The organism is Devosia sp. (genome assembly GCF_028290625.1).
Taxonomy (GTDB): Bacteria; Pseudomonadota; Alphaproteobacteria; order Rhizobiales; family Devosiaceae; genus Devosia.
In genome coordinates, this window is record NZ_JAQGJM010000020.1 from 107780 (window position 1) to 199712 (window position 91933).

Consider the following 91933-nt stretch of genomic DNA (forward strand, 5'->3'; position numbering starts at 1 on the left):
GAGCATTATGCCCGCATCTGGCCGGTGGTGCTTTCGGGCGTGTCCTACGTGCTGATCGGCCTGGTCTTTCTGTTCTTCCCGGTGCTCAGCGCTTCGATCGGGCTGATCCTGGGCGGCATCCTGCTGATCGTGTTTTCGTTCGGCCTGTTCGGCTGGGCCTGGCGGCTCTATCAGCGCAGCAAAGTCGCTTAGGCGCTCTTAGCGCGTTCGGCGAGTGTTTCGAATTCGAGCTGGGCGTTGAGTGTGGCGCCCAGCACCAGGATCAGCGCCGAATTGTACATCCAGAGCAGCAGCACGATGGCGGTGGCCAGCGAGCCGAAGGTCGCTTGGAAGTTGCCGATGCTCTCCACATAAAGCGAGAACAACGCGCAGACCGCGAGCCACAGCACCGTGGCGGTGATGGCGCCGGGCCAGATCCAGCGGGCGCGATGCGAGCGGCGATCGGGCGCGAAACGATAGAAGGCGGCAATCGCCAGGACGCCCAGCACCAGAAGCAACGGCCAGCGCACCAGCAGCAGGAGCGCCTGGTTATGGCCCAACCAGGGCAGCAGGGAGAAAAAGGCCGGCAGTACCGCAACCAGCGTCAGGGCCACTACCATGGCCAGGGCGCCGGCTAATGTGGTCAGCACCGAAACAACGACCGTCATGATCAGTCCGCGCCGTTCCGGCTCCTGCCGCGTCTGCGAGGTGGCATAGATCAGCGCCGCGACGCCGCGCGAGCCGCTCCACAGCGCCACCACCAGGGAAATGACCAAGCCGATGCCGAGGCCAACCCGCGGTTGCGCAAGCAGCGTGACCAACTGGCTCGCCAGTGCCTCTTGGGCGACTTTGGGCATCAGGCCATCGACCCTGTCGATCATATCGGCCAGAAAGCCCGGACTGGCGAGCAGGCCGATCAGCAGGACCAGCGTGGTGATCGCCGGAAACAGCGACAGGAAGCCGAAATAGGCGATGCCGGCGCAGCGCATAGCGGTTTCCATCTGCGTCATCGCCTTGGCCGTGCGCCACAGCACACGCCGCCACCGCCGCCGATCGTTCTTCGGCATCGGCGCGGTAACGGTATCGACGACAAGCTTGGTAGTTAGATCGCTCACGACGGCCCCCGGTGCGAGGGGGAACGCCGGGCGCGGCGGTGAGGTTGCGAAGCGTGGCTACTAGCCGGGTCCGGCAATTGCGGGCTGTGGAAAAACCCTTCGGGCGTGACTTCGCTCGAGCGAGTGCTTACCTAACGATTATGCGCTTCACCGATACTTTCTTGGACGAGATCCGTCAGCGCCTGCCGATAACGCAGGTGGTGGGCGAGCACGTCATTTGGGACAAGCGCAAGAGCAATCCGGGCCGTGGCGACATGTGGGCCTGTTGCCCGTTTCACGGCGAAAAAAGCCCCAGTTTCCATGCCGATGACCAGCGCGGCATCTATCATTGCTTCGGCTGTGGCGTGTCGGGCGACCATTTCCGGTTTTTGACCGAAAAGGCCGGGATGAGCTTTCCCGAGGCGGTCGAGAAGCTGGCGGGCATGGCCGGGGTGCCGATGCCGGCGCGCGACGAGCGGGTGGAAAAGCGCGAGGCGGCGCAGCGCTCGCTGATCGATGTCATGGACCTCGCCACCAAGTATTTCGAGGCGGCGCTGAGCCACAATATTGGGGCGCGGGCGCGGGGATATCTGTTCGAGCGCGGTGTATCGGCTCAGTCGCAGACGCGCTTCCGCATCGGCTTTGCCCCCGATAGCCGCAATGGGCTCAAGGAGCATCTGGCCCAGAACGGCGTCTCGGCGCAGGACATGATCGATACCGGCCTCGTCGTGCACGGCGACGATATTCCGGTGCCTTATGACCGGTTCCGCAACCGCGTCATGTTCCCGATCATGGATTTTCGTGGGCGGGTGATCGCCTTTGGCGGCCGCGCGCTGTCGGCGGATGTGCCGGCGAAATATCTCAACTCGCCCGAGACACCGCTCTTCTCCAAGCGGCAGACGCTCTATAACGGCCAGTCCGCTCGGCAGGCGGCGCGGGATGGCAAGACCATCATCGTGGTCGAGGGCTATCTCGACGTGATCGCCGCCGTGTCGGCTGGCTTTGAGGGCACGGTCGCGCCACTGGGCACTGCGATGACCGAAGAACATCTGCAATTGCTGTGGCGGATGAGCGAAGCGCCGGTGCTGTGCTTCGATGGCGACAAGGCCGGCCTCAAGGCCGCCGAGCGCACGGCCGATCTGGTAATGCCGCATCTGAAACCCGGCTTCACCGTCAAGATCGCTACGCTTCCCGATGGGCTCGATCCGGACGATCTGATCAAGGCGCAGGGCCGGCAGGCTTTCGCCGATGTCATCGACAAGGCCCGCAGCCTGTCGGACGTGATCTGGAGCATGGAAACCGGCGGGCTGGTGCCCGAGGCGCCCGAAGAACGCGCGGCTTTGCAGGCGCGGATGCGCGAGCGCGCCAATTCGATCCAGGACTCTTCGGTGCGCTTCCACTACGCCCAAGCGTTCGACGAGAAACTCAAGGCCTTCTTTGCCCCCTCGCGGCAGGGTCGGTTCGAGCCGCGCGGCGGCCGGCCGGCCTATGGTCAGGGCAAGACCTATGGCCAGAGCGGCGCCTATGGCTATCCCGCCCGGGGCACGCCGCGCCTCGTCGTCTCCGATACCCTGCGCAATTCGCGCCTGCTCAAGCCGAGTGCGACGGCCGATGCGACGCCGCGCGAGGCGGCGATCATCGTCAGCCTCGTCAATCACCCGGCGCTGGTCGAGGACAAGTTCGAGACTTTGGCTGCGTTGGACTTCGAAACGCCCGCCGCTCACAAGGTATTGAGCGAAATCCTCGCTCTGGTGGTGCGGCACCACGATATTTCGGCCGCCGACTTGATGAGTGCCCTTGGAGCGCGCGGTTACGGCGAGGCGCTGGACCGGATGGCACGGGTGCTCAACCAGCAGGGCGTGTGGCAAATTACCACCGAAACGGCGCAAATCGATGCCGAGACCGGATTGAGTCACGCGCTGGCCTTGCATAACAAGAAAGTTCAGCTAAATAAGGAACTCAAAGCAGCCGAAGCGGCGCTGGGCGAAGACCCAAGCGAAGAAACCTTTGAAAGGCTGCGGGACATCAAGAACCAGATTACCACTGTCGATGGCACAGAGGCATTGATCGAAGGCTTTGGTTCGTTATCGGGACGCGCGACACGCAGTTTTTAGGGTTGAGAGCCTGAAAACGGCGAGTACGCGCGATTTTGCGTATGGCGATGTACGCATGGAACCGGTGAACGAACTGCTTGGAGCCTCGAACGTTAACGTTCGAGTAACCAAACCTTTATCTTTCCTTGATGTGTCACCACTTATGACCTTACCGGCACCCGGCCGCTGACGGGTCCCGACGGAGTACCAGATGGCCACCAAGGCAGCTACCAAGACGACGACCAAGGACAATGAGAAGCCGGAAGCCGGCGCCCCCGAGGCGACGAACGACAGCCCATTGCTCGATCTATCCGATGCCGCCGTCAAAAAACTCATCAAGGTCGCCAAGAAGCGCGGCTATGTGACGTACGAAGAACTCAATGCCGTCATGCCTTCGGAGGAGGTTTCCTCCGAGCAGATCGAGGACATCATGTCCATGTTCTCGGACATGGGCATCAACGTCGTCGATGAAGACGAGGTCGAAGAGACCGAAGTCGAAAAGGACGAGGACGATACCGGCACCGAAGTCGCGCCATCGACCGGCAGCGCCGTGGCCACCACGTCCAATACCAAGGCCGGCTCCGATCGTACTGACGATCCCGTGCGCATGTATCTGCGCGAAATGGGCTCGGTGGAACTGCTGAGCCGCGAGGGCGAAATCGCCATCGCCAAGCGCATCGAGGCCGGTCGCGAGACCATGATCGAGGGCCTTTGCGAGTCGCCGCTGACCTTCCAGGCCATCATTATCTGGCGCGAACAGCTCGCCCAGGGCGAAATCCTGCTGCGCGACATCATCGATCTCGAAGCCACTTATGCAGGCCCCGACGCCAAGCAGGCGACGCCGACGCCCGAAGTGCTCAGCATGCACACCCATCCCAAGCCTGAGCCCGCCGCTGCGCCCAAGCCGGTGGCGCGCCGCTCGACTGGCGATAGCGACGACGATTACGTGCCCGAGGAGCCGCAGGCTCCGCAGGACCCGGTCGCCGACGATGACGACGACGAATTCGAAAATGCGCTGTCGCTGTCGGCGATGGAAGCCGAGCTGAAGCCCCAGGTGGTCGAGACCTTCGACCGCATCGCCGAGGCCTACGGCAAGATGCGCATCATGCAGGACCGGCACGCCGGCAACCCGACCGGCGATGTCAGCGCCGCCGATACCAAGAAGCTCGACGTGCTGCGCGGCGAAGTGATCACCGACGTCAAGTCGCTGTCGCTCAATGCCGGCCGTATCGAGAACCTGGTCGAGCAGCTTTACGACATCAACAAGCGCCTGGTGAAGCTGGAAGGGCGCCTGCTGCGCCTGGCCGAAAGCTATGGCGTCAAACGAGAGAAGTTCCTCGAGAGCTACTATGGCCAGGAAGTGAACCCGGCCTGGGAAGAGTCGCTGGAAACTCGCGAAGGCAAGGGCTGGGGCGAATTCGCCAAGCGCGAAGCCGACACCATCCGCGAAATCCGCGGCGACGTGTCCACCTTGGCGACCGAAGCCGGCCTGAACATCGGCGAATACCGCCGCATCGTGCACAAGGTGCAGAAGGGTGAGCGCGAAGCTGCCATCGCCAAGAAGGAAATGGTCGAGGCCAATCTGCGCCTCGTGATTTCCATCGCCAAGAAGTACACCAACCGTGGCCTGCAGTTCCTCGATCTGATCCAGGAAGGCAATATCGGCCTGATGAAGGCCGTCGATAAGTTCGAATATCGCCGCGGCTACAAGTTCTCGACCTATGCGACCTGGTGGATTCGCCAGGCGATCACCCGCTCGATCGCCGATCAGGCGCGCACCATCCGTATTCCGGTGCACATGATCGAAACGATCAACAAGATCGTCCGCACGTCGCGCCAGATGCTGCACGAAATCGGCCGTGAGCCGACTCCAGAGGAGCTCAGCGAAAAGCTGCAGATGCCCTTGGACAAGGTCCGCAAGGTGCTCAAGATCGCCAAGGAGCCGATCTCGCTCGAAACGCCAATTGGCGACGAGGAAGATAGCAACCTGGGCGATTTCATCCAGGACGTGAACGCGATCCAGCCGATCGACGCCGCGATCCAGAGCAATCTGCGCGAAACCACCACCCGCGTGCTGGCTTCGTTGACCCCGCGCGAAGAGCGCGTGCTGCGCATGCGCTTCGGCATCGGCATGAACACCGATCACACGCTGGAAGAAGTCGGCCAGCAGTTCTCGGTGACCCGCGAACGTATCCGCCAGATCGAAGCCAAGGCGCTGCGGAAGCTCAAGCATCCGAGCCGGTCGCGGAAGCTGCGGAGTTTCCTCGATAACTAGGCTATTACAGGAATTCTGGAACAGCAAAACGGGGGCCATCGGCCCCCGTTTTCGTTTCTACATCAGGCGCTTACTCGGTGATGTAGTCCTGGATGATCTTTTCGTTTTTGGCGGCCTCGAGCATGTAGAGCTTTTCCTTCTGCATGCGGTCGTCGAGGCGGTACTTGACGAGGTTGACCAGGGCGCAGGTCAGCAGGAAGACGCAGACACCCCAGTAGCCTTTGGTGGAGATGTCGAGGTCGGCGATGATCACGGATATGGTGAGCATGACGTAAGCGGTGACGACGGCCAGGCCATTGAACAGCATGTAGACGGTGTTGTTGGACGTGGGCATTTGAGGCTCCTGTGAGGTGAATTGAGGGGTTTTGGGTTCAGGCGTTGCGGAGGCGGGTGAGCACGTCCTGTGCGCGGGTCTTGGTGGCCGGGCCGAAACCGGCAGCGGCGAGGTTGTCTTCGGTGGAGCGGTGCGAGAGGGCGTTGTCGATCTCGTCAAGCACGCCCGATTGTTCGAGCGGGTCGTCCTGCTCGGTGACGCGCTGGATCAGTTTTTCGGCCTCGTGGATGGCGCTGCCGCCATCGAGGGAGCGGTTGAGGCGGCGCTGCGAGCGGCGTTCCAGATCGATGGCGCGGGCGGCGATGGCGTTCTGGCGCAGGTCGGCGACGCGGCGATGGGCCTTTTCCACCGATTGACGTAGCCGGGCGACGCGCTCGGACAGCCGGGCCAGGGTTTCGGCGCGGACGGTCATCTCGTTTTCCATCTCGGCGATGGCGTCGGCGCCTTCGAGAGCCAGGGTCTCGTTGCCGGCGGCGAGGGCCTCGCGCACTCGATTTTCCAGGATTGCCTTGCGGACGCCGAGGGTATCGAGGGTCTTTTGTTCGCCGCGTTGACGCAGGATCAGGGCGGCGAGGGCATGCTTGGCGCCTTCGACGCCGGCTTCCGCTTCGCGGATTTTCTGGTTGATCAGGTCGATGGCGAAATGGTCGGTGGCGGCTTCGGTCGCCTTGGCATTGGCGCCGCGGAACAGGGTCGAAATCAAGTCCAACATCTGGTTTCTCCGGGTGAGGCGGAGGCTATTCACCGCCGCAAGTCGTTTTGAACAACGTTCATGAATTCAACATACGCTTTTTTGAACGACGTTCAAGCGCAAAAACGAACAAAGTTCAAATTAATATGCTAGGACCGTCGCGGGGCCTGAAAACGGATAGTTTGCATGACGCTGGAACATGACGCGGTGCGCGAGACGCTGATCGACGCGACGATTGCGCTGATGGACGAGGGTGGGCTGCCGGCGGTCAAGGCGCGCCCGTTGGCCCAGGCAGTGGGCGTGTCGGTGGGCACGATCTACAATCTATTCGGGAATGTGGATGGGCTGGTGCTGGCCGCCAACCAGCGCATCTATGCCGACCTGAATGCGGTGGGGCAGGCCAATATCATGCCCATCGAGGAGAGACTGGCCCAGCGCATCGCGCAGGGCGTGGTTGCGGACACGGCCCGCGACCGGGTGCGGGAGCGGCTATTGGGACTGTCGGAGGTCTATATCGATTTCGTCGCCGCCAATGCCAGCCGCTGGAGCGCGGTGCTGGCGTTCGATCGCAACCGCAGCACGGCGGGCACGCCCGAAGGCTATGTCGAACAGCTCGATGCGATGATCGACATTATTGGGCGGGTGCTGGAGAGTGCGCCGCGCTGTGCCGCTATAACGGTGCGCCAGCAAACGGCGCGAGCCCTGTGGTCCTCGGTGCATGGCATCGTGACGTTGACCTATTTCAGCGGCGACGCCGCCACTGCCAGGGAGCGCACCTGGGCGCTGATCACGATCCTGGTCGGCGCCGTGACTGATGGCCTGTTCGCCGAATAGGCCTCAATCCTTGCCGCGCCGGCCCCGCTGGGGCATAGGGGGGGCCATGCCCCGACTACGGAGACTGAATTGGCGCTCAAAGTAACTTCGGTGCGAGCCCTGCCGCCGTTCAAGCTTGACCTCGTGTTTTCCGACGCCACATTTGGCGTGTTCGATTGCGCGGCGTTGATCGAGGAGCCCGGTTCGGGCCAGGCGTTGAAGGACCGGCGCTACTTCGGGCAGGTGATCCTCGAGAATGGCGTGCCCACCTGGCCGAACCATTTCGACCTGTCACCCGTTTGGTTGCAGGAAGAATTGCGCAAGCGAGACCTGCTGCGGTTGCCCACGCCCCCCAGAAAGCGATAAGAGAGGCGCAAAGCCCCTCTCAAGGAGAAACCCATGTCATTTTTCAGCAAGCTCTTTGGTGGTGGCGACAAGGCCGCGAGCACGCCGGCCGGTGACAAGGCGCTGGATCAGGAAAGCTACAAGGGCTTTCTGATCAAGGCCATCGAGATGCGCGCTGGCAGCGAGTATCAACTCGCAGGCACCATCGAGAAGGAAATCGGCGGCGAGCTCAAGACTTATAAATTTGTGCGGGCCGACCGCATGAGTTCCAAGGACGATCTGATTTCGATGGCGCTCGGCAAGGGCCGGCAAATCGTCGACGAGCAGGGCGACAAGATTTTCAGCTAGTCGCCACCCAACAAGACAGTGCCGATCACGACGCCGGGGCAGCATGCCACCGCCGTGTTCGGCCGCACAGGAGTTAGCCCCATGGCCAAGAAACCCACCGCGCGCAGCGAATATGTGATGTTCGACGTGATCTATGAAGACGGCAGCCAGCGGTCTAACCGCAAGGTGGAAGCGCACCTGCTCGGCGGCCTCGATGGCGACGAGCCGGCGCGCACCGCTATCATGGACCAGGACCGGGCGATTTCGGAAAAGTCCGGCCTGCCGCCATTGCAGATCAAGACCATCCGGCGCTCGGGCAAGTAAGACGATGAGCGAGAGCGGATTGCAGCTCGGCCGCCAGGTCGACACCCCGACGACACCCGAGGACGCGGTGCTCGATCCGGTGCCCAATCCGCATCCGGATACGCTGTATGTTGCGCGCTATGTGGCGCCGGAATTCACCTCGCTCTGTCCGGTGACCGGCCAGCCCGATTTCGCGCATCTGGTGATCGACTATGTGCCCGACCAGTCGCTGGTCGAGTCCAAGTCGCTCAAGCTTTACCTGACCTCGTTCCGTAATCATGGCGCCTTCCACGAAGGCTGCACCATCGATATCGGCAAGAAGATCATCGCGACGATCAAGCCGCACTGGCTGCGCATCGGCGGCTATTGGTATCCGCGCGGCGGCTTGCCGATCGACGTCTTCTGGCAGACCAGCGTACCGCCCGAGGGCGTGTGGTTGCCGGACCAGGGCGTCGCGCCGTATCGCGGGCGGGGGTAGGGCTTCCGGGCCACGGACTTTAGGCTGCCGTTGTGGGATGATGGCGTTCAGCGCCGAAGCTACCGCAATAACGATGCGGCTCCTCCCCCTTGACGGGGGAGGATGGGTGGGGGTGTTCGGAGCCGCGATGTTGGACCGCGGCCAAACTTCCCCGCGAGGGGGGAGGGAGACGACTGCAAGCTCAGGTCTAGGTCTCAGACCTTCCGCGGCAGCGCCTTATCGATTGCGGGTTTTACCACCGTCCCGAATAGTTCGATCGCCTTCATCACCTTGTCATGGGGCAGGGTGCCGACGCTGAGTTGCAGGCCGAAGCGGTCGTGCTTGAACCATTCGTGCTGCAGCAGGATCTTGTCGATGACCTCCTGCGGCGAACCCATGAAGTACGCGCCGTTGGGCGTTGCGCCGGCATCGAACTGGGCGCGGCTGGTCGGGCCCCAGCCGCGTTCCTTGCCGATGCGGTTCATCACCTGGCTATGGGCCGGATAGGCGATATCGCGCGCGTCCTGGCTATCGGCGGCGATGAAGCCGTGTGAGCTGATGCCGACCGGCAGGCTCTTCGGGTCCTTGCCGGTTTTCTCGGCGGTTTCGCGGTAAAAGTCCACCAGGGGGGCAAATTGCTTCGGCTGGCCGCCGATGATGGCGATCATCAAGGGCAGGCCATAATAGGCGGCGCGGGCCACTGAATTGGGCGTGCCGCCGACAGCGATCCACAGCGGCAGGGGGTCCTGCACCGGCTTGGGATAGATTTCGAGGCCTGGAATGGGCTTGGTGTGCTCGCCGCCCGGCCAGGTGACCTTGCCGCCGGCCCGAATGGCCATCAGCATTTCGAGCTTTTCCTCGAACAGCGTGTCGTAATCGTCGAGCTTGAGACCGAATAGCGGAAAGCTCTCGATGAACGAACCACGGCCGGCCATGATTTCCGCGCGGCCGTTGGAGAGCAGGTCGAGCGTTGAAAACTGCTGATAGACCCGAACGGGGTCTTCCGAGCTGAGCACGGTCACGGCGGTCGATAGCTTGATGGTTTTGGTTTTGGCGGCGGCGGCGGCCAGGATGGTCACCGGCGCCGAGGCGACGAAATCGGGGCGGTGATGCTCACCCAGGCCATAAAAATCCAGCCCGAGCTGGTCGGCCAGCTCGATCTCGTCCAGCAGGTCCTTCAGCCGCTCGGCCGGGCTCTGCAGCGTGTCGCCATTCAGCGCGTCGGGGGTGTTTTCAGCGAAGGAATAAAGACCGAGTTCCATGATGTGCCTCTTTGTTGAGGGACAGATGGCGTCTGTCCCTCAAACCAGCAAGAACGCACATGGATGTAACCGATGCGGTGCAGCTTAGACGTTGCTGCCCGAAGGCGTATAGGCAAAGGGCGCGGCCGGCTGGGTCGGGCCCAGCAGGGGCTCGCCGGCGGCCTTGTGGATTTCATCGACCAGGCCGGGCTCCAGCTTGAGCTTGGTGGCCAGCGCATCGAGATAAGCGCGCTCCGAAGCCGTATCGGCGGTGATGGCGACCAGCGAAGCCGCATAGATTTCTGCGGCATGTTCGGGCGTATCGGCGCGGGCCACCACGGCGTTGATATCGAGCGGCGTGGAGAGTTCGTCGAACACCCAGGCCTTTTCCTCCGAACTTAGCGACATGGTCTCAAGCTTGGTGAAGATGGCTTCCTTCTCGTCGCCATCGATCTTGCCGTCGGCCTTGGCAGCCGCGATCATGGCGCGCACCAGGGTCTTGCCCAGTTGTTCCTGCGCCTGTGCGTCGGCCAGCGGGGGAATGAACGCATCCTGGCTTTGTGCGGGGGCGGGGGCATTGCCCTGGTTCTGCTGATGGTTCTGCCAGGCCTTATAGGCCAGCCCACCCACCGCCGCCACGGCGCCGATCTTGACGGCATTGCCGAGCAGCTTGCCGGGATTGCCGCCGCCGAGCAGCATGCCGGCCGCGACGCCCGCGGCGCCGGTCAATGCGGTGCGTTGCGTGTTGGGATCGGTCTGCAGGGCTTTGAGAATCTGGTCGATATTGAACATGGCTTGCTCCCTTGGTTTTCATGTGAAGTGGGGAAGCGAATGGGGCTTCGCAAGGCAGGCTGGTAAGACGTAATGTCGCGCCATCGCTTGGGGGACGCATAATGAGCAAATCGATCGGACTGATCCTGGCGGCACTGATGCTGCTGGCGACGGCCACAAGTGGCGCACAGGCGGTGGAGTGGGGCTCGATCTATTATTCGCCGAGCACGCACGCGACCGGATTTTCGCATCACTACGACACCCAGCGGCAGGCGGAGCGGGCGGCGGCAAGCTATTGCCGAGGCGGCGATTGCGAATATGCGATCAGCTTCCGCAATGCCTGCGGCGCGGTGGCGGTGGGCCGCAACGGCGGCTGGGGCGCCGATTGGGGCACTACGGGCAATTCAGCCCAGAGCAACGCCATCAATGCCTGCCGCACGCATGATCGCGGCTGCAGCGTTGTCCGCTGGCAGTGCAGCAAATAGCTTTTTCAGCCAAAGAAAAGCCCCGGCGGGGCGGCCGGGGCCTTAAGTGACGCCTCAGAGGGAGTGCTGAGACGCCGGGGACGCTTTAAATTATGGGTTAGCTGCCGGGGCCGGCGTCGTGGTGTCGGTGGCCGGGGCGGCAGGGGTCGCCGGAGCCGCATCAGTGGCCGGAGCCGGGGTCGCGGGAGCCGCTTCAGGAGCGGGTGTCGCGGGGGCTTCAGTCATCGGGGCTGGGGCGGTATCGGTCGCCGGAGCTTCGGTCATCGGGGCCGGGGCAGTTGCACCCGAATCCGTCGATGTCACCGCTGGGCTAGTGGCACCTGCATCACCGGTCGATGGGCCCGAATTGGCCGAGAAGACCAGATAGCCGATGGCAAGCAGTGCCAGGACCACAATGATGCCGACGAACCAGCCTGTACCATTGCTCTCGCGGGTATAGACAGTCCGGTTGCTGTCGTTGGAATAGACGTTATCGCGTTCTGGGGTAGCCATGATTGCGCTCCTTTGTTGCACGCTATGGCAAAGAAACGCAGGTTTTCCGGAATCGTTCCCGATTCCGTGATCGAGCTGACATACGTGCACGGCCGCCCGAAAGCGCTGAATTTTCAAAAGATTGCGCGCAAAATTCGCCCGGCGGCCGGGTTTTTTCCACGGCCAAGGCGAAATAATCGCGCCTAAAGATCGGGTTCTTTATCTTTTCCGGGCTTTTTCGAGATGCGATCGATGATCGCCAAGAACACCGCCGAAACCACGAAAGCGAGGTGGATGATGGTGAACCACATGATCTGGTTGTCGGTATATTGCGGCACGTTGAGGAAGATTTGCAGCAGGTGGATCGACGAGATGGCGACGATGGTCGAGGCCACCTTGATCTTGAGCGAGCCGGCATCGATCTGGCCGAGCCAATGCACATCGTCCTCATTGTCGAAGCGCGAGACGAAGTTCTCGTAGCCCGAGATGATGACCATGACGACGAGGCTGGCGATCAGCGCCGCATCGATCAGCCCCAGCACCTTGAGGATGGTTTCGGTATCGTCCATCTCGAAGACGTGGCTGGCGAATTCCCAGAGCTTGAACATGAACGAGGCGGCATAGATCGCCAGCGCCAGGCCCAGCCCGATATAGAAGACGACCAATAGCCAGCGCGACGCCAGGATGACCTTCTCGACGAAAATTTCCAGCTGCTTCATGCTCGGCTCCACTGCGTGAACCCCCAATAGCAAGATTTGCCGGGCAAACAAGGGGCTGGGCTGCATGGGGGCTTGTCGGCGGCGCCCGGATCGGCACTGATGCTGGCAAAACCGCGGAGGGGAAAACCAATGATCAGCGATGACGCGCGCAAGGAAATCGACGTTCTGTTTGCCAAGCCGAAGAAGGTCGGCCTGACCCTGACCGAGAACCGGCGCCAGTGGGAGGAGGAGTGCCTCACCACGCACATGCTGCCCGAGGGGGCGGTGGTGGAGGCAGTGATTGCCGGCGGCGTGCCGGGCGAATGGGTGAGCATGCCGCAGAGCCAGCAGGGCAAGGTGTTCCTGCTGCTGCATGGCGGCGGCTACAATGCGGGCTCGCCCAAGACGCATCGACGCATGGCGGCCAATCTGGCGGCTGCCACTGGCATGCGGGTGCTGGTGCCGGATTACCGGCTGGCACCCGAGCATCCGTTCCCAGCCGGCGTCAAGGATGCGCTGCTGGCCTATGGCTGGCTACTGAGCCAGGGCCTGAGCGAGGCCGATGTAGTGGTGGGCGGCGACTCGGCCGGGGGCGGGCTGGCGCTTTCGATGCTGCTGGCCTTGCGCGAGGCCAATGCGAGAATGCCGCTGGCGGCGGTGCTGATGGCGCCGTGGACTGACCTGACCGTTTCCAGCCCGTCTTATGAAACGTTGCGCGCCAAGGACCCGATCATCACCCGCGAGGGTCTGCGCGAGGCGGGGCTATGGTATGCGGGCAACCGCGATCCGGCCGATCCGATGCTGTCGCCGCTGTTCGCGGACCCCACTGGCCTGCCGCCGCTGCTGATCCACGCTGGTGGCGACGAGGTGATGGTGGATGACTCGGTGCTGTTCGCGCAAAAAGCGCAGGCGGCGGGTGTGGAAACGATTTTGAAGGTGTGGCCCGGCCTGTGGCACGTGTTCCAGGTTCAGTCCTATGTGCCCGAAGCGGCGCAGGCGATTGCCGAGATCGGGGCGTTCGTGCGCGAGCAGATGGGGCGCTCAAGGAATTAGAGGCGGGGCCAGCGGGGTTCGCTGAGGACTTAGCTGGCGCCTTGAGCCTTGGCGAACCCCTACCGGAGGCCCTCGCATCCGGCAGGATTGGTATGCGCGATCGAACATGAACGCATATCGAACGGGTGTTCGATGTTTCGTTCATCTTAGCGGCTGGCGAAATACGGTGTCACCAATGGCGTGATGCGGCGGATGGTGACCCGCCGGTTCTGCGCCTCGGCGCGCGGCGTCCTGATCCGCAGGTAGCGCTCGCCATAGCCCTGGGTAGCCAGGTTTTCGGGCGGGATGTCGTAATATTGGGTCAGGATGCGCGCGACATTGCTGGCCCGTTGGTCCGACAGCAGCAGGTTGTCGCGGTCCGAACCCGTGGCGTCGGTATGACCTTCGATGAGGAAGGTTTCGGCCGGATTCTGTTCGAGCAAGGTCCACATCGCCTCGGCCAGGCGGCTCAGCGCATTGACCTGGTTGCGGTTCAGGCTGGCAGCGCCGGATGCAAAGTTAAGGTCGTTGACCTCCAGTCGCCGCAGGCTGTCGCGCAGGCGGGCGGAGCGCTTGACCTCGTCGATCGAATAGATGCGGCGGGCCCGTTCCAGCGGCGGTTCAGCGAAGAACGAGGCAATCGCGTCGGCATCGGCATAGCGCCAATCTAGCGCATAATCGCGGATCGAGATGGTGATACGCAGCGGCGGCAGGTCGATGCCGGGATCGCCCCAATATTCCATGTCGTCGTAATAGGCCGGGTCGAAATAGGCCAGCACATAGGTGTCGCCGTAGGGGTCGGTGCGGTAGCGCTCGAGGATATTGCCATATTGGTCGCGCGTGGTGACGACAACCGAACCATCGTCGCGGTAGACGGTTTCGCGGAAGCGGTTATCGCCGATCTGGTCGAACTGGTAGTTCTCATCCCCGCCGAAGATGCGGTCGCGATCCGCATAGGAATTGTTGATGATGACGGTGTTGTTGGTCTCGTAGATATAGGTGTTCTGGACATTGTTGATGATGGTGACGTTCTGCGGCGTCACCAGTTGGGGCGCGGCCGCCATCACCTCCCCCGTGCGGGCATTGGCTTCGACGATCTGCTCGGGCGTCACCTCGGCCACGACCTGCGCCGCCTCGTCGCTTTCGGGCGCCTCGACATCCTCGCCGGTATCGGCCTCCATATCGACCGTGCCGTCCTTGGCGCTATCGAACAGGGGCGCCGACTCATTGGCCGACACGCCTTCCGCCACCGGCTCGGTGGCGGTGAAGAGTTCCTCGGCCGGCAAGTCGGCGATCGGGTCGTCCTCAGCCAGGGCTTCGACCGCCATCGGCTCGGCATCGGCGTCGTCCTCGATGACGAGGTCCGGGTTGGCAGTCTGATCGGCGGTCACGTCGGTCTGCTCTTCGCTCGCGTCAGGCTCGACGGCCGTGTCTTCGTCCGTGGTGTCGGGCACGACTGCCGGTTCGTCATCGCTCGTTTCAGGCTCGGCCGCAGGATCTTCCTGCGTCGTGTCGTTCTCGACGGCCGTCGTATCGTCCGGCGTAGCCTCGTCTACCGATGTTTCGGGAACGGGCTCGTCATAGACAGGCTCGTCCGGGGTCGGTTCATCGTAAACGGGTTCCTCAGGCGTCGGCTCATCATAAACCGGCTCTTCGGCTGCCGGTTCATCATACACAGGCTCTTCGGCCGCTGGCTCCTCATAGACGGGCTCCTGATAGACGGGTTCTTCAGGGGCCGGCTCCTCGTAGACAGGCTCCTCTGGAGCAGGCTCGTCGTAGATCGGCTCTTCAGGAGCGGGTTCCTGATAGACTGGTTCCTCAGGGGCCGGCTCTTCGTAGGCAGGCTCCTCCGGAGCAGGAACCGGTTCCTCGGCCGGCGCGCCGGCCTGCAGTGCTGCAAGGCATTCGTCGTAGCTTGCAAAACCCGCGCACTCCTCAGGCATCTCTTCCTGCGCGAATGCGGGTGCTGCCAGCAAAGTAGAGAAGCCGACAACGGCAAGCCAAAAACGAAAGCGCATTGAAGGTCCTTGTACCGCTGCAGAATTTAAGCAGCAGCTATACTGAAATCGAGGCCGTCGCACAGTCGCAAGTTGGCCGGATCGTTACCGGGAGAAAAAAAGAAAAAAGGCCGGGCGATGTGCCCGGCCTTCGTGTTCAGCGTCCGTTCAGATTAGTTGCTGGCCATGGTGATCAGCGGCGTGATGCGGCGGATGGTGACGCGGCGGTTTTCGCGCTCGGCGGCATCGGTGCGGATGCGCAGATAGCGTTCGCCATAGCCCTGGGTCGCCAGGTTTTCCGGCGGCACCTTGTAGAAGTCGGTCAGGATGCGGGCCACCGTGGCGGCGCGCAGATCGCTGAGCTGCAGGTTCTTGATATCGGTGCCGACGGCATCGGTATGGCCTTCGATCAGGAAGGTTTCAGCCGGATTGTTCGCCAGCAGGCCAAGCATGGCGTTGGCCACGTTGCTGAGGGCCGCAACCTGATCACGGCTGATCGTGGCAGCACCGCTATCGAAGGTCAGGCCGCCCACTTCGAGCTTGCGCACGCTGTCACGCACGCGGGAAGACCGCTTGACCTCATCGATCGAATAGAGACGCGCGACCTGCTCGACCGGTGGCTGGCGGAAGAACACTTCCACATCATCTTGGTCCGCATCTTCGGCATCAAGCACGTAGTCCTGCACCGGGATATTGAGGCGCAGCGGCGGCAGGTCCTGGCCCGGATCGCGCCATTCCAGCAGGTCGTTGTCATAACGATCGTCGAAATAGGCGAGCACGGTTTCGCGGCCGTCCGGCGAGAAGCGCGAGCGGCGCAGTACGTCGCCGTTGCGGTTGCGCACGGTGACGATCTGGGTGCCATCGGGACGCGTAATGGTCTCGCGGACGCGGCCATTACTGAGGTTTTCGTAGAACACCTCATCCTGCTGGTTGTCGAAATACCGGTCGGTATCCTGGCCGGGCGTGTTGACGATCAACTGGGTGCCAATCTGCAGGATGACCTGGGTCAACTGATCACCATAGGTGGTCTGGCGCAGGTCGTTCTGCTCGATATTGGTCTGCTGGCCGATATTGGTCTGCGTGTTGTTCTGGGTATTGTTGGTGGTGTTATTCGTCGTGTTGTTGGTGATGTTGTTGACGACATTGGTCTGGTTGATGATCGTCACGTTCTGCGGCACCACCGTCGGGGCGACGGCAGCAGCAGTCACCTGTTCGCCCTGCTCCTCGGTGACCGAGACTCGGGCGGTTTCTTCCGGCGCGAAGGCGGCCTGAGCGGCGGCATCGTTTTCCGGTGGCGGGGCAACGGGTGCCTCGGGCACGACTACTGCGGCTGGCTGGCCATCAGCGGGTGCGGGTGCGGCTTCGAAATCCTTGGCGCTGTCGAGCACCGGAGCGATCTGCTCCTGGGTGATGCCCTCGGGCAGCGTGGTGATGACTTCGACTGGCTGCCCCGTCGCATCGACAGGAGCTTCGCCAACGGGCTGTTCAGCCGGCGCTGGTACGGCCGGAGCTGGCTCCGCCGGGGTCAAACCCGGGACTTCGGTGAGCTTCAGGCCATTGTCGGCGAGGCAGGCGTTGACGTCGGCATAGCCGGCGGCAGCGCAGATGCTGGCGATCTGGGCGCGGGCGGCGTCCATATTGGCTTGGGCCGCCGCGGCATCGCCACCCGACATCAGATCGGCAAGGGCGGTGTCATAGGCATTGACCTGTGCCTGCAGGTCAGCCTGCAGATTGGCATTGGCCGGCGCAGCTTCGGGAGCGGGAGCGGCCTCTGGGGCTGGAGCAGCCTCAGGAGCCGGAGCGGCTTCCGGGGCCGGCGCAGCTTCAGGAGCGGGGGCGGCCTCAGGTGCGGGAGCCGGTTCAGGAGCGGCTTCTGGCTCTGGGGCTGGCGGGGCTTCCTCAGCGGCCGGCGCTGGGGCCTGCCGCTGGGCCGCTTCGGGCGCAACTTCGGGTTCGGGTTCAGGAGCCGGCTCCGGTGCGGGAGCCGCTTCTGGGGCTGGCGCTGCTTCAGGAGCAGCCTCAGGTGCCGCTTCGGGGGCGACCTCAGGGGCAGGCTCCGGTTCCGGGGCAGGTGCTGCTTCGGGTTCGGGCGCGGGCTCAGGCGCTACTTCGGGAGCAGGCTCAGGCGCTGGCACAGCCTCGGGTTCTGGGGCGGGCTCAGGAGCCGCCTCCGGTGCAGGCGCAGCTTCAGGCGCCGGGGCGGCCTCGGGCACCGCTATCGGCTGACCGGGAGGCGTGGCGGACATGGCGGCGACGCAGGCGTCGAAATCGGTGATCCCGGCGTCAATACACACCTGCGGCAATTCCGGTGCTGGTGCGTCCTGCGCGAAGACCGGTATGGGCGCGAAAATCATTAACCCCAGGCTGGTGCTCGTAAGGAGCCAGTTTCGAATGCGCATTGTGATTCCTTTGTGGTCGACAGACACTTGGTACCAGCATCACGGCGCTAGTCTGAACCGAGACTGAACGGCGCCAGGATTATCGATGTGATGCAAATCCCCTCGTAATGCCCGCAACGCTTGGACTTGTGCCAAGGTTCCGTCGGCGGGCCGGCAAACATGGTGGGGCGAAGATGGCGCCAATGCGGCGCTGGCCGCCAGAGCCGCTCCGTGTTAGGCCGGAGCTACACCGCCGGACTCGCCATGCTGCAATCTCTCGATACGCTGAACCTTTCCACCGATGGCGCCGGACTCTACGAGTTTACCCGTGACGTCCGCCGCTTCGTGAATGCAGCGGGCGTGGTGACGGGCCTCCTCACCGTTTATTGCCGCCACACGTCCTGCTCGCTGTTGATCCAGGAAAATGCCGACGACGACGTCAAGACCGATCTCGATGGCTTCTTCCGCCGCCTAGTGCCGCAGGGCATGGACTGGATCGTTCATACCACCGAGGGCGCCGACGACATGCCCGCCCATATCAAGGCGGCGCTGACCCAGACCTCGGTCACAATTCCCATTGCCCAAGGCCGGCCGGTGTTCGGCACCTGGCAGGGCATTTATCTGTTCGAGCACCGCACGCGCCCCCATCGGCGCGAGGTGGTGCTGCATATTATTGGAGACGCATGATGGATTGGGGCACACTCGTATCGTACTGGCCGTTCGTGGTTGGCCTGCTGGTCACTGGTGTCTGTTCGGGCATTGCGGCCGGCCTGCTGGGCATTGGCGGCGGCGCCATCATCGTGCCGGCGCTGGCCACCGCCCTTTCGGTGCTCGGTTTCGGCAGCGATGTGGTCCAGCACGTGGCGGTAGGCACATCTCTCGCCATCATCATCCCGACCGGCTTCATGAGCGCGCGGGCGCATCAAAAGCGCGGCGCGTTGGATATGCCCACGCTCAAGCTGTGGGTGCCGTTCATCGTCATCGGCACCCTGATCGGCGGGCTGGCCGCGGCGTTCCTGTCGGGTGACGTGTTGCGCGTGGTCTTTGCGGTGATGGCCTTCGTCATTGCCGCCAATATCGTGTTCGGTTTCCAGGACAAGGTGATGGGTCACCTGCACGGCTCGGCCCTGACGCACCGTATTTCGGCGTTCGTCGTCGGCTTCATCTCGGCCCTGATGGGCATTGGTGGCGGCTCGCTGAGCGTGCCCACGCTGGTCGCATTCGGCGCCAAGATGCACGCTGCGGTGGGCACTTCGGCGGCGCTGGGTGTCGCCATCGCCATCTCCGGCACCATTGGCTACATTTTTTCGGGATGGGGTGTCGCCGGCGTGCCGCCGCTCAGCCTGGGTTATATCAACCTGCCGGCCCTGGTGCTGGTCGCCGTGCTGGCTGCTATTTTCGCTCCGCTCGGCGCGACCATCGCGCACCGGCTGGACCAGAAAACCCTCAAATACGTTTTTGCGGCATTCCTGGTCCTGGTGGGGCTGAACATGCTGTGGAAGGTGGTTTACGGCTAGGCAGGCCGGGGCTATTCCCCGACCGGCGTGACTTCCCACTTCGCCGAAATGCTGGACGAAAAGCTCAGTGTGCCCGGCGCTATCGGAACGGACGACATTGCCAAATCGGCCTCGCCGTCGACCGGGCCATATTCCATTGTATCATTGTCGTAGCCGCCGCCTTCGCGCAACGCCAGCAGGGCGCCGAGTGTCACGCCGGTCGACTTTGCATAGGCCTCGGCCTTGGCCAGTGCATTGGCCGTCGCCTCGTCACGCGCCATGGCATAGTAATCGGGTGCCTTGGACGACAGGAAGGTGACTGAACCGATCTCGTCGCCGAGCCGCGCCACACCGGCCAGTACGGCGCCGATCTTGGGCAGGTCCTTGACGTCGACGGTGACCGAGTTGCGCACGCGATAGCCGTCGAAGGTGTCGCGGTCCGGGTCGGCCGCTCCGTATTCGGAGGCGCCTTCGGCACGGATATAGACGGTTTCGAAAATGAAATTGCTGGTCTGGATATCGGCTTTGGGGATGCCCATCGCCACCAGCGCGTCGAACAGCTCAGCCGTGGCCTTGATGCTGCCATCGACCACGTCCTGCGGGGTTCCACCCTTCTTGATGACCGAGACGCCGACCGTGGCGTGGTCGGGCGGCGCGGTAACGGTTCCGGCGGCTTCGATGTAGATATAGTGGCGGGTGTCAATTTCGTCGGCGGCCACAGCGGTGCAGCCGAGCGCGACAGACAGCATTATTATTGATCGAGACAATATCACGGCGAAACCTTTTTGTTTATGTGCCACAAACACATAAAACCGGTGGCCTCTACATGCCCTGAATAGTGCCGTCAGCTTGCATTCATGCCGGAAAAATTACTGCGCACTGAAAACGGCAAAGGCCGGACTTGCGTCCGACCTTTGCAATAGGGTTGGTGGGGACGGTTGACTACGAAGGCCATCCCCACCGTCCAAGACCCTTGGGAGGGTTTGGGTTACTTGCCGGCGTCTTCGAGGTCCCACTGGACCGAAACGTCGATGGCAAAACTGAGTTCGCCCGTCGCCACGGGGACGTCGGTGCGGGGGGCGGCGTCCATCATGGCCTTGGCCATATAGGGCTGGGGCGGCTGGCCGATATTCTGGCCTTCATTGATCGAAACGATGTCTTCCAGCTTTGCGCCGGCCGCGGTGGCATAGAGTTCGGCCTTGGCGCGCGCGTCTGCAAAAGCGGCCTTGCGGGCTTCATTGAGCAGTTCGCTCGGATCGGCAACCGCGAAGGTGACGCCGTTGACGGTGTTGGCGCCCACGGTCACCGATTTGTCCAGGATTGAACCCAGCGTATCGAGCGCACGAACCCGAACGGTCACCGTGTTGCTGACCTGGTAGCCGTTGATCTTGGGGGGCAGCGTATAGCCGTTAGCATCGCGCTCTTCGGTGTAGACGTAATTCGGGTTCACCGAAAAGCCGGAGGTCTGCACGTCGCGCGCTTCGATGCCAGAAGCCTTGAGCTCCGCCAGCAGGTCGTTCATCGCCTTGGTGTTCTGGTCCAGCGCTTCGCGTGCGGTCGCGCCCTGGGTGGTCACGCCGGAGGTGACGAAAGCGGTGTCCGGGGAGGCGGTTACTTCACCATGGCCTGAGATCGCGATGGTGCCGGCGAGAGCGGGAAGCGACAGGCTGGCCAGCAGGGCGAAGGGAATAAGACCGATCAGGGGACGCATGAAAGAACTCCTTGAGGGCGTGGCGGGGACACTTCGCCACCTAATGCGTCCATAATGGGGCATACCTGAACTGAACTTGAACAGGTTGTGGAAACCTGTGCGGCGAAGGGATGAGCCGCTTTGAGGTCCATAAACCTTGCGCGATAGGGGTGGGGCGGGTTACTCAGCCACTAACATTTCAGGGGACCGGCATGAGCGAAGTGATCTATCCCGCGGACGGCGTTTTGCTCGGGCGCGCCCGTGTGCCGGGCATTTCCCATCCCGTTGTGGTGACGGTGCGGAATGGCGATCTTGTCGATATCACCGCGCGCGGCATGGCCACGGTGCGCGATATCGCCGAAAGCGCCGATCCGGCCGGCTATGTCGCTGCAGCGACAGGAAAATCCATCGGTTCCGCTGATGCCATCGTCGCCAATAGCTGGGCTCGTGTCACCGATTCCGCCAAGCCGTCACTGCTGTCGCCGATCGATCTGCAGGCCATCAAGGCCTCGGGCGTGACCTTCGTGGTGTCGCTGCTGGAGCGGGTGATCGAAGAGCAGGCGCGTGGCGACAAAGCCCGTGCCGATGCGCTGCGCGGCGAAATTCTCGATCTGATCGGCACTGATCTCAGCGAACTCGTCCCCGGCTCGGAAACCGCCATCAAGGTCAAGGCGGCACTGATCGCCAAGGGCGTCTGGAGCCAATATCTCGAAGTGGGAATCGGGCCGGACGCGGAGATTTTCACCAAGGCGCCGACCATGGCGTCGGTCGGGTTTGGCGCCGATGTGGGCCTGCATCCAGTGTCGAGCTGGAACAATCCAGAGCCGGAAGTGGCGCTGGTGGTCAGCTCCGCCGGCAAGATCGTCGGCGCGACGCTCGGCAATGACGTCAACCTGCGCGACGTCGAAGGTCGCTCAGCGCTTTTGCTGGGCAAGGCCAAGGACAATAACGCGTCAGCCTCGCTGGGGCCTTTCATCCGCCTGTTCGATGGCAAATTCACCCTCGAAACCATCAGCCAGGCCGAAATCGCGCTACGCGTCGAGGGCGAGGACGGCTTCGTTCTCGACGGTCATTCCTCGATGAGCCAGATTTCGCGCACGCCAGCCTCGCTGGTTGAAGCCACCATCGGCCGCCACCATCAATATCCCGACGGGTTGGTGCTTTATCTCGGCACCATGTTCGCGCCGGTCAAGGATCGCGACGGGGTCGGCAAGGGCTTCACCCACAAGCTCGGAGATACCGTCTCGATCTCGACATCGAGCCTAGGCACACTATCTAACAGGGTGAACCTCTCGACCCTCGCCCCCGCCTGGACCTATGGCACCAGCCATTTGCTGCGCGATCTCGCCGCGGCCAATCTTCTCTGAATTCCTCTCAAAAGGCATCATCATGACATTGCATCAGAACCTCATCGGCGGCGAATGGGTCGGCACCGAGGGGCGCGACAACATCAACCCGTCCAATATCAATGACGTGGTTGGCGTTTACGCGCAGGCTTCCGCCGACGAGACCAAGCAGGCCATCGCCGCCGCCAAGGCCGCGTTCCCCGCCTGGGCGCGCTCGGGCATTCTGGAGCGCCATGCGATCCTCAGCAAAACCTCCCAGGAAATCCTGGCCCGCAAGGCCGAACTGGGCGAATTGCTGGCGCGCGAGGAGGGCAAGACCCTTCCCGAAGCCATTGGCGAAGTCACCCGCGCCGCGCAGATTTTTGATTTCTTCGCTGGTGAAGTGCTGCGCCTGGCTGGCGAGATTCTCCCGTCGGTGCGCCCCGGCGTCGGCGTCGAGATTACCCGCGAGCCGATCGGTGTCGTCGGCATCATCACGCCGTGGAATTTCCCCATCGCCATCCCGACCTGGAAGATTGCTCCGGCTCTGGCCTATGGCAATACCGTGGTCATCAAGCCGGCCGATCTGGTCCCCGGCTCGACCTGGGCCATCGTCGACATCCTCGTTCGCGCCGGCCTGCCCAAGGGCGTGCTGAACCTGGTGATGGGCAAGGGCTCGGTCGTCGGTCAGACCATGCTGGAATCCAAGGACGTCAACGCCATCACCTTCACCGGCTCTGTCGGCACCGGCAAGCGCGTCGCGCTGGCCTCCATCGAAGTCGGCCGCAAGTTCCAGCTCGAAATGGGCGGCAAGAACCCTACCGTCGTGCTCGATGACGCCGACCTCAAAGTCGCAGTCGAATCCGTGGCGCAGTCGGCGTTCTTCTCCACCGGCCAGCGCTGCACCGCGTCCTCGCGCGTGATCGTCACCGAAGGCATTCATGATGCCTTCGTCGCCGCTTTGGGCGAGCGCGTTCGCAATCTGCGTGTGGGCGATGCCTTGCACAAGGATACGGAAATCGGCCCGGTGGTCGACGCCAGCCAGCTCAAGCAGGACACCGATTACATCGCCATCGGCAAGGCCGAAGGCGCCAAGCTCGCCGTTGGCGGCGAGCTGGTGAAGGGCGCGACCGAAGGCTTCTATTTGCAGCCAACGCTGTTCACCGAGGCCACCAACCAGATGCGCATTTCCCGCGAGGAAATCTTCGGGCCGGTCGCCAGCGTCATCCGCGTCAAGGATTATGACGAAGCCCTGGCTACGGCGAATGACACCGAGTTCGGCCTGTCTGCCGGCATCGTCACGACGTCGCTGAAATACGCCACGCACTTCAAGCGCAATTCGGAAGCCGGCATGGTGATGGTCAACGTGCCCACCGCCGGTGTCGATTTCCACGTCCCCTTCGGTGGCCGCAAGGCGTCGAGCATGGGGCCGCGCGAGCAGGGCAAGTATGCGAACGAGTTCTTCACGGTGGTGAAGACGGCTTATACGGCAGCGGGTTAGGTTTCGGCACGCCCTCGTGGTTCGAGGGTCGCTGCGCTCCCACCTCACCATGAGGGCTACTGAGCTATCGAGGTCGCCGCAAATTGCGGCGGCCTTCGCTTTTGAGACCTCATGGTGAGGTGCGAACTCTTGTGAGCCTCGAACCACGAGGTCGGGCACACAACGCTCAGGATACTCCCACCACCATCTCCGCCCTTCGCGCCACCTGCCCAACCAACTCGCACAACTTATAAATCCCGCCCTCGATCTGGGCTTCGTCGCACAGCGAGAAGCTCAGCCGCATGGTATTCCTTCCCGAACCATCCGGGAAAAACGCCGAACCCGGCACGAACGCGATATCCGCCCGTAGCGCCTGCTTGAGCAGGTCCCCGGCATCGATGTGCCCCGGCAACGTCACCCACACGAACATGCCGCCCTCGGGCCTTGTCCAGTGTACGCCATCGGGCGCATAGCGCTGCAATGCCGCCAGCATGGCGTCGCGCCGCGTGCGGTACACGGACCGAATCCGGGTCACCTGTGCATCGAAGCTGTCCACCGCGGCGTGGTGAATGATGATCTGGTTGATGGTCGCCGTATGCGGGTCCGCGCCCTGCTTGAGTAGGACCAGCCGTCGGATCAGCGGAGCTGGCCCACAAATCCAGCCCACCCGCATTCCGGGCGACAGGGTCTTGGAGAACGTGCCGCAATAGAGCGTGCGGGTGCTCTCGATACCGCCGGCGCGCGCTTGATCCAGCGCTGCGATCGCGGGCAGGTCCTGTCCGTCGTAGCGCAGCGCCGAATAGGCGGCGTCCTCGACGATCAGCGCGCCCATGGCGTCCGCCGTCGCCAGTGCGGCATGACGGGCCTTCAGGGTCATCGTCTCGCCGGTCGGATTGGCGAAGTCGGGCACCAGATAGATCAACTTGGCCGGGCAGGCGCCCGCGCGCGCCGCCCCCAATGCTTCGAAGGTCGGCTGATAGGCTGAAAACGCCTGCAATGCGCCCAAATAGGTCGGCTGTGCAGTGGCAACGGCGTCGCCCGCGTCAAGCATCAGCTTGCCGATCAGGTCCAGCCCCTGCTGCGAGCCGCCGGTGATCAGAATATTGTCGGACCCACAATTGATCCCCATGGCCGCCATACGTGCCGCAATCCACTCGCGCAGCGGCAGATAGCCCTCGGTGGTGGAATATTGCAGCGCTTCGCGCGCGATCGACGGCCCGGCAAAGGTCTGCCGGTACGCATCCTGGAACAGCCCGACATTGAACAGCGCCGGGTCGGGAATGCCGCCCGCAAACGAGGTCATGCTCGGACGCGATACCAGCTTGAGCAGTTCGCGGATTTCCGAGGCCTTCATGGCCAGTGCGCGGGTCGACAGGCGGGGCAGGGGATGCGGAGGCATTGTATCACCTATGGCTGATATGATAGATACAATACCGGAAACATTGTTATGTCAACACTATTGACCTTGATTTTGCTACGACGTAGCGTTAGGTCCAACGGCGCGAATGGCTGCCTTTTGGGTGGCTTGCCGGAATATCCTTGCCGGATGCGGCTAATGGCCGACTCTGCTACAGATGAGGCGGTAGGCCATGGCTAATCCGCCGATGCGAATGGAACGCCATATTGAACCAGAAGTTGTATCTTCATGAATTCACTAAGAACGATACAATCGTGAGAAAAACGATACAATGATCGCCGCCACCAAACTGCTCCTGCCTGATGGTGACCTGGCGCTGCATGAGCGCCTCGCCACTGCGCTGGTCAGCGCCATCGACAACGGCGCCTTCAAACCGGGCGAGCGTCTGCCGACGCACCGGCGGCTGGCGGAGCGCTTTGGCGTTTCCATCGGCACCGTCACCCGGGCCGTCGATGCGCTCAGCGATCGCGGTCTGGTGCGTGGGGAAATTGGCCGCGGTACCTTCGTGCTGGACCGGTCCGCACCGTCCGATGCCAATGATATTGTCGATCTGACCATTAATGCGCCGCCGCCGCTGCTGGGTTACGAGGCGCTGGCGGAAGCTGCCGAAATCGCCACGCGCCGGGCGTTGCAATTGGCCAATGGCGGCTATGTCGATCACAGCGGCACCGATGCGCAGCGCAGCGTGGTCGCAGGCTGGCTGACCGGCACCCGCCAAACCGTCACCGCCGACGAGATCGTCCTCACCAATGGCGCGCAACAGGGCATTCACCTGGCCTTCGCCGCGCTCAAGGACCGCTCTGCGACCATCGCCACCGAAGGCGCGACCTTTCCCGGCGCCATCGCCGCCGCGGCCAATCTGGGCCTCACCATGCTGCCGGTGCTCACCGACGGGGAGGGCATGTTGCCCGATGCGCTCGATGCCGTGCTGGCGGCCAACCACTGCAAGATCATCTACACGACGCCGGTGTGCCAAAACCCGCTGGGTTTCGAGACTGGTCCCGAGCGGCGGCGCGCCATCGCGGCGGTCGCGACCAACCACGGCGCCACCATCGTCGAGGACGATATCTATGGCCTTTACGCCGCCAAGGGCAGCCTGACCTACAAGGACATCGCGCCTGACAACACGATCTTCGTCACCAGCTTGTCCAAAAGCCTGACGCCGCTCGTGCGCCTTGGCGTCATCGTGCCTCCGCGCCCAATGCGGGCCGGGATCGCCAAACGGATGCGCGCCGAAAGCTGGGGCCTACCGCCTTTCGTGGCCGAGCTATCGGTGGCCTTGATCGAAACCGGCGCCGCCACCCGCATCGCGGCGCAATTGCGTGATGAGGCGATGGCGCGGCAGCTCATGGCACAGCAGATCTTCAATATTGCCAGCCTTCCCATGCCCCAGGGTGCGCCCCATATCTGGTTGCCAATGAGCCCGCTGGCGGCGGAACGCCTGGCGCGCCGCGCCAGCGAGGCGAAGGTGCGGATCACCCCACCGGGCGCAACCATAGTCGGCGCCTCCGGCATCGGCGGCGTGCGCCTTTGCATCATGGCTCCGCCGGCCCGCAGCGGGCTGGAGCGCGGCCTCTTCATTCTCGCTGGCCTCCTGGGCAGTGAAGAAGACGTGATTGTCTGATACGTCATCTGGATGTTGCGCGCCGCTGGTTAGCTTATGTGGCGAGCCTCCGATCGCACCCGGTAACAAGGGTCGAGCTTGTACACGTGCACACTCAAAAATCGCGCCGCGGCTCTTAAGAATGGCCCTGTCGTGGCGTCATGTTTGACCCCGTTGTGACGGTGCCATTTTTGGATTGTTACAATGAAATCCCTTTAATTTCAGCATATTAACCTGTCACAAATCCGTGGCCCAACTGCAATAAAACTGTTGCCGCGCCCTCCTATGGTCGCCGCGTCACAGGGCGGCCCGGCTCCAAACCGGATTGGCCAGCCAGGTTAAAAAATGAATTCCGAAAGGGAAATCCCAATGAAAACCGCACTCCTCGTCAGTGCTGCCGTTATCGCGCTTGCCATGACCTCGACGGGCGCTTTCGCCCAGTCGCGCGACACCATCCAGGTCTCGGGTTCGTCCACCGTGCTGCCGTTCGCCTCGATCGTTGCCGAAGAATTCGGCTCGGCCTTCCCCGAGTTCAAGACCCCAGTCGTCGGTTCGGGCGGCACGGGCGCTGGCCTGAAGCAGTTCTGCGAAGGCGTTGGCGACAACACCATCGACATCGCCAATGCATCGCGTCCGATCAAGGACAGCGAGCGCGAAGTCTGCACCACCAATGGCGTGACCGACATCCGTGAAGTCCAGTTCGGCTTCGACGGCATCGTGTTCGCTTCGGCCGCTACCGGCCCCGATTTCGCCCTGACCCCCGTCATGGTCTACAAGGCCCTGGCTGCCCAGGTTATGGTTGACGGCAAGCTCGTCGACAATCCCTACAAGACCTGGAAGGAAATCGACGCTTCCCTCCCCGACATGCCGATCGTTCTGGCCATCCCGGCCTCGAACCACGGCACTCGCGAAGTGTTCCAGGAGAAGGTCGTGGCTGCCGGTGCTGAAGAAGCCGGTCTGCCCGAAGGTCTTTCCGATGAAGACAAGGCCAAGGCCCTGACCACCTTCCGTCAGGACGGCGTCACTGAAATCGCTGGCGACTATACCGAAACCCTGGCTCGCCTGAAGTCGGACCCGAACACCGTTGGCGTGTTCGGCCTGTCCTTCTACGACGAAAACAAGGACACCCTGAAGGTCGCGACCGTTGACGGCATCGTGCCGACCAATGAATCGGTTGCTGCTGGCGAATACCCGGTCAGCCGTCCGCTGTACTTCTACGTCAAGGGCCAGCACATCGGCATCGTCCCCGGCATCGAAGAATACGTTCAGTTCTTCCTCTCCGACGCCATGATCGGCGAAGGCTCGACCCTGGAAGCCGCTGGCCTGATCCCGCAGCCGGCCGACAAGACCGCTGAAGTTCTCGCCGCTTTCGAAGCCGGCGCGAAGTAATCGTGAATATCGGGCCGCGCCATTGGCGCGGCCCACTCACTTAGTTGTCGCGGGGCCCCATAGATGAACAACCTGGTAATAGCCGCATTGCTGCTGGTGCTGATCGGCCTGGCGTTCCAGACCGGCTGGTCAAAGAGTGGTTCGCTCGTCACCGCCAAAGGCGTCCGGGTTCATTCCCGCCAACAATATCACGGCTCGCTGGTTGCCATCTGGGCGATCATCCCGGCCCTCGTCGCCCTTGCCCTGTGGGGCTGGTTCGGTGGCGACGTTACGCATAATTACATTGTCGGCCAGATTCCCACCGATACGGTGCTTGCACTCGACCAGGTTGGGCTCAATGCCACGATCGCCCGCATCCGGGCGCTGGCTTCGGGCTATGGTGTGGCGGGCGATGTGCTGCCTTACGAACAGGCGGCGGGCGATGCCTTGCGCTCGTTCAATTTCCTGACTTTCGTCGGCACGATCGTCGTCGCTGGGGCGCTCGGTCTTGGGGGCCTGTTCCTGGCCCGCAACCGTATCGATGTCCGCCTGCGCGCCCGCAACGAAGTCGAGCGCGTGATCAACCTGTTGCTGCTGGCCTGCTCTGCCGTCGCCATTCTGACCACGGCCGGTATCGTCGGCTCGCTGGTGACCGAGGCGTTCAAGTTCTTCACCTTTGTCAGCCCGCTGGACTTCTTCTTCGGTACCGTTTGGTCGCCGCTGAACGGTTCGACCATTCCGGGTGAGTACGGTTCCTACGGCTTGCTGCCGCTGCTGGTCGGCACACTGATGATCACCGCGATCGCCATGCTGGTCGCGGTGCCCGTCGGCCTGATGGCTGCGATCTATCTCAGCCAATACGCCCACCGCAATTTCCGTGCTGTCGCCAAGCCGATCATCGAAGTGCTGGCGGGTATTCCCACCATCGTGTTCGGCTTCTTCGCGCTGACCACCGTGGGTCCGTTCCTGCGTGATGCGGGCGGCACGGTCGGTTTGGGTATCAACGCCACCAGCGCCCTGACTGCCGGTGTGGTCATGGGCATCATGATCATTCCATTCGTGTCCTCGCTCAGTGATGACATTCTCAACCAAGTGCCGCGCACGCTGCGTGATGGCGCCTATGGGCTGGGCGCCACCAAGTCAGAAACCATCCGCAACGTGCTGTTGCCGGCCGCGTTGCCGGGGATCGTCGGCGCCTTCCTGCTGGCCGTCAGCCGCGCCGTCGGCGAAACCATGATCGTGGTGCTGGCGGCGGGTAACTCGCCGGTGCTCAAGGGCAATCCATTCGAGCCGGTCGCCACCATCACCGTGTCGATTGTCAACCAGCTCACCGGCGATACCGATTTCGCCGGGCCGCAATCGCTGGTCGCCTTTGCGCTCGGTCTGACCCTCTTCGTGCTGACGCTCTGCCTCAATATCTTCGCCCTCTTCATCGTCCGCAAGTTCCGGGAGCAGTACGAATAAAATGGCCATCGATACGCTTCCCATTGCCAAGCAGACTCCGGCTGAACGCACCCAGGTCGTCCATGACGGCCTGCGTGCCCGCCATCTCAGCGAGAACATCTTCAAGGGCCTGGGTCTTGCCGCCATCATCCTGGCGCTTGGCTTCGTCGCCCTGCTGTTCACCGATATCATCCGTAAAGGCCTGCCGGCCTTTACTCAGGAAAATATGCACCTGTCGGTCAATTTCGATCCTGCCATCGTCAAGGTCGATCCGGTGCCGATCCGCAATGGCTTTGCCTCCGAGGCCGAATACCAGGCCGCAAGCCTGAAATGGCAGCGTTCGGTGGCTCTGCTGAACTGGAACAAGGTGGTCGAAGCTTCGCTCCGTGCCGCGGCGCCTGCGGGCTACGAGATCGACACCAAGGACCTGCTGACCATTGCCGAGACCGACGCGCGACATGAAATTCGCGAGCGCTTCGTCGCCAATCCGACCCTGCTCGGCCAGACCGTTGACATTGACGTCCTGGCGTCGGCCAGCGCCGTCAACTGGATCAAGGGCAATATCGACCGCAGCCTGCAGGACAGCCAGCAGCAGCTCTCGCCCGAAGCGCGCAGCCTGATCGACACGTTTGTCGAAAATGGCGTCATCAGCCGGGGCTTTGCCTGGTCGATCCTGACCAATGTCGATAGCCGTGCGGCTCCGGCCTCGGCGGGTCTGGCAGGCGCCTTCTTCGGCTCGCTCTACATGATGATCATTGTCATTCTGCTGGCGGTGCCGATCGGGGTAGCCTCGGCCATCTATCTGGAAGAGTTCGCGCCCAAGTCCAAGGTGACCGACTTCATCGAAGTCAATATCAACAACCTGGCCGCGGTTCCCTCTATCGTGTTCGGCCTGCTCGGCGCAGCGGTGTTCATCAACTACATGCACCTGCCGATTTCGGCTCCGCTGGTCGGCGGCCTGGTGCTGACGCTGATGACATTGCCCACCATCATCATCGCTACCCGCGGTGCGCTGCTTGGCGTGTCCCCCGCTCTGCGCCAGGCTGCGCTCGGCATGGGTGCTTCCAAGACGCAGATGGTGTTCCACCATGTGCTGCCGGTCACCTTCCCCTCGATCCTGACCGCAACCATCATTGGTGTCGCCCACGCTTTGGGTGAAACGGCGCCGCTGCTGCTGATCGGCATGAAGGCCTTCGTGGCCTCCGTCCCGGCTACGCCGATGGACCAGGCCACGGCTCTCCCGGTCCAGATTTATCTTTGGCAGGGTAACGAGGATCGCAACTTCTTCGAACCCCGCACGGCGGCCGCCATCATGGTGCTGCTGGCCTTTATGATCGTGCTCAACGGTATTGCCGTCTATCTTCGCTCACGACTTGAAAAGCGGGCCTGACCGGGCCAGGTGAGCCCTTGGCCTCCCTATCGGCGCAACGAAAGGAATTGAACAATGGACGTCCTTGCAGGCAAGATCAAAATGACTCAGCAAACAGTGAACTCCACCATGAATCCCGCCGATATGCTTGATCGTCCGATCCGTTTGACCGCTAAGGACGTCACCGTCCACTACGGTGCCAAGCAGGCTCTGCACGGCATTTCGATCAATATACCCGATCGTGCCGTGACCTCCTTCATCGGGCCGTCGGGTTGCGGCAAGTCGACGTTCCTGCGCTGCATCAACCGCATGAACGATACCATCGAAGGCGCCCGGGTTGGCGGCACGATCAAGCTCGACGAGCAGGACATTTACGATCCCAATCTCGACGTGGTGGAACTGCGCGCCCGTATCGGCATGGTGTTCCAAAAGCCCAATCCGTTCCCGAAATCGATCTACGAGAACGTCGCCTACGGTCCCAAAATCCACGGCCTGGCCAAGTCGAAGACCGACATGGACGAGATCGTGATTTCCTCGCTGCGCAAGGCGGGTCTGTTCGAAGAGGTCAAGGATCGGCTGAACGAGCCCGGCACCGGCCTGTCCGGTGGTCAGCAGCAGCGCCTGTGCATTGCTCGCGCTATCGCCGTTGGCCCGGAAGTCATCCTGATGGACGAGCCCTGCTCGGCGCTCGATCCGATCGCTACCGCCATCATCGAAGAGCTGATCGATGAATTGCGCGAGAACTATACCATCGTCATCGTCACCCACTCGATGCAGCAGGCCGCCCGCGTGTCGCAGAAGACCGCGTTCTTCCACCTGGGCAATCTGATCGAGGAGGGCGTTACCGAAGACATCTTCACCAATCCGGTCAACAAGCAGACCCAGGATTACATCATGGGCCGCATCGGCTAGGGCGAACGCTCTCCAGAAAATCGAGGATAACGCCATGCCCATCACGTCCCAAGACCATATCGTCAGCTCCTATAGCGACGAGCTGACCGCGCTGGCCCAGTTGATCGCCGAAATGGGCGGCCAGGTCGAAGTCGCCATCGAGAATGGCACCAAGGCGCTGCTCAAGCTCGACCGTGAGCTGGCCGACGTCACCATCATCGCCGATCAGCGCATCGACGACATGCAGCGCCGCATCGACGACATGGCAGTATCGATGATCGCCCGCCGCCAGCCCATGGCCAGCGATCTGCGCGCCATCGTTACGTCAATCCACGTTGCGTCCGACCTGGAGCGCGTCGGCGACATGGCCAAGCAGTTGGCCCGCCGCTCGCTCAAGCTCGAAGGGCTCAGCCTGCAGCCGACTTTCTATAATGGCGTGCGCAACATGACCAATCTGGTGCTCCGCCAGATCAAGGATGCGCTCGACGCCTATGCCAGCCGTGACCCGGCTGCCGCCATCGAAGTGTGCAACCGCGACGACGAAGTCGACGCCATGCACACCTCGCTGTTCCGCGAACTCCTGACCTACATGATGGAAGATCCGCGCAACATCACGCAGTGCACGCATCTGCTGTTCTGCGCCAAGAGCCTGGAGCGTATCGGCGACCACGCGACCAATATCGCCGAACGCGCCTATTACCTGCAGACCGGCAAGCAATTGACCGCCGATGTGCAGGAACTTCAGCGGACCCAGATCAAGGCGTAGCCGGCTTCGGCCGAGCGACCTTGGGAGTAAACCCATGCCCGCAACAATACTTGTTGTCGAGGACGAGGAAGATATCTCGATCCTCCTGCGCTATAATCTTGAAGCCGAGGGCTTCCGCGTCCTGACCGCCGAAACCGGCGATCAGGCGCAGGAGCGCATCCAGGACAAATTGCCGGACCTGATCCTGCTCGACTGGATGCTGCCCGAAGTTTCCGGCATTGAACTGTGCCGTCGCCTCCGTGCCCGCGAAGAAACCGCCCGCGTGCCGATCATCATGATCACCGCCCGCGGCGAGGAAGAAGAGCGCGTCCGCGGCCTCGCCACCGGGGCCGACGATTATGTCGTCAAGCCGTTCTCGGTGCCCGAACTGCTGGCGCGCATCCATGCGCTGTTGCGCCGTGCCAATCCGAACCTGGTCACTGCGGCCCTCAAGGTCGGTGATCTGGAGCTGGACCGCACCACCCACCGCGTCCGCCGCGCCACCCGCGACGTGCATCTGGGGCCGACGGAATACCGCCTGCTAGAATATTTGATGCGCCATCCCGGCCGGGTCTATTCGCGCGAGCAATTGCTCGATGGCGTCTGGGGCAATGACGTGTATGTCGACGAGCGTACCGTGGACGTGCATATCGGCCGCCTCCGCCGCGCCATCAATCGCGGCCGCGAAAGCGATCCTATCCGCACCGTGCGCGGCGCCGGCTATGCGTTTGACGAGCGGTTTGCACAGGTAGCGTAACCCCTCATCCGCCCTTCGGGCACCTTCTCCCACAAGGGGAGAAGGGGACAAGCCGAGAGTTTTCAGTTGTCGCCCTTCTCCCCTTGTGGGGAGGGACAGCTTGCGACGCGTTCAGCGGAGCAAGCAGGGTGAGGGGGCCTTACTTCACCCGCTCCAGGTAGCGCTGCTTGCTTGGCTGCAGGTGATCGACGCAGAGCTGGGCCAACACCCAGTTATCGTGGCCCTGCAGCATGCCGATCATCATGGCGTGATGCCGGTGGGCGATGCGCAGGGATTCCTTGTCACCCATGGTGTTGGCGCGCACCGGCAGGCTGAGCCGCATATAGAGCTCGATTGACTGCACCAGATGCGCATTGCCGCAGGCGCCGAACAGGGTCAGGTGGAACCGGTCATTGGCCTCGTGCACGCCGCGCAGGAAGTCGGCTTCCATATGCTTGCCATGCTCTTCATGGATAGCCTCGAGCTCGGCGATCAGCGTTGCCGGTGCCGGCAGCGGAATCCACAGCGCCGCCTGCCGTTGCAGCAATTCGCGCACGTCGTAGATTTCCTGCACCTGCTTGGGGGTCAGCGAGCGCACGGTGGCGCCGCGATTGCGTTCGCGCACCACAATGCCCATGGCTTCGAGCTGCACCAAAGCCTGGCGCGCGAAGTGGCGCGTCACCGCGAAGCGGGCGAGCAGGGTGTCCTCGGTCAGCCGCGTGCCAGGGGCGAGGCGGCCGAAGATGATGTCCTCTTCCAGCGCCCGGGCGATGCTGAGATCGTCGTGCTCGATTGAGATTTGTTCGGTTTCAGTCGCAGTTGCCAAGATCGTCTCCCGACGTAACGGCATCCATCCTACAGCGATTTTCGCTGCCGGTCGAATTACTGCCGCCGCGAGGCCAATGCGGGGGCGGCGCCCGTTGATAATTCGTGGCAAAACCGTCCCGCGCGCCGCGTACGCCTTGCCCTCGGGCCGCGTCTGGCCGCATACCGAACCAGCAGTCGCGACGCATCGGGAGATCACACATGGCAATCCTCAACGAACAGGCCAAGGGCGTCTATGTCATCGCGGTGACCCCGTTCGAGGACAATGGCGCGCTGGACCTGGCCAGCGTCGATTCCATGGTGGATTTCTACGAAGGCGCCGGCGTCAGCGGCATCACTGTGCTCGGCCAATTGGGCGAGGCGCCCAAGCTGACTTCGGTGGAATCGGCGCAGGTGGTGGAGCGGGTGCTTAGGCGGCTCGATGGCCGTCTGCCGGTCGTGGTCGGCGTCTCTGCGCCCGGCCTAGCGCCGATGACCGAACTGGCGCAAACGGTGATGGATCAGGGCGCAGCCGGCGTCATGGTGGCGCCGCCCTGGACCACCAAGACCGACGATCAGAGCTTTGCGTTCTACCAGTCAGTGGGTGAAGCGCTGGGCAAGATCCCGTTCGTGCTGCAGGATTATCCGCTGACCACCAATGTCACCATCGCCCCCAAGGTGATCGACCGCATCATCCGCGAAGTGCCCAATTGCGTCATGCTCAAGCATGAAGATTGGCCGGGTCTATCCAAGATCACCGCCCTCCGCGCCGCCAGCGACAAGGGCGAAACACGGCGGATTTCCATCCTCTGCGGCAATGGCGGGCTGTTCCTGCCCGAGGAAATGAGCCGCGGCGCCGACGGCGCCATGACCGGGTTCTGCTATCCCGAAATGATGGTCGGCGTGGTGGGCGAATTTGCCAAGGGCAATGTCGACCGCGCCCACGAAATCTTCGACGCCTATCTGCCCCTGGCGCGCTACGAGCAGCAGCAGGGCATCGGCCTGGCGGCGCGCAAATACGTGCTCGCCAAGCGCGGCGTGATCAAGTCGGGCGCCCTGCGCAAGCCGCGTCCGACCATGTCGGCGCTGGATGTCGCGGATGTGGAATTGCTGCTGGCGCGACAGGCGCGGCGGCTGGCGGAAATTGGTGCGTGATGGCCAAAAGCTATGACTTCGTCATCGCCGGTGGCGGCTCGGCGGCGTCGGTGGCGGCGATGCGGCTGGTGCGCGAATTCGGCTATCGTGTGCTGATCCTCGAACGCGGCCCGCGCGACACGGCCCGGCTGATGGCATTCCCCGCCGGCTACATGAAATTCCTCGCCCGCGATGATTTTCTCGAAATGCACCACACCGTGCCGCAGCCCCAACTGGGTGGACGCGGCCCAATCGTGCCCGTCGCCAAGGCCCTGGGTGGCGGCAGCGCGGTCAACGCCATGGTCTACATGCGCGGCCAGCGCGAGGACTATGATGGCTGGGCGGCTTATCTCGGCAACGACACCGAATGGTCCTACGCCGACATGCTGCCGCACTTCAAAGGCATCGAGGCCAATACCAAGTTCAACAACGAATTCCACGGCATAGGCGGAAACCTGCGAGTCTCAGAGCCCGGCCATATCAGCGATACCACGCAGGATTTCCTGCTTGCTGCCCAAGGCCTGGGTCACACCTATAATCCCGATTTCAACGGCGCCCGCCAGAACGGCGTCGGCATCATGCAGCACACCTACGGGCAATGGGGGCGCCATAAGGAGCGCTCCGACGGCAAGAAGGCCTTCCTCGATCCGCTGGCCAGCGACGGCCGCCTGAGCATCATCACTGGTGCCCGTGTGGATCGGATCGTCATCGAAAACGGTCGCGCCGTCGGCGTCAGCTATACCAAGGACGGCGTCAGCCACACCGTCCACGCCGACCGCGAAGTTTTGGTCGGGGCCGGGACCTATAACAGCGCCAAGCTGCTGATGCTGTCCGGCTTGGGGCCGGCCGATCACCTGCGCGAGCATGGCGTAGACGTAGTGGCCGATATTACCGGCGTCGGCGCTAATCTACAGGACCACCATGAAGTCCCGGTGATCGCCACCACCAAGTCCAGGTCCGGTTATTTCGGCGAGGACAAGGGCTGGCCGATGCTGCGCAACGGCTTGCAATACCTGCTATTCAATTCCGGCCCGGTGACCACGACGGGCATCGAGGCCTGCCTGTTCTACGATCCCGATGGCGGCGAGCGGCCGACAATCCAGCTTTATTGCGCGCCTATCGTCTATCTTGACCGCGACGTGTCCTCGGCCAAGCCGACTTACGGGGTGACCTTCACCTCTTGCTTGTTGCGGCCCAAGGCGCGCGGCAGCGTCAAGCTGCGCTCGGCCAATCCGGACGACCAGCCGCTGGTCGATTGCAACTTCTTCGGCCATCCCGACGACCTGCGGCTGACTTTGGCATCATTGAAAGTGGCGCGGCAATTGCTGGAAACCGAGCCGTTCAAATCCAAGATCGCCGAGGAATTGCTGCCGGGCAGGGCCCTCCAGGACGAGGAGAGCCTGACCCGGTTTGCCGGCCAGACCGTCAAGACCAATTACCATCCCTCGGGCTCGCTGCGCATGGGGCCGGACAGCGATCCGATGGCCGTGGTCGATCAACGCCTGCGCGTGCGTGGCATCGATGGGCTGCGGGTCATCGATTGCTCGATCATCCCGTTCATCCCCTCGGGCAATACCAATGCCCCCGCCATGGCGATCGGCTCCAAGGCCGCAGCAATGATCGCGGAGGATCATCGGTAGGGTTCAAGCACTCAGGCTGGCTTGGTCCATCCTCCATCACCATCACCCCACGCCCTCCACCACCACCGGCCTTCCCGCGGGCCTCTATCAGCATGGCACAAGCGGCCAATGGCCCGCGGGTCAAGCCCGCGGGAAGGCCGGTGGGTGTGGGGAGTTAACGGCCGGGTGGGCGTTGAAGTGGGTGGGGAGAGGCAGTTCCAAGCAAACGCGGCCAACCCAACCAAGAAAATGAGCGCGCCCGGAGGGACGCGCTCGGAACTCCGGCAGTTACCAGTCGAGGCGATGCAAGGAGACGCCTTGGCGGGGGAGAGTGGTCCGGAGTTCGATGTTGCCGTTGGTGACCAAAACGCTGGCCTGAACTTCGATCTGGGCGAGTTGCCCCGCCTCTTCCAGTTTGGCGTAGTCGGCCCCTTGCGGGTTTTGGGGTCTGCCCATGGCTTTCCACACGCCGTAGGAATTGGAATGCGTTTCGTCCATGCGGAAATGCTTGAGCGCGGCCTTGCGATCGCCCCAGCCATCCACCGAAATGGTGACTTCGGCGTCGGGGCCCGCGGCATCGTCATCGTGATAGTGCCAAACCAGGATGCTGACGCCCTTGTCGTCGCGCGTGGCGACCACGTTGACGTCCGGCTCGCCGCGGACGCCGTGTTCCATGATGTCCTGGAGATCGCGGCGATGGCTGCTTTCGGTACGCAGCCAATCGCCGCCCAGCTTGCCGAGCATGCGAAAACCGTTGAGCACGGCCTTGTCGACGCCGTTGGTGGCGAGGTCGCGGAAGCCGTCATACCAGGCCTGGTCGTCGAACAGGAAAGCCCAGGTCACCGCGCCTTCGATGGTGAGGTTCTTGGCCGCTGCCAGCTCATAGGTCCGCAGCATGCTCTCGACCACGTACACACCATAGAGCGGGCCATTGCGATAGCCGTTCTGCGGATGCACGCGGGCCGAACAGGCGGCGCAGCCTTCGGGATCGCTCTCGCCGATGACGATGGGCAGGTGCGTCAGCGAGGGGAACTCGTTGATGATGTCGAGATTGGCTTCGATATCGCGCAACTGCTTGTGCAGCCCCATGCGCACATGGTCGTGCCAGATCACCGGGTTGCCCTTGGCATGGAAGGCCAGGAAATCGATCGGTGAATTGTGGTCGACCACATATTGCAAGAATTCGCGCAGGAATGTTTGCGCCTTGGGATTGGAGAAGGCGCCGCAGGTATGCGGTCCACCCACCCGTGCCTTGGGCAGGGCGCGCTTCACCGCCTTGGCGCTGACATCGTACATGTCGCAGAATTGCGGAATGGTGCCGAGCCAGTAGTGCCCGTCCGGCTCGTTCCATACTTCCCAAGGCCAGGCACTGACCATGCCCTCGCCATAGCGGTCGGCCAGATGCCGTGCCCAGGCGAACACCAGGTCGCCCCACTTCTTTAGGTCATTCGGCGGCGATGCCCAGCCGGTGATGATGGTGGCGTATTTGTCGGCCGGCTCCCAGTGATGCTTGTAGTCGCCCTCGAAGTCCGACAGTGCCTCGGGGGTAAAACCGATCTGCACCAGCGGGATATCGCCGGCCTCGACATAGGTGTCGAAAATCCGGTCCATGATGGTCCAGTCATAGACCGGGTTGCCATCGGCATCTTCCGTATAGGCGTTGGTCGAGCCCCATTTGAGCGCCGCCACGCCATCGCCGCTCGTTAGCAGATTATGCGTGCGGATATGAGGGGGCGACGGGCTGAGCGCCGTCAGCTCCTTGAGCAGCTTCTTGCCGTGTTCCGAATAGGTGTAGTTCGGCTCGTCATAGCCGAACCAGTTCCAGAGCGGCTTATAGGGTCCGGTCGGTTTGTCGGCATGAACTGCGACCTTTACGGCGATGGTATCGGTCATACCGGTTCGTACACCCGCACCAGCCGGCCATCGGGCCGGCTGACCAATTGGCCGCCGGGTGCTGTCGCCAGCCTCGTGGCCAGCGCCACCATGTCGGGATTGGTTGCGAGCTTGCCATCGCCCGCATCTTCGGTGGACAGCACCGAGGCCTTGAGCAGCCGCGAATAGGGGTGCTCCGGATTTTCCAGCACCGTGCGCGCGTCGCCCATCTCGACGATCCGGCCGCGCTGCATGATGATCAGCCGATTGGAGATGTAGTAGGCGGTCGCCAGATCGTGGGTGATGTAGATCACCGACACCCCGAAATCGTCGCGCAGGGCCTTGAGCAGGTTGACGATGGACATGCGCAGCGAGGCGTCCACCATCGACACCGGCTCGTCGGCGATCAGCAGCGGCGGATTGGGGATCAGCGCTCGCGCAATCGCGGCGCGCTGCAATTGCCCACCGCTCATCTCGTGCGGATAGCGCCCCTTCACTTCGGCTAGACTCAGCCCGACTGTTTGGAGTGCCTCGTCCATCGCTCGTTCGACCGCAGTTCGGTCCTTCAGGCCCAAGAAAGTCCGTGCCGTCGATTCCAGATAGCGATCGATCTGCTTGAGCGGGTTGAACGCCTCGAACGGGTTCTGGAACACCGGCTGCACCGCCGCCATGAACGCCATCCGCTCGACCTTGGTCGCCCCGCCTACCGGCTTGCCACGAAAGGTAATGGAGCCGGTCGTCGGCGTTTCCAGCCCCAGGATCATGCGCGCCAGCGTCGTCTTGCCCGATCCGCTCTCGCCGATGATGGTGAAAATCTCCGGCGTTTCCGCGGCCAGCGAGAAGCTGGCATTCTGCACCGCGGCCGTGGTCTTGCGCGACAGCAGGCCGCCCATGGCGAAGGTCTTGGAGACATTGTCGACATTGAGCAACGTGGTCATGCCATCACCCCATGTGCGGCGTGCGGGCTGACGAGCGGCTGCACATCCTGCCAGCGCCAGCAGGCGGTGCGATGGTCCGGCGCCACGGTTTGCAGCGGCGGTACGTCGGTCTTGCACTTGTCGATGGCGAGCGGACACCTCGGATGAAACCGGCAACCGCTCGGTGGCGCGGCCAGGCTCGGCGGGCGGCCCTCCAGTGCCGGGCGCTGCGTGGTGTCGCCAATGCGTGGCAGGCTCGCCACCAGATGCGCGGTATAGGGATGCTTGGGCGCAAAGAACATCTGCCGCGTCGGGCCTTCCTCGACCAGCCGCCCCGCGTAGATGATGCCGACGCGGTCGGCCATGTTGGCGTGGACGCTCATGTCATGGGTGACGAACACCACCGACGAACCCATTTCCTGCTGCACGTCGCGGATCAGCGACAGCACTTCCTTTTGCACCACCACGTCGAGCGCGGTGGTCGGCTCGTCGGCGATGATGAACTCGGGGCGGCAGACGGTCGCCAATCCGATGGTGACGCGTTGGCGCATGCCGCCGCTCAGTTCATGCGGATAGGCCCGCAAAACGTCAGCAGGCAGTTTGAGCTTTTCGAGATGAGAAACCACCCGCTCTTCGAACGCCTTCCCCCTCAGCCCGAGTGGCCGCGCGGCAAAATCCTCGAAGGTTCGCCCGATGCGCCGCACCGGGTTGAGCACGCTCATCGAGCCCTGCATGATATAGCTCAGATGGCGCCAGCGGATCGCCTCGATCTGCGCGTCGGTTGCATCGGCCACGTCCACCGGCCCGCTGGAAAAATCGTATTTCACCGAGCCGGCGACGACGCGGAAGGGTGGCCGCAACGCCGCCGCCAGCACTTTGATAAACGAGGTTTTGCCCGACGAGCTTTCCCCCGCAATGCCGTAAATCTCGTTGCGGCGCACGGTCATGGTGATGTCGTCGACGGCGCGCACCTCGCGGTCCACCCCGAAATAGCTCATCTGGTAATAGGCCTTGAGACCCTCGACCGTCAGGATGTCGCGGCGTTTGTTGTCCTGGGCCATGGTCATGCTCCCATGCGGCGCAGGCGGCTGCGCGGGTCGATATATTCGTTGAGCGAGACGGCCAGCAGGAACAGCCCGATGAACAGCAGCACGACGATGATTACGGGGATCAGGATCCACCACCACACGCCCACCACCATGGCCGAGTGGTTGTTGGCCCAGTAGAGCGTAGTGCCGACTGTGGGGATATTGATGTTGGTGAAGCCGAGCACCGCCAGCGTGACTTCCAGCCCGATCGACCAGATCATATTGGCCATCGTCGTGGCGAAGATGATCGGCATCACGTAGGGCAGGTGCTCTTCCAGCATGATCTTGGCTGGCGACATGCCGGCGAACACCGCCTGCCGGGTGAATTCGCGATGGCGCAGGCCCAGCGTCACCGAACGGATCAGGCGCGCATCATAGGGCCAGCCGAAGCAGGCCATCACCAGCGCCAGCGTGAAGCCATTCAGATTGCTGCGCATGACGAAGTAGAACAGGATCAGGATGGGGAAGATCGGAATGGCGACGAAGATGTCGTTGATGAACATCAGAACGCGATCCACCCAGCCACCGAGATAGCCGGCGGCGAGGCCCACGGCGATCGAGATGATGCGCGACAGCAGCGCCACGGTCAGCCCGAATGTCAGGGTGTTGCGGAAGGCGAAGCTGAGTTGCCAGAACATGTCCTGGCCGCGCGAATTGCTGCCGAACCAATATTGAGCGCCGGGCGGCTGATCGGGAATGGCGAGATAAACCTGGGTGGGATCGACCGGCGAGAAGAAGCTCAGGCAGGCGAAAATGACGATCACCGCGACCAGGATGGCGCCGATGGTGAATTCCACATTGTAGCGGACGAGGTCGCGCAGGACTGCAAACATGGACTACTCCGTCCGAACGCGCGGGTCGATCAGGGGGTGCACCAGATCGATGATGAAGATGGCGCTGGCAACTGCGATCACGGCGATGCAGGACACGGCCAGCGTGGTGGCGGAGTCGCCGCCATTGACGGCAGTCACCAGGAGGCTGCCGAGCCCCGGATAGCCGAACACCTGCTCGGTGATGATGGTGCCCGAGAAAATGCCGCCCAGCGTCATGGCCAGCGAGGTCAGTTGCGGCACCATGGCGTTGCGGATCACGTAGGAAAACGCAATGCGGTTGCGCCCGACGCCACCGAGTTCGGCGAAGGTCACATAGTCCTCGGTGACGATATTGGAGACCAGCGCCCGCATGCCGAGGAACCAGGTGCCGATGCCCACAATGGTCAGCGAAGCGGCCGGCAGGATGGAATAATGCAGGATCGAGAAGATGAATTCGGGGGTGAAGGCGGGGCGCACATTCATCGCGAAGCCGCCGCTGATCGGCAGCACCGGCCACAGGAAGCCGAAGATGATGACCATCAGAAAAGCGACGATGTAATAGGGGATTGGCTGCAGGCCGATGGCGACGATGCCGAGCGCCTTCAGAGCCCTTGAGTTCTGGTAATAGCCGGCGAGGCCCCCGGCGATATTGCCCAGCAGCCACGTTAGTAGCGTCGAGACCGTCAGCAGCCCAAAGGTCCAGGGCAAGGCCAGCATCACCAGCTGCATGGCGGGGCGCGGGAAAGCCAGTAGCGACGGGCCGAAATCGAAGGACACCAATCGGCGCAGGAAATTGAAATATTGCTCGTGCAGCGGCACGTTGAGCCCGAACAGTTCGGTCAGCGTCGCGCGCAGCGATGCGATGGCTTCGGGACTATAGCTGGATTGTCCGCTGACCCGGCCGATGATGGATTCAACCGGGCTGATGGGCGACAGGTGCGATACCACAAAGGCGATGGAGCAGCCGGCAAAGATAACGGCAAGGAGTTGGATGAACCGCTTGAGAGCGAAAAGCAGATAGGCCTTCATCGTCGGCAAGGTCCTCTGGTCAGGCGCCCGGCCGTGGCCGGGCGTCTGGTGCTAGGGAGGGTGGTTTCCATGTCGCGTTTCCGAACCGGAAAACCGCGACGCACTTTTCCTGGAAACGCTTTAATTACCGGTCGGCTTCAACTGGGTCAGGATATATTTCGAGTTGGACCAGTTGTTGACGATGTTGGCGTAGGGGTTGGACTCGGCGGCCGGGAAGCCCGTCCAATGACGGGTGTCGTAGGCCGAGAACACGTTGAACGACATGATCGGGATCACCGGCATTTCGTCGACCATCAGCTTGATGAACTCGTTGCCCAGCGCCACGTTGGCGGCGTGATCGTTGAACTCGGTCGTGCGCATCTTTTCGATGATCGGATCGAGGCCCGGATTGGTCCAGCGCTGCCAGTTGCGCGCGGTCTGGCGCTCGCCCGGCTTGGCCACATAGGACGAATGCCAGCTGTCGAGGAAGAACGACAGGTCGGGATTGCCGCCCCAGGTTTCGATCGACCAGCCCATGCCTGCTTCGTAGTCACCGAGCGGCAACTCGTTGGCGAAGATGTTGGGCACGGTTTCCGCCGTTGCCTGCACGCCGCCCTGCGTCCATTGCTGGGCGATGTCGGTGCCCAGGCGGTTGATCACGCCATCGGGGAAGGTCTTGAGGGTGAACTTGAACGGCGTGCCGTCCGCCAGCATCCATTGACCGCCCTGGTTGGTGAGGCCGGCTGCTTCCAGCAGTTCGCCGGCTGCCGCCAAATCCTTCTTCCACCAGCCGAAGCCGAAGGATTTGTGGATCGCGGTTTCGTCGGTCGGCACCGCGTCGCCAAACTGCGGACGCACCATGTCGGCAATACGTTGGCCGACGGTGGCGTCATACGGCTTGATCTTGGACTTGCCGGTATCGAGTTCGTAGGCGACCAGATAGTCCTGCAGCGGGCCGTGATAGTCGTCGGTATGGGTGCCGGTCGGCGGCATGGCGATGGCCGACAGCGTCGCCGCGCCACGATAGGATGCCATCGACATTTCCAGCGGATCGAGCATCAGCGTCAGCGCCCAGCGGACGCGCTTGTCCTGGAACAGCGGGTTCTGGTTGTTGAAGATGACCATGGGCAGGGTCGGATCGGGATGCGCATAGGGGAAGCCGGGGAACCAGCCGCGGGCGGTCGGGTCCTGCTTGGCCAGGGCGAACATGCCTTCTGGCGACAGATCGTGGATCATGTCGAGGTCGCCATTGACCATTTCGATCAGGCGTTTGTCGTTGTTGGGGATCGAGCGGTAGATGACATATTTCGGTGCGGGTTCGCCCCATTCGGCCATGCCGGTCTTGTCCCAATCGGCACGCTTTTCCCAGATGTACCAGGCGCCGTTCGGATCGAACGAATTGAGCGTGTAGGGACCAAGGCCCACCGGCGGATTGAAGTCGAACGCCTTGACGTCGGCCTGCTTCTCGAAAATGTGCTTGGGCATGATCCAGGCGGCATTCCAGCGCACCGTGAACAGGGCGTGGAAGCGGGCATTTGCCTTCTTGAGCTTGAAATGGACGGTGTAGTCGTCCGGGGTGTCGATGCTGTCGATCGCGTCGGCGAAGGGGGCGCTCCACACCATGCCGGGATTGGCGATCTGGGTTTCCACCGTGTACTTGACGTCGGCGGCGGTAAACTCGACGCCGTCGCTCCACAGCACGCCCTTCTTGAGATTGGCGGTCATCTCGGTGAAGTCGGCATTGTAGACCCAAGGGCCGGTGGTCAGCTCGTTATAGAGCGAGCCTTTCAGGCCCTTGTCCGGGTCGATGAACCACAGCGTGTCCAGCACCAGCTGGTGCAAGCCATTCGACCAGCCTGCGCCGTTGCCGGCGACCCACATGTTGAAGTTCGACGGGTTGGTCGATGGAGGTTCCGGATTGTTGATAATCAGCGTTTCTTTACGCGGGAAATCGGTCAGCGGCGGCGTTGCCGCCTCATCCTGGCCATAGGCCAGGCCCTTTGCCGCAAGCATAAGCGCACCGACGGCGGTGCCCACCATGAAGCCACGTCTATCCATCTTATCCTCCCTGGGCGGAGCGCCATTCGGCTTCTCCGGTCGAAAGTGCCCTCCAGCACCGTGGGATCATGCTAGCGCATCGAAAGGGGAAGTCAACGTACTATGTGATATGAACCCGAAACCATGATGAACAATACGAATGGGCGCACCTTTTCCGGGTGCGCCCATTGTCAGGTCGGTTATGTGCTCAACGCGTCGCTCAGGAGACGCGATCGCGCGTGCCGCAAGGTTTGTGATCGTCAGTGCTAACACGATGCTAGCATTATGAAGCTCGAGCGAGCCTCATGACGACGTGATTTTGCGGCTTTCGTGTCAGACCTTCACGCGCACCATCTGGTAGGAGTAAGGCGGCAGGCTGACCGTGAGGGTGCCGTCCGCAATGCTCGTTCCGGTTCCCTTGCGGGGTGCCACGGCGTTCTGGTCGCGGGCGACGTTGACCGCTTCCAGGTTGTTGTGGGTCATGATCTGGTGGTCGATGACCGCGCCGGCGGTGAAGCCCTGCAGGCTGACATCGACCGAAATCGACTCGCTGGCGTGGCGGTTGACGAGGAAGAAGGCGAGCGTGCCATCTTCTTCATTGTGCACGCCGGAGACGTCGACATAGGGCGTGTTGTCGGCGTGGGTGCTGTCATAGCCGGGCGAATTGACCAGCAAATTCAAGGCAGTGCCGCGACCGAAGATCGAGGCGAAATAGTAGGGGTAGTAGATCGTCTGGGCCCAGGCCGGGCCGCCCTTTTCCGTCATGATGGGGGCGATGACGTTCACCAACTGGGCGATGCAGGCGATTTTCACCACGTCCGAGCGGCGGATGAAGGTATTGAGGATCAGCCCAACCATCAGCACGTCTTCGAAATTGTAGATGTCTTCGAGCAGGCCCGGCGCGTGCGGCCAGCCGCTATTGCCGTCGAGGATTTCGCGATCCTGCTTGTTGGAATGATACCAGACATTCCACTCGTCGAACGAGATGAAGACCTCGCGCTTGCTCTTCCGCTTGGCTTTTACCTGCAGGATGGTGGAGGCGACGGTCTGGATGTAAGTGTCCAGTTTATGGTTCAGCGCCAGATAGTTAGCGGTGTTCTTGTCGCGGTTGGCGAAGTACATGTGCAGCGAGATATGATCGACGTGATCATAGGTGTGCTCGAGCACGATGCGCTCCCAATCGGGATAGCTGACCATGTCGGAATTGGATGAGCCGCAGACGATCAGCTCGAGCTTACTGTCGAACATGCGCATGGCGCGGGCCGTATTGGCAGCCAGCTTGCCGTATTCGGCGGCGTCCTTGTGGCCGACCTGCCAGGGGCCGTCCATCTCGTTGCCGAGACACCACATCTTGACGTTCCACGGCTCCTTGCGGCCGTTCTTGATGCGCAGATCGCTCCAATAGCTGCCCCCCGGGTGGTTCACATATTCGAGGAAGCTGCGGGCCTCGTCGACGCCGCGCGAACCCAGGTTCACCGCCAGCATCATCTCGGTGCCGACGGTCTCGCACCAGTCGGCGAATTCATGCACGCCCACCGCATTGCTGTCGGAAGTGTGCCAGGCCAGGTCCAGCCGGGTCGGGCGCTGATCGCGCGGCCCGATACCGTCTTCCCAGTTATAGGCGGAAACGAAGTTACCCCCGGGGTAGCGCACCACCGGTACATTGAGATCCTTGACCAGCTTGGCCACGTCGCCGCGCATGCCATTGGCATCGGCGGTCGGATGGTCGGGCTCATAAATGCCGGTGTAGATGGCGCGACCGAGGTGCTCGAGGAATGCCCCATAGACACGATCGTCGATTTTGGAGATCGTGTAATCCCGATGCGCCGTTACCGTCGCCTTCATCTTATCCTCCCAGTAGTCCCGTTTATCTGATTTATATCAGTTGTGCCGTTTGTACGTGACGGAACGGGGACGCGCAAGCGTCTGCGCGGGAGAAATTATCGACGATGTTTCAGCGTTCGGTTTGCAGCCGCAGCACGATGTCCTGGTCGTAATTGCCAAAGCCCTTGCCGAAAATATTGATGCCGCCCGGGTGTTTGGCGTCGGCTTTGACGGCGATGCGCAGGCGGATCGAGTGATGGTTTTCGAGGTCGAGGTCGACCAGCGAGATCGGTGATATCTTCATCCCATCGACAAAGCTGCCGTCATGGGTGACGCGCCAGGATTTGAGCTTGCCGTACTGGCTGCCCTTCAGTTTCCACCAATCGGGGGTATAGACGCCGCGTTTGTCCCCGAAATCACCGGGCGACATCCAGGTGCCGATTTCGGTGCCATTGACCGACAGGGTGATATCCGACGGCCAGTCTGCGGAGGTGCCCGGCACCTCCGAGGACAGCTCCATCGAAAACTCCATCGACTCGATTTTATTCTGCGCCAGCTTGGCATTATTGGGGAACTGATACTCGACATATCCCCGCGTGAACCAGATCAGCCCGGTCTTCATCCGCTCGGGATCGAGGAAGGTATCGGGCACGTCGAGCAGGCCGATAATGCCCTCGCTGGAGCACAGGCCGCACGGCGCCGACACCTCGCAGCTGGTGTAAAGCCCCAGCGGCATCGACACTTCGATACCGTTGGAGCGCTGTTGGGCGATGTCCTCCTTGAACATCACCAGGACCTCGTCGAAGGTCGAATGGCAAATCTTCTGATTGCCCTTGCGCGCCTTCTGCGTCTCGGTGCGGATCAGCCCGGCCTCTTCCAGGATCTGGATATTGGTCGACACCGTCGACTGCGGCAGCTCCAGCTTCTCGGCTATGTCGTTGCCATTCATCGGCCCCTGCACATGCAGGAGCTTTAGAATCCGGATGCGGATCGTCGACGCCAGGCCCCGGAGAACCTCGAAGTCCTCTTCGGGGTCGACGACCAGAAAATTGCGGCTCATAGGGGATAACTTCACATATGACGGGTTGATAACAATTTTGTATCAGAAATTGTGATTGAATCAACGGCGTCTAACATGATGAAGTTACGGGGTAAGCAGCTCCAAGGTTTCCGCGTCGAACAGGGGGGTATCCTGCCCGGCGACGACGAATAGAATCTTGCGAGCATCGTAATGGACCTCGAAATACTGGATGCCATCCGGCCAGTAGCCGAAATCGCCGCAAGGGGGCTCGGGCACTTCATCGGGGATAGCCGTCTTGGCCAGTTCGGCCTCGAAGTCCTCGAGGGGAATGAAATGGAACCGACCGACACCAGCGGGAGCGACCAAGGCGTCCTCCGGTACGCAACGCGGAGCGATCGCGGGATCGGTGTGTTCGTCGAAGATGCGGCGGATGCCGTCTTCCCATTTCTCGCCGTCCTTGAGATCGAAGACGTAGATCACCGGTTCGCCGTCGCCGCCATCGGAGAACTTTTGCACCACCGTATTGCCTTCGAAGTGCAGGTCGATCTTGCGGTCGCCGTAGTCGCAGCGTTCGACCCAGGCGGCGAGGCCGACTTTGGCGTCGGACAGTTTTTCCCAGGCGCAGCGGTCGTCGGCGGGGCGCGAGGGCTCGCCGGTCTGGGCGGAGGCGGGGGCACTGAGCAGGACGGTCAGCGCCAGCAGGGCGAGGCCGGAGAGGGCGAATTTGGTCATGGCAGTTTCCGTTGCGTTGGGTGAGGCGCCTATTGGCGGGTGTCGTTGAGGTCTTTGAGGGTGTCGATTTCGCTGCTGTCGCCGTCGAAAAAGCCGGTTGCGGCGTTCCATTGGTACAGTGCGGAATACTGATCCGAGTAGGGTGAAAGATCCACGGGTTGAGTGCAGCCGTCCTTGGTTGGGCGGCCAATGTCGTTGATGGTCACCTCGATATCGTCATAGGGGCCAGCCGCGTGTGGCTTCTGCGTCGTCACGTCCAGAGTTTGCGTTCGTTCGAAGCCGCAGAGGACGGTGTCGAAGCGGAAAAAACCACCGACAGCGTCGAACTTGCCGTTGCGCATGAAGAGCAGCGTGTCGGCGCTCTGTATCTGGCCGTCAGCAGTATAATCGCTCGTCGTAACAATGGCTTGGTCCTGCGCGCCGATGCGCAAGGGTTGGCCGATGGTGACGGTCTCGCCCATGCTGACATCCATGACATCGAGCAGTTTGGGGGTAGCGTCGTCGCTGAAGGCCAGCAGCAGCATGGGTTCGTCCGGGGTGGTGCGCAGACCGACCGCGGTCAGGATCAACAGGCGGCTGGCGCCTTCGGATTGGATCGTGCGGGTCTCGAATGAGGCGAAGCTGACGGTAGCGTCGAAGTGAGCGACAAATGGCTTGCCCATGACGTGCGGGATCGGCTGGCTCGGGGCAGTACCGGTCGCAATGGTTTCGTTGAGGCGGAGGTCGGGAACCAGTTGGCGCAGCAGATCGGAATAGCGCAGCTCTGGATGGCCGGGCACCACGGTGTTGATGTCCGTATAGGTGAATGGCGGCGGCGCGGTCTCGGCGCCGAAGGCAGCGATGGTGCTGACGGCCATAGCGAGCAGGGCGGTCCAGGAGCGGCGGATGGGGAACATGAGGTTTCCGGGGATGGCGCATCGGCAGCGCTGAAAGTGATTGGCCGAGCAATGCCTTGATGGATGTGAAGCCAGGCTGAACGAGCCATTGGGAGGCGCGACAGGATTGCTTCACTATAGGGACGGCGCCGGTCGAAAACCTTGAGCCGGTCCAGGGGGCTTTCATGATTTTCCGTTCAGCGTGCATTCTGGCTTTTGCGATGGTCGCAATAGCCGCCAACGGGGCGGAGTGTCGGCTCGACCAGGCGCACTATGTCGAGCCGGTATCGGGCGCGACCATGCAGTTTCATCCCACAACGCCGGACCTGTCCCCGCAGACCATGGCGGTCTTCGATGTCGCCTTGCCCAACGTTACCGGCTCGTATGCCGGCGAAATTACCTGGAATGCCGGCAACAATGCGCGGCCGGACCCGAGCATCAAGGGCCTGTTGGATATCAGCACCGCATACTCAATCGACTACGGCAGCGTCGGGCTTATCGATGATCGCGAAATGCTCGCCCCGCCAAGCATTCTGCTCGTCGATTTCGGCCGGGCGCTGCATGGTTTCGGGGCCTTTCTCGAGGTCAATCCAGACAGTCAGGCCTTTGACGTCTTCACGCTGACCGGGTGCCCGTAAATGGAATTGAAATGGCTTTTATTCTGCATCCTGATGGCCATGGATGGGCTGGTCATGGTGGCAGCCGTCACGAAATACATCGAGGTCAAGCGCGCCAGCCTCTGGGCAGGGGTGCCGGGCAAGATCACGTCGTCGCGCTCGGAGGCTCGCACAATCCGGAGCACCTCGGGCACTGGGCGCGACCGCACTGAGGATACCGAGATCCGCAATTTCGCTACGGTGGGCTATGAATTCCATGCCGATGGCAAGAAGCAAACGGGCAATCGGATCAGCATTGCCCATGATGTGGGCAATTACCAGGTTGCCGAGAAGCTGGCGAAATATCCCGTCGGTGCGAAGGTGACGGTTTTTTACGATCGCAACAGGCCGGCTGACAACGTGCTTGAGCGTGAGATGTCGATGCGCGGGTTCGAGATTACGTTCCTGATCGGCGCGCTGGTCGCGGCGGTGGCCGTGTTGGCCATGCTGCTGACCGAGAATGTGGGCGCGATCGTCGCCCAGTACGTGCCGCAGAACGGGCGCACTTCGGGCGGGATTTTCGTAGCGGTGATGGCGTCTCTCATGGTGCTGTTTGCCAACGCCATCTACCGGCGCGGGCAGGCGACATTCACTTGGCCAAAGGTGGAGGGTGTGGTGGCAACGTCGCAGGTCGACGCGGTTCGAAGCCACTATATGCGCGGCAACGGGTTCATCTATTACTACCATCTGTTCCGGTCGCGGACCGTCTACGACTACGGCGTCAACGGGGTCGAGTACAAAAGCGATCGCGCCAGCTATGGGGCGCAGACCTATGCCAGCTTCACGGTGCTGGCGCAGCGCGAGGCCGACCGATATGTGGCCGGTGACAGTGTCGAAGTGTACTACGATCCGAAATCGCCTGAGAATGCCGTGCTGGTGCGCGGTGCGCCGGGGCAGTGGCTGGTCTGGGTGGTTGCGGTGGCATTGTTTGCCCTCGCGGCGCGGCTGATCGGATTGATCTGAGGCGCGCCGCCAGGGCTGTGCGGTTATCGGCCGGGAATACGGCCAGCAGTCTGGCGGGCGACCATCCAGCCGGGATATTCCGGGGGCAGTGCGCTGACCGTGTCGAGACGTTTGAGCTCGTCTTCGGTCAGCTTGACCGCGGTGGCGGCCAGATTGTCATCGAGCTGCTCGATGGTCTTGGCGCCGATGATCACTGACATGACATGCTTCTGGTGCAGCACCCAGGCCAGCGCGATCCGGGCAACCGAAACGCCCTTGGCATTGCCGATTTCGCGCATCACATCTACGGCGTTGAAGGCGCGGTCCTTGTTGACGGGCGGGAAATCGAAATTGGCGCGGCGGGCGCCGTCGGGGGCATTGCCGTCGCGGTCGTATTTGCCGCTGAGCAGGCCGCCGGCGAGCGGGCTCCAGACCATCAGGCCGAGTTTCTGGTCTTCGATCAGGGGAACCAGATCGCGTTCCAGGTCGCGGCCAGCAATGGTGTAATAGGCCTGCAGGGTCTCAAAGCGCGCCCAGCCGTGCTTATCGGACAGGCCCAGCGCCTTCATGATGCGCCAGGCGGCCCAGTTGGAGACGCCGACGTAACGGACATGGCCCTGGCGGACCAGGTCATCGAGGGCGCGCACGACTTCGTCGACCGGGGTCAGGAAATCCTGCGAATGGATCTGATAGAGGTCGATGTAGTCGGTATTGAGCCGCTTGAGGCTGGCCTTGACCGAATCCATGATGTGGCCACGCGACGAGCCGCGATCGTTGGGCCCCTGGCCCATGGCGCCCGTGGCCTTGGTGGCCAGAACCACGTCGGTGCGCTTGCGCCCGGAATTGACCATGGCCTTGCCAGTAATCTGTTCCGAAAGGCCTTCGGAATAGACGTCGGCTGTGTCGATGAAGTTGACGCCGGCATCGAGCGCTCGGGCGACGATGCCATCAGCCATCTTCTGATCGAGCTGGCCGATGTTGCTCCAGATGCCGCCGCCGGTGCCGCCAAAAGTCATGGTGCCGAGGCAGATTTCGGAAACGAGCAAGCCCGTCCCGCCTAAAGGTTTGTATCGCATTGCGAATTCCGATCTGAATGGGTCTCGCGCGCGGCTGGAGAAGCGGCGGGCGAGACCCATCTTAGCACCGAATTCGCTTCGGCGACTAGGCGGCGTAGCGCGGGGCGGGGCGGTTGCCGACGAGGCCGGTGAGCAGGCTGGTGCGGGCTTCGATCAGGCGGGCGTAGTCGCCTTCATTGTGCTGGGACGGGATGGTGACGAGTTCCTTGCGGTCGAGACCGGCGAGGGCCGCATCGACCAAGTCATCGACTTCCATGACCAATTCGGGAGGGATGCCGGCGCCGTTGCCGATCATCGGGGTGCGGGTATAGCCCGGCAGGACGGCCTGGACCTGGATGCCGAGCGGGGAGAGTTCGAGATCGAGCGAGTGGGTGAAGCTGAGGACGTAGGCCTTGGTGGCGCCGTAGGATGCGGTCTGGGGTGTATCGAGCAGGGCCAATACCGAGGCGACGTTGACCAGGGTGCCGCGGCCTTGCTTGACGAAGTTGGCCGATGCGGCGCTGGCGAGGCGCGTGAGGGCGGTGACGTTGACGTCGAGCATCGTCTCGATGTCGTCGAGATTGGCCTCGGCGAGCGGGCCACCGGCATAAATGCCGGCATTGTTGACGAAGAGCGTGATGGCGGCGTCGTCGCGCAAGCGGGCTTCAACCTTGTTGCGGTCTGCGGCATTGCCGAGTTCGGCGCTGATGGTTTCGATCTTGCGGCCGGTTTCGGTGGTTAGGCGGGTGGCGAGAGCGCTGAGGCGATCGACATTGCGGGCGACCAGGATGAGGTCATAGCCGCGCTTGGCGAGGCGGTCGGCATAAACTTCGCCGATACCAGAGGAAGCGCCAGTGATCAGGGCGGTGCCGAGGGAAGGATTGGACATGGAAATTCTCCGTTAAGCCGGCGCCGGCAGGAGCGGCGCAATACCGAACGGTTCGTCCGGCCGCCTTTAGATTATGGTCATCATCTAAATAGACAAGGGGCGAGGACGGATATTTTTCGGGCTAGTCCGGTTTTGGCAAAATCGCCTGCAAAGCGGCGCTCAAAAGGTCGTCGGAGATGGCGTTGCCACGCGTGGCGCGTGACAGTAGCAGAGCGCCGACCATGGTGGAGAGCGTCACGAGCGCCTGTTGATGGCTATCGGCGGAGTCACTGCCCTGCACAGCCTGGAGTTCGCGCACCATTTGCTCGACACCGCAGACATAGGCCTTTTGCGCCGCCGCTCCCGGCGTCGCGCGGGCCATATCACCCGCCAGAGCGGTGCTGGCGCAGCCAGTGCCAGGATCGTCGCGATGCTTGGGAGACAAATAGGTTTGGAAGAACTCGCGCAGGGTGCCGTCCTGATCATCGGGATGGTTGTTCGCCGCGGCCTGCAGGAAATTGTCGACCGTCGAGAAGGCCCGGGCAAAGGCGACGGGCGCCAGCGCTTCCTTGGAGTCAAAGTGCCGATAGAAGCCGCCGTGGGTCATGCCGACTTCGGCCATCAGTTCGGGTACGCTGACACCGTCAAGGCCCCTTTCGCGCACCAGCTTGGCTGCTGCGTCGATGATTGCTTCGCGATGTTTTTCCGTATCCTGGCGCGATGAGCGCATGGCTTGTTCCTCAATCCAGCCACCATGATATAGGAAAGCCACCCGGTTTTTACATCACGATGCCGGCGAGTCGCATTGGCCGGAAAAAGGCGCCGCATGTCTGTTCAAGAAGAGCGCAAAGGCCCGTCCCGTTCTGGCGGACTATTGCCGCTGCTGATCCCCTATTGGTCGTGGATCGCGCTGCTGGTGGCGCTGACCATTGCCAGCAACGCGCTAAACCTGGTCGGGCCGCAACTGATCGCGCGGGCGATCGACAGTGTTGGCGGGGCGGATTATCGGCTGAGCACGCTGGTGGTGGAATTCCTGACGCTGGCGGCGGGCGTGTTCATCCTGACGTATGGGCAATCGATCGTGCAGACGGTGGCGGCCGAGCGGGTGGCGCGCGATTTGCGGGCGCGGCTAGTGGATACGATTTCGCGGCAGGACTTTGCCTATGTGCAGACGGTGACGCCGTCGCGGCTGCTGACCAATCTGACGTCGGACGTCGATGCGGTGAAATCCTTCGTGTCGCAGGCGATTTCGTCGATCGTGTCGTCGTTTTTCCTGATCATCGGCGCGAGCATTTTGCTGCTGCTGATCGACTGGCAACTGGCGCTGGCGGTGCTGACCGTGGTGCCGGTCATCGGGTTCAGTTTTTACTACGTGCTGAGCCGGGTGCGAAAGCTGTTCCGCAAGTCGCAGGAGGCGATCGACTGGCTGAACAAGGTGATCAATGAGAGCATTCTGGGCTCGTCGCTGATCCGGCTGCTGAACTCGCAGGCCAGCGAATATACCAAGTTTCTGGAGGCCAATAGCGAGGCCAAATCGATTGGTATGAGCATTTTGCGCATGTTCTCGACGCTGATCCCGATCATCACGTTCTGCACTAATCTGGCGACGCTGGTCATCGTCGCGTTCGGTGGGCATCTGGTGATTTCGGGCACGATGACGCTGGGCGATTTCACGGCGTTCAACAGCTATCTGGGCATCCTGATTTTCCCGATCATCATCATCGGCTTCATGAGCAATGTGGTGGCGCAGGCCTCGGCATCCTATGAGCGCATCGCCAAGGTGCTGGTGAGCGAGGCGCCGAAGCCGTGGGGCAATGTGGACGTCGAACTGCGCGGCGATATCGCGGTGGAGCATCTGACGGTGCGCTATGGACAGCGCGATGCGCTGGACGATGTCAGCCTGGTGGTGAAGGCCGGGACGCGCACCGCAGTGATCGGGCCGACGGCGGCGGGCAAGACGCAATTGCTGTTTGCGATCAGCGGGTTGCTGGTGCCGCAGAGTGGGCGGATCACGGTCGATGGACGGCCGCTGACCGACTATGACAAGCAGTCGCTGCATCGGCAGGTGGGGCTGGTGTTCCAGGACAGCGTGACGTTCAACCTGTCGGTGCGCGAGAACATCGCCTTCAGCGCGATCGTCGACGATGCGAGCCTCGCCAAGGCGGTGGAAACGGCGGAACTGGACGATTTCATCGCCACGCTGCCGGCCGGGCTCGATACGGTGATTTCCGAACGCGGCACCAGCCTGTCGGGCGGGCAGAAGCAGCGCATCATGCTGGCGCGGGCTTTGGCGCTCAATCCCAAGGTGCTGCTGCTGGACGATTTTACCGCGCGGGTGGATGCGCGCACGGAGAAGAAGATTCTCGCCAATGTGAGCGCCAATTATCCGGGCATCACGCTGGTGTCGGTGACGCAGAAGATAGGGCCGGTCGAGGACTATGACCAGATCGTGCTGCTGATGGAGGGCAAGGTGCTGGCAGTGGGCACGCATGAAGAGCTGATGCACAGCTCGCCCGAATACGTGCAGATTTTCTCTTCGCAGCAAAGCACCGAAGATTATGAACTACAAGCTTAACACCAAGGACGCGAGCCAGAGCAAAGAGTCGATCTGGACCGGTCTGGCCCGGCTGCTGCCGCTGATGGCCGACGAATGGCGCAATATCGGCATCGCCTTTTCGGCGATCGCGCTGACTTCGGCGATGGCGCTGACCTCGCCGTTCATCATCGGCCATATCGTCGATCAGTTCATCGCCAAGGGCGATTATCCCGGCGTGTTCGCGTGGTCCGGCCTGTTGCTGGCGGTGTTCCTTGTGCAGCTGGCATCGAGCTATACCCAGACGCGGACCATGGGCGGGGTGGGACGGCGTATTCTCTACAACCTGCGCAATGCGATTTTTACCAAGCTGCAGGAGCTGCCGGTCGCGTTCTTCAACCAGAACCGCTCGGGCGACCTGATCTCGCGCATCAACAACGATACCGACAAGCTGAACCAGTTTTTTGCCCAGGCGCTCATGCAGTTTTTGGGCAATGCGTTTCTCATCACCGGCGCCGGCATTCTGCTGCTGGTGCTCAATATCAAGCTGGGCGCCGCGGCTTTGGTGCCGGCGGTGCTGGTGCTGATAGCGACGCAAGTGCTGTCGCCCTGGGTCAAGCGTGCCAGCTTCAAGAGCTTGCAGACGCTGGGCGGGCTGAGCGGGGAAATCCAGGAGAGCCTGGCCAATTTCAAGGTGATCGTCGCCTTCAACCGCCTCGATTATTTCCGGCAGAAATTCGCCGTCGCCAACGAGGTCAACTATTCGGCCTCAGTCAGCGCCGGGTTGGCGAGCAATATCTTCCTGCCGCTCTATGGGCTGGCGGCGACGCTCGGCACGCTGATCGTGCTCGGCTACGGCATCATCCTGATCGATGCAGGGGACATGACCACCGGCCTGCTGATCGGGTTCCTGCTCTACGTCACCAATTTCTACAATCCGCTGCGGCAGTTGGCGTCGATCTGGTCGTCGCTGCAATTGGCGCTGGCGGGGCTGGATCGGATTTCCGAAGTTCTGGCGCTGCAATCGGACATGGTGGTGGTGCCCTCGGATGCGGTCGTGTCCGACGCGGTGATGGCGTTCGAGAACGTGTCGTTCCGCTATCCCGATGGCAAGGATGTGCTGAGCGGTATCAATTTCGCGCTGGAGCGCGGCAAGACCTATGCGCTGATCGGGCCGACCGGCGGCGGTAAGACCACCACGGCGTCGCTGATGGCGCGGCTTTATGATCCGAGTTCGGGCACGGTGCGTCTCGATGGCAAGGATATCCGGGCCTATACACCGGAGGTGCGCGCGGCCAAGATTGGCTTCATCCTGCAGGAGCCGTTCCTGTTCACCGGCACGGTGCGCGACAACATCATTTATGGCAACCCGGCCTATATCGGGAGGCCCGACGCGGTGCTGATGGCGACGCTGGAAAGCGCGGGGCTGAACAGCCTGTTGTCGCGCTTCGAGGGCGGGCTGGATACGTCGGTATCATCGAGCGGCGATGCGATGAGCCTGGGGCAGAAGCAGTTGATCGCCTTTATCCGGGCGGCGTTACGCAATCCGGAATTGCTGATCCTCGACGAAGCGACGGCCAATATCGATACAGTGACCGAGCAATTGCTGGAGGATATTCTCAAGCGCCTGCCGCCGACCACCACCAAGGTGATCATAGCGCACCGGCTCAATACTATCGACAACGCGGACGCGATCTTCTTCGTCAATGCGGGGACGGTGACGCTGGCGGGCTCGATGGAGAGCGCCGTGGATATGCTGCTGAACGGGACGATGCAGAGCTGAGGCGGGTGCTGAGACATGGCCGCCGCGACCGTGCAGGTAGGCGATTTACTGGGCTTAGTTGGCGATTGGTCGTTCAGGCGGTCTGTGTCCGGCGGCTCGACAATGACCGGGCAGGCGACGTTCTTCCAGGCTAGCGATCATCGCCTGAACTATGCCGAGACGGGGACACTGACCCTGGCCGACGGCAAGGATTACGCGTTCGAACGGCGCTATATCTACGAGCTCCGAGGCGGCGGCTTTCGCGTCCTGTTCGACGAGACGCCGCCGCGGCTGTTTCAGGATGTCGTTCTCAGGCTGGCCGGGGAGGCATTGATTGGCAGCGGCTTTCACAATTGCGCCCCCGATGTCTATTCATCCGCTTATCGGTTCAATCTTCCGGTTGGATTTCGCATTGCCCACGATGTGAGCGGGCCGCGCAAAGCCTATGCCATCGTCACAGACTATGCGCGGCGCTAGCGACTAGTGTCGTAGAGCTTTGGCAGTGACGACCAGGTTTTCCAGTGCCGCCTCGACCTCGGGCCAGCCGCGGGTCTTGAGGCCGCAATCGGGATTGACCCAGAGTTGATCGGCCGGAATGCCCCCTGCCGCCTTGCGCATCAGGGCTTCCATATCGGCCTGGCTGGGCACGCGCGGGGAGTGGATGTCCCAGACGGGCGGGGCGGCTGACATCGCCGTAGATTACGGCGGCTTGACGCAGCGGGAGCCATAGGATTGCACCCAGCCGTTGCGGGTGAAGGCGAAGCCGTCGAGCTATTCGCCGAAATATTCCATCATGTCGTTGCGCTCGAACTCGCCATGCACCAGCCCGTCTAGGCCGATGCGCTCCTGGATGCGCACGGCGCGTTCGGTTTCGGCTTCGAGGAAGGCGTTGTAGGTCGCCTGGTTGATATGAGTGGGAACCTTCTGCGGCCAGACGAGCTTAGGAATAATGAGGCGGGGCGAAGCGATCCACGCGCATGAAAGCGACGGTTTGTACGGTTCAATACAATGTCTTTTCCGCACGACTTATAGCGTTAATGATGAACGTGTCGATCAACAATATTCGGCGATGCCACTCTCAAATATTGAGTTACCGTGCCCGAACATCTCAACATCACCAATTCTCTGCTACTGACGCTGAACAAGAGCGATCAGGATTTGCTATTGCCGCATTTGGAAACGGTGCGCCTGACATTGCGTCAGCTCCTGGCGGAGGAGCACCGGCCGCTTCAATACGCCTATTTTCTGCAGAGCGGGCTGGCATCCATTGTGGCCCGAACGCCGACCACCAAGGCCGCCGAAATCGGCATTGTGGGCCGTGAGGGCGTCGTGGGGTCGGAACTGGCGATCGGCGACAGACAGTCGCCATTCGAAGTGTTCGTGCAGATGGAGGGTACGGCGCTGCGGATAGGGGCGGCGGAATTGGAGACGGCAATCGGGCAAAGCGAAAGTCTGCGCCTGCTGCTCGGCCGCTATTCGCGGAGTCTGTGGATCCAGGCTGCCTATACGGCCATCACCAACGCGCAAAGCCGGATCGAGGCCCGTCTGGCCCGTTGGCTGCTGATGGTTCATGATCGGGCGGACGGCGATGCCTTCCACATCACCCACGAATTCATGGCGCTGATGCTGGCGGTGCGCCGGCCGGGCGTGACGGTGGCGCTGCACGAGTTGGAGGGCAAGGGATTGATCCGCTCGCTGCGCCGCGAAGTTGTCATTCGTGACCGGGAAGGGCTGATCGAAATGGCGGACGGGGGCTATACGCTGCCCGAGATCGAATATGAGCGGTTGATCGGGGCACCGCTGATGCGCAGATCGGGCAGGGTCAAATCGCCCGATCTGGAGCGGGAGCCCTGACCGGCTTACCGCATGCAGGTATCGCGAGCCCATCAAGCACTCACCGGGGCCATTTGATTACCAGCTTGTCGCCCGGCCCATGCGCGGCTGCGAACATCAGACCGGCAAAGAAGCTGAAATGATCGACGAAGAAGCCGAATTCCGCCTGGTTGGCGGCCCAGGTGCCCGGGCCGTGGAAGGCAAAGGCCAGGAAGATGACATAGAGCGCGGCCAGTACCGCGGCCTGCGAAAACAGGATGCCTGTAAAGAAGGCGACAACTAGCGCAAGTTCGAAAAAGGCTGCCAGCCAGGCAAATACCAGCGGCAGTGGGAAACCGATCGAGGCGATATAGCCGGCGGTTGCCTCCATGCCGGTAAATTTGAAGTAGGTGGCCATCAGGAATACGCATCCGAAGATGAGCCGGCCAAGAAGCACTGCGGTTGTGCGAGCCATTTGAATCTCCTCCTTATCGCTCTGCAGCGGCATCGCGCCGCGGAAAGCCCTCCGGGGCTCTCAAGGCAACGACGAACAGGGCTGGAGGATTCAGACAGCGTCGTTTCGGAATTTATGAGAGACGATGCTGCGTCCAGGGGTTTCGCGCTGTTACCCTAGCGCCGCCTCCTTGGACCGCAGTTTCAGCGTCACCAGTTTTGGATCGATGGCGTCGATCAGTTCCTCGTAGCTTCGCTCGGTCTTGCCATAGGCATTGCCGGCCCGGGCCCGCAGCCCGTTCCGATCGAGGATTTCGATTTGACCGCGGGTCGATTTGATCAGCCGTTCACCTTCCAGAATATGCAGGGCCGTTGTTACCCCGGGACGCCGAACGCCAAGCATGATGGCAAGCAGGTCGTGGGTGACACGGAATGCGGCTCCGTCGACCCGGTCGTGGATCATCAACAACCAGCGCGCGAGGCGCTCGGGAATTGGTGCATGGGCACTCGCCAGCGCAGTGTAGGCGGTTTGAACCGACAGCATGTGGGCATAAAGATTGAGTGCGGTCTTCAGGGTTGGACTGGCGTTCAGCGCGCTCACCAGGGCCTCCGTCGGCAGGATCAGCGCCGTTCCGATAAATTGGACGTAGCAGTCGAACGGGCTTGGAGCGCCACAGAGAACCGAGGTGCCGGTCATGCCCTCCCAGCCGATCAAGCCCACCTCAAAATTCACCCGGCTGCGCAGTGTCGCCACGACGGAGGCCACACTGCCTTCGGGGAAATAGACATTGGTGGGAATCTGATCGGCAACCTCCAGTGGCTGCAGCAAAGCCAGGGACGTTGAGCGAAGGGATGGGCCCAGTAAGGCAAAGTCCTCGTCCGTGAGCGATCTCAGCAGTCGATTGGAGCCGTCATATGGTGAGGCGATCGGCAACAAATGTCCTCCTCATGTGGGGTGTCCTGGGAGCCTCAAGAGTTGAGCTTCTGGATACTGGTGGGCATTTCGACCTTCCCTCGTCGGCTCGAAGGCGGTTCAGAACGACTGGAAATGTAGCGCGGGCAAAATATGAAACGCGTCGACGCGCACTTACCCACAACAACCCCTTGCAGCGCAGAGGGTTCCGAGCCAACGGCCCTTGCCGAATGGAAGCCTGACTAGTTCTGCGTACCGAACGGCGGGGGCAGGAGCGCCTTTTCGATCACTCCGGCCAGCTGTTGCATCTCGAACAGCTTGGGCAGCAGCGGCACGTCTGGACCAAACAGTTCGGTCTCGGCGGGGCCGTATCCGGTACATATGGCGAATGGCACCCGACTGGCCTTCAGCCGGTCCGCAACCGGAAGACTATTATCCGATCCAAGATCGAAATCCAGGAGGGCGAAATCGAAGTGGCGAGTGCTCGCCAGGTCGAGGCCCTCCATTTGCGTATAGGCGATGGACACGGAGCCGAACCCGATCTGGTTCAGCATGTCCTCGAACATTATGGCGATCAACGGCTCATCCTCGACAACGAGGGCGGCGTAGGTACGGTTTGGTTTGGGCAACATGAATGGCCTCATGTTTAGCCGGATAGCTCATCGAGAGCAGACCGCGACGAATTCAATACCAGGCTGGATATCGGCAACGAAATTATCCTATCCCAATGCGGGCCAGCTCATAGGAGATGTCCAAAATCGTACGGTCGATTCCGCGACTGATGAGGGCGGCGCTTGGGCAATTTGGCGACAATGCGGATCGATTGCGGAATCGATGCATTGTGGGTCTGGGAGAAGGTCATCACGTCGCTTCGCGAGATGATCGCGGCCGCCTGATCGGCGCCGACATAGCCGCAAGTCACGATTTACGTGGTTGGGGCCTTATGTTTGTGAGCGGCAGAAGCGGCATCCCATGAGCGGGGGACATCCTCCTGCGCTTCGCTGCACAGGTTGAGATAGAGGCGCAGGATCGCGCCGTCGTATTGAATCAAATTGCCAGCTCTAGACCCTGGTTCCTACCTGTTCGCCGCTTGCTCTAGTGACGGGCCTCGGAGGTCACGCGGAAGGATTCGACGTGGCAGGTGCGGTCCAGCAGGCTCAGCAGTTCCTGCGGATTGTCGGCGATAGCCGAGCGCTTCCAGACGATTTCAAACCAGAGCCTGGCTTGTCCGCCCTCATCGGCCTTGCCGGACTGGCGCAGTTCGGCGCGATAGCCTTGCGGGCGGATGGCTGCATCCAGGTCGAGATAGGGTTCGCCCGGCTTTTGCCGGACAATGACGATGGCGCGGTGTTCGCGGGTCATTCTATCGTCGAGCAATTTCAGGCCCGACAAGGTGACGACGCTTAGCACGGTTGCCACGATACCCAAGGCGATCTGGCCGCCGCCGAAACACAGGCCTATCACCGTGACGATCCAGAGCGTGGAGGCAGTGGTAACCCCGGTGACCTGGTTTTCACGCTTCAGGATGGTCCCGGCGCCGATAAAGCCGACGCCGGTCAGGATGCCCAATGGCAGGCGCATCACATCCATGCGGATGAAGGAATCGTCGGCCTTTCCGCCCGTCGAGAGCAGGATATTGGCCTGAATCATGGCGATCGAGGCGGCGAGGCACACCAGCATGGTGGTCCGAAGCCCGGCCGCATGCCCCCGGGAGCCGCGATCAAAACCGATCAAGGCGCCGGCGATCAGCGTCAGCAGCAGCCGGATCGCGATGTCCTGCCAACTGGGAAAGAGCAGCATGGGTTCGTCCTCCTGTTCGCCTCAGGACGAAATGGAACCGTCCCGGTTCCGTTCCCAATATCTATTGCGCGGCCGCGGCTGGCAGATTGAGGCTGGCGGTGGGCGCTGACGCAAAACGACACCGGGCGCCGCCGATCACTCGGAGACGCCCGGAAACGTTGGTGGGCCCACCAGGACTCGAACCTGGAACCAGACCGTTATGAGCGGTCGGCTCTAACCATTGAGCTATAGGCCCTTACGTCCAGGACGCCCGGCTTCCCTAGGGTCTCCGGACGGCAGTGGTCAAGGGCTTTTCTGTCCCCGCCTCGACCAAATCCGGCTTTGTTCGGGTTGTTAGTCAGATTGGGTTCCATTTTGGATCGCGCGAGGACGACCGACCGTGAGCTCGTCGGACCCTCTAACGTTCAGACGGGGACTCCGGCCTTCGATAGGCGACTAGAGCACCTTCGATTGCCCGGGCAATGGCGAGCAAGATGGCATCCTGCCCCAGTCGAGCGGTTAGCTGCAGCCCCACCGGCATGCCTTCGCTCATCCCCGCCGGAATGCTGACCGAGGGATGTCCTGAGACATTGGCAAAGCCACTGGATAGCATCTCGCCCTCTTCGCCTTCCTCGATGCGCGGGTCCTCTGGCGGGGCCACGAAGGGCACGCTGGGACTGACGAGAACGTCAACCTGGGCGAACGCCGCCTCCACTGAGGCACGGAACGTCTCGCGATAGCGCATAGCGAGGAGATAATCCGCCGCAGTCGTCTTGAGCCCGTCTTCAAGCTGTTGCCGCGTCACCGCAGCATAGCCCAGCGGATTTTGCGGCAACAGGTCGCGGTGGATCACCGAGGCTTCGGGGTGCAGGATCGTCACCAATTCCGCGTTGACCCGCTCCAGGTCATCGATGCTGACTTCCACCAGCACCGCGCCCTTGGCCTTGAGCTTGGCCATTGCAACGTCAAGCGTCTCGCGCACGCCCGGTGTGATCTCGTGCGAGCCGAAATGCCGGTCGATGAGGCCGATCCGCAGGCCGGCAATATCGCGCTGTGGCGCGTCGCCGATACCCGCGATTGCCATTAGCCCGATCGTCGCATCCGCCACGTTGCGCGCCAGTGGTCCGGCGTGGTCGAGGGTCCATGAGAGTGGGAAGACGCCGTCCAGGCTCACTGTCCCAAAGCTGGGTTTCAGCCCGACAATGCCGCAATAGCTCGCCGGAATGCGGATCGAGCCGCCGGTGTCCGTGCCGATGGCCAGTGGGACAATCCCTGCCGCCACGGCCGCCGCCGAGCCGCCGCTTGAGCCGCCCGATGTGCGGCCGGTATTGTGTGGATTATTGGTCTGTCCGATAGCGGGATGCGCCACGCCATAGGCGTATTCGAGCAGATTGGTCTTGCCGAAGATGATTGCTCCGGCCGCGCGCAGCCGTCCGACCAGTTCCGCGTCGCGGCTCGGCATTTGCGGCTCTCTGGCCCGCGTGCCAAAGCCGGTCGCTACGCCCTCGACGTCGATCAGGTCCTTGATAGCGACGGGAATGCCATGCAGTGGGCCGAGATCTAGGCCCGAGGCCAGCTCCTGCGTCCGCCGCTCGGCGTCCGCCAGCGCCATCTCCGCCATCGGATTGGCAAAGGCATTGAGCCTGGGCTCCAGTGCTTCGATGCGAACCAGCGCCGCTTTCACCACGTCGAGCGGGGTTAACCGTCCATCGCGATAGCGTGCTCCCAGCTCGGTGATGTCGAGGAAGCCGATATCTTCGCTCATCCCGGCGTGCCCAACCGCCCGAGGAGCCGCGCCCAGGCGGTGAGGCCGATGCTGAGATTGGAGAGGCGGAAGAACTCGTTGGGAGCGTGGTAGTCCTCGTCCGACGTTGAGAACGAAAAAAAGATCATGCCGACGCCAAGATGCTTCTTCATCACCGCACCGATTGGAATGGTGGCGCCCATGGCGACGCGGAGCGGCTTCTGGCCGAGCACCTCGCCGAAGATTTCCTCGGAGATTTTGAGTGCCGGCAAATCTGGATCGAGCGCGAATGCCATCGTGCCTGGACCATGGCCGTGGACTTCGAGCGCATAACCGCTCGGCAATCTTGCCTGCAAATGCGCTTCGATCGCTGCGGTCACCGCCATCGGGTCCTGTCCCGCCACCAGCCGGCAGGTGATCTTGGCCGAAGCCTGTGCCGGGATCACCGTCTTGGTGCCCGGCCCGGCATAGCCGCCGGAAATGCCATTGAACTCCAGCGTTGGCACTAGCCATTGCCTTGTCAGCAGGTCTTCGCCCGAGGGCAAGGGATCTGGTCGCTGGGCGCCGATCTCGTCGAAATAGCGGCCGGCGTCGAAGCCGACAGCCATGATGGCGGCGATGATCGCGGGGTCTGGGGGCAGGGCGCTGTCGGCAAAGCCATCCACCGTCACATTGCCGTCCGCATCATGCAGCGACGCCAGCAGATGGCTCAGCACCCGCACCGCGTTGGGTGCGCTGCCGCCATGCCGGCCCGAATGCAGATCCTTTCCGGCGCCGCGCACGGTGACGTCAAGTGCGGTTAGCCCGCGCGTGGCCACGGTCACCGAGGCGATATCGGGCCGCCACATGGCGCCATCGGCAGACACGACGAGATCGCAGGCGAGGCGGTCCTTGAGCCGCTCTACAGTCGGCTCGAAATGCGGGCTGCCGGATTCCTCTTCGCCCTCAATCAGCATTTTGAGATTGATCGGCAGGCCGCCGCGCAATTTGCCGAACGCCTCGGCCACGATGATGGGCAGCAGCAGAGGTGCCTTGTCGTCTGAAACGCCACGCGCATAGAGCCGGTCATTGCGTATTGTCGGCTCGAAGGGTGGCGTTAGCCACTTGTCGAGTGGATCGGGCGGCTGCACGTCGTAATGGCCATAGACCAGCACGGTCGGCGCACCGGGCGTCTCGCACCATTCAGCGATCACGGTGGGATGCCCGCGGGTCGGCACGATTTCGACCACCGGAAAGCCCGCCTTGCGCATGCGTTCGGCCACGAACTCCGCGGCTGCTGCGATTCCCTCGGCAAAGGCGGGATCGGTGCTGACGCTGGGAATGCGGCAGAAGGCGATCACATCGGCCAGCGCTTCCGCTTCCTGGCCCGCCAGATAGGTCTCGATCTCGCTCACTTGCCGCCGTCCACGCTCAGCACCTGACCGGAAATCCAGCCGGCCTGGTCGGAGGCGAAGAACATCACCGCATTGGCGATATCGTCCGGTGAGCCAAGACGCTTGAGCGCGATATTGTTAAGCAGCTTTTCCTGCCCCTCCGCCCCCATCGCATCCCATTGCCGCTCGGTCGTCGGATTGGATCGCACGAAGCCCGGCGCGATGTTGTTGACCGTAATGTTCCAGGCACCCAGTTCATGGGCGAGCTGGCGGGTGAGGCCGATCTGACCGGCCTTGGCGCTGGCATAGGCCTGGATGCCGGTCAGGCTGATGCCCAGCCCGGCACCACTGGAAATATTGATCACCCGCCCGAAGCGCTGCTTTTTCATCCCCGGCGCCACCGCCTGGGTCATAAAGAAGGCGCCTGAGACATTGGCGTCGAAAATGGTCTGCCAATCGGCGGCACTGATCTCCTCGATCGGTCGCCCGACCTGGCCACGCACGCCACCGGCATTGTTGATGAGGATGTCCACGACATGGCCGTCGGCTTCGATCTGGGCGATTGTCGCCTGGACGGCATCGTGGTCGCCTACGTCAAGGCTCAGCCCCTTGCCGCCACCGAGGCGGGCCGTCTCGGCCAGGCCCTCAGCATTGACGTCGCAGGCGTAGACATTTGCGCCATGCGCCGCGAAAGCCAGCGCGATTGCGCGGCCGAAACCGTGCGCCGCGCCGGTGACGACGACAGTCTTGCCGGCAAAATCGATATTCATCCTAAGCCACCGTTGCCGTTGCGGCGCTTGCGAGCACCGTCATATTGTCGGGCGAAAATGTGCGTTGCCCGGTTTCCATTTCGCGGATCATCGCGATCAGCCGTGCCGTCAGTGGCGTCGGCACGCCGTTGCGCCGCCCCGCATCGACAATTGGGCCAAGCTGGTCCTGAGCCTCGGTCTGGCGCTTGCGCACCGCGAGGTCGCGCCAGATGCCGGAATGGGATTTGGTCGACTTGCGGTTGTGCGCGACCATGTCGTCGAAGGACTGATCAATCTGCGCTTGCGATACGCCGGGAACGAAAGCGCCCGGATCGAAGCCATTGAAGGCTTCCGTGACGACGCCCTCGGCCTTGGCGATGGCACCGACCTCGCGGCCGAGATCGGTCAGGACGGCGCGATATGCCGGGGCTGCGAGGGCGTCAGCTATGCTGTCATTCGTCAGGGCAGTGGCGAACAGCAGCGCGCCATAAACCAGCTTGCCCCAGAGATAACCCCAGATGTTGCTGGTCAGTACGGCATTGGGTTCGAAGTCGAGCAGTAGTTTATGCAGGGCAGTGACGCGGTCGGTTGTGCTGCCATCGAGTTCGCCGATCACGACCGCCCCGCGACCACCGAAAGTAACGATACCGGGTTCGAGGTAGTCGGCACCGAAATTGACGAAGCACCCCATGGTGCGCTCGCGGCCGATGATGTCGGCAATCACCAGCTCGTTAAGCCCGTTTTGCGCGGAAACGACGACACCGCCCGGCGCCACGTGTGGCAGTAGCGCCCGCGCGGCCGCATCGGTGTGCAGCGCCTTAACGCAGAGGAAGATGGTCTCGAACTGTCCGGTCAAATCTGACGGCAGGAAGGCCTTCGCCCTGACGGTATCCTCGAAGATCGGGCCCACAATGCGCAGCCCGGCCGCGTTGATTTCGGTGACATGTTCGGGGACATTGTCGACGAACACCACCTCGTGGCCGGCGCGGATGAGGGCGGCGCCCAGCGTGCCGCCGATCGCGCCCGCGCCCCAGATCAGGACCGGGTCCGTCATGACCACGGCCCCTCCATCAGGGCGCGGGTCTCGGTCACGGCGATATCCCAAATCGCCTGCATTTCAGCATCGTCGCGCTCATAATAGCCGCCGAAATTGCCGTCGCCGAGATAGGCGCGCACGCCTGCAGGGTCCATGTAGCGCATGCGCGCCAGATCGATCATCGGCTTGCGCTGGGTCGGCTGTGTCACGCCGGGCAGGCGGGTCCAGGCGAAATTTTCCATCCATGACGCATGGGAGGCGACGGTATCGATTTCCTGAACCTTGGCGAAGGTCGCCGGGGCGTTCCACCAATTGTGGAACTTGACTGCATGGCCCGGATTGTCGGCCATCCATTCGATGGCCAGGCTGCCGCCCGGCTGGTTGCCGCCATGGCCGTTGACCAGGAGGATGCGCTTGAAACCCTGGATCTTCAGCCCATCCAGAATGTCGCGAATAATGCGCGTATAGGTATCGATGCGCAGGCTGATCGAGCCGGGATAGGCCAGGAAATACGGCGTGATACCATAGGGCAACACCGGGAACACCGGAACGCCCAGCGGTTCGGCGGCATCGAGCGCGACTTTTTCCGCGAGGATCGAATCCACCGACAGGGACAGGCCCGCATGCTGCTCGGTACTGCCGAGTGGCACGACGCAACGGTCGTCGCGCTTGAGATAATCCTCGACCTGGCTCCAATTCATCTCGGCGATTTTCACGATGCTTCCTTCCGTTCAACTGGGGCGTGCTGGCTGGCTGCAGTGATGAATGGCATCACCACCCGTTCGATATCGCCGGGGTCCGGCGTATGGCGGTATTCGATGGCGGTCGTGCCCGGCTTGGCGATTTCGGCGGCGGCTTCCGCACCAGTGGAAAACACTACGACGTCGGCTGCGGTCAGCACGGCGGCGATATCAGGATCGTTGATGGTTGCCGCGGTGATGTCCTGCACATGGGCGGCGAAACGCTGCACGCCGGCCTTGATGATGGGTAGGAAATCGGGGAACAACGACACCACCGCCACCCGCGCCATCGGGTCGAGCGCCGCCAGCGCCATTCGTGTGGCTTCAGCCGGAATGAAGCGGATCGAGACGACCTTGGTATTGGGCAATAGACTCGACACTTCGCGATGCCGGTTGGCGAAGGTGACCACCAGATCGGCCGAGCCGGCGCGATCCTTGGCGTCGCCATCGCGCAGGATCGCGTCGATGGTCATCGGCTCCACGGTGGCGCTGCCGCCGAGCTGGGCCGCGATGAAGCGCGCATAGCTTGTCGTTGCTTCAGGGAACAGCCCGACCATGACCACGCTGACGCGATGGCCCAAGCTGATGCGGTAGGACAGGCGCGCATTGAACAAAGCCGCCACGTCGCTGGTACGGATGCCCATGTTCATGGCGTTGTCGATCAACGCATCGATCTGCCGATGCAGCGCCACGATATCGGTCCTGGCCGCCATCCGCGCCTGCGAGCTATCGGCGACGTAGGTGCCCGAGCCGGGGCGCGAGTCGATCAGCCCGTCCTTCTTGAGGTCGCGATACACCTGGCTCACCGTCATCGGCGCCACGCCGACTTGTTCGGCCAGTTCGCGCACCGAAGGCAGTGCGTCACCGACCAGCAAGTCGCCGCAGGCGATGCCGTATTCGATGATCCCCTTGAGCTGCTGCCGGATCGGGACCGGAAGCTTCCGGTCGATAAAAAAATCCATGAAACCGCGTCTGCCTATGTGTCCTATTTGGCTATCACAGCTTCCGAGCTTCGGACAAGCCGTTATACCGTACTGTATCAAATTAGGTGGATAGCGCTGAATGTGGCGCGTTGACGGCGCTCGAAGCGCATGCAACGTTACATTCCAATAGAACAGTTACCCATTACTCAGAAAGGCGAAAGCATGAAGATCGTATCCATCGCTGCCATCGCGGCAGCCCTTCTTCTGGGCGTCAGTTCGTCGGCCATGGCGGTCGAGCGAGGTGGCACCATGACCTATGCGCGTTATGCCGACAGCCTGTTCCTCGATCCTGTGCTCAATGACGCCAATGTCGACATCTGGGTGCTGTCCAATATCTACGACACGCTGCTGCTGCCCACCGATGATGGCCAAGGCGTGCAGCCGGGCCTCGCCACCGAGTGGAAAACCTCCGACGATGGCCTGACGGTTACGCTGACGCTGCGCGACGGCATCAAGTTCTCCGACGGCTCGCCGATCACCGGCGAAGACGTCAAATGGTCGCTCGAACGCGCCGCCAAGCCCGACAATGGCATCTGGCAGTTCCTGGTCGCCTCGATCGCTTCGGTCGCGACCGAAGGCAACACCGTCACCATCACGCTGGCGCATCCAGATCCGGCCTTCATCTCGGCGCTGACGGTGTTCAACACCGCCATCATGCCCAAGGCGCTGTTCGAAGCGACGCCCGGCGCCACCGATGCCGAAAAGGCCCAGGCCTTTGGCGAGCATCCGGTCGGCTCCGGCCCATTCATGCTGGCCTCGTGGGAACGCGGCGCCACCATGAAGCTGGTCAAGAATCCCTACTATTGGGACAAGGGCGAAGACGGACAGCCGCTGCCCTATCTCGACGGCCTGAATTTCGAAGTCATCCCTGACGATGCCACCCGCATCCTGCGCCTGCAGTCGGGTGAAGTGGATGGCGCCGAATTCATTCCCTATGCCCGTGTCGAGGAGCTCAAGGGCGCCGAAAACCTCAACATGGAAATGTTCCCCTCGACCCGCGTGCAATACATTTCGCTGAACGTGCGGCCGCAGATCGACGGCAAGGACAATCCGCTGTCCAACCCGAAGGTGCGCGAAGCCCTGAACTACGCCACCAACAAGGAAGCGATCATCCAGATCGTGACCCATGGGGTGGGCACGCAGATGACCTCGTTCATGTCGACCGCCACCCCGCTGCATACCGGCACAGATCCGCTCTATCCCTATGACCTCGATAAGGCCAAGGCACTGATGGCCGAGGCCGGCTTCCCCGATGGGTTCTCGACGAGCCTTCTCGTGCTGGCCGGCAACCAGGATGAAGTCGGCATCGGCACCGCTGTGCAGCAGATGTGGGGCGCCATCGGCGTCAAGCTCGAGCTGCAGCAGGTCGATAACGCCACCCGCACCCAGCAATATCGTGACGGCACCATGCAAATGCGCGTTGCCGCCTGGACCGACGATATCGCCGATCCCAATGAAATCACCTCCTACTTCGCCTATTCGCCGACCATCGACGCCCTGCATTCGGGCTGGAAGAGCGAAGAGGCCGACAAGCTGTTCGAGGCTAGCCAGAGCGAAATCGACCCCACCAAGCGGGCCGAGGAATATGCCAGGATCCAGGAGATCTTCAACACCACCGGGCCGATCGTTCCCCTCTACGAAACGCCTTATCCAGTGGCGCTGAGCAAGACCGCCATGGGCTTCAACCAGATCCCGCTCGGCAACAACATCTTCCGCGCCGCCTGGCTCGATAAATAAGCCGATTTGGGCGGGGAGCTGCATCTCCCCGCCCAATATTTTCCTCAATGCCTGCGGAGTGAGCTTTTGTCGCTGGTCCCCTATATCCTGCGCCGCCTGCTGCAACTGATCCCCACCTTTGCGTTCATCGTCCTCGTGGTTTTCATACTGGTGCGCCTGCTTCCCGGCGATCCGGCGAGCGCCATTTTGGGCGACCGTGCGCTGGATGCCGACGTGAACCGCATCAATGCCGAACTCGGTCTCGACCAGCCGTTGCCTGTGCAATTCATCGCCTTCGTCAAGGCCATCGCCACCGGCAATCTCGGCAACTCGATCACCCTCAAGCTCCCCGTCACCGACCTCATCGCCCAGCGCATGCCGGTCACGCTGATGCTGACAGTGATGGCCGCACTCATCGCCCTCGTGTTGGCGCTGCCGCTGGCCTTCCTCGCCGCACTACAGCGCGACAAGCTCGCCGATAACGCCATTCGCGGCGTGTTCCAGGTCGGGCTGTCGATGCCGGTGTTCTATCTCGGCATTATCCTGCTGACGGTGTTCGGCGCCGGCCTCGGCTGGTTTCCGGTCGGCGGCTATGGCGAGGGTTTCCTCGATCACGTGCATCACCTGATCCTGCCGGCGCTGACTTTGGCGCTCAGCCTCGCCGCCATCCTGATGCGCAATCTGCGTGCCGCCATCATCGGCGTGGTCGGCGCCGAATATGTCGATTTCGCCCGCGCCAAGGGCCTACGTCCGCGCCTGATCATGATCCGTCACGTGTTGCGCAACGCTTTGATTTCCACCGTGACGCTGTTCGGCCTCTCCATTGGCACGCTGCTCGGCGGCGCTGTGATTACCGAAACCGTATTCGCCATTCCGGGAGCAGGGCGCCTGATGATCGATAGTATCTATGGCCGCGATTATCCGGTGGTGCAGGGCATGACGTTGGCGCTGGCGGTCTGCGTCTCGCTGACTTTCCTGCTCACCGATATTGTGCAGGCCTATCTCGATCCGCGGGTGGCGCGATGACCATCGTCGCAGCAAATCCAGCCGTCCGACGACGCGCCCGTATCAGCCTGCCATTCACGCTGGTGTTCGGTGGCGTCATCATTGGGCTCAGCACCATAGTCGCCTTCTTCCCGAGCTTGTTCGCCCCCTACGACCCCGCGGCCATGGACTACAATGCGCTGCTGCAGGCGCCGACTGTGGCGCATCCATTCGGCACCGATAGTTTTGGCCGCGATGTGCTGACCCGCGTCATCCACGCCTATACGGTCGACATGCAGATCGCGCTGTTTGCGACGCTGTTCCCCTTCGTCTTCGGCACTATCGTGGGCGCTCTGGTTGGTTATGCCGGCGGCTGGGCCAATGCGCTGTTCGGGCGTGTCGTCGATGCTATCATTACGTTCCCCTTTCTCGTGCTGGTGATAGCTATTGTTGCCGTGCTTGGGCCGGGCCTGGTCAACATGTACGTCGCCGTCAGCGTCGTCGGTTGGGTGTTCTACGCGCGCCTGGTCGCTACAGAAGTGCAGGTGCAGAAGCGCCTCGACTATGCCGACTCCGGCCGCGCCATGGGCTATCGACCGCTGCGCATCATCTTCCGCCATCTGCTGCCCAATGCCATCACCCCGGCTTTAGTCTATTGGATGACCGATATGGCGCTGGCTATCTTGCTCGGCTCCAGCCTCGGCTATCTCGGCCTCGGCGCCCAGCCGCCGACCGCCGAATGGGGCGTGCAGATCGCCGACGGCAAGAACTTCATGAATACGGCCTGGTGGATTTCGGTGTTCCCCGGCATTGCCATCGTCATCACCGGCCTGGGCTTCAGCCTTGTCGGCGACGGTCTGGCCGAACTGCTGAGGACCAAGAAATGATCCCGGCCCTCGAAGTTCGCAACCTGACGACGGGGTTCAAGACGGCCAACGGCTGGGTCACGGCGGTCAAGGACGTTGGCTTCGACGTGATGCCGGGTGAGGTGGTTGGCCTTGTCGGTGAATCGGGATCCGGCAAGAGCGTCACGCTACACTCCATCCTTAGACTGGTGCATGCGCCGGGCATCATCGAGGGTAGTGTCAAATGGCAGGGCCGCGACCTGCTGACCATGTCCGAGCGCGAATTGCGCAAGGTGCGCGGCGGGGAGATCGCTATGATTTTCCAGGAGCCGATGACGGCGCTTAATCCGGTGCTGCCGGTTGGCATCCAGATCGAGGAAAATCTCAGCGCCCATACCGCGCTCGATGGGCGCCAGCGTGCAGCCCGCGCGCGCGAACTGATGGATTTGGTGGGTATTCCCGAAGCGGCCCGCCGTCTCAAGGATTATCCGCATCAGTTCTCCGGCGGCATGCGCCAGCGCGTCATGATCGCCATCGCTCTGGCCAGCGGGCCAAAACTGCTACTGGCGGACGAACCCACGACCGCGCTCGATGTCACTATCCAGGACCAAATCCTCAAGCTTATCCTCGACCTGCGCGACGAGCTGCAGATGGGCGTCGTCCTCGTCACCCACGATCTCGGCGTCGTCGCCGCCACCTGCGACCGCATGGCGGTGATGTACGCGGGGCGCATCGTCGAGACCGGCACTGTCGTCAACGTTTTCGCCGAGCCGCATCATGCCTATACGCGCGGCCTGCTTGGCTCGGTGCCGCGCGGCGGGGCAGGGCGCACCATGCTGCTCTCCATCGAGGGCACGCCGCCAGGGCTGGCCTCGATCCCGCCGGGCTGCTCGTTCAACCCGCGCTGCACCTTCGCCACCGATATCTGCCGTAAGGAGACCCCCATGCTCGCTGAATTCGCCCCGGGGCGTCTCGTTGCCTGCCACCATCACCGCGAAGTCGCCGCCGCCGGATCGCCCGTCGCATGAACGCCGCCCTGTCCCAAACGCTGATCGCCGCCGAGGAAGTCAGCAAGGAATTCCTCATTCCCCAAGGCATGTGGCGTCGACTAACAGGCCAGCCTCGGCTGGCTGTCCATGCCCTCAACGGCGTCAGCTTCCAGATCAATCGGGGCGAAACTCTCGGTATCGTCGGTGAAAGCGGCTGCGGCAAGTCCACACTGGCGCGCTGTCTGGTGCGCCTGTTCGATTGCGACGACGGCCGCGTCCGCTTCGAAGGCCAGGACATCGCCGATCTCAAAGGCGCCGATCGCCGCGCCTTCAATCGCCGCGTCCAGATGATCTTCCAGGACCCCTATAGCTCGCTCAATCCACGCATGCGGGTGCGCGAAATCCTCGGCGAGGCCCTCAGCGTCCACAAGATGCGCCCCCGCGCGCAAATCCCGGCGCGCATCGCAGAACTGCTCGATCTGGTGCGCCTGCCCAGCGACGCCGCCGATAAATTCCCCCACGAATTTTCTGGCGGCCAGCGCCAGCGCATCGGCATTGCTCGCGCCCTGGCGGTCGAGCCGGACGTCCTGGTCGCCGACGAACTGGTGTCGGCGCTCGACGTGTCGGTGCAGGCGCAGGTGGTCAACCTGCTGCTGCAACTGCAGGAAAAGCTGCATTTGACGGTCGTCTTCGTCGCCCACGACCTGCGCCTGGTGCGCCATATCTCGCATCGCGTCGCCGTCATGTATCTCGGCAAGATCGTCGAGATCGGGCCGACCGAGGGCCTGTTCTCGTCGCCGCGCCACCCCTATACCAAGGCGCTGCTCGACGCCGCGCCGGAGCTCGACCCGACCAAGCGCAACCGCACTGTGGCAGCACGCGGCGAATTGCCGAGCCCGATCAACCTGCCCACCGGCTGCCTGTTCAACACCCGCTGCCCCCGCGCCTTCGACCGCTGCTTTGTCGAACGGCCGCTGCTCAGCGACCGCACTCCCGCCCACAGGGCCGCCTGCCATCTGACCGATTTCGGCGCGCCATCCCTCCAGAACCTTGAAGCCATTTCATGACCTATTCCGCTTTCCAAGCTGCTATCGCACAGATCAACGACATTCTCTGCACCGTCAATCTGCTCGCCTGGGACTCGCGCACCGTGATGCCGCCCGGCGGCGTTGAATCACGTGGCGCGCAGGTATCGACGCTCACCAGCCTGGCCCGCGAACTGGCCACTGGCGATGCCATGGCCCGCGCCCTCGACGGCGCCCGCGCCGAGTTGGCGAACGCGCCCGCCACTGACATCCGCCACCGTGCCGTCGCCCAGGCCACCAGGGAGATTGGCATCTTGAGCCGCATTCCCGCCGCCCTGATCGGCGAAGCTGCCGAACTCAAGACCCGCGCCAATGCGGCCTGGGTCGAAGCCCGTGCCGCCAATGATTTCGCCGGCTACGCCCCGGTGCTCGAACGCATGATCGCCATCCAGCGCGAAACCGCCCACGCCATCGGCTTTGCCGCTCACCCCTATGACGCGCTGCTGAACGGCTACGAGCCTGACATGACGCTGGCACAGCTGCAAACCATCTATGGCAGTCTGAAATCTGCTTTGGTGCCGCTGATCGAGCATGCTACTGCCGCTCCGCCGCCGCGCACCGATTTCCTCCGCCGCGCCTACCCCGTTGAGCAGCAGAAGGCCTTCGGCCTCGCCATGGCGCAGCGCATGGGCTACGACCTCAGTCGCGGCCGGCTCGACGACACCGTCCATCCCTTCGAGATCTCCTTCACCCGCCACGATGTGCGCATCACCAGCCGCTTCCGCGAAAGCTGGCTGCCCGGCGGCTTCTTCGCGCTGTGGCACGAGGCCGGCCATGGCATGTACGAGCAGGGCGTTGCGCCCGAATACACCCGCTCGATCTTCGCCACCGACCTGATCAATCTCTATGCAGTGGGCGGCGCCAGCTTTGGCGTGCACGAATCCCAGTCGCGCCTGTGGGAAAATCGCGTCGGCCGCTCGCGCCAGTTCTGGGAACTGCATTTCGGCGAGTTGCAGGCTCATTTCCCCGAGCAATTGGGCGACGTGTCGGCGCACGAATTCTGGCGCTCGGTCAACCAAGTCCGCCCCGATTTCATCCGCGTCGAAGCCGATGAATTGACCTATGACCTGCACATCATCCTGCGCTCGGAAATCGAGGCGGGCCTGATGGCGGGCGAGATCAAGGTCGCCGATCTGCCCGGCATCTGGGCTGAAAAGATGCAGACCTATTTCGGCTTGGCCGTGCCCAATGACACCCTCGGCGTGCTGCAGGACGTGCATTGGTCGCACGGCTATGTCGGCTCGTTCCCAACCTACACGCTGGGCAATATCATGAGCTCGCAGTTTTTCGCCACGGCACGGCAGAAGCCGGAAATCGCGGCGAGTCTCGACAGCGGCGATTACGCTTCGCTCAAAACCTTCCTGACCGACAATATCTACAGCTACGGGCGCTCGTCGTCGCCCGCCGAAACCCTGCAACGGGTCACTGGTCGTGGCCTTGATACCGCGCCCTACATTGCCGACCTCACCGACAAGGTCGCAGCGCTGACGGCCGGCGCATGATCCGCCCCGTCATCGCCATTCACGGCGGCTGCGGCGTCATGGCCAAGCTCGATCTGAGCGAAGCCGACTGGGCCGATGCTCGCCGCGACCTCGCCGAAGCCTTGCGCGTCGGCTGGCGCGTATTGCACTCCGGCGGCTCCGCAGTCGATGCCGTCGAGGCGGCCGTTGTTGTGATGGAAGACTCGCCCCAGTTCAACGCCGGTCACGGCGCTGCTTTCAATACCGACGGCGTGCACGAACTGGACTCTTCGATCATGCGCGGTTCCGATTTGGGGGCCGGGGCCGTTACACTGGCCCGCCGCATCCGCAATCCCGTCCGCGCCGCCCGAGCCCTACTGGAGCGTAATACAGCGATCATGCTCGGCGGCCCCGAAGCCGACAAGTTCGCCGAAGCCACCGGCCTCGACATGGTCGAGCAAGAATATTTCACCACCGAACGCCGGGCGCAGGCGCTGGCCACCCTCAAGGCCAAGGCAATCGCCGGCACGCTCAAATCCGCGACCGAAGCCGAGAAACACGGCACCGTCGGCGCAGTTGCGCTCGATGCGCAAGGCCATCTCGCCGCGGCAACCTCCACCGGCGGTTACACCAATAAGCCTGCCGGCCGTATTGGCGATAGCCCGATCATCGGCGCCGGCACTTATGCCCGCGACGGCGTTTGTGCTGTCTCGGGAACGGGCGCCGGCGAGTTCTTCATCCGCCACGCCGTCGGCCACGAGATCGCCAGCCGCATCGCCTATCTCGGCGAAACGCTGCAAACCGCCGCCGACCAGGTCATCAAGACCGATCTCGCCAGCTACGGCGTTGGTGCCGGAATCGTCGCCGTCGACGCCCATGGCAATATTACCGCCCCCTTCAACACCGATGGCATGTTCCGCGGCTGGATCACCGCCGATGGCGACCTGTTCGTCGGTACGCACACCGACGTCACCCAGGTTTCCCTCTGATGCGCCAGCCCACCATCGTCACGGCCGACCTCTACGACGTCCACCACGCCAGCCTTGAAGTCTGCGAACTGCAGTTCCGCTCCTTCGGCGCCAACCGGTCGTTCTTCGGCCCCTGCGTTACCCTCGCGACCTTCGAGGACCACACACCCGTCCTTGCGGCTCTCCAACAGCCCGGCAATGGCCGCGTGCTGGTCGTCGATGGCCAGGGGTCGCTGCGCATCGGCCTGATGGGCGATCGCCTCGCCAAATTCGCGGCCGACAATGGCTGGGGCGGGGTCGTCATCGACGGCGTCATCCGCGATAGCCTGGGCATGGAAAATCTCGATATCGGCGTCAAGGCGCTCGGCACTACCGCACGCCGCGGCTGGGCTCCAATCACGCCCACAAACGATATCGCCCTGACCATCGGCGGCGCCACATTCAATCCCGGCGACTGGGTCTATGCCGATGTCGATTGCGTCATCGTCAGCCGCACCGAACTCGATCTGACCATATCGCCCGTCGCGCCCCTCTCATATCCGGACCCGCAACAATGAACGCACTTCCGTCCTTCCGCACCGGTACGCCCCGCGTCGAACAGGGCTATGTCCAGCCCTTACCGGGCATAGATATCCCCTTCACGGTGATCGAGGGCGCCCAGCCCGGTCCGGTCTTGCTGGTCACCGCCGGCGTGCATGCGTCCGAATTCTGCTCGATCGAGGCGGCCATCCGCCTACAGCAGACCAAGCCCGAAAATCTTAAGGGCACGCTGGTCATCCTGCCCATTCTCAACATGCAGGGTTTTCGCAAACGCAGCATCTACATCATGCCTGAGGACGGCAAGAACCTGAACCGCCAGTTCCCCGGAAAGCCCGATGGCACGCTCAGCGAGCAACTGGCCTTTTGGCTGAGCGGTACCGTGTTTCCGCAGGCCGACGCCTATCTCGACCTGCATGGCGGCGATCTGGATGAGTCCCTTTTGCCCTTCACCATCTATCCGCGGGGCGACGCCGGCTCGAAGGCACTTGCGGTCGCCTTCGGCATCCAGATCGCCATTGCGTCGGACGGCAAGACCAATTCCATCAACGGTGCCGTCCAGCATGGCATTCCGAGCCTCTTGCCCGAAATGAGCGGCAATGGCCTCTGGGATGACGCTCTGGTTGGCGAGCTCACCGACGGTATCGCCCGCGTCATGCTGCATCTTGGGATGATTGACGGCCCGGTCAAACCCGCGCCGCAGGCAACACCGGATTTCGTCACCATGTGGGTGCCCACCGCGCCGATGGATGGCCTGTGGTATTCCGCCAAGCAGATCGCCGAAACCGTAGCCGCCGGGGAAGTCCTCGGCGAAATTCGCGACGTGTTCGGCGCCGTGCTAGCAACCATCCGCTCCGAGAAGGCCGGGATCGTTGTCTACCGCATGACCAGCCTGAGTGTGAATCAGGGCGAAGCCCTGCTCGGCGTCGGCTCGCCGCTGGTGGAGTAAGGGACTGCTTTTTGGCCCATGGGGCCAAAAGCCTTCGCAAGATCAACGACCCCGGGGGCACGAACAATCAATTCCGGGATCTGTCCTCAATAACCCAGTGCCATCCCGTCCTTGCGGTGGTCCGATCCGCCGATCAGCACGCCCCTGGCATGGTCGATGAAGATGGCCTGGCAGCCGCCGATCGGATCGGACGACCAGCCGGTACGATGACCGCGCGCCACGAGATCCGCTCGCACGGCGTCGCCGAAGCCGGGCTCGAGCGTCAGCAGGCCATTGAAGGCGAAGCTGCGTGGCGCTTCGTTGGCACGTTGGGGATCATAGCCGCGATCGAGCACGTGGCTGAGGAAGTGGGCGTGGCCCGTGGCCTGGAACTGGCCGCCCATGACGCCGAAGGGCATGATCGGAATGGCATCCTTCATCAGTAGCCCCGGAATGATGGTGTGCAACGGGCGCTTGCGCGGTGCGAGCTCATTGGGGTGGCCAGCCGTCAGCGAGAAGCCACTGCCGCGGTTCTGCAGTAGCACGCCGCTGGCGGGGGCATAAATGCCGCTGCCGAAGCTGGCAAAGATGGAGTTGATCAGCGAGACGCAGTTGCGATCGCGATCGACCACGGTGAGATAGACCGTGTCGCGATGCACCGGGCCATCCCAGACCTCGGGGGCAGACGCCTGGTCGAGGCGGATTTTGCTGCGCAAGCCGGCAATATGGGCGTCGGCAAGAATGTCATCGACGCTAATGGTCATATGAGCCGGGTCGCCGATCAGTGTGTCGCGCAAGCGATAGGCGGCCTTGGTCGCCTCGGCGAGCAGATGGATGCGGTCGGCCTCGCTGACGGCGCTGTCAGATAAATCGAAACCATCGAGGATGCGAGCGATGACCAGCGCGGCGAGGCCCTGGCCGTTGGGCGGGCATTCAAGGATGTCGTGGCCGCGGAAGGCGGCGCTGATCGGGGCGGTCTCGAAGCCGCGATAGGCGGCGAAATCTTCAAGGGTGTGACTGCCCCCGAGCGCTTGGAGCGTGGTCGTAATTTCCTCGGCGACCGGACCGTCGTAAAAAGCGTCGCGGCCCTTGGCCGCGATGGCCCTCATTGTCTGCGCCAGTGCCGGATTGGCGAAGCGGTCGCCCGTGCGAGGCGTGTTGCCGCCAGGGGCGAACTGCGCGCTGGCCGGCCCATGATGCTCGACGCGGGCGCGGTAATGCGCCCAGTCCAGCGCCACCCGGCCAGTGACGCGGAAACCGTTTTCCGCCAGCGCAATGGCGGGAGCAAGCAGCTGGGGCAGCTCAAGACGACCATAGGCGGCGGACAGCTTGCACCAGGCGTCGACGGCGCCGGGGATGGTAACGGCGTGGGGCGAGGCTTCGGGAATGCTCGTCAGTCCCATAGCGCGGAGCGCCCCTGACGAAGCGCCAGCCGGCGCCCAGCCCGAGCCGTTGAATGCAGTGACCGGCCGTCCGTCGGCGGGAGCGACGATGGCGAAGCAGTCGCCCCCAATCCCCGTCATGGCCGGTTCGACCACGCATTCCACCGCAATGGCAGCGATGGCGGCGTCCATCGCATTGCCGCCGGCACGCAAGATGTCGATGGCGGCCAGCGTTGCCAGCGGATGCGAGGTGGCGGCCATGCCATTTTCGCCCAGCGCGGCCGATCGGCCTGGCATGATGTAGTCACGTTCCAGCATGACGTCTCCGAGCGTAAAGAATAGCAGTTTCAGACGGCGGGCATCCGGGTTTCGACCAGCTCGGCCCAGTAGGATGCTCCGGATGGAATGGCCTCGTCGTTGAAATTGTAGAGCGGGTGGTGCACGTCGGCCGTATCGCCGTTGCCGATCTGGATGTAGGCGCCGGGGCAAGCCTCGAGCATATAGGCGAAATCCTCGCCACCCATGATGGCCGGTGCGTCGACCACCGGCAGGCCTGAAACACGCCGGGCCACGGCAGCGGCGAATTCGGTTTCGGTTTCGGCGTTGACCATCGAGGGATAGCCCGGCTCCCACACGGTCGTGGCACTGCCGCCAAAGACGGCCGCAGTCTGGCCGGCGATGGCGATCAACCGTTCCTCGGCCATGGCGCGAATAGCTTTGTCGAAGGTGCGCACGGTGCCCCGCAATTCGATGTGCTCGGGAATGACATTGTAGGCATCGCTCTCGGTGCGGAAGCTGGTGACCGAGACAACCACCGACTGCAGAGGATCGGCGTTGCGCGAGGCAATGGTTTGCAGTGCCAACACGATATGGCTGGCGATCACGGTGGTGTCGATCGTGGCATGCGGCTTGGCGGCGTGGCCGCCCTTGCCCTTGACGTCGATGGTGAAATTGTCGGTCGCCGCATAAAAGGCGCCTGGCCGGATCGAGAAGCTGCCGACCGGCAGGCCGGGCTGGTTGTGCATGCCGTAGATTTCCTTGATCGCAAACCGCTCGATCAGGCCATCCTTGACCATGGCTTGCCCACCGGCGCCGCCCTCCTCGGCAGGCTGGAACACGACCGCGACAGAACCATCGAAATTGCGCGTCTCGGCCAGGTATTTGGCGGCGCCGAGCAACATGGCGGTGTGGCCGTCATGGCCACAGGCATGCATCTTGCCGGGCGTCTTGGAGGCATAGGCAAGGCCGGTGGCTTCCAGGATCGGCAGCGCGTCCATGTCGGCACGCAGGCCCACGACATGGCCGCGCGTGTTCATGCGGCCCTTGATCACGCCCACCACTCCAGTGCGCCCGATGCCTTCGACCACTTCGTCACAGCCGAATTCACGCAGCTTGGCGGCCACCGTCGCCGAGGTCCGGTTGGTGTCATACATCAGCTCGGGATGTTCGTGAATATCGCGGCGCCACGCGGTGATTTCGGCATGCAGGTCGGAAACGCGGTTCTTGATCGGCATTGTCTTCTCCTGTCGGAATGTTAGTTCTGTTCTTGCAGTACGAAATGGCCGGGGCTCACTTCGTCATAAGTCGATGGGGTGGGCGTGTAGCCAACCGGGAACACCGGCGAGGGAATGGCGCGGAAGCTGCGGTCATCATGCAGTCGGCGTTGGCGCGGATCGGCGATCGGGACGGCGGCCAGCAGTGTCCTGGTATAGGGATGGCGTGGGTTCTCGAATACATCGGCACGAGTGCCGAGCTCGACGATGCGCCCTAGATACATCACCCCGATATGGTGCGACACCCGCTCGACCACGGCCATGTCATGGCTGATGAACAGGAATGACAGGCCCAGATCGCGCTGCAGCTGCATCATCAGGTTGAGGATTTGCGCCCGCACCGAGACGTCGAGCGCTGAAACCGCCTCGTCGGCGACGATCAGTTTCGGATTGGTTGCCAAGGCCCTGGCGATGGCGACGCGTTGGCGTTGCCCGCCCGAGAGTTCATGGGGAAAGCGGCGCATGAAGGCGCGCGGCAGTTCGACCCGGTCGAACAGGTCGGCCACCATGTCATCGAGCGCACTGCCCGAGGCGATGGCGAAATTGATCAGCGGCTCGCTAACTTGGTCGCGCAGGCGCCGATAGGGATTGAGCGAGGCGAAGGGGTCCTGGAACACCATCTGCATGTCGCGGCGGGCGCGGCGCAGATCGGCCGTCCGGAGCGCCCGGACATCCCAGCCGTCGAGCGTGACGGAGCCGGAATGTGCCTCGATCAGGCGCAGGATGGAGCGACCGGTGGTCGACTTGCCGCAGCCCGATTCCCCGACCAGCGCCAGCGTTTCCCCGACATTGACGGAAAAGCTGACATCCTCGACTGCGTGCACATTGGCCACGGTGAGGCGCAGGGGACCGCCCTTGACTGGGAAGCGCGTGGTCAGGTTCTTGACCTCGAGCAATACTTTTGGGGTGCGCGCGGCTTCCGTGGTGGTTTCGGCGATCGGGGCTGCCGTCGCGCCCATGATCGGCATCGGCTCCGGTGCGGTCTTGCCGGCCATGGCGCCGAGCTTGGGCACGGCCGCGAGAAGGGCGCGGGTATAATCCTCGCGCGGGTTCTCGAAGATCTCGTTGACCGGACCTTCCTCGACGATTCGGCCGCGATACATCACCACGACGCGGTCGGCCATCTGCGCCACCACCGCCATATCGTGCGTGATGAACAGCACGGCCATGTTGTTTTCGCGTTTGAGGCGGTCGATCAGGCCCAGGATTTCGGCCTGGATGGTGACGTCCAGCGCCGTAGTTGGCTCGTCGGCAATCAGCAGGCGCGGCTCGCACGCCATGGCCATGGCGATGACGACGCGCTGGCGCATGCCGCCCGAGAGTTCATGCGGATATTGCTTGAGGCGCCGTTCCGGCTCGGGGATGCGCACCGATTGCAGCAGCTCCAGCGCCTTGGCACGCGCTGCGTCGCCGCTGAGGCCCTTGTGCACCTGCAGACCATCAGTGAGTTGCCGCTCGATGGTGAACACGGGATTGAGCGAGGTCATCGGCTCCTGGAAGATCATGCCGATTTCGTTGCCGCGGATCGAGCGCATCTCATCCGGACTGGCCCTGGTGACGTCGATGACCTCGCCGCTGGCACGGGTGAATCGCAGGCTGCCGCCGGTAATGCTGCCGCCGCCGAATTCGACCAGGCGCATTAGCGACAGTGAGGTCACCGATTTGCCCGACCCGCTCTCGCCCACGACGCAGACCGTTTCGCCTGGCCGGATGGCGAAGCTGACATCCTCGACGCCGACCACGGTGCTGCCGTCAATTCTGAACTCGACGCGCAGGCCCTCGATGGACACCAGCGGGGAGGGGGCGGCAATCGTCGTATCCAGCATAGCGGGCTCCATCATCTTGCCCTCGGGTCGAGCACATCGCGCAGCACGTCGCCGAACATGTTGAGGCCGAGCACGGTCAGCGCAACTGCAATGCCAGGCACCAATGCGGTCCAGGGTGCAACGTCGAGATAGTCGCGCGAAGCCTGGATCATCAGCCCCCAGGACGATTGCGGCGGTTGGGTGCCGAGGCCGAGGAAGGACAGCCCGGCTTCGGCGAGGATGGCGAAGGCCAGGCTGATCGTGGCCTGCACGATGATCTGCGGCATGATGTTGGGCAGGATGTGCCGGATGATCATCTGTACGTCATTGGTGCCCGAGGCCCGGGCCGCCTCGACATAGGGCATCTGGACCACGCGCAGCGCTTCGCCGCGCACGATACGGGCCAGGAACGGGGTGAAGGCGATGCCGATGGCGATGATGGTGTTCTGCAGATTAGGCCCCAGCATGGCGCTAATGGTCAGGGCCAATAACAGGGCAGGGAAGGCCAGCATCGTATCGACCAGTCGCATCAGCACATTGTCGACGTGACCACGGGCGTAGCCCGAAATGAGACCGAGCGGCAGCCCGATGACAATGCTGGTGATCACCGCCGCCAGAGCGATGGTCAGCGAGGTCTGCGCGCCGAGTACGACACGGAAGAACAGGTCGCGCCCAAGCTGGTCGGTGCCGAACGGGTGGGCAAATGTGGGTCCGCTGAGCCGGGCGCGCATGTCCATGCGGGTGGCAAAATCGGCGGGAACAAGCCACGGTCCGAGAATGGCGACCAGCAGGACAAGGCCCAATAGAGCGATACCGATGAGGCCCTTGGTGGTGAGAAAACGCTTCACTGCACTCACCCCAGCCTGACGCGTGGGTCGACCAGCAGATAGAACAGGTCGACGAGGAAATTAGTCAGCATCACCACGGCGGCAATCACGAAGACCGAGGCCTGGATCAGCGGCACGTCACGGTTGAGTAGCGCCTGATAGGTCAACCAGCCCATGCCGGTATAGCTGAACAGGGTTTCCACCACGATGATCGAGCCGAACAGATAGCCGATCTGCAGACCGGCGATGGTGGCTACCGGGCCGATGGCATTGGACAGCGCATAGCGCCACACCACCGTGCGCTCGGACAGGCCCTTGGCGCGGCTGACCCGGATGAATTCCTGGCCCAGAATGCCCACCATGGTTGAGCGGGTCATGCGGGTGAGATGCGCCATTAGCCCGAGGCCCAGCGCCAATGCTGGCAGGAAGGCGTGGTAGATCGATTGACTGAAATCCTCGCCGGGATCGCTGAACCCGCTGGAGGGAAACCAGCCCAGGGTGCGGGCGAACAGCAAGATCAGCATGATGCCCCAGAAGAAGTCGGGCAGGCTGACGCCGAACAAGGCGGCGCTGGAACTGACCGTATCCTGCCACTTATCGCGATGCACCGCCGACCAGACCCCGAGCGGCACGGCCAAGGCCAGGGCAATGGTCATGGACATGACCACGATGATGGCGCTGGCGGTGGCCTTTTGCAGCAACAGGGTGGCGATCGGCACCTTGAAAATCAGGGAATTACCCCAGTTTCCGGTCAGCATGCCGCCGATCCAGTGGGCATATTGGATGTAGATCGGATCGTTCAGCCCAAGCGATTGCCGCAATCCGGCCAAGGCCTCGGGATTGCTCTGGGTCCCCATGATCATCATCGCCACGTCGCCGGGCAGGATATTGGTCACGGCGAAGGTGATCATCGAGATCAGCAACAGCGTCAGCAGAATAGAGAGCGTGCGATTGAGGAAATAGCTCATGCGGCCTGCCTGGATAAGGGTCCGTCAAGATTGGCCGGTCCGCACAAGCGGGCCGGCCGGAGCGAAAGACTATTTGGCGAAGGCGATCAGGCCTTGAGCCAGACCTTGTGGAACTGCAACGCGTTGCCGTTTGGATGCACGAGGGTATCGAGCCCGCCGACGCTGGTCTGCGCCGCGGCCGAGCCGTTGCGGAACCAGATGACCACGTCGAGCGCCTCGTCGAACACGCGCTGCTGCACCTGCTTGTAGATGTCGGCGCGGGCGGTGCCGTCGACCGTCACGCGGGCGCGGGTCACCAGTTCGTCGATGACCGGATCATTGATGTGGCGATAGTTGAAGCCGCCGGTCGAGTGATAGAGGCTGTAGTAGAGGAAGTCGGATTCCCACAGGCCGAAGAAGTTCATCATCGACATCTCGAAGTCCTTGTCGGTCCACACCTGGCTCAGCCAGTCGGCCCAGGTAAGCTGCTCGATGGTCAGCTCCACCCCGGCTTCGCGGAACCACTCGACCAGGATCTGCGCCGCTTCGATGTGGTAGGGATAATTGGTCGTGGCCTTGAACACGATCTTGAGCGCGCCCGGGGCATAACCAGCTTCGGCCAGTAGTGCCTTGGCGCCTGCGATATCCTGCGGGCGGTTGACCAGGGCGGTGTTGTAGGCCGACGAGGTCGGATAGCTCGGCGACGCCGTGATCTTGCCCTGGCCCCAGAGCGCGCCCTGCAGCAACAGTTCCTTGTCGATCACCATGTCGAAGGCCTGGCGGACCTTGGGATTCTTGAAGGGCTCGAAGTCATTGTTCATGTTGATGAAATCGAAGTTCAGCGGGAACCACGACACCGTCTGGAATGTGGTGTCGCCCTTGATCTCTTCCATCCGGTCGGGCGGGATGTCGTTGATCATGTGCAATTCGCCGGTGCGCAACCCGGTCAGGCGCACCGTCGGCTCGGTGATCTCGCGGGCGACGACGCCATCGAGATAGGCCGGGCCATCCCAATATTCGTCGAACCGCGCCAGGGTGACGGCATTGCCGGCCTCATAGCTGACGAACTTGAACGGACCCGCGCCGGTCGGTGTGGTGCCCTGGATGTCGCCGGAATCCTTGGGCATGATCACCCCGGCGCCGTTTTCGGCGAGACGGGCGAGGAACGGCGCGTTGACCTGGCTCATCTTGATGACCAGCGTCATCTCGTCGGGCATTTCCATCGAGGCGACATTGTTGAACACCTCGAAGTTGACCGCACCCGTTGCCGGGTCCTTGCAGCGCTCGAACGAGTATTTGGCGTCGGCCGCCGTCATCGTCGCACCGTTATGGAATTTGACGCCTGGCCGCATCTTGAAGGTATAGGTCAGCCCGTCGGGGGCTTCCTCGAAGCTCTCGGCAAGGCCTGGGATGACGTTGAGGTTGGCGTCGACCGTCACGATCGAAGAGTGCACGTTCTGCAGCACGCGGCTGGTGGAGGCGGTGCCGGTCTGGTGCATGTCGAGGTTCTGCACCGTCTCGGAGTGACCCCAGATCAGCGTGCCGCCCTTGACCGGCGTCTCCTGTGCCACGGCCGAAAGCGTGGTGAGGTTGGTGAACACGGCGGTGCTGCCCATGAGGGCGGCGGTCGAAATCAAAAAATCCCTGCGCTTCATGATAGATTTCCTGCGGTTGGAGATATCGGCCGGTGCTCCGGACGAATAGGCGAAAGACAATCGGTCCCGCTGCTTGCGGGCTTCTGCTGACGCGCCCGGCGGTGCTCCGCTCAGGCGTCTCCTCCCTCAGGCTCGTTAGCGCCGGCCGCCTCGGGCGATCGACGCCATGGTCGGATCAGGCGGTAAAGCCCGGGCGGCGGCTGGCGACATCCAGTTCCCGCTCCAGCGCCATGCCGAGATTGAGGATCGTCCCCTCGTCAAACAGCTTGCCCCACAGCGAAATGCCCTGCGGCACGGTAAAGGTTGGGCCCGATGTGTTTTCGTCGCCCAAAGTGATGGTGCCCGAGCCGAGTGAGGCCAGCCCGCGCGAACCCACATCCAGGAACCCGGCGCGCAGGTGCAGACACGGATGGCCGGTGAAATTGCTGGCGACCAGCATTGGTCCGGTCATGAATGGCCCGATCAGGGCGTCCACCTCGTTGAACACGCCGTCGAGCGCCTGCATCACCTGATAGCGCAGCCGGTCGAGCTGGATATGGTCGACCGCCGAGAGGAACCGCGCCTTGCGGAACGTGTTCGGCCAGGCGCCGTCGTCCTGCCAGGTCAGCGTGTCGTCGCGCCCGCTCAGCGTCAATTCCTCGAACGCAGCCGCCGCCTCGGCATAGAGGACGTTCATCAGCGCGCCATAGGGCAGGTCGGGCAGGGTGACTTCCACCACCTCGATGCCGAGATGGCGAGCCGCCGCCAGCGCCGCATGATCGACTTCCGTGGCGCCTTCCCCAAAGGCGTCGGCAATATAGCCCAGCTTGATGCCGGCGATCCCTGCCGTGGCATCGAAATTGAACGGCGCGTCGATCGATGAGCGATCCGCCAGATCGCCGCCATTGATCGCTGCCAAGACGATCGCAGTGTCTTCCACCGAGCGGCAGATCGGCCCGACCTTGTCGAGCGACCAGCACAGCGCCATGCCACCGGCGCGAGATACGCGCCCGAACGTGGGACGCAAGCCCGTTGTGCCGCAGCGCTGGCTCGGGGAGGTGATCGAGCCCAGCGTCTCGGTGCCAATGGCAAAGGCGCAGAGCCCCGCGGCGGTCGCCGAGGCTGAGCCGGCGCTGGAGCCGCTCGATCCTTCATTCAGGTTCCACGGATTGCGGGTGACCCCGCCATACCAGATGTCGTTATAGGCCAGCGCCCCGAGGGTCGTCTTGCCCAGAAGCACCGCACCGGCCGCGCGCAGCATGCCCACGATGGTCGCATCGGTCTCCGGCACGCGGTCGCGGAAAGGCTCGGCGCCCCAGCCGGTGACGATGCCGCGCGTATCGAACAGATCCTTGAGCCCATAGGGAATGCCGTGCAGTGGCCCGAGGTTGACGCCGACGCGCAGCAATGCGTCGGCCGCATCGGCTTCGGCCAATGCCCGTTCGGGTGTGACCATGGCGAAACATTCGAGCTTGGGATCCAGCAGTTCGATGCGCGCCAGATAAATCTCGGTCACCCGCCGGCTGGTCAATGTGCCCGCGCCGAGCCAGGCTGAAAGCTGGGTGATGGGTGCGAAGGCGATGTCCTCGTCACTGTCGGGGACTGCGACGGCGGCGGGCGCGCTGAATCGTGTTCCCTTGGCCGAAGGCAAGCTGAAACCGGGCAGACGCGGATCGAAGCGCGATGCCATCGGCACGGCATTGTCGAGCGGCGTCGCGCGGCGTAGCGCTGCCGAGGCAATCTGGCCCTCAAGATTGTCCAGCATCTGCTGCCGCTCGCTGGCGCTGTAGGCCACGCCCAGCACCCTTTCCGCCGCTTCGATATCGCTTGTAGTCAGCGGCTGCGTCACGTGGCCTGCTCCTTAGAATTGGGCGAGATATGGGATTGGGGTCTGCGGCGGCGTGCCGTGGAGCTTGGTGAGATTGCCCATAAGGGTAGACAAGTGCGAGTGCATGGCGCGGCCGGCGACGTCCGCCTGGCCCGCCTCGATCGCGTCGATGATGGCGCGATGCTCGCTGTCGCTGACCTTGAGCGTTTCGAGCGAGCGCGCCTTGGCCCGCACCTGGCGCCAGGATTCGCTGGCGCGCACTTCGTCGAGCAGGGCAAACATCGTCATCAGCGGACGATTGTGCGAGCACTCGGCGATCAGGCGGTGCAGCGCCCCATCCCACAATTCCGTGGTGTCGGCGTCGCGTGACTCGGCCACGCGGCCCGCCAGATGGCGCATGCGGGCGATATCCTCGGGCAGGGCACGACTGGCGCAGAGCGAAGCCAGCATCGGCTCGATGCAGAGCCGCGCCTCCATCACCTGTATCGGGGTGGTATCGCCAACGAGCGCCGCCGCCATGACGCCGGTGGGATCGGGTTCACGGCCGGCGAAAGTTCCCTTGCCCTGCCGCCGCCAGACCAGCCCTTCGGCTTCTAGGGACTCGATGGCCAGCCGCACTGCACGCCGGCTGACAGCCAGATTGACGCAGAGTTCACGCTCCGTCGGCAGGCGGCCTTCGGCGCCCAGCGCACCGCTCCTGATGAGATCCATCAAGCGGGAGCGCACGATCAGAGAATTGTTTGTGACGCCCCGGTTATCCATCTGCCCCAGCAGCTCTGAACCAATTTCACATTGGTACAAACCTTAACGCGGCGTCAAAACGAGTCAATGGCTAATTTTATGGCGAGCGAAATTTTTTGGCGTAATTTGAGGCAATCGCCATCTCCAAAAATAGATGCGGACGGGGGGCAAAGCGTAACCAGCGATTTCTTCCATCCTATGGAAATCCGTCCCGTCCCGGCCTATCGTCCGTGCCATTGCCATCGAGGGAAGCGCATGCCGTTTAACGATCTGATCCAGCCGCAGCTAAGCGGCTATCAAAGTGCTGTAGAAACGCCGAAGGATTTTGCCGAGTTCTGGAGCTCGACCATTGCCGAAGCGCGCTCGTTTGGCGGCGAAGCGACTTTTGAGAAAATGGCGCTGACGCTCAAGCTGATCGACGTGTTTGACGTCACCTTTCCCGGCTTTGGCGGTCATCCGATCAAGGGTTGGCTCATGCTGCCGGCCGGCAATACCAAGCCGCTGCCGCTCCTTGTTCAGTATGTCGGCTATGGCGGCGGGCGTGGCTTTCCGCACGAAGGCCTGTTTTGGGGGGCATCGGGCTATGCCTATTTCCGGATGGATACCCGAGGGCAGGGCAGTTCCTGGAGCAAGGGCGATACGGCCGATCCGGTCGGCTCGACGCCGGCCCATCCCGGATTCATGACCCGCGGCATCCACTCGCCACAAGACTACTATTACCGACGCGTGTTCACGGACGGCGTCCGTGCCATCGACGCGCTGGTCGATCACCCTGCGGTGGATGCCAGCCGGATCGCGGTCGTCGGCGGCAGCCAGGGGGGCGGGATTTCGCTCGCCGTAACCGGGATAGATGCTCGCGTCACCGCGCTGATGGCCGACGTGCCATTCCTCTGCGATTTCCCACGCGCGGTCGGTCTAGCATCACGCGACCCCTATGGCGAAATCTCCCGCTATCTCGCCACCCATCGCGACAGGGTCCAGCAGACTTTCACCACGCTGCGCTATTTCGACGGTGTTTGTTTCGCCCGGCAGGCCAAGGCCCCGGCGCTGTTTTCAGTCGGCTTGATGGACGATATCTGCCCGGCATCGACGGTCTATGGGGCATTCAACGCCTATGCCGGCGCGGACAAGACCATTGTCGACTATGCTTTCAACAATCACGAAGGCGGGGGCGCGTTCCAGGAAACTGAACAGATGCACTGGTTGGCCGCGCGGTCTTAAAGCACCAGTTCGGGAGCATCCAGGCCGGTGATCTGGAGTTCGCTTCTGCCGTCATGAGAGTTCTGCCACCAGGTGCCCATCTCCAACATCGCGGTAAATGGCTGAAGGCGGCTCATAGGAAAATGGCCGCACAGAGCTGGGAATGTCGCCTGTGAGAAGGCTGAAGGGTTTTTTCTCGCGGGTCGGATCGGGGACAGGCACGGCCGCTATCAGCGCCTTGGTGTAGGGGTGCTGCGGGTTATCGAACACCTGGGCGCGGGTGCCCACTTCAACGAAGCGGCCAAGATACATGACCGCGACCCGGTGGCTGATCTGCTCGACCACGCCCATGTCGTGCGAGATGAACAGATAGGCGATGCCGGTCTCGTTCTGGATGTCCTGCAACAGATCGAGCACCTGGGCCTGGATCGAGACGTCGAGCGCCGAGACACTTTCATCGGCGACGATGATCTTGGGGGACAGCGACAGGGCGCGGGCGATGCAGATGCGTTGGCGCTGGCCGCCGGAAAATTCATGCGGATACCGCTCCAGCAGATCGGCGGAAAGGCCGACACGCTTGAACAGATAGGCGACGCGGTCGGTCAATTCGCTGCCGGTGGCCAGGCCATGAATGCGCAGCGGTTCGGCCACCAGGTCGCCGACGCGCATGCGCGGATCGAGCGAGGCGAAGGGGTCCTGGAAAATCATCTGGATATCGCGACGAACCGGCTTCATCTGGTCGGTGCGGAGGCCTTGGGTATGGGTGCCGGCAATGCGAACATCGCCTGTGAACGGCACGAGGTTGAGCAACGCCTTGCCCGTGGTGGACTTGCCGCAGCCGCTCTCGCCGACTAGCGCCAGGGTTTCGCCGGCAAACATCTTGAAACCGATGCCCTCGACGGCGTGGACACGGCGCTCGACGCGACCGAAGAAGCCGGAGCGGATGTCGAAACGCACGGTGAGGTTGTCGACTTCAACCACCTCCTTGGGCGCTGTCTGCTCCGACGTCCGAACCGAACGCTTCGGCATGGTCGTGCCGGTCATTTCGCCCAATCGGGGGACGGCCGCGAGCAAGGCTTGGGTGTAGGGCGCCTTTGGCATGGCGAAGATGTTGCGTACCGGGCCGGCCTCGACGGCCCGACCATCCTTCATCACCAGCACGCGGTCGGCCATTTCGGCGACTACGCCCATGTCGTGGGTGATCAAGATCACCGCGGTGCCGGTCTCGGCCTGCAGCTTGCGGATCAGGCTGAGGATCTGCGCCTGCACGGTAACGTCGAGCGCCGTGGTCGGCTCGTCGGCGATGATGAGCTCCGGGTCAAGCGCAAGTCCCATGGCAATCATCGCCCGCTGCTGCATGCCGCCGGAAAACTGATGGGGAAAGGCTCGTGACCGCGGCCCCGCGTCGCGGATGTGGACGGCCTCCAGCAGGCGAATCGCCGCGTCTTTGGCGCGGCCGAGAGAAAATCCCCTGTGCAGTTCAAGCGGTTCGCCGACCTGGCGACCGATCCGCATGGTCGGGTTGAGCGCTTGCATCGCATCCTGCGGAATGAACGCGATGCGGTCGCCGCGCAATGCGCGCATCTCGCCTTCGTTGAGGGCAAGGATCTCGGTATCGCCCAGACGGATGCCGCCCGAGACAACTTGTGCCCGCTTGGGCAGCATCCGCAATGCGCTCAGCGCCGTCAATGTCTTGCCGCTGCCCGATTCACCGATCACGCCGACGATCTCGCCCGGCCAGACGTCGAGGGAGACATCGTCTACGACCCTGTTCTCGCCCCCGTGCCGTGAAAAGGCGACGGACAGGCCACGGACGGAGAGCGTCGGGCGGCGGTCGGTGCGGGCATGTTTGCGCTCGGTGCTCATGTCAGTCCTTCAAATGGGGGTCGAGGACGTCGCGAAGCCCGTCGCCGATGAAGTTGAAGCCGAGAACACAGAGGAAGATCGCCATTCCGGGCACGATGCTGAGCCAGGGCGCCTGGGACATGAAACCGCGCCCAGTGTTCAGCATATTGC

84 protein-coding genes, 1 tRNA gene and 2 pseudogenes (1 of these 87 only partly in view) are annotated in these 91933 nt (G+C 62.6%); 39 read left to right on the forward strand and 48 right to left on the reverse strand.

Annotated features, from left to right (window positions below; genetic code table 11):
* Positions 1–192, forward strand: partial view of a DUF308 domain-containing protein gene (locus JWR51_RS10960; protein ID WP_299747300.1) — the end only. The gene continues 372 nt to the left of window position 1, outside the view; 192 of the gene's 564 nt are visible here — the last part of the coding sequence; the start codon falls outside the window, past its left edge; its stop codon occupies positions 190–192.
* Here JWR51_RS10960 and JWR51_RS10965 read toward each other — a convergent pair.
* Positions 189–1094, reverse strand: a complete 906-nt coding sequence (locus tag JWR51_RS10965) for a YihY/virulence factor BrkB family protein (protein WP_299747302.1) — start codon at positions 1092–1094, stop codon at positions 189–191. The genes JWR51_RS10960 and JWR51_RS10965 overlap by 4 nt on opposite strands.
* 140 nt (positions 1095–1234) lie before the next feature.
* On the opposite strand from JWR51_RS10965, the gene dnaG reads away from it, so the two are divergent.
* Both dnaG and rpoD read left to right on the forward strand, forming a co-directional pair.
* Complete coding sequence (dnaG, locus tag JWR51_RS10970) at positions 1235–3187, forward strand: DNA primase (RefSeq protein ID WP_299747457.1); 1953 nt, start codon at positions 1235–1237, stop codon at positions 3185–3187.
* 190 nt (positions 3188–3377) lie between these two features.
* The gene (rpoD, locus tag JWR51_RS10975; protein WP_299747304.1) at positions 3378–5441 is read left to right on the forward strand and encodes an RNA polymerase sigma factor RpoD; all 2064 of its coding nucleotides are present in this window, start codon (positions 3378–3380) and stop codon (positions 5439–5441) included.
* 70 nt (positions 5442–5511) lie between these two features.
* Here the strand turns inward: rpoD and JWR51_RS10980 are convergent, their stop codons facing one another.
* A complete protein-coding gene (locus JWR51_RS10980; protein WP_299747306.1) occupies positions 5512–5775 on the reverse strand; it encodes a hypothetical protein in 264 nt (87 codons plus the stop codon).
* A gap of 37 nt (positions 5776–5812) precedes the next feature.
* A complete protein-coding gene (locus JWR51_RS10985) occupies positions 5813–6487 on the reverse strand; it encodes a PspA/IM30 family protein (protein WP_299747307.1) in 675 nt (224 codons plus the stop codon).
* 165 nt (positions 6488–6652) lie between these two features.
* On the opposite strand from JWR51_RS10985, the gene JWR51_RS10990 reads away from it, so the two are divergent.
* The 5 genes from JWR51_RS10990 (at position 6653) to queF (ending at position 8732) form a co-directional block, all read left to right on the forward strand.
* Positions 6653–7300, forward strand: coding sequence for a TetR/AcrR family transcriptional regulator (locus tag JWR51_RS10990; protein ID WP_299747309.1), 648 nt, complete (start codon positions 6653–6655; stop codon positions 7298–7300).
* A gap of 69 nt (positions 7301–7369) precedes the next feature.
* Positions 7370–7645, forward strand: coding sequence for a DUF2442 domain-containing protein (locus JWR51_RS10995; RefSeq protein ID WP_299747311.1), 276 nt, complete (start codon positions 7370–7372; stop codon positions 7643–7645).
* A 33-nt stretch (positions 7646–7678) separates the two neighbouring features.
* On the forward strand, positions 7679–7972 hold the full coding sequence (locus tag JWR51_RS11000) for an HlyU family transcriptional regulator (protein WP_299747313.1): 294 nt from the start codon (positions 7679–7681) through the stop codon (positions 7970–7972).
* An 81-nt stretch (positions 7973–8053) separates the two neighbouring features.
* Complete coding sequence (locus tag JWR51_RS11005; RefSeq protein WP_299728287.1) at positions 8054–8275, forward strand: hypothetical protein; 222 nt, start codon at positions 8054–8056, stop codon at positions 8273–8275.
* 4 nt (positions 8276–8279) lie between these two features.
* On the forward strand, positions 8280–8732 hold the full coding sequence (gene queF, locus JWR51_RS11010; RefSeq protein ID WP_299747316.1) for a preQ(1) synthase: 453 nt from the start codon (positions 8280–8282) through the stop codon (positions 8730–8732).
* A gap of 194 nt (positions 8733–8926) precedes the next feature.
* Here the strand turns inward: queF and JWR51_RS11015 are convergent, their stop codons facing one another.
* Positions 8927–9973, reverse strand: coding sequence for an LLM class flavin-dependent oxidoreductase (locus JWR51_RS11015; RefSeq protein WP_299747318.1), 1047 nt, complete (start codon positions 9971–9973; stop codon positions 8927–8929).
* An 84-nt stretch (positions 9974–10057) separates the two neighbouring features.
* The gene (locus JWR51_RS11020) at positions 10058–10744 is read right to left on the reverse strand and encodes a tellurite resistance TerB family protein (RefSeq protein WP_299747320.1); all 687 of its coding nucleotides are present in this window, start codon (positions 10742–10744) and stop codon (positions 10058–10060) included.
* A gap of 101 nt (positions 10745–10845) precedes the next feature.
* Here JWR51_RS11020 and JWR51_RS11025 point away from each other — a divergent pair, with 101 nt between their 5' ends.
* Positions 10846–11208, forward strand: a complete 363-nt coding sequence (locus JWR51_RS11025) for a DUF4189 domain-containing protein (protein ID WP_299747322.1) — start codon at positions 10846–10848, stop codon at positions 11206–11208.
* A 90-nt stretch (positions 11209–11298) separates the two neighbouring features.
* Here JWR51_RS11025 and JWR51_RS11030 read toward each other — a convergent pair whose 3' ends face one another.
* Both JWR51_RS11030 and JWR51_RS11035 read right to left on the reverse strand, forming a co-directional pair.
* Positions 11299–11700, reverse strand: coding sequence for a hypothetical protein (locus JWR51_RS11030; RefSeq protein ID WP_299747324.1), 402 nt, complete (start codon positions 11698–11700; stop codon positions 11299–11301).
* A gap of 182 nt (positions 11701–11882) precedes the next feature.
* The gene (locus JWR51_RS11035; protein ID WP_299747326.1) at positions 11883–12398 is read right to left on the reverse strand and encodes a TIGR00645 family protein; all 516 of its coding nucleotides are present in this window, start codon (positions 12396–12398) and stop codon (positions 11883–11885) included.
* A gap of 129 nt (positions 12399–12527) precedes the next feature.
* On the opposite strand from JWR51_RS11035, the gene JWR51_RS11040 reads away from it, so the two are divergent.
* A complete protein-coding gene (locus JWR51_RS11040) occupies positions 12528–13430 on the forward strand; it encodes an alpha/beta hydrolase (RefSeq protein WP_299747328.1) in 903 nt (300 codons plus the stop codon).
* A gap of 146 nt (positions 13431–13576) precedes the next feature.
* Here the strand turns inward: JWR51_RS11040 and JWR51_RS11045 are convergent, their stop codons facing one another.
* Together JWR51_RS11045 and JWR51_RS11050 are read right to left on the reverse strand one after the other, a co-directional pair.
* The gene (locus JWR51_RS11045) at positions 13577–15427 is read right to left on the reverse strand and encodes an OmpA family protein (protein WP_299747330.1); all 1851 of its coding nucleotides are present in this window, start codon (positions 15425–15427) and stop codon (positions 13577–13579) included.
* 152 nt (positions 15428–15579) lie between these two features.
* A complete protein-coding gene (locus JWR51_RS11050) occupies positions 15580–17760 on the reverse strand; it encodes an OmpA family protein (protein WP_299747331.1) in 2181 nt (726 codons plus the stop codon).
* Positions 17761–18048: 288 nt separating this feature from the next.
* On the opposite strand from JWR51_RS11050, the gene JWR51_RS11055 reads away from it, so the two are divergent.
* Positions 18049–18471: a secondary thiamine-phosphate synthase enzyme YjbQ gene (locus JWR51_RS11055; RefSeq protein ID WP_299747333.1), complete on the forward strand. Its 423-nt coding sequence runs from the start codon at positions 18049–18051 to the stop codon at positions 18469–18471.
* On the forward strand, positions 18471–19301 hold the full coding sequence (locus JWR51_RS11060; RefSeq protein ID WP_299747335.1) for a sulfite exporter TauE/SafE family protein: 831 nt from the start codon (positions 18471–18473) through the stop codon (positions 19299–19301). The genes JWR51_RS11055 and JWR51_RS11060 overlap by 1 nt, the downstream gene beginning before the upstream one ends.
* Positions 19302–19312: 11 nt before the next feature.
* Here the strand turns inward: JWR51_RS11060 and JWR51_RS11065 are convergent, their stop codons facing one another.
* Positions 19313–20029, reverse strand: a complete 717-nt coding sequence (locus tag JWR51_RS11065; protein WP_299747337.1) for an SIMPL domain-containing protein — start codon at positions 20027–20029, stop codon at positions 19313–19315.
* A 239-nt stretch (positions 20030–20268) separates the two neighbouring features.
* Positions 20269–20991: an SIMPL domain-containing protein gene (locus tag JWR51_RS11070; RefSeq protein ID WP_299747339.1), complete on the reverse strand. Its 723-nt coding sequence runs from the start codon at positions 20989–20991 to the stop codon at positions 20269–20271.
* 191 nt (positions 20992–21182) lie between these two features.
* Here JWR51_RS11070 and JWR51_RS11075 point away from each other — a divergent pair, with 191 nt between their 5' ends.
* Positions 21183–22337: a fumarylacetoacetate hydrolase family protein gene (locus JWR51_RS11075; RefSeq protein ID WP_299747341.1), complete on the forward strand. Its 1155-nt coding sequence runs from the start codon at positions 21183–21185 to the stop codon at positions 22335–22337.
* A gap of 22 nt (positions 22338–22359) precedes the next feature.
* Positions 22360–23796: an aldehyde dehydrogenase family protein gene (locus JWR51_RS11080; protein WP_299747343.1), complete on the forward strand. Its 1437-nt coding sequence runs from the start codon at positions 22360–22362 to the stop codon at positions 23794–23796.
* Positions 23797–23962: 166 nt separating this feature from the next.
* Here JWR51_RS11080 and JWR51_RS11085 read toward each other — a convergent pair whose 3' ends face one another.
* The gene (locus JWR51_RS11085) at positions 23963–25174 is read right to left on the reverse strand and encodes a PLP-dependent aminotransferase family protein (protein ID WP_299747345.1); all 1212 of its coding nucleotides are present in this window, start codon (positions 25172–25174) and stop codon (positions 23963–23965) included.
* A gap of 289 nt (positions 25175–25463) precedes the next feature.
* Between JWR51_RS11085 and JWR51_RS11090 the strand changes: the two genes are divergently transcribed.
* The 7 genes from JWR51_RS11090 to phoB all read left to right on the forward strand — a co-directional run bounded on the left by JWR51_RS11090 (position 25464) and on the right by phoB (position 33368).
* On the forward strand, positions 25464–26816 hold the full coding sequence (locus JWR51_RS11090) for a PLP-dependent aminotransferase family protein (RefSeq protein WP_299747347.1): 1353 nt from the start codon (positions 25464–25466) through the stop codon (positions 26814–26816).
* Between the two features lie 348 nt (positions 26817–27164).
* Entirely contained in the window at positions 27165–28184 is a 1020-nt protein-coding gene (locus JWR51_RS11095; protein WP_299747349.1) for a substrate-binding domain-containing protein, read from the forward strand.
* Between the two features lie 63 nt (positions 28185–28247).
* Positions 28248–29627, forward strand: coding sequence for a phosphate ABC transporter permease subunit PstC (gene pstC / locus JWR51_RS11100; RefSeq protein WP_299747351.1), 1380 nt, complete (start codon positions 28248–28250; stop codon positions 29625–29627).
* 1 nt (position 29628) lies between these two features.
* Positions 29629–30996, forward strand: coding sequence for a phosphate ABC transporter permease PstA (gene pstA / locus JWR51_RS11105; RefSeq protein ID WP_299747353.1), 1368 nt, complete (start codon positions 29629–29631; stop codon positions 30994–30996).
* A 108-nt stretch (positions 30997–31104) separates the two neighbouring features.
* Complete coding sequence (pstB, locus tag JWR51_RS11110; RefSeq protein ID WP_299747459.1) at positions 31105–31887, forward strand: phosphate ABC transporter ATP-binding protein PstB; 783 nt, start codon at positions 31105–31107, stop codon at positions 31885–31887.
* Between the two features lie 34 nt (positions 31888–31921).
* The gene (gene phoU, locus JWR51_RS11115; RefSeq protein WP_299747354.1) at positions 31922–32632 is read left to right on the forward strand and encodes a phosphate signaling complex protein PhoU; all 711 of its coding nucleotides are present in this window, start codon (positions 31922–31924) and stop codon (positions 32630–32632) included.
* A gap of 34 nt (positions 32633–32666) precedes the next feature.
* On the forward strand, positions 32667–33368 hold the full coding sequence (gene phoB / locus JWR51_RS11120) for a phosphate regulon transcriptional regulator PhoB (RefSeq protein WP_299733256.1): 702 nt from the start codon (positions 32667–32669) through the stop codon (positions 33366–33368).
* Between the two features lie 139 nt (positions 33369–33507).
* On the opposite strand, the gene JWR51_RS11125 is transcribed toward phoB, so the two are convergent.
* The gene (locus tag JWR51_RS11125; RefSeq protein ID WP_299747356.1) at positions 33508–34173 is read right to left on the reverse strand and encodes a GntR family transcriptional regulator; all 666 of its coding nucleotides are present in this window, start codon (positions 34171–34173) and stop codon (positions 33508–33510) included.
* A gap of 200 nt (positions 34174–34373) precedes the next feature.
* On the opposite strand from JWR51_RS11125, the gene JWR51_RS11130 reads away from it, so the two are divergent.
* Together JWR51_RS11130 and JWR51_RS11135 are read left to right on the forward strand one after the other, a co-directional pair.
* Entirely contained in the window at positions 34374–35306 is a 933-nt protein-coding gene (locus JWR51_RS11130) for a dihydrodipicolinate synthase family protein (protein ID WP_299747358.1), read from the forward strand.
* The gene (locus tag JWR51_RS11135; RefSeq protein ID WP_299747360.1) at positions 35306–36925 is read left to right on the forward strand and encodes a GMC family oxidoreductase N-terminal domain-containing protein; all 1620 of its coding nucleotides are present in this window, start codon (positions 35306–35308) and stop codon (positions 36923–36925) included. The genes JWR51_RS11130 and JWR51_RS11135 overlap by 1 nt, the downstream gene beginning before the upstream one ends.
* 267 nt (positions 36926–37192) lie before the next feature.
* Here the strand turns inward: JWR51_RS11135 and JWR51_RS11140 are convergent, their stop codons facing one another.
* The 10 genes from JWR51_RS11140 to JWR51_RS11185 all read right to left on the reverse strand — a co-directional run bounded on the left by JWR51_RS11140 (position 37193) and on the right by JWR51_RS11185 (position 49111).
* Entirely contained in the window at positions 37193–38797 is a 1605-nt protein-coding gene (locus JWR51_RS11140) for a beta-xylosidase (protein WP_299747362.1), read from the reverse strand.
* Positions 38794–39714: an ABC transporter ATP-binding protein gene (locus JWR51_RS11145; protein WP_299747364.1), complete on the reverse strand. Its 921-nt coding sequence runs from the start codon at positions 39712–39714 to the stop codon at positions 38794–38796. Before JWR51_RS11145 ends, JWR51_RS11140 begins: the two co-directional genes overlap by 4 nt.
* Positions 39711–40760, reverse strand: coding sequence for an ABC transporter ATP-binding protein (locus tag JWR51_RS11150; RefSeq protein WP_299747366.1), 1050 nt, complete (start codon positions 40758–40760; stop codon positions 39711–39713). Before JWR51_RS11150 ends, JWR51_RS11145 begins: the two co-directional genes overlap by 4 nt.
* On the reverse strand, positions 40757–41614 hold the full coding sequence (locus tag JWR51_RS11155) for an ABC transporter permease (RefSeq protein ID WP_299747368.1): 858 nt from the start codon (positions 41612–41614) through the stop codon (positions 40757–40759). Before JWR51_RS11155 ends, JWR51_RS11150 begins: the two co-directional genes overlap by 4 nt.
* A gap of 3 nt (positions 41615–41617) precedes the next feature.
* Positions 41618–42622 (reverse strand): ABC transporter permease, encoded by a 1005-nt coding sequence (locus JWR51_RS11160; RefSeq protein WP_299747370.1) that lies wholly within the window; start codon positions 42620–42622, stop codon positions 41618–41620.
* Positions 42623–42742: 120 nt separating this feature from the next.
* Complete coding sequence (locus JWR51_RS11165; RefSeq protein WP_299747372.1) at positions 42743–44659, reverse strand: ABC transporter substrate-binding protein; 1917 nt, start codon at positions 44657–44659, stop codon at positions 42743–42745.
* A 312-nt stretch (positions 44660–44971) separates the two neighbouring features.
* A complete protein-coding gene (locus JWR51_RS11170; protein WP_299747374.1) occupies positions 44972–46483 on the reverse strand; it encodes an alpha-N-arabinofuranosidase in 1512 nt (503 codons plus the stop codon).
* Between the two features lie 109 nt (positions 46484–46592).
* Positions 46593–47522, reverse strand: a complete 930-nt coding sequence (locus JWR51_RS11175) for a helix-turn-helix domain-containing protein (RefSeq protein ID WP_299747375.1) — start codon at positions 47520–47522, stop codon at positions 46593–46595.
* 84 nt (positions 47523–47606) lie between these two features.
* Positions 47607–48215, reverse strand: coding sequence for a hypothetical protein (locus JWR51_RS11180; RefSeq protein ID WP_299747377.1), 609 nt, complete (start codon positions 48213–48215; stop codon positions 47607–47609).
* A gap of 29 nt (positions 48216–48244) precedes the next feature.
* Entirely contained in the window at positions 48245–49111 is an 867-nt protein-coding gene (locus JWR51_RS11185; RefSeq protein ID WP_299747379.1) for a hypothetical protein, read from the reverse strand.
* Between the two features lie 164 nt (positions 49112–49275).
* Between JWR51_RS11185 and JWR51_RS11190 the strand changes: the two genes are divergently transcribed.
* Together JWR51_RS11190 and JWR51_RS11195 are read left to right on the forward strand one after the other, a co-directional pair.
* Entirely contained in the window at positions 49276–49728 is a 453-nt protein-coding gene (locus JWR51_RS11190; RefSeq protein ID WP_299747381.1) for a hypothetical protein, read from the forward strand.
* Positions 49729–50709, forward strand: coding sequence for a DUF3592 domain-containing protein (locus JWR51_RS11195; protein WP_299747383.1), 981 nt, complete (start codon positions 49729–49731; stop codon positions 50707–50709).
* Positions 50710–50732: 23 nt separating this feature from the next.
* On the opposite strand, the gene JWR51_RS11200 is transcribed toward JWR51_RS11195, so the two are convergent.
* From JWR51_RS11200 to JWR51_RS11210, 3 genes are all read right to left on the reverse strand, one after another.
* Positions 50733–51764 (reverse strand): aldo/keto reductase, encoded by a 1032-nt coding sequence (locus tag JWR51_RS11200; protein WP_299747385.1) that lies wholly within the window; start codon positions 51762–51764, stop codon positions 50733–50735.
* An 85-nt stretch (positions 51765–51849) separates the two neighbouring features.
* Positions 51850–52632: an SDR family oxidoreductase gene (locus JWR51_RS11205; protein WP_299747387.1), complete on the reverse strand. Its 783-nt coding sequence runs from the start codon at positions 52630–52632 to the stop codon at positions 51850–51852.
* A 121-nt stretch (positions 52633–52753) separates the two neighbouring features.
* Entirely contained in the window at positions 52754–53341 is a 588-nt protein-coding gene (locus JWR51_RS11210; protein WP_299747389.1) for a TetR/AcrR family transcriptional regulator, read from the reverse strand.
* 96 nt (positions 53342–53437) lie between these two features.
* On the opposite strand from JWR51_RS11210, the gene JWR51_RS11215 reads away from it, so the two are divergent.
* The 3 genes from JWR51_RS11215 to JWR51_RS11225 are packed head-to-tail and all read left to right on the forward strand — an operon-like array spanning position 53438 to position 57383.
* Positions 53438–55186, forward strand: a complete 1749-nt coding sequence (locus tag JWR51_RS11215; RefSeq protein WP_299747390.1) for an ABC transporter ATP-binding protein — start codon at positions 53438–53440, stop codon at positions 55184–55186.
* Entirely contained in the window at positions 55170–56927 is a 1758-nt protein-coding gene (locus JWR51_RS11220; RefSeq protein WP_299747392.1) for an ABC transporter ATP-binding protein, read from the forward strand. Before JWR51_RS11215 ends, JWR51_RS11220 begins: the two co-directional genes overlap by 17 nt.
* A gap of 15 nt (positions 56928–56942) precedes the next feature.
* Positions 56943–57383 carry a DUF6314 family protein gene (locus JWR51_RS11225; RefSeq protein WP_299747394.1) on the forward strand — a complete coding sequence of 147 codons (441 nt, stop codon included), beginning with the start codon at positions 56943–56945 and terminating at the stop codon, positions 57381–57383.
* 3 nt (positions 57384–57386) lie between these two features.
* Here the strand turns inward: JWR51_RS11225 and JWR51_RS11230 are convergent.
* Positions 57387–57815 (reverse strand): annotated as a pseudogene (locus JWR51_RS11230) (hypothetical protein); the annotation flags it as partial.
* 186 nt (positions 57816–58001) lie between these two features.
* Between JWR51_RS11230 and JWR51_RS11235 the strand changes: the two are divergent.
* Complete coding sequence (locus tag JWR51_RS11235; protein WP_299747396.1) at positions 58002–58760, forward strand: Crp/Fnr family transcriptional regulator; 759 nt, start codon at positions 58002–58004, stop codon at positions 58758–58760.
* Between the two features lie 40 nt (positions 58761–58800).
* On the opposite strand, the gene JWR51_RS11240 is transcribed toward JWR51_RS11235, so the two are convergent.
* The 11 genes from JWR51_RS11240 to JWR51_RS11290 all read right to left on the reverse strand — a co-directional run bounded on the left by JWR51_RS11240 (position 58801) and on the right by JWR51_RS11290 (position 68467).
* Positions 58801–59193 (reverse strand): DoxX family protein, encoded by a 393-nt coding sequence (locus JWR51_RS11240; RefSeq protein ID WP_299747461.1) that lies wholly within the window; start codon positions 59191–59193, stop codon positions 58801–58803.
* Between the two features lie 150 nt (positions 59194–59343).
* Positions 59344–60000: a Crp/Fnr family transcriptional regulator gene (locus tag JWR51_RS11245; RefSeq protein ID WP_299747398.1), complete on the reverse strand. Its 657-nt coding sequence runs from the start codon at positions 59998–60000 to the stop codon at positions 59344–59346.
* Positions 60001–60326: 326 nt separating this feature from the next.
* Complete coding sequence (locus tag JWR51_RS11250) at positions 60327–60716, reverse strand: response regulator (RefSeq protein ID WP_299747400.1); 390 nt, start codon at positions 60714–60716, stop codon at positions 60327–60329.
* 463 nt (positions 60717–61179) lie between these two features.
* A complete protein-coding gene (locus JWR51_RS11255; protein ID WP_299747402.1) occupies positions 61180–61884 on the reverse strand; it encodes an MgtC/SapB family protein in 705 nt (234 codons plus the stop codon).
* 159 nt (positions 61885–62043) lie between these two features.
* A tRNA-Ile gene (locus JWR51_RS11260) sits at positions 62044–62119 on the reverse strand.
* 162 nt (positions 62120–62281) lie between these two features.
* Entirely contained in the window at positions 62282–63628 is a 1347-nt protein-coding gene (locus tag JWR51_RS11265) for an amidase (RefSeq protein WP_299747404.1), read from the reverse strand.
* Complete coding sequence (locus JWR51_RS11270) at positions 63625–65001, reverse strand: dipeptidase (protein ID WP_299747406.1); 1377 nt, start codon at positions 64999–65001, stop codon at positions 63625–63627. The genes JWR51_RS11265 and JWR51_RS11270 overlap by 4 nt, the downstream gene beginning before the upstream one ends.
* Positions 64998–65750 (reverse strand): SDR family NAD(P)-dependent oxidoreductase, encoded by a 753-nt coding sequence (locus JWR51_RS11275; RefSeq protein ID WP_299747408.1) that lies wholly within the window; start codon positions 65748–65750, stop codon positions 64998–65000. Before JWR51_RS11275 ends, JWR51_RS11270 begins: the two co-directional genes overlap by 4 nt.
* A gap of 1 nt (position 65751) precedes the next feature.
* Complete coding sequence (locus JWR51_RS11280) at positions 65752–66783, reverse strand: 2-dehydropantoate 2-reductase (RefSeq protein ID WP_299747410.1); 1032 nt, start codon at positions 66781–66783, stop codon at positions 65752–65754.
* Positions 66780–67481 (reverse strand): creatininase family protein, encoded by a 702-nt coding sequence (locus tag JWR51_RS11285; protein WP_299747412.1) that lies wholly within the window; start codon positions 67479–67481, stop codon positions 66780–66782. The genes JWR51_RS11280 and JWR51_RS11285 overlap by 4 nt, the downstream gene beginning before the upstream one ends.
* Positions 67478–68467 (reverse strand): GntR family transcriptional regulator, encoded by a 990-nt coding sequence (locus JWR51_RS11290; protein WP_299747414.1) that lies wholly within the window; start codon positions 68465–68467, stop codon positions 67478–67480. The genes JWR51_RS11285 and JWR51_RS11290 overlap by 4 nt, the downstream gene beginning before the upstream one ends.
* Positions 68468–68650: 183 nt before the next feature.
* Here JWR51_RS11290 and JWR51_RS11295 point away from each other — a divergent pair, with 183 nt between their 5' ends.
* The 9 genes from JWR51_RS11295 to JWR51_RS11335 all read left to right on the forward strand — a co-directional run bounded on the left by JWR51_RS11295 (position 68651) and on the right by JWR51_RS11335 (position 78021).
* Positions 68651–70225: an ABC transporter substrate-binding protein gene (locus JWR51_RS11295; RefSeq protein ID WP_299747416.1), complete on the forward strand. Its 1575-nt coding sequence runs from the start codon at positions 68651–68653 to the stop codon at positions 70223–70225.
* A 66-nt stretch (positions 70226–70291) separates the two neighbouring features.
* Positions 70292–71230, forward strand: coding sequence for an ABC transporter permease (locus tag JWR51_RS11300; RefSeq protein WP_299747417.1), 939 nt, complete (start codon positions 70292–70294; stop codon positions 71228–71230).
* Positions 71227–72075, forward strand: coding sequence for an ABC transporter permease (locus tag JWR51_RS11305; RefSeq protein ID WP_299747418.1), 849 nt, complete (start codon positions 71227–71229; stop codon positions 72073–72075). The genes JWR51_RS11300 and JWR51_RS11305 overlap by 4 nt, the downstream gene beginning before the upstream one ends.
* Positions 72075–73061, forward strand: coding sequence for an ABC transporter ATP-binding protein (locus JWR51_RS11310; RefSeq protein ID WP_299747463.1), 987 nt, complete (start codon positions 72075–72077; stop codon positions 73059–73061). The genes JWR51_RS11305 and JWR51_RS11310 overlap by 1 nt, the downstream gene beginning before the upstream one ends.
* Positions 73058–74089, forward strand: coding sequence for an ABC transporter ATP-binding protein (locus JWR51_RS11315; protein ID WP_299747420.1), 1032 nt, complete (start codon positions 73058–73060; stop codon positions 74087–74089). The genes JWR51_RS11310 and JWR51_RS11315 overlap by 4 nt, the downstream gene beginning before the upstream one ends.
* Positions 74086–75609, forward strand: a complete 1524-nt coding sequence (locus tag JWR51_RS11320) for a carboxypeptidase M32 (RefSeq protein ID WP_299747422.1) — start codon at positions 74086–74088, stop codon at positions 75607–75609. The genes JWR51_RS11315 and JWR51_RS11320 overlap by 4 nt, the downstream gene beginning before the upstream one ends.
* A complete protein-coding gene (locus tag JWR51_RS11325; RefSeq protein ID WP_299747424.1) occupies positions 75606–76556 on the forward strand; it encodes an isoaspartyl peptidase/L-asparaginase family protein in 951 nt (316 codons plus the stop codon). Before JWR51_RS11320 ends, JWR51_RS11325 begins: the two co-directional genes overlap by 4 nt.
* Entirely contained in the window at positions 76556–77092 is a 537-nt protein-coding gene (rraA, locus tag JWR51_RS11330) for a ribonuclease E activity regulator RraA (protein ID WP_299747426.1), read from the forward strand. Before JWR51_RS11325 ends, rraA begins: the two co-directional genes overlap by 1 nt.
* Complete coding sequence (locus JWR51_RS11335; RefSeq protein WP_299747428.1) at positions 77089–78021, forward strand: succinylglutamate desuccinylase/aspartoacylase family protein; 933 nt, start codon at positions 77089–77091, stop codon at positions 78019–78021. Before rraA ends, JWR51_RS11335 begins: the two co-directional genes overlap by 4 nt.
* Positions 78022–78107: 86 nt before the next feature.
* Here JWR51_RS11335 and ggt read toward each other — a convergent pair whose 3' ends face one another.
* The 8 genes from ggt to JWR51_RS11375 all read right to left on the reverse strand — a co-directional run bounded on the left by ggt (position 78108) and on the right by JWR51_RS11375 (position 88738).
* Positions 78108–79700 (reverse strand): gamma-glutamyltransferase, encoded by a 1593-nt coding sequence (ggt, locus tag JWR51_RS11340; protein WP_299747430.1) that lies wholly within the window; start codon positions 79698–79700, stop codon positions 78108–78110.
* 29 nt (positions 79701–79729) lie between these two features.
* A complete protein-coding gene (locus JWR51_RS11345; protein ID WP_299747432.1) occupies positions 79730–80896 on the reverse strand; it encodes a M20 aminoacylase family protein in 1167 nt (388 codons plus the stop codon).
* A gap of 20 nt (positions 80897–80916) precedes the next feature.
* Positions 80917–82761, reverse strand: a complete 1845-nt coding sequence (locus JWR51_RS11350) for an ABC transporter ATP-binding protein (RefSeq protein ID WP_299747434.1) — start codon at positions 82759–82761, stop codon at positions 80917–80919.
* 11 nt (positions 82762–82772) lie between these two features.
* Positions 82773–83588 (reverse strand): ABC transporter permease, encoded by an 816-nt coding sequence (locus JWR51_RS11355; protein WP_299747436.1) that lies wholly within the window; start codon positions 83586–83588, stop codon positions 82773–82775.
* Positions 83589–83593: 5 nt separating this feature from the next.
* Complete coding sequence (locus JWR51_RS11360; protein WP_299747437.1) at positions 83594–84535, reverse strand: ABC transporter permease; 942 nt, start codon at positions 84533–84535, stop codon at positions 83594–83596.
* An 86-nt stretch (positions 84536–84621) separates the two neighbouring features.
* Positions 84622–86169 carry an ABC transporter substrate-binding protein gene (locus JWR51_RS11365; RefSeq protein ID WP_299747439.1) on the reverse strand — a complete coding sequence of 516 codons (1548 nt, stop codon included), beginning with the start codon at positions 86167–86169 and terminating at the stop codon, positions 84622–84624.
* Between the two features lie 175 nt (positions 86170–86344).
* The gene (locus JWR51_RS11370) at positions 86345–87997 is read right to left on the reverse strand and encodes an amidase (protein WP_299747441.1); all 1653 of its coding nucleotides are present in this window, start codon (positions 87995–87997) and stop codon (positions 86345–86347) included.
* Positions 87998–88009: 12 nt separating this feature from the next.
* On the reverse strand, positions 88010–88738 hold the full coding sequence (locus JWR51_RS11375) for a FadR/GntR family transcriptional regulator (RefSeq protein WP_299747443.1): 729 nt from the start codon (positions 88736–88738) through the stop codon (positions 88010–88012).
* A gap of 234 nt (positions 88739–88972) precedes the next feature.
* On the opposite strand from JWR51_RS11375, the gene JWR51_RS11380 reads away from it, so the two are divergent.
* Positions 88973–89938, forward strand: a complete 966-nt coding sequence (locus JWR51_RS11380; RefSeq protein WP_299747445.1) for an acetylxylan esterase — start codon at positions 88973–88975, stop codon at positions 89936–89938.
* Positions 89939–89989: 51 nt separating this feature from the next.
* Here JWR51_RS11380 and JWR51_RS11385 read toward each other — a convergent pair whose 3' ends face one another.
* A complete protein-coding gene (locus JWR51_RS11385) occupies positions 89990–91783 on the reverse strand; it encodes an ABC transporter ATP-binding protein (protein WP_299747447.1) in 1794 nt (597 codons plus the stop codon).
* Position 91784: 1 nt separating this feature from the next.
* Positions 91785–91933, reverse strand: a pseudogene (locus tag JWR51_RS11390) (glutathione ABC transporter permease GsiD); the annotation flags it as partial.

Coding starts and splice junctions, on each gene's coding strand:
- JWR51_RS10990 (WP_299747309.1), top strand. CDS start 6,653: ATGACGCTGGAACATGACGCGGTGCGCGAGACGCTGATCGACGCGACG.
- JWR51_RS11175 (WP_299747375.1), bottom strand. CDS start 47,522: ATGAGCCGCAATTTTCTGGTCGTCGACCCCGAAGAGGACTTCGAGGTT.
- rraA (WP_299747426.1), top strand. CDS start 76,556: ATGCGCCAGCCCACCATCGTCACGGCCGACCTCTACGACGTCCACCAC.
- JWR51_RS11000 (WP_299747313.1), top strand. CDS start 7,679: ATGTCATTTTTCAGCAAGCTCTTTGGTGGTGGCGACAAGGCCGCGAGC.
- JWR51_RS11035 (WP_299747326.1), bottom strand. CDS start 12,398: ATGAAGCAGCTGGAAATTTTCGTCGAGAAGGTCATCCTGGCGTCGCGC.
- JWR51_RS11020 (WP_299747320.1), bottom strand. CDS start 10,744: ATGTTCAATATCGACCAGATTCTCAAAGCCCTGCAGACCGATCCCAAC.
- JWR51_RS11385 (WP_299747447.1), bottom strand. CDS start 91,783: ATGAGCACCGAGCGCAAACATGCCCGCACCGACCGCCGCCCGACGCTC.
- JWR51_RS11165 (WP_299747372.1), bottom strand. CDS start 44,659: ATGGATAGACGTGGCTTCATGGTGGGCACCGCCGTCGGTGCGCTTATG.
- JWR51_RS11155 (WP_299747368.1), bottom strand. CDS start 41,614: ATGTTTGCAGTCCTGCGCGACCTCGTCCGCTACAATGTGGAATTCACC.
- JWR51_RS11250 (WP_299747400.1), bottom strand. CDS start 60,716: ATGTTGCCCAAACCAAACCGTACCTACGCCGCCCTCGTTGTCGAGGAT.
- pstB (WP_299747459.1), top strand. CDS start 31,105: ATGAATCCCGCCGATATGCTTGATCGTCCGATCCGTTTGACCGCTAAG.
- JWR51_RS11265 (WP_299747404.1), bottom strand. CDS start 63,628: ATGAGCGAAGATATCGGCTTCCTCGACATCACCGAGCTGGGAGCACGC.
- JWR51_RS11095 (WP_299747349.1), top strand. CDS start 27,165: ATGAAAACCGCACTCCTCGTCAGTGCTGCCGTTATCGCGCTTGCCATG.
- JWR51_RS11180 (WP_299747377.1), bottom strand. CDS start 48,215: ATGACCAAATTCGCCCTCTCCGGCCTCGCCCTGCTGGCGCTGACCGTC.
- JWR51_RS11335 (WP_299747428.1), top strand. CDS start 77,089: ATGAACGCACTTCCGTCCTTCCGCACCGGTACGCCCCGCGTCGAACAG.
- JWR51_RS11140 (WP_299747362.1), bottom strand. CDS start 38,797: ATGACCGATACCATCGCCGTAAAGGTCGCAGTTCATGCCGACAAACCG.
- JWR51_RS11215 (WP_299747390.1), top strand. CDS start 53,438: ATGTCTGTTCAAGAAGAGCGCAAAGGCCCGTCCCGTTCTGGCGGACTA.
- JWR51_RS11030 (WP_299747324.1), bottom strand. CDS start 11,700: ATGGCTACCCCAGAACGCGATAACGTCTATTCCAACGACAGCAACCGG.
- JWR51_RS11315 (WP_299747420.1), top strand. CDS start 73,058: ATGAACGCCGCCCTGTCCCAAACGCTGATCGCCGCCGAGGAAGTCAGC.
- JWR51_RS11290 (WP_299747414.1), bottom strand. CDS start 68,467: ATGGATTTTTTTATCGACCGGAAGCTTCCGGTCCCGATCCGGCAGCAG.
- JWR51_RS11220 (WP_299747392.1), top strand. CDS start 55,170: ATGAACTACAAGCTTAACACCAAGGACGCGAGCCAGAGCAAAGAGTCG.
- JWR51_RS11170 (WP_299747374.1), bottom strand. CDS start 46,483: ATGAAGGCGACGGTAACGGCGCATCGGGATTACACGATCTCCAAAATC.
- JWR51_RS11190 (WP_299747381.1), top strand. CDS start 49,276: ATGATTTTCCGTTCAGCGTGCATTCTGGCTTTTGCGATGGTCGCAATA.
- rpoD (WP_299747304.1), top strand. CDS start 3,378: ATGGCCACCAAGGCAGCTACCAAGACGACGACCAAGGACAATGAGAAG.
- JWR51_RS11195 (WP_299747383.1), top strand. CDS start 49,729: ATGGAATTGAAATGGCTTTTATTCTGCATCCTGATGGCCATGGATGGG.
- JWR51_RS11345 (WP_299747432.1), bottom strand. CDS start 80,896: ATGCCGATCAAGAACCGCGTTTCCGACCTGCATGCCGAAATCACCGCG.
- queF (WP_299747316.1), top strand. CDS start 8,280: ATGAGCGAGAGCGGATTGCAGCTCGGCCGCCAGGTCGACACCCCGACG.
- phoB (WP_299733256.1), top strand. CDS start 32,667: ATGCCCGCAACAATACTTGTTGTCGAGGACGAGGAAGATATCTCGATC.
- JWR51_RS11280 (WP_299747410.1), bottom strand. CDS start 66,783: ATGACGGACCCGGTCCTGATCTGGGGCGCGGGCGCGATCGGCGGCACG.
- JWR51_RS11145 (WP_299747364.1), bottom strand. CDS start 39,714: ATGACCACGTTGCTCAATGTCGACAATGTCTCCAAGACCTTCGCCATG.
- JWR51_RS11205 (WP_299747387.1), bottom strand. CDS start 52,632: ATGTCCAATCCTTCCCTCGGCACCGCCCTGATCACTGGCGCTTCCTCT.
- JWR51_RS11085 (WP_299747345.1), bottom strand. CDS start 25,174: ATGCCTCCGCATCCCCTGCCCCGCCTGTCGACCCGCGCACTGGCCATG.
- JWR51_RS11365 (WP_299747439.1), bottom strand. CDS start 86,169: ATGAAGCGCAGGGATTTTTTGATTTCGACCGCCGCCCTCATGGGCAGC.
- JWR51_RS11325 (WP_299747424.1), top strand. CDS start 75,606: ATGATCCGCCCCGTCATCGCCATTCACGGCGGCTGCGGCGTCATGGCC.
- JWR51_RS10980 (WP_299747306.1), bottom strand. CDS start 5,775: ATGCCCACGTCCAACAACACCGTCTACATGCTGTTCAATGGCCTGGCC.
- JWR51_RS11015 (WP_299747318.1), bottom strand. CDS start 9,973: ATGGAACTCGGTCTTTATTCCTTCGCTGAAAACACCCCCGACGCGCTG.
- JWR51_RS11305 (WP_299747418.1), top strand. CDS start 71,227: ATGACCATCGTCGCAGCAAATCCAGCCGTCCGACGACGCGCCCGTATC.
- JWR51_RS11065 (WP_299747337.1), bottom strand. CDS start 20,029: ATGCTGTCTGTCGCGCTCGGCTGCACCGCTGTGGCCGCCGACGAAATT.
- JWR51_RS11210 (WP_299747389.1), bottom strand. CDS start 53,341: ATGCGCTCATCGCGCCAGGATACGGAAAAACATCGCGAAGCAATCATC.
- JWR51_RS11295 (WP_299747416.1), top strand. CDS start 68,651: ATGAAGATCGTATCCATCGCTGCCATCGCGGCAGCCCTTCTTCTGGGC.
- JWR51_RS11090 (WP_299747347.1), top strand. CDS start 25,464: ATGATCGCCGCCACCAAACTGCTCCTGCCTGATGGTGACCTGGCGCTG.
- pstA (WP_299747353.1), top strand. CDS start 29,629: ATGGCCATCGATACGCTTCCCATTGCCAAGCAGACTCCGGCTGAACGC.
- JWR51_RS10985 (WP_299747307.1), bottom strand. CDS start 6,487: ATGTTGGACTTGATTTCGACCCTGTTCCGCGGCGCCAATGCCAAGGCG.
- JWR51_RS11185 (WP_299747379.1), bottom strand. CDS start 49,111: ATGTTCCCCATCCGCCGCTCCTGGACCGCCCTGCTCGCTATGGCCGTC.
- JWR51_RS11375 (WP_299747443.1), bottom strand. CDS start 88,738: ATGGATAACCGGGGCGTCACAAACAATTCTCTGATCGTGCGCTCCCGC.
- JWR51_RS11005 (WP_299728287.1), top strand. CDS start 8,054: ATGGCCAAGAAACCCACCGCGCGCAGCGAATATGTGATGTTCGACGTG.
- JWR51_RS11080 (WP_299747343.1), top strand. CDS start 22,360: ATGACATTGCATCAGAACCTCATCGGCGGCGAATGGGTCGGCACCGAG.
- JWR51_RS11040 (WP_299747328.1), top strand. CDS start 12,528: ATGATCAGCGATGACGCGCGCAAGGAAATCGACGTTCTGTTTGCCAAG.
- JWR51_RS11275 (WP_299747408.1), bottom strand. CDS start 65,750: ATGAATATCGATTTTGCCGGCAAGACTGTCGTCGTCACCGGCGCGGCG.
- JWR51_RS11350 (WP_299747434.1), bottom strand. CDS start 82,761: ATGCTGGATACGACGATTGCCGCCCCCTCCCCGCTGGTGTCCATCGAG.
- JWR51_RS11075 (WP_299747341.1), top strand. CDS start 21,183: ATGAGCGAAGTGATCTATCCCGCGGACGGCGTTTTGCTCGGGCGCGCC.
- JWR51_RS11025 (WP_299747322.1), top strand. CDS start 10,846: ATGAGCAAATCGATCGGACTGATCCTGGCGGCACTGATGCTGCTGGCG.
- JWR51_RS11150 (WP_299747366.1), bottom strand. CDS start 40,760: ATGACCATGGCCCAGGACAACAAACGCCGCGACATCCTGACGGTCGAG.
- pstC (WP_299747351.1), top strand. CDS start 28,248: ATGAACAACCTGGTAATAGCCGCATTGCTGCTGGTGCTGATCGGCCTG.
- phoU (WP_299747354.1), top strand. CDS start 31,922: ATGCCCATCACGTCCCAAGACCATATCGTCAGCTCCTATAGCGACGAG.
- JWR51_RS11255 (WP_299747402.1), bottom strand. CDS start 61,884: ATGCTGCTCTTTCCCAGTTGGCAGGACATCGCGATCCGGCTGCTGCTG.
- JWR51_RS11045 (WP_299747330.1), bottom strand. CDS start 15,427: ATGCGCTTTCGTTTTTGGCTTGCCGTTGTCGGCTTCTCTACTTTGCTG.
- ggt (WP_299747430.1), bottom strand. CDS start 79,700: ATGCTGGAACGTGACTACATCATGCCAGGCCGATCGGCCGCGCTGGGC.
- JWR51_RS11240 (WP_299747461.1), bottom strand. CDS start 59,193: ATGGCTCGCACAACCGCAGTGCTTCTTGGCCGGCTCATCTTCGGATGC.
- dnaG (WP_299747457.1), top strand. CDS start 1,235: ATGCGCTTCACCGATACTTTCTTGGACGAGATCCGTCAGCGCCTGCCG.
- JWR51_RS11160 (WP_299747370.1), bottom strand. CDS start 42,622: ATGAAGGCCTATCTGCTTTTCGCTCTCAAGCGGTTCATCCAACTCCTT.
- JWR51_RS11360 (WP_299747437.1), bottom strand. CDS start 84,535: ATGAGCTATTTCCTCAATCGCACGCTCTCTATTCTGCTGACGCTGTTG.
- JWR51_RS11060 (WP_299747335.1), top strand. CDS start 18,471: ATGGATTGGGGCACACTCGTATCGTACTGGCCGTTCGTGGTTGGCCTG.
- JWR51_RS11130 (WP_299747358.1), top strand. CDS start 34,374: ATGGCAATCCTCAACGAACAGGCCAAGGGCGTCTATGTCATCGCGGTG.
- JWR51_RS11380 (WP_299747445.1), top strand. CDS start 88,973: ATGCCGTTTAACGATCTGATCCAGCCGCAGCTAAGCGGCTATCAAAGT.
- JWR51_RS11055 (WP_299747333.1), top strand. CDS start 18,049: ATGCTGCAATCTCTCGATACGCTGAACCTTTCCACCGATGGCGCCGGA.
- JWR51_RS11135 (WP_299747360.1), top strand. CDS start 35,306: ATGGCCAAAAGCTATGACTTCGTCATCGCCGGTGGCGGCTCGGCGGCG.
- JWR51_RS11200 (WP_299747385.1), bottom strand. CDS start 51,764: ATGCGATACAAACCTTTAGGCGGGACGGGCTTGCTCGTTTCCGAAATC.
- JWR51_RS11320 (WP_299747422.1), top strand. CDS start 74,086: ATGACCTATTCCGCTTTCCAAGCTGCTATCGCACAGATCAACGACATT.
- JWR51_RS11070 (WP_299747339.1), bottom strand. CDS start 20,991: ATGCGTCCCCTGATCGGTCTTATTCCCTTCGCCCTGCTGGCCAGCCTG.
- JWR51_RS11050 (WP_299747331.1), bottom strand. CDS start 17,760: ATGATTTTCGCGCCCATACCGGTCTTCGCGCAGGACGCACCAGCACCG.
- JWR51_RS11225 (WP_299747394.1), top strand. CDS start 56,943: ATGGCCGCCGCGACCGTGCAGGTAGGCGATTTACTGGGCTTAGTTGGC.